Origin of the sequence: Idiomarina sp. HB, from assembly GCF_048059115.1 — a bacterium.
Lineage (GTDB): Bacteria > Pseudomonadota > Gammaproteobacteria > Enterobacterales > Alteromonadaceae > Idiomarina > Idiomarina abyssalis.
The window spans coordinates 576,468-691,810 of sequence record NZ_JAYLVU010000001.1 but is presented as its reverse complement, the minus strand read 5'-3'; the positions used below and the strand labels follow the sequence as shown (position 1 = coordinate 691,810).

The following is a 115,343-nucleotide window of genomic DNA, read 5'->3' as shown; positions in this document are numbered from 1 at the left end:
AAATGACGTGATAACCCATTGCCTCTACGTCTTTTAACGGAAACTGGTCATCGTGGACTTTAGTTTCCTGAAGGCCGATGACATCAGGTTGATGTTTATCGATTAACGCTTGCAGCTGGTGCAGACGTGCGCGTATACCATTGATATTAAATGAGATGATTTTCATTGAACGTCCTATAAATAAGCCTCTTTATTGTCGTAGGATAACACAGCAAAAGGCAAACTTGGGATGCGAACGCTCGAGAAAATTCGTATACTCGGGCGACGATTTTGAGAGGGGTATTAGCATGCAGAATGTGCTAAATAATCTGGGCTTAATGATTCGCCCGCATTTTTACGAGTTAGCCATGATGATTATTGCCACATTACTGGTCATCTATGGTGCCGAAGTTAACCGTATGGTGAAAAGGCAAGTGGGCCACTGGCACTTTGTGTTCCGTACAATGGCCTTTATTCTTGTTTGTGCTTTTGGGTATGGTTGGTTAACCGTTTGGTTCACACCGGTTTTAGCCGGATGGTTAAGTCTTATTCCGCTTCATTTGCTGGCGGTTAGCACTATTGGAATATTATTCTTGCTGGGGTTCCTCGCAGAAAGAAAACGACAACTATAAGCCTGGGAAGGTGGTATGACAGATTGGATTGACATAAAGGCTGGAGCCTCGGCTTATCAGCATATACAGGAGCAGGGGCTTACCGCCGACGATGTCGGTTTGTTATTAGGGGCTTCCGGCGGACCTAAGTGGTTTGTGCTTCAGGGGCTGGACCGGTGGATGTTTGGCGAATTTTTTAAAGATAAAAAAGAGCCTCTTAATACCTTAGGGACTTCTGCCGGTGCATGGCGTTTCGCGGCGCTTGGGCAGCAGGACCCAGTAGCAGCCAGTGACTTATTCTGTCGTTTATACAGAACCCAGACTTACAGCGCGAAACCTGACAGGGATGAGATAACCAGCGAAGCTAAAGCTTTATTGGCCAAGTATGTTCCCGAGCAGGCAGTAACTGAAATTTTAGGTCAGTCGGCCGTACGGCATCATTTCATTGTAGCTCGATGCCGGGGGTGGACAGCGGCTGAAACAAAGAAACAAATGCTGGGTTTGTTAAGCTCTGCTTTTGCTAATGGCTTAAATCGTCGGTGGTTAGGGCGGTTTTACGAGCGAGTTATTTTTCATCACCCGCAGTCGGATCTTAGCTTTTCGCGAGGTTGGCGCGACTTGCCGACACACCACGTTGAGCTGACCCATGAAAATTTTCAGTCGGCTCTGTTAGCGACAGGTTCAATTCCTCTGGTGTTGGACGGTGTTACCGACATTCCGGGAGCGCCAGCAGGAACATACCGTGACGGCGGGATCACTGACTACCATTTCGATTTAGATTTGTCAGAAGTTAATGGTCTGGTGCTTTATCCTCACTTCCACCGCGAAGCAATTCCGGGTTGGTTCGATAAACGTCTGAGTTGGCGGCGGACTACCGGGAAAAAATGGCCTAACGTAGTATTTGTTACACCATCGGAAGACTTCATTCAGTCTTTACCTTACGGCAAAATTCCAGACAGAACAGATTTTGCCAGTCTGGATGCAGCGACTCGTATCGATTACTGGGAAAAAGCGGTTGATGCGGGCAAACGCATGGCGGATCAGCTTCAGGACTGGGTAGCCAGTGGCAAGCTTCGTGAAAAAACTAAGCTGTGGCATCCTTAAGCTACAGACCATGGACGTCGAAGCTGGCCTCACAGATTTGCTCAAAGCGCTCGGCAGCCAATTGACGGGCGCTGTTTAATTCTCTAGCGGTCAGTTTATGGAGCAAATCATTAATAATTTGCTCCGCCTCAACCTCTCCGGCTCTATCCGCCAGTGTTAGCCAGCAGCAGGCGTGAAAGACACTTTCAGGTAAGTCTTTACCTTGCAAAAACATTTGTCCTAAATATAACATCGCTTTGCTGTGACCAAAAAGTGCTGCTCTACGGAAATGCTTCGCAGCTTCAAAACCGTTTCCGGCCTTCAATAAATCAGCCGCTCTTACGTAGTGATGTTTAGCAAAACGCTGCCAGTATTCGGGGCCGCGGATGGTAGGCTGTTGTCTGGCAGGTAAACGAGTCTTAGCCAACTCTATGAGTTGATCAACCTGCTTTAGTAGCGCTGTTTGCCATTCATTGACGTTTGCCTGGGTCATCCGGGTATCGTTGTTTTTATGTTATTGTTTTTGCCAGTGTACACCAAGTTGCTAGTGCGGCAAACTGGTCGAAGTAAAGCCTCTAAAGAGAGTCTAAGTTGATGACAACACCTGTAACTAATGAAAATTTAGCGGCCCTGCTGAACGTGGGCAGCCGCTTAAGCCTGTTTGTATGGGAGGACTCTCCTGGCTGGCCTGTTCTTTTTGTGTCTGACAACATTGAAAGTCTGCTTGGCTATAAGAAGGAAAGATTAGAAAAACGAGAAATAGAATATCGTGATCTGATTCATCAGGATGACCTTCCACGCGTTATGGATGAAGTGGAGGTGCTTTTAGGGAAAGAGTCTGGTGGCTCAATAACGCATCAGGATTACCGGGTAAAGCATGTTAACGGGCAAGATGTCTGGGTGTCCGATACCACAGTGGTAATGCAGCATGAAGATGGCACTAACCATCTGTATGGTTATTTAATCGATATTACTGAGCGTAAACAGTTGCAAATAGCCTTGGAAATGGAACGTAACCGGTTACAACTCATTTTAGACGCAACGCGGCTGGGCACCTGGGAATGGAATCCGCAAACGGGAGTCACAATTTTTAATAAGCGCTGGGCCAATATGTTTGGTTGGGAGGTGAACGAACTGGAGGCAAATGTAGAAAGTTGGTCAAGTCGTTTGCATCCGGAAGATTACGACGGCGTTTGGCGAGCCATTAAAGACCACCTGGACGGTATTACCCCCTTTTACGAGAGTACGCATCGGATAAGACATAGAGAAGGGCATTGGGTTTATGTTCTGGATCGGGGAAAGATTATAGAGCGTGATAGTGAAGGCCGGGCGATTCGTTACACGGGTACCGTTACCGATGTGACTGAACAGAAAAAAGCGGAACTCGATGCCCGCAGGGCTGCACATGCGAAAAATGTATTCTTAGCCAATATGTCTCATGAAATTAGAACTCCACTGCATGGCATACTGGGTATAGCTTCAGTGTTAGAATCGACGAACCTCAACTCTCACCAACAGCAGTTGCTTGCCACTATTAAGAACAGCGGTGACTACTTGTTGACCACACTGAACGACGTACTTGATTTAACTCGGGCAGAAGAGGGGCAGCTGAAGGTGACTTTAGGAGTGCACTCTCCAGTCAGGGTATTACACCATGTTATTCGTTTGTTTGAGCAACCGATAAAGGACAAAGAGTTAGACTTTATTGTGGATATTAGCGAAGACATTCCGGAAAGCGTGTTGATGGATCAGGCTCGGGTGGCGCAGGTTGTCAGTAACCTGGTCAGTAACGCATTAAAGTTCACTACAAATGGCTCCATTTCTGTCAGCGCAAGCTGGCAAGGCTACGAAAACAAGAAAAACGAAGGGGAACTGGTTGTAAAAGTCCAGGATACAGGGAAGGGGATCCATGATACCCAGCGGATATGGCAACTGTTTGAGCAAGAGCAGGATGGCTTTAACCGGCCGGAAGGTGGAAGTGGACTTGGACTGGCTATTGTTCGCAATATTGTACAATTATTGAGCGGTACCATTCAGGTTGATAGCAAACCTGATCACGGTTCTTGTTTCACCCTTTGTCTGCCCATGACGGTTCAGATCGCAGGAGCGAATGAACCAAAGACTGAGAAGATGCCACCTTTACCCAAAGTGCAAGTTTTGGTTGTCGATGATAATAAAATAAATCAGCTGATAATAAAGGAGATGCTGTTGTCTCTGAATCAGAATGTTGAGCTGGTGAGCGACGCACAAAATGCGCTGAAGATGATGCAGGCAAGAAACTACGATGTATTGTTTATGGACCTTCATATGCCGCATATGGACGGTATGGAAGCAACTCGGGTGCTGCGCGAAATGGACATCCATCAGCCCTATGTTATTGCTTTAACTGCCGATGCTTACCCTGAGACCCGGACTCAGGCGTTGCGTGCCGGAATGAATGATTATGTCACCAAACCATTTGTTAAGGCAGATATTGCAAAGGTTCTTCAAAGATTTACTGAGCTGCAGAGCAGAAAAGCTCGCTGATTGGCACAACCCTTGATGCCTGTTGTACCATAGGCGCAGTTTTCACTGAATTAAGGGATCCAAGAATGGAGTTTAGTAGCAGTTCTCAGTATGTCGTTTCGCAGGAACTGGCAACAGCCGTCAATGCCGCGGTGACGTTAGAAAAGCCGTTATTATTAAAAGGTGAGCCTGGCACCGGGAAGACGCGCCTGGCTGAAGAGTTAGCGAGCGCATTAGATACCGAGCTGCTGCAATGGTCTATTAAATCAACCACAAAAGCACAGCAAGGCTTGTATGAATACGACGCTGTATCGCGGTTACGTGATAGCCAGCTGGGTAGCGATAAAGTCCACGATATCAGTAATTATATTCGTCCTGGTAAGCTTTGGCAGGCATTTACAGCAGAAAAGCGTCCGGTTCTGCTTATTGATGAAATTGATAAAGCCGATGTTGAGTTTCCTAATGACTTACTGCACGAACTGGATCAAATGGCCTTTCATGTTTACGAAACAGGTGAACAGATAAAAGCGCAGCAACGTCCTATTGTGCTTATAACATCGAATAATGAAAAAGCCCTGCCGGATGCGTTTTTACGTCGGTGCTTTTTTCATTACATTCAGTTTCCTGACAGTGACACGTTAAAAGCCATTGTTGATGTTCACTTTCCGAACTTGCATAAGAATTTACTTGATACTGCATTGGCACTTTTCTTTGAGTTAAGAGACGTTCCCGGATTGAAAAAGAAGCCCTCAACGTCGGAACTGCTGGATTGGCTGCGACTTTTGCTTGTGGAAGATATTGACGCGAAGTCACTACGAAAAAGCCGTGAGCAAGGCGGTTTATTGCCTCTGTCAGGCGCTTTACTCAAGCATGAACAGGATGTCGAGCGCTTAGCTGAATACGCTCGCATCCAACGGCGCTAAACCGCGTTATGTTTATTGATTTTTTTCAAACTCTGCGCCGGCATGGGCTTAAAACCAGCATTACCGAATGGCTGGATTTGCTCAGCGCGATGAAGGCTAACCTGGCTTTTGCTGACGTCGAGCAGTTTTATTATTTGTCCCGGCTTATTCTGGTCAAGGATGAGTCTCAGTACGATAAGTTTGATCGTGCGTTCAGCGAATATGTGGATAAGGTCGCTAATGTCGATGTGACCGATAAGATACCTAAGGATTGGCTGGAAAACGCACTGAAACGAAACTTAAGCGAAGAAGAAAGGAAAAAGGTACAGCAACTCGGTAGTCTGGATGAGTTAATGAAAACCTTTCACGAACGCTTAAAGGAACAACAGAAGCGTCACCAGGGAGGCTCGAAATGGATTGGTACCGGAGGAACATCGCCCTTTGGAGCTTATGGTTACCATCCCGGAGGTATTCGAATAGGCCAGGATGGCAATCGTAATCGAAGTGCGGCCAAAGTGTGGGATAAACGCGAGTTTCGTGACCTTGATGATAACGCCAGACTGGAACAACGCGGCTTTCAGATGGCTCTTAGAAAGCTAAGGCAATTTGCGCGCACTGGTGCGGCTAGCGAACTTGACTTAAAAAGCACCATTGAAGCTACGTCAAAAAAAGGTGGTTTACTTGATCTGAAATGGCAGTCTGAGCGACATAATGCGGTTAAAATTATTTTGTTGCTGGATGTTGGTGGGTCAATGGATGATTATGTTTATCAATGTGAGCAACTGTTCACAGCGTTAAAAAATGAGTTCAAGCATCTGGAGTTGTTTTATTTTCATAACTGCGTTTATGAAGGTGTCTGGCGAGAGAACTCCAGACGTCGGCAGGAGCAAATTCCGACCGAGCAGTTGATCCAGACATATGGTGAGGATTACAAATTGCTATTTGTCGGTGATGCAACCATGGGGCCGTATGAAATTGCCTACCCAGGTGGCAGTGTTGAACATTGGAATGAAGAGCCCGGCGAAGCCTGGATGAACCGTTTAACTCAGCACTTCGAAAAAGTGGCCTGGCTTAACCCTCAACCTGAAGAACATTGGCGGTATTACATGTCGGTGCGCATGATAAATGATTTAGTCGGAGGCAGAATGTACCCGCTGACTCTTGATGGTCTGGAACGGGCAATAAGTGGCATAAAATGACTCCTTTACTTGCGGCCTCTGCCGATAATAAGTTTCAGTTTTTAAGCGATGCTCATCGTTCGCTTATTGCCAGAGTCCGTTTAATACGTGAGGCAAAATACCATATTGCTTTGCAATACTATTTGTGGCGCCCGGATAGTAGCGGCCTGACGCTGCTAAAGGAGTTGCTAGACGCTGCCGAGAGGGGCGTGCGCATTGATTTGTTGTTGGATGATTTACACAGCAAACCGTTAGAGCCGTTATTACGAGACTTATCTTCCCGAACCAATTTTAATATTAAACTGTTTAACCCTTTTACGCATCGTCGTTGGCGCTGGCTTAACTGGCTTACCGACTTTAAGCGAATGAATCGACGGATGCACAATAAAGCCTTACTGGTCGATGGAAAAGTCGGCATTGTAGGTGGCCGCAACGTTGGTAATGAGTATTTTGGCACCCATGCCGGTCAACTCTTTTCCGATCTTGATGTTATTGCCAAAGGTGAGGTTGTTAATAAGCTTCTTGAGGACTGGCAACACTACTGGAATTGTCTTTTGTCGGTGCCGGTCAGTTCAATAAAGTCGGGCAACCAGAAACGACTATTCGAGGATATTTGGTCCGGATTCCAAAAGCATCCTGAACTGCAGGATTTAAAGCAGTTTGTTCTGTCGGACGAACATTTGAATAATTTTCCGGACAAAGACTCCGAGCGTTGGTATGAAGCGCCTGCCATTGTGGTCAGTGATGACCCTTTAAAGGCTCAGTTAAATAGCAAGCCGCAACGGCTAGTTACGCAACAACTAGCAAAGACATTAGGCTCGGCGCAGCATTCAATTGTGATGGTTTCTCCTTACTTTGTTCCGACACCCGCTGGTGTTAAAGAACTCGAGAATTTGTCGGAGCAGGGGGTTAAGGTTCGGGTCCTGACTAATTCGTTAGCAGTAACCGATGTGCCGGCAGTACATGCTGGTTACCAGCGTCATCGCCGACGCTTATTACTGTCAGGGGTGCAGCTATTTGAATTGCGCCGAACAGAAGAGAAGCGTCTGCGTAAAGATGTCAGGCCATATTTTAGACGCTCTGCCTCAAGCCTGCATGCAAAAACAGTAACCGTTGACGCTAAGAGAGTGTTTGTCGGTTCGTTTAATTTTGATCCGAGATCAGCTCAGATCAATACAGAGTCAGGCTTGTTAATCGAGTCGGTAGAGATGGCAGAACGAATTAACGCAATGTTTGAGCATGAATTACCGCTGCGCACTTACGAAGCGAGGCTTAATCGTTTTTATAAGCTGTATTGGCTGGATAGAAGTAAAATATCGGCGCGGAGGCTTTATAAAGAGCCGGGGGCCGGTATTTGGCGGCGCTTGGCGGTTTGGTTAACCGCCCGTTTGCCGGTTGATCACTTGCTTTAAACTACAGTTGCTGAGCAACCCAACGTTTCACCTTGCGCTCCAGTACGGTCAGTGGAACAGCACCGTCCTCAAGAACCACACGGTGGAAAGCTTTGATATCAAAGTTATTACCCAGCTTTCTCTCAGCATCGCGGCGCAGCTCGCTAATTTTTAGCTGACCAATTTTGTAGGCCAGAGCCTGACCGGGTAACGCCATAAAGCGCTCTGCCTCTGATACCGCACGAGCTTCTGCAACCGGGGCGTTGTCATACATGTAGTCTAGTACTTGTTGACGACTCCAGCCTTTAGCGTGAATTCCTGTATCAACGACCAAGCGTATAGAGCGCCACAACTCTGCAGCCAGCTGTCCGAAACGCTGGTAAGGGTCATCGTAGAGCCCCATATCGTAGCCTAGCGCCTCTGAGTATAACCCCCAGCCTTCAGTGTAGGCCGTTTCCCGGCCAAACTTCCGGAACCGGGGTAAGTCTTCCAATTCTTGCTGGATGGATATCTGGAAATGATGACCCGGTGCTGCCTCGTGCAGGAATAGCGCCGTTTTTGCCCAACTGGGGCGCGATGGTAAGTCGTAAGTGTTCAAGTAGAAAATTGCGGGTCGCGAGTTATCAGTAGGTGCGGCCTGGTAAGAACCTGAACTTGCCGACTGCTCACGAAACTCCTCAACTTTACGCACTTCGTACTCAGCCTGAGGAAAGATATCGAACAGCTCGCCAACGACTTCATCAACAGTACCTCGCAAGGACCGGTAGTCTTCGACCATTTCGTCTCTGCTATCGTAAATGAATTGTTCGTCGTTCGTCATGAAGTCAAAAAAGGCCTGTAAGTCGCCTTCAAAGTTGGTTTCCTCCATGATTTCGCGCATTTCACCGTGAATACGGGCAACTTCATCTAAACCAATATTGTGAATACGATCAGCGCTTAACTCAGTTGAAGTGTTAGCCTTAATTTTATACTTGTACCACTCAGTACCGCCGGGCAACTGACCCAAGCCGAAACTGTCTGTACGAGTCTCCGGTAAATACTCATTACTGAGGTAATCACTGAGTTTTTGATAAGCAGGCATGACGGTATTGGCGATAACATCGCGGTATTCTTCACGAATTGCTTTGGCGTCTGTATTTGCGATGTCCTCAGGTAAATCTTTTACCGGACGCCAAAAAATGCTTTGCGTAACGTCTTCGGTAATTTGTGCATCAATTTGGGGAATGGCTTTCTCAATTAAAACGCGCGGCTGAACAATGTCTTGTTTAACGCCAACTTTCATGTTCTCAATAGCTTGCTGGAAAAGTCGCGGAATTTGTTTCATGCGACTGGCCCATGCACGGTAGTCTTCTACTGTATTGAATGGTTGAGCCGATGTGCCAGAGCCCAGCATTGCCAGACGACCGGCGATATTATAAAACTGGTTGATAGGTAACAAATGCTCAGGATATTGAGCGCCCTCAATGGCCAGTTCCCTGTTTCGCTTGAAGATTTCATAACTGATCCGCTCTGAGCGGGTGAGCTGCTCGGCATTGATGACTTTAATTTTCTCTAAGTAGCTTTTTTCTAAAGCGAGTAATTCGTCAAGATGCTCTTCTGAATAGAAGTTCGGCAATTCATCATTATATTGATTGTCACCAATATAAGTCGCTAATAACGGGTTTAGTTTCAGTTGTTCGTCAAAGTAATTCTTATAGATCTCTTGCAGTTCTTCGGTTTGAGACGTTTGTTTAACTGAGCTTGTTTGACTGTCTGATGCTGTTTCTGTTTGCTGTGGCTGGCCACAACCAGCTAACAATAGTGATAGTGAAATAGCGAGAGTGGTTTTGTTCATCATTTTAAGTACCTGCTTGCAGTTATAAACGGTTCAAAGGGACTTTTAGGTAAACAGTACCATTGCTTTCTGCCGGGGGCATTTGACCCGCACGAATATTAACTTGAATGGAAGGAATGATAAGTCGTGGCATATCCAGTGTTGCATCGCGCTCTTCTCTCCATTTTACAAACTGTTCTTCGCTGGCTTGTCCGCCGACATGGATGTTGTTTTGTTTTTGTTCTTGTATCGTGGTTTTACATTGATGCTCGCGCCCCTCGGGAGGGTAGTCGTGGCAAATGTAAACGTTCGTTGTACCGTCCAGTTGGAAAAGCTTTTGAATAGATTGATACAAAGTATTGGCACTGCCTCCGGGGAAGTCACAGCGAGCGGTTCCTACGTCCGGGTTAAATAATGTATCACCCACAAAGACTTTGTTTTCATTCACAACGTAAGCAATATCAGCAGGTGTGTGGCCTGGTGTATGTATTACACGGAAACTCATTGACCCTACCTGAAAGGTCTCTCCGTCACTCAACAGTTTATCGAAGTGCTCTCCATTAGGTAAAAACTCTTTTTCAAGATTATAGACTTGCTTAAATATTTTTTGCACATCCGTAATATGCTCGCCGATGGCAATAGGCGCATTAAGTTGCTTTTTTAAAAAAGGAGCGGCACTTAAGTGATCAGCATGCGCATGCGTTTCCAGTATCCAGGCAACATTTAGACTGTTTTTGTGAACAAAGTCTAAAATGCGTTGTGCGCCGTTAGTACAAGTTTTACCCGATGGGTAATCAAAGTCGAGCACGGGGTCGATAATAACGGCATCTTTTTCATCCGAATCAAAGACAACATAACTGAAGGTTTCACTGTCGTTATCAAGAAAAGCTTCAACGTTTATTGAGTTATGCTTGTTCATGGTTTTGACTCCATTCGGTTGCGACCGGCACTTTTTGCCTGATAAAGAGCCTGATCAGCTGCAACGAGTAAACCAGCATGATCAGCATAGTGAAAACTACTGGCAACACCAATACTAACGGTAATCTTCATGTCTTCAACAAGATCGTCGAATGGTGTTGCAGCTATTCGCTCACGCATTCGTTCACTGGCTTCCTTAGCGACTTCAAGCTCTGAGTTCGTAATTAATACGGCAAACTCTTCACCGCCCCAACGAGCGACATAATCAATGTCTCTGATTTCATCGCGCAGGACCTCCGCGATTCTTACCAGTACCTTATCGCCGACAGTATGTAAGTAATGGTCGTTGACATCCTTAAAGTAGTCGACATCAAGGATAGCTAAACTTAAATAGGTTCCGTCGCGTCTGCAGCGACTCAGCTCATGTTGCAGGCGTTCATCAAAGGCGCGCCGGTTTCCAAGATTCGTTAATGGATCCTGCCGTGCCATGGTCTCTAAGTCAGCTGTTTTCTCTTTAACCATTTTTTCCAGTCGCAGCCGTGTCTGGTTATGCTGGTTAAGGCGTGCTTTTACGCCAACCAATGCTAAAAGCGCAACAGCTAAAGAGGCAACAATCCAAAACCATGCCTGCATCCAGATATGAGCCGACTGCCGGAAAGCAAAATAGTCGGGTTGACTCCATTGGCCACCGGGATACCTGGCCCGAACCTGAAAGATATAATCGTTGGCCGGCAAGGTCGTGTACTCTGCAGAGTTAAGAGAGTTTTTATTCACCCAATTTTCGTCAAAGCCAACCAGGCGTACCTGATAGTCAATTTGTTCGGCCATAAGATAACCGGGAGCAACAAATTCGAACACGATTCGGTCCGTTTCAGCACTCAGTTTCTCTCCGAAGATGACTGTTTCACCGTCGGCTTTTACTGACTCAATATTAACCTCAGGAGGAAGGTTGCCAATTTCCGTAATCGTTTTCGGATCAACCTCTGAAACCCCATTGCTGGTTGCTAGCCAAATACTGCCATCGCGGGCCTGGAGCATGGATGGACCACCACTGTTTATTTGAGCGCTCTCAAGACCGTCGACTTCACTGAAGCGCTGAACATTAAGTTTGTCTGCCTGTCCTGCTAAGACTTTAGTAAAAGAATCATGTTCAATCATCACTGGGCCACGGTTTGAACCCAGCCAGAGATTACCATTGCCGTCGAAAGCCACGGACATAAAATTATCAAAGGGCAAGCCTTGGTCACGGTTGAAAATGTTCCAAGTGTTCTTACTAAGGTTATGAGCAATAAGTCCGCGATCGGTTGCCATCCATAGGTAACCAGAATGCTCGGTAATATGAAAAGCCAGTTCGGCATTGTTCAGTTCGGTTAAGTCAACAGGAGTGATTTGGTAATCGAATGCATCATTTTTAGCGACGATATTAATACTAACCACACCACGTGCTGAACCAGCCCAAAGCCTGCCTGTTTTATCGAGATGTAACGAGGTCGTATAATTATTGGTTAAACCATCTTCTTGAGAAATATGTTGGGATACCCATTGCCCTTCGGAGTTTTGGTACAAATGCGTAATGCCCAAAGGTGTAGCCAGGAATTTCCCCAGTTTAGGGTCAAGCTCAATTTGACGAACTTCGTCCGCTTTTAATAAGTTATTAGTGTCAAAGTGCCGGACAATTCTTTCTCCGTCCCAAATATAAAGGCCGTCAGTGTATGTTCCGACGTGGAGTTGTTGCGTATCATCATACGCCAGTGATAATACCGACTGCTCGTTTAATGGGGTGTCGGGAGCGAGGGCAGAAACTCCCGTTTTGCCTACAAGTGAAACACCATTGCTGGAACCAACGATGATTTCACTTTTGTCACTTTCTGCTAAGGCTCTGATATAGTTACCTGTAAGCCCGTCTTTTTTTGTATAAGTCGAAAAAAGTGCATCTCTGAACTGAACCAGTCCACCGTGAGTTGAGACCCAAAAGCTGCCTTCTCTGTCTTGAATAATATCCAATACATGATTATTAGGCAGACCTTCGCTGGTATCGAAAATTTCTATACCGTATTTATCGCTAATGCGAATGAGCCCGTCCCGATAGGTTCCCAGCCAAAGTTGCTTGTCAGGTGACTGAAACAGGGTACTGATTCTTCTGTCAATTTCGGGAAGTGTACGCTCGAACTCGGTATTTACCTTTTGCTGATACAACCCATTTTCCGTGCCTACTAGTAAAGTACCGTTTTGCAGTTCAAGTAGGGCGGTGACTAACCGCTCAGGAATGGCTGTAATAGTTTCAAAGCGAGCCTTCCCGACCTTTTTTACCTGAAGCCCTTTATTGGTGGCTGCCCACAAGTTGCCTTGGCTATCGACCAGCGACTCATAGACAAACATGGAATTTAGACCATGGTTAGTCGTAAATTGTGCGGTGCGTTGATTGTTTTTATAAACGAGCAGACCAAGCTCTGAAGTTGAGACCCAAAGGTTACAGTTATCATCAGTAAATAAGTGGTTCACAAAAGGTGGGGCGGACTCAAGTGCTTCCCAGTGCCCATCATAGAAACGGGCTATTCCTCCCCGGCTGCCTGCAACATAAATGCTGCTATCACAATCACTGTAGGCGGCAGTATACATTCCTATATCAGGTAAGCCGGTCTCGCGTAAGTTGTCATAGATATCAAACCGTCGGCCATTAAAGCGTGCGGGCCCTTGCCAGGTCGCCAGCCAAAGATACCCTTTGTCATCTTGAATAAGTTCATTGACTGAGTTGTGGGGTAATCCATCACGCGTTTCCCAGTGTCGAACTAAGTAGTCGTTGAGCGGCCGTTGTTCACCAGTAGCCTCTTTTTCATAGACTGCGGCTGAGCTTCCCGGAGCACTAATGCAGAAAAATACAGCTAACAGCGAAAATAGTGTGTACTTCATAAGTCATCTATTTATTAAACAGTATTATTGGATGGTATGTTGTCGCCGAGTGGGTTGCAATAACTCTAGAGTCTACAATCTAAAAAATCAGTTAATGAGTACATTAGTGAGAGACAATAATTCAAAGGAGCGATAAATGACGAAAGCCTATGCAGCACAATCAGAAAATTCTAAGTTGGCACCTCATGCTATAGAACGTCGTGAGTTACGTAACGATGATGTTGCTATCGACATAACCTATTGTGGCGTTTGCCATACTGACATTCACTATGCAGAGAATGACTGGGGAGGCACCATATACCCGGTTGTGCCCGGCCATGAGATAATCGGTAAAGTCACGGCAGTAGGCGATAATGTTAAGGACTTCAATGTGGGAGACACAGTTGGTGTTGGCTGTATGGTTGACTCGTGTCGCGAGTGCTCTTCTTGTGAAAAAGGTCTGGAACAATATTGCCTTAATGGGATGGTACCAACCTATAACGGAGAAGACTTGCACGATAAAAGCATTACTTATGGTGGTTACTCCGAGAAGATAGTCGTCAGTGATCGCTTCGTGGTTAGGGTGTCAGAGAAGTTGGATCCGGCAAAAGCAGCGCCACTCCTGTGTGCCGGTATTACAACCTATTCACCATTGCGCCACTTTGGTGTGCAAAAAGGGCACAAGGTAGGTGTCATCGGCATGGGTGGCTTAGGGCATATGGGCGTTAAATTTGCTAAAGCCATGGGAGCTGAAGTCACTATTTTTACGCGCTCAGAAAGCAAAGTGTCCGAAGCTAAAAAGCAAGGCGCAGATCATGTGATTATCTCAACTGATGATAAACAAATGGAAGCGGCAGCAGAGACCTTCGATTTTTTACTGGATACCGTGCCGGTACAGCATGATCTCAATCCGTACATTAACTGTTTGAAAGTCGATGGTACGCACATTCTAGTGGGTCTGTTAGAGCCGGTTGACCCTGCATTACAAGCCGGAGCGCTGGTGATGAAACGCCGGGTACTTGCTGGCTCTTTAATTGGTGGCATTCCTGAAACACAGGAAATGCTCGACTTCTGTGCCGAACACTCTATTCATTGCGATGTTGAAATGCTGGATATCCAGAACATCAACGATGCCTTTGTACGGATGAAAAAAGGTGATGTGAAGTATCGATTTGTAATTAATATGGACTCGCTAAAGCAGTCTTAGTGAGTAAATAAATTGACCACGCTTTGTCGGGCGTGGTCTAATTTGCACAAAGAAGAGGTGCGTACACCAGGAACTTTCGAACTTAGGTTGCCAAAGCCGGATTTGAGTCGAAGGGGAGGGGTATTACGCCGAGGTAGCATAGTCATTTGGCGGCAATGTTGCCGGTTGCAGGGTTTGAACACCCACAACTGTCACCTTCAGGGTGGAGAGCTTCTGGTGTTTGCATTTGCCTATTGGCTATTAAGTTAATCTCGCCACTTACTCTGCAAAACCTGAGTTCTCCGAACACTTATGTTGTTATGTTCAGGAGAAAACTGTGTCTTTTACTGTTGCTAAGTTCGGAGGTACGAGCGTTGCCGACTATTCCTCAATGCTGCGCTGTGCTCAAATCGTTCAGAATACCCCCTCTATTCGTCTGGTCGTTGTTAGTGCCTGCGCCGGAGTCACGAATCGGCTGGCAGAAATAGCTGATAAACAGGGTAAGCAAACAGAATCTCTGCGAAATGAAATTTATACTATTCATGCTTCTATTCAGCAAAAACTGAAGAGCTCCGGTGCTCTGGAACTATCCTTGTCTCAGTTACATGATGAACTGGAGTCTCACTGTCAAAAAGCAATAGCAAACTGGGCCGCCTGGCGGGATGAGTTATTAAGCTTTGGTGAGCGTTGCTCGAGTCTTTTGTTTTCTTGCGTTCTAAATGAACAAGGCTTGTTATCGGATACGTTGGATGCGCGGCAACTGCTGAAAACAAACAGCGCTTTTGGCCGGGCGCAACCGGATGAAGTTTCAACTAAGTCACATTGTCTTGAACAGAAGCAGAAGTTGGACTCCGGGTGTGTGTGGGTAACTCAGGGGTTTATTGGCTCAGATGATAAAACTCAGACAACGACTTTAGGCCGCGGGGGAAGCGACTATAGTGCCGCCTTGCTAGCAGCAGGTTTTAATGCAACGGATTTACAAATTTGGACGGACGTTGCGGGAATTTACACAACAGACCCAAGAATCTGTTCCAGCGCCCGGGCTATAGCCGAAATGAGTTTCTCAGAAGCGGCAGAGTTAGCAACTTTTGGAGCTAAGATCCTGCACCCATCCAGTCTGGCACCAGCTATAAAAAACTCAATTCGGGTTTTCATTGGCAGTAGTCAGAATGCAGCCGCCGGTGGTACGTATATATCCGCAAATCCTACAACACGGCCTGACGTACGAGCGGTTGCACTTCGCCGGAATCAGACTTTAGTAACCGTTCATAGTTTGAGCATGTTGCATGCGAGCGGTTTCCTGGCGCGACTTTTTGAAATATTGGCGCGCTATAATGTCAGTGTGGATTTGGTCACAACCTCAGAAGTGAGCATTGCGCTGACTTTGGATGAAGGCGGAAGCATTGCAAATGGACAAGCGTTATTACCGGCTGCTGCTTTAGAGGAGCTTGAGCAGTTTTGCCGCGTAGAAATTGAAACGGGGTTATCGCTGGTGGCTATTATTGGAAACGGCATTGGACGAGATGCTCATATCAGCCAACTCACTTTTAATACAGTGAATGACTATGCTGTGCGTTTAATTTGCCAGGGAGCGAGCGAGCATAATCTTTGCTTTCTGGTAGAAGACAGTGAGGGTGAGAATGTGATCCGAACCTTGCATGATAGAATATTGAGTTAATAATATGTAAATAACTGTCTATTTATTGTAAAAATAAACTACAGTTAAAGAGACTCCAACAAACAAATTCAGGTAATTATTATGAAACAACTGACATCAAAAACTCTGGCTATTACTTCGGCCTTATCTGTCGCTTCAGCAATGAGCATGGGCGCTGCTCAGGCAAACCCTTTTGAAGCAACGGAGCTTTCTTCGGGCTATGAGGTTTCTCAACCACAAGAAATGAAATGCGGTGAAGGAAAATGTGGCGAAGAGAAAATGAAAGAAAAATCCAAAGAAGAAATGAAAGAGAGAAAGGAAAAGGCCAAAGAAGGCAAGTGTGGTGAAGGGAAATGCGGTGAAGGTAAGTGCGGCGAAGAAATGAAGAAAGAAAAGGCCGAGAGAAAAGGTGAAAAATCAGAAAAGTCGGAAGAAGGGAAATGTGGTGAAGGTAAGTGCGGCGAAGGTAAATGTGGCGCTTAATCACTTAATCTTACTTTCGTTCTAGCGACGAAACTGACTATAATGCTCGCTTTCTATTTGAGCAGAATGAAGGCGAGCATTTTTAATGGATTTCTTACAATCGATCATCCTTGGCATTATCCAGGGGATAACCGAGTTTCTTCCAATATCCAGTTCTGCTCATTTAATTTTGATGCCAATACTTACTGGCTGGGAAGATCAAGGTGTAGGCTTTGATCTCGCCGTTCATGTCGGTACTTTGCTTGCTGTCATTCTCTATTTTCGCAAAGATGTCACTGAACTCTTTGTCGATGGCCTTCGTTCTATCGCTGCTCGCCAACATGTCGGACAAAGCCGCTTAGGCTGGGCTGTTGTTGTTGGAACTATACCTGCTTGTATTGCGGGTATACTGCTACTGGATTACATAGACACTGCGCTAAGAGCTGTGGGGGTTATCATCACTACCACGGTTGTTTTCGCTGTACTTTTGGCTGTTGCCGATCGCTTCGCCCGAGGCAGCAGAACCTTGCAGGACATTGGCTTTAAAGATGCGATTATTGTTGGACTTGCCCAAGCTTTAGCACTGATTCCGGGTACTTCGCGTTCAGGCGCTACCATAACCGCGGGTTTGTTTTTAGGGTTAAACCGAGAGTCAGCTTCAAAGTTTTCATTTTTTATGGCCATTCCAATTACCGCTGCTGCTGCGTTGATTAAGCTATTAACCATAGCCTCAGAGTCCATTGCCGTAGATTGGTTAGGTTTTTTGGTTGGTGGCGTTGTGTCGTTTTTAACGGCCATTACCGCTATTCACTTTTTCCTGAAGTGGCTTAATGCGTTCGGTATGTGGCCCTACGTTATCTACCGTTTAGTCCTGGCGGTTGTCTTGTACTTATTATTCTTCTGAGTCGTTAATTTATGTACGAAAACATTAAAAAGCAGTTGTTTCAGCTTAAAAGTAACAAGATTTTTGAAGCGCTGGTGGTTGCCGTTATCATTATTTCAGCTTTGGAAATTGGCGCTAAAACCTACGAGTTACCCGCTTTTGCTAATAGCCTGACGTATGGTTTAGACCTTTTTATAACGCTGTTTTTTCTAATTGAAATTACCATTCGTTTTATTGCCGAAGACAATAAAAAAGCCTTCTTTAAAGATGGCTGGAATGTGTTTGATACCCTGGTCGTATTGGTCAGTCTTATTCCAATCAATGACTCTGAACTTGCCTTGCTGGCGCGCTTGGTCCGGATTTTCCGAGTACTTAGGATGATATCCATTATTCCTGAGCTTAGAACCTTAATAAACTCCTTGCTAAAAGCGCTTCCCCAGATGGGTTACGTTGTACTGCTTATGTTTATTATCTTCTATATTTATGCGGCAGTTGGTAGCTACTTGTTCGCCGACATCAACCCGTTCTTATGGGATAACATTGCCACTTCAATGCTTACGCTGTTCAGGGTGATGACCTTTGAAGACTGGACGGATATTCAGTATGAAACCATGGAAGTTTATGGTTGGAGCTGGATTTACTATATGACTTTTATTTTCCTGACTGCTTTTGCGTTTTTAAACATGGTTATCGGTATTGTGATTAACGTCATGGACAAAGAGGGTCGTAAGGTTGAGCTTGGCCAGGAAAATGAGGCTCAAGAACTCGGAGATAAAGAACCTTCTATAACTGATTTACAGCAGGAAATTCGGGAATTAAAGCAACTGATAGTGGCTCAGCAAGATGCCGAAAGAAGGTAAAAGTTTATACAGCGCAAAGCTGCTCATTAACGATATTCCCGTTACGGTTAAGAGTAAGCGGATTAAGAATATGTACTTAAGGGTGCGTGCGCCCTCGGGTGATGTTGAAGTTTCGGCTCCTAAGCAGTGCTCGTTGAATGAGATTGAAAGCTGGTTGTTTGAGCGTCATGACTGGTTGATAAAGCAACGGGAAAGAATTGCGATGCAACCGGTACAGCCAGAACTTCAGTTTGTATCAGGTGAAGAGCATAAGTTCTGGGGAAAAGTGTACACACTGGATATTGCACTTAAAAAGCGTGGTGCCGCGGTTAGCTTGAACGATAATAAACTGCAGCTGGTTTCTTTGCCACATTACGATGCAGTTCAGCGTAAACAGGTTCTGGATCGTTGGTACCGGGAACAAATTACCCGCGAAGTTGAAGCCTTACTGGGTATCTGGCAACCGCGAATGGGAGTTTACAGCAGCGGTTTCGGTATCAGGGCGATGAAAACCCGCTGGGGTACCTGCAATATACGCAGCAAAAAGATATGGCTGAATCTGGAACTCGTTAAAAAACCGGTCGAGTGCCTTGAGTACGTAGTGGTTCATGAACTAACACACCTGTTTGAGCGTTATCATAACGCGCGCTTTTACGCACTCATGGATGAGTTTCTTCCTGACTGGCGTGAGCGAAAAAAACTGACCAACGAGTTTATCTGAGTTCTTCCCCTAATTGATTCTGCGCTATCAATCTAAATACATAAGCCACTTTGAACAAACCGGCTAAGATTACCTGTGACAAATGCAAGAAAACTAACAGCATCAAAGGTAAGTTTTCTTCCTGGAACCAGGCCAGATAAAAAACGACGATTGAAAGTAATAAAAACACCACCATAGAAGTGTTAGAGGTTTGCAATAGTTTACGTGGTTTCATAAGAGAGATTCCTAATGCATCTAATAAATGCATATTAAATGTATCTTTAACTTAAATCAAGGAAAGGTAAGAAAATAGAGAACAGTGATGAACCATTGCCGGTGTCAGAGCCGTATTTTGAAGACAGAAAGGGTTTGGACACCGTTTAGACCTTATTGAACGAAGTTCTGAAGCCCTTATTGAGCAGGAAGGAGATTAGAAAGTGCAATATTTACACACCATGGTGCGGGTGCACGACTTAGAACAATCTTTGAATTTCTATTGTGATTTATTGGGATTGCAGGAAGTTAGAAGGAAGGAGGTAGAAAAAGGCCGTTTCACTTTAGTCTTTTTAGCTGCACCGGATGACGTTGAGCGCGCTAAAAAAGAACAGGCGCCGATGATGGAGTTGACCTACAACTGGGACCCGGAAACTTATAGCGGCGGCCGTAACTTTGGCCATTTAGCGTTTCGAGTCGAGAATATTTATGAGTTGTGCCAAAAACTGATGGATAACGGCGTCATTATTAACCGGCCTCCGAGAGACGGGCACATGGCCTTTGTACGCTCGCCGGATAATATCTCAATAGAGCTGCTGCAAAAAGGTGATAACTTGCCGCCACAAGAGCCGTGGGCCTCTATGGAAAACACGGGTGAATGGTAATTCAGAGCCAGATCCTCTATAATCTGCGCCACAAAATTACATAAGTAAGCTAATAGATTTTTACTTTGGTCCAATAAATAGGAATGACTATGTCGACTGATAAAGCAAAGATTATTTATACTGAAACGGACGAGGCGCCGCGCCTTGCTACCTATTCGTTTCTGCCTTTTATTGAAGCATTTACTAAGGCAGCTGGTGTTTCAGTTGAAACTCGTGATATTTCTTTAGCTGGTCGTATTATTTCGCAGTTTCCGGAATACCTGAGCGAAGAACAACGTCAGTCAGATGCTTTAGCTGAACTGGGTGAAATGGCGAAGACAGCGGAAGCAAACATTATTAAGCTGCCAAACATCAGTGCATCTATCCCGCAGATGACAGCTTGCATCAAAGAGCTTCAGGAACAAGGTTATAAGCTGCCTGACTTTCCGTTTGACCCACAAACGGATGAAGAAAAAGACGTTCGTGCTCGTTATGACAAAGTGAAGGGCAGTGCGGTTAACCCGGTATTACGTGAAGGTAACTCTGATCGTCGAGCACCAAGTGCTGTAAAAAATTACGCGAAGAAGCACCCACATAGCATGGGCGAGTGGTCTAAGGATTCTAAATCGCACGTTGCACACATGAACGACGGCGATTTCTACAGCAGTGAGAAATCGGTAACCTCCTCGGGCGATGATACATTTAAAATTGTTTTTGAGAGCAACGGTGAGCAAAAAGTACTGAAAGAATCGGTACCCGTACTGGCAGGTGAAGTAGTTGACGCTGCAACGATGAGTAAAAAGCAATTGCAGGCGTTCTTTGAGAAAGAAACTGCAGCTGCTAAAGAGCAGGGCGTATTATTGTCACTGCACTTAAAAGCCACCATGATGAAAGTCTCTGATCCAATTATGTTTGGTCATGCGGTACGTGTTTTCTATAAAGACGTATTGGAAAAACACGCTGACGTTATGAAAGAAATTGAGTTTGACGCAAGTAACGGTATTGGCGACCTTTACAACAAACTGGAAAAAATTGGTTCAGGCAAGCGTGCTGAAATTGAATCAGACCTGGAAGCGGTTTATTCAAAACAGCCGGAACTGGCAATGGTTAACTCGCATAAGGGCATTACAAACCTACACGTACCAAGTGACATCATCATTGACGCATCAATGCCGGCAATGATTCGTGATTCTGGAAAAATGTGGGATAAGAACGACAGCCGACAAGATGCTAAAGCAATGATCCCGGATCGTAGCTACGCAGGCGTTTACCAGGAAACCATTAATTTCTGTAGAGAAAATGGCGCCTTTGATCCGGCAACTATGGGTACCGTACCTAACGTTGGCCTAATGGCGCAAAAAGCTGAAGAGTATGGTTCTCACGACAAGACCTTTGAAATTCCGGCAAAGGGTACAGTAAAAGTATTTAACAAAGCCGGTGATGTTGTGTTCGAGCACCACGTTGAAGAAGGTGATATCTGGCGCATGTGTCAGGTAAAAGACGCACCGATTCGTGACTGGGTTAAGCTGGCGGTTAACCGTTCACGCTTAAGCGGCATGCCTGCAGTATTTTGGTTAGACAGCAACCGCGCTCACGACGCTCAGTTAATTAAGAAAGTGGAAGAGTACCTGAAAGAGCACGACACCGATGGTCTGGACATTCAGATCATGGCGCCGGTTGAAGCGACTCGCCACACGCTACAGCGTGTTAAAGAAGGCAAAGACACCATTTCTGTTACCGGTAACGTACTGCGTGACTACCTGACGGACTTGTTCCCAATTCTGGAACTGGGCACATCAGCGAAAATGCTGTCAATTGTTCCGTTAATGAACGGTGGTGGTTTGTTTGAAACTGGTGCCGGCGGTTCAGCGCCTAAACACGTGCAGCAGTTTGTTGAAGAGAATCACTTACGTTGGGACTCTTTAGGTGAGTTTTTGGCGTTAGCTGCGTCTCTTGAGCACCTAAGCCGCACCTTTGATAACAAGCGCGCGCAAATTCTGGCAGATAGCCTCGATGTCGCAACGGCTAAGTTCCTGGAAGAGAACAAATCACCGTCACGTAAAGTGGGTGAAATCGATAACCGTGGCTCACACTTCTACCTGGCAATGTACTGGGCAGAAGCGCTGGCGAACCAGAACGACGATGCTGAACTTAAAGAGCGTTTCAGCAAGCTGTCTGAAAAGCTGTCTGGCAACGAGCAAGCCATTATCGATGAACTGAACAAGGTTCAGGGCGTTAAAGTGGATATTGGTGGTTACTATCAGCCAAATACCGATAAGGTATCAGCAGCAATGCGCCCTTGCTCTGTATTAAATGAAACGCTTGCCAGCTTATAATTTACACACTGTAAATTAGGCGATAAGTGTAAGAAGCAGGCTTCGGCCTGCTTTTTTTATATCGATAAATTGTTACCAATCTATTTGGAGTCATGATTTTGGCCAGTAGCAACTACCTTATTAATTTGTACGAACGCTGCTTAAAACTACCTTTTGGACGTCAGGTTTTTTCGGCAATGTTTGCCCGAAAAGCGCCTTATTTTAAAACGATTAAGCCGCTTATTACTGAATTAAAGCCTAACCTTTGTCAGCTGACGTTTAAGAAACGAAAAGCAGTCCAGAACCATATTGGTACGGTGCACGCCATTGCGGTATGCAACGGAATGGAAATGGCGATGGGAGCATTAGCTGAAGCTTCTATTCCAAAGCATCTGCGTTGGCTGCCGAAAGGTATGAATGTGCAGTATTTGGCCAAAACCGATAGCGATGTGACCATAGAAGCAACAAGCTCAGAGTCCACCTGGCAACCGGGCGATCAACCCATATCGGTAGAAGCTAAGCGCAGCGACGGCACCGTTGTAGCCGCCGGGCACATTACTATTTATGTGTCAGAAAAGCCTAGTCGATAAGATGAAAGGACTGCTGTCTGCCGTTTAAGTAGCTAACACCGTCACCATCAAAAAATGCATCCTCTTCCAGCATGATGGTGATGGTTTTATCCTCGAATGTGGTTTTGTTATTAAGCTCGATAGAATAGGCCGTATTGGAGAATAATGGGTATTCTCCCCCTCCTGGTATAGCGTGCTGTTTATCCCACATACCAATGGTAGGGCCTGAGCCATGGCCGTAATACCCAATTGGGTGGGTATAAATCATAGGTTCCAGGCCTTTGTCCTTAGCTTGCTCTAACGCTGCAAGTAATATTTCGTTGCCAGAACGTGTCTCTTCAAACTGGGCTGTCAAAATATCTTGTAGTTGATTGGCATTAGCTAATGCCTGTTTTAGGGTATCAGGTGCGTCTGACTCGCCTTTTTTTAAAACATAGGCATGTTGTTGAGTATCGGTGTTTAAACGCAGGTAGGTAATGCCAAAGTCTATATGCAATAAGTCGCCGCGTTGTATGGTGACGCCTGTTGAACGCGGGTGCCCTGGTTGAGGGTCATTGATACGTTGTACACTCACGGAAGGATGGAACCAAACCGGCAGGTTCTCTTGTGCCGCACGTTTACGGAACCACCATTGAAGATCTTCTGTGGTCGTTTCACCAACTGCAATAACTTTGTCAGAAAACCCTTCAGCGATAATTTGGTGACCAAGCTTAACGGCATCCCGATAATAGGGCAGTTCTGCTTCTATTCGCTTTTCAAGCCAGGAAACAGCAAGCGGTTCAGCACTCACAATTTTACTGTCTAGGTTATCGGGTAAAGCAGCCATAAAAAGCTCTTTATCCGTGGCTGTAATGCCGTCGGCCTGAGCGAAATCTTTTGATTGATTAATTGCGATAGAGGCTGGGTTACGCTCTGCAATAATTTGAGCCAGACGCTTCCATTGGTCTGGCTGTTGTTCCGGGTTCCATGCGCTTTTAAACACCTCGCCAACGTCGTAGCGGGCTATTGCCAGAGTCTCCAGATTCTTATCTTCACCTGGGTCATGGATAAGCAGAATTGTTCTTCGTCTGGCTGACAACCAGTCGCTGGGCAGGAAGGTTTTAAGTACCGGGTCCTCGTTGTACTCGCGACTTATCAATACCCACATATCTATGTCAGCTTTTCGCATTAGCTCCGGGAGCAGTTTTTGCACGCGCTGCTGAAGAAGCTCATCAACAACTTCTGCACGCTGCTTAAGGGGGAGTGGGCTTATAGTATCTGCAAATACGTTGGTGGAAAATACTGCGCCAAAGGTGAGACTAACCAGTAAAATAATTTGTTTTAGCATAAGTGCGACCGATAATAAAAAAGGGACCCGAAGGTCCCTTTCTATCAGCTTTTCACAAAGAAGTGAATTAAGGCTTACCAACGGGCTCGTTGGCATCGATAACTGCACCCGGGTGCTCGTCTTCGCCATCGTCCGGCGCCAGCTTTTCCCATTTACGGGTAAACAGAGCTAATACGAATACAACCGCACCAACGCTCACACCGAACACAAAAATGGTCCAGTAAAGTTCAGGCATTGCCTGTGGGTTTTCCGGGTCAAGACCACCTGCCAGAAGACCCGCAATCACATTACCCATGGCATAAGTCAGAACGAAAACGCCCATTAACTGTCCGGCCATACGTTTCGGCGAAAGTTTACTGACCGCACTTAACGCTACCGGGCTTAAGCAAAGCTCACCAACGGTGTGAATAAAGTACACTGCAACCAACCAGTAAGGTGCTACTTTTAAGCCGCTAGCCGCCGCTTGCGACGCAAAGAACATGACAATGAAGCCGGTCGCCATAATGATAAGGCCAATCGCGCTTTTAAAACCGTACGATGGATTGATCATGCGTTTGCTGAGATTAATCCAAAGCGCAGCGAAAAACGGTGACAACGCGACTAAGAAGAGCGAGTTCAGCGACTGGAACCAGGTTGTAGGAATTTCAAAGTCGCCGACCATGCGATCCGTTAAGTCGCGAGCAAATAGGTTGAATGATGATCCTGCCTGCTCGAAGCCTGCCCAGAACATGGTTGAGGCAATACAGACCAGAAATAGGGCACCCAGTCGCTTCATTTCATCTTTGGTCAACTTACCAAACAGGAATATGGACAGGTAATACACGAAAAAGATAACAGTGAAAATAACAGCGACATTACCGGCAATCAGCGTTGGGTCCAAAGTAACGTAGTTATTTAATGCTAAATATGTATAAACCGCTAAACCAGCTAATAAGAGCCAGATAACTCCCCAGCTGCGTTTTGCTGCTTTAGGACCCAGAGGTTTAGGCGGTTTCGCTCCAACATCGCCAAGTTTAGGTTTAGTCAGTTTGTACTGAATAAGGCCGAACGCCATACCGACAGCTGCGGCCCCAAAGCCCCAATGGTAACCAGCATTTTCCATAAGGTAACCAGTAACGATGTAACCGATGATAGAACCGATGTTGATACCCATGTAATAAAGGGTATAACCACCATCACGACGGTCATCGTTGGAACTATATAACTGACCAACCATGGCGGTAATGTTGGGTTTTAATAACCCTGTGCCAAGTACCACCAAAATCATACCAACGAAGAAGCCAGCCTCACTCGGTATGGCCAAGACAATGTGTCCCAGCATAATAATGATGCCGCCGTACCAGGTTGCGCGCTGACCGCCTAATAAACGGTCAGCAATCCAACCGCCGGGTAAGCCCATGAAATAGACCGCACCGGTGTATAGGCCGTAGATAGCGGTTGCAGAGGCAACAGTTAAGGCGATACCGCCTTCTTGCAAGCTGGCGGTCATGAATAAAACGAGTAGCGCGCGCATACCGTAGTAGCTCATGCGCTCCCACATTTCGGTAAAGAACAGGGTCTGTAAGCCCCCTGGCTGTCCGAAAAAGCTTGAATCTTTATCGACTATTTTTGTTGGATCCATTCTTGTTATCCATTTTGTTATTTAATATTAAATAGTTAGCGTTATTAGTAGCTCATTCGACTTTGGTCTAAGTCGGAAAAAGTGGCCTTACTTTACTAGCGAAGACTGATAAATAAAACCGAAAACGACGAAATACTCGGTTTTTGAGCTGTTTCTACGCCGGAACTGACAGAGTTCGACAGCTTAAGGGATATTTTTGAGGATAAGGTGAATACACTAATATTGTCGACAATTTAGTTCATGTTAGCTTGCTAATAGCGTTATTTTCATGGAAAATAGAGCAATCAATAATTACTGTCGACAATTAATGCAAATAGTCAGTCCTTTAGAACGCTCAGCCATTACCTCTTCAGACCGAGTTCTGTTTGAAATACAGCGCGCTATTGTGGAAGGGGATATAGCAGCGGGCTCAAAAATTAGTGAACCTGAGCTGGCTAGACGTTTTAATGTTAGCCGAGCGCCATTGCGTGAAGCTTTAGCGAGACTTGAGCGTTGCCATCTTATTGAACGAATTCCGAACGCAGGTGCCAGAGTGGTTACCTTGTCACCGGAAGGCTTAATTTCGTTGTATCAAATACGCGAAGAGCTGGAAGGTCTGGCCTGTCGTTTAGCGGCAGAACAAATGCCGGAAAACGAAATTGATGAATTACGGCAATTACTCGATAAGCACCTGGAAACTCAGCGAGTTCGTGAAGGTGAAAGTTATTATCAGGAAGCCGGCGATCTCGATTTTCATTATCGCATTATACTCGGCAGTAAAAATCAGTATTTAATTAATATGCTTTGCGACGAACTCTACTATCTTGTCCGTATGTATCGAGTACAAATGGGAATGAATGGTCCAAGAGTTTCGCGCGCCTTCGATGAACACAAAGCCATTATTAACGCTATTGCTAACCGCGATGGGGAATTGGCCGATCTGCTCATGCGCCGCCATATTGGCGCGTCTCGTAAGAATATTGAATTACGGTTACAAACACAAAAGGAAACATCATGACTCATATGACAAGCCCGGGCGCTAAGTTGCGCCAAGCTATTGCCGACGAAAATCCTTTACAGATTGTTGGCACCATTAACGCCTACACAGCAATGATGGCAGAGAAGGTTGGGCATAAAGCGCTTTACCTGTCTGGTGCCGGTGTGGCGAATGCGTCTTTTGGTTTGCCTGACTTAGGCATGACGTCGTTGAATGATGTTTGTGAAGACATTCGTCGTATTACTGCAGCAACCGATCTACCTCTGTTAGTTGATGCTGACACAGGTTGGGGCGGAGCATTTAACATTGCCCGTACCGTTCAGGAAATGACGCGTGCCGGTGCTGCCGGAATGCACATTGAAGATCAGGTGGCTCAGAAGCGCTGCGGACACCGTCCAAACAAAGAAATTGTCACTCAGGAAGAAATGGTTGACCGCGTTAAAGCGGCGGTTGATGCGCGTATTGATGACCAGTTTTTGATTATGGCGCGCACCGACGCACTACAACAACAAGGGCTGGAAGCCGCTATTGAACGTGCTCAGGCCTGTGTGGATGCTGGTGCTGATGCCATTTTTGCAGAAGCTGTCCATACACTTGACCAGTATAAAGCTTTCAGCGAAGCGTTGAACGTGCCGGTTCTGGCGAATATCACTGAATTCGGTGCAACCCCATTGTTTAATAAACAGGAACTGGCCGATGTTGGGGTGGAAATTGTTCTTTACCCTCTGAGTGCTTTCCGGGCAATGAACAAAGCCGCATTGAACGTCTACAATAGTATTTTAGAGAACGGTGATCAGAAAGCCGTTGTAGATGACATGCAGACTCGCTCAGAGTTGTATGACTTTTTGAACTATCACGATTTCGAAGAAAAATTGGACCAGTTATTTAAGAAATAATACGACGTAGCCTGACGCTCACGTCAGGTGAAATATCGAATACAAAAGACTTTGTAAAATTAAGAAGGGAACAACATTATGGCAGAGAAGAAACTAAGCGGCGCAGGTTTGCGCGGACAGTCAGCCGGAGAAACCGCACTATGTACTGTTGGTAAAAGCGGCTCAGGTTTAACCTACCGTGGTTATGACATCTCTGAACTGGCGGAAAAAGTCAGTTTTGAAGAAGTGGCTTACCTTTTAGCGAAAGGCGAGCTGCCCAATAAACAGCAGTTAGAAGACTATAAAAAGCGTTTGAAGTCACTGCGCACCTTACCTCAGGAAGTCAAAGACGTACTTGAGCGTATTCCAAAGTCAGCGCACCCAATGGACGTTATGCGTACCGGCTGTTCTATGCTGGGGAACCTGGAAACAGAAGAAAGCTTTGATGAAGCGGACGGTCACATTGAACGCATGCTCGCGACTTTCCCGGGTATTGTACTGTACTGGTACCGCTTTACTCATGACGGTGTTCGTATTGATACTGATTCTGAAGAAGAATCTATTGGTGCTCACTTTCTGCGTCTGTTGCACGACAAAGCACCTTCAGAGCTGCATGCGGCAGTAATGAATACCTCATTAATTCTGTATGCTGAGCACGAGTTTAATGCATCAACCTTTACGGCTCGCGTTTGTGCGTCAACCTTGTCAGATATTCACTCTTGTGTAACCGGTGCTATTGGTTCATTACGCGGCCCACTTCATGGCGGTGCAAACGAAGCGGCAATGGAGCTGATTGAAGGCATGAAAGATGCTGATGATGCTGAGCAGAAGCTGAAAGGCATGCTTGAACGCAAAGAGAAAATCATGGGCTTTGGCCACGCCATTTACCGTGACTTTGACCCGCGTAACGATGTGATTAAAGCCTGGTCTAAGAAGTTGTCTGAAGAAGTGGGTGATAGCCGCTTATACGACGTTTCAGTGCGTTGTGAAAAAGTCATGTGGGACGAGAAGAAACTCTTCCCGAACGCGGACTTCTTCCATGCATCGGCTTATCACTACATGGGCATTCCAACCAAACTGTTCACACCAATCTTTGTGATGTCACGTGTGACCGGCTGGACCGCTCATGTGAAAGAGCAGCGCGCTAACAACCGTATTATTCGCCCAAGTGCTGATTATACGGGCCCAGAGCCGCGCAAAGTTCCAGCTTTAGAAGAGCGCTAATCCGATTGGAACTGATATTTGTACAGGAGCAGTTATCGACTGCTCCTTTTTTCGTTTAACGATGACGATAAGTGGTAACTCATGACTTCATACCGTAAAAAACTCGCTGGTACCACGCTCGAGTACTTTGATGCTCAAGCTGCTGTGGATGCGATTGAACCCGGCGCTTATGCGCGCCTGCCATACACTTCTCGTGTACTAGCTGAAAACTTAGTTCGCCGCTGCCCTCAGGATATCCTGACGCAGTCACTGGAACAGTTGATTTACCGTAAAAAAGAACACGATTTCCCGTGGTTTCCTGCACGGGTTGTCTGCCATGACATTCTGGGCCAAACGGCGCTGGTTGATCTAGCTGGCCTACGTGACGCTATTGCAGAAAAGGGCGGTGACCCTGCCAAAGTAAACCCCGTGGTTCCTACGCAGCTGATTGTTGACCACTCACTGGCTGTTGAGCACGCCGGTTTTGATAAAGATGCTTTCGAGAAGAACCGGGCTATTGAAGACCGTCGTAACGACGATCGTTTTCACTTTATTAACTGGACCAAAACAGCGTTTAAAAACGTTGATGTCATTCCTCCTGGCAACGGCATTATGCACCAGATAAATCTGGAGAAAATGTCTCCGGTGGTGCAGGTTCGCGACAATGTCGCTTTTGTTGATACCTGTGTGGGTACTGACAGCCATACGCCAATGGTTGATGCCTTAGGTGTTATTTCTGTGGGCGTAGGTGGTCTGGAAGCGGAAAGCGTTATGCTTGGGCGAGCATCTTACATGCGCTTGCCTGATATTGTAGGCGTTGAGCTTAGCGGCAAGCTGCAACCGGGCATTACCAGTACCGATTTAGTGTTGGAAATGACCGAGTTTTTGCGTAAAGAGCGTGTTGTTGGTGCGTATCTGGAATTTTATGGTGAAGGTGCAGAAGCCTTAACGGTAGGCGACCGTGCAACCATTTCAAATATGACACCGGAATACGGCGCGACTGCAGCCATGTTCTATATTGATGATCAGACCATTGATTATCTGAAGCTGACCGGGCGTGACGATGACCAGGTTGAATTGGTTGAACACTTTGCCAAAGAAACCGGGTTGTGGGCTGACAGCTTAAAGTCTGCGGAGTATGGTCGGGTACTTAAATTCGATTTGTCAAAAGTTAAGCGTAACTTGGCCGGGCCTTCGAACCCGCATTCGCTATTACCTGCATCGGAGCTATCTGAGCGTGGTGTTGCGAAACACATTGAGAACCCGGAAGAAGGCAAAATGCCTGACGGCGCGGTGATTATCGCAGCCATTACCAGCTGTACCAATACCAGTAACCCACGCAACATGATTGCTGCCGGCCTAATTGCTCGTAACGCGAACAAGCTGGGCTTAACCCGTAAGCCATGGGTAAAATCATCGCTGGCTCCAGGGTCTAAGACGGTCAAAATGTATCTGGAAGAAGCGGAACTGTTGCCTGAACTGGAAGATTTAGGTTTTGGCGTAGTCGCCTTTGCCTGTACCACCTGTAACGGCATGAGTGGTTCGTTGGATCCGAAAATACAGCAGGAAATTATTGATCGCGACTTATTCTCTACGGCGGTATTGTCTGGTAACCGTAACTTTGACGGTCGTATTCACCCTTATGCTAAGCAGGCGTTCCTGGCTTCGCCGCCATTGGTTGTAGCTTACGCCATAGCGGGTACTATTCGCTTTGATATTGAGAAAGACGTATTGGGCATTGATCCGGACGGTAATCCGGTAACGCTGAAAGACATTTGGCCAAGCGATGAAGAGATTGATGCCATTGTGAAACAGAGCGTTAAACCTGAGCAATTCCGTAAGGTTTATGACCCGATGTTTGACTTGTCAGTTGACTACGGTGAGAAGAACAACCCGTTGTACGACTGGCGCCCGCAAACTACCTATATTCGCCGTCCGCCATATTGGGAAGGCGCATTAGCTGCAGAGCGCACCATGAAAGGTATGCGTCCGTTAGCGGTGCTGGGCGACAATATCACCACTGACCACTTGTCACCGTCAAACGCTATTATGGCTGACAGTGCCGCCGGTGAATATTTGGCGAAAATGGGTGTGCCGGAGGAGGACTTTAACTCTTACGCAACGCACCGTGGCGACCATTTAACAGCGCAGCGCGCGACCTTTGCTAACCCGAAACTGTTTAATGAAATGGTGAAAGGCGAAGACGGTAAAGTCATTCAGGGCTCGCTGGCACGAATTGAACCTGAAGGTAAAACCGTGCGCATGTGGGAAGCTATTGAACACTATATGGAGAACAAACAGCCGCTTATTATTGTGGCTGGTGCTGATTATGGTCAGGGCTCGTCACGCGACTGGGCTGCAAAAGGTGTGCGCTTAGCCGGTGTTGAAGTCATTGTTGCCGAAGGCTTTGAGCGCATTCACCGTACCAACTTAATTGGTATGGGTGTATTGCCGTTGCAGTTTGAAGAAGGCACAACCCGTAAAACGCTGAATATTGATGGTACTGAAACCTTTGATGTGAAAGGTACGCCGGAAGCTGGTGCGAGACTGACTTTAGTCATTCATCGTGCCAATGGTGACAGTGAAGAAGTGCCGGTACAGTGCCGCTTAGACACCAAAGAAGAAGTATCAATTTATGAAGCCGGTGGTGTATTACAACGTTTTGCTCAGGACTTTTTAGAAGCAGAAGCAAGCTAAGGGGTTCTAAAACGATGCATAAACCACAAATTAAAATTCCCGCCACCTATATGCGTGGCGGGACCTCAAAAGGGGTTTTCTTTCGTCTGCAGGACTTACCCGAGCCGGCTCAACAGCCGGGCGCTGTGCGTGACGCTATATTGATGCGCGTAATCGGCAGTCCGGATCCTTATGCTAAGCATACGGACGGCATGGGTGGTGCTACCTCCAGCACCAGCAAAACGGTTATAGTCTCTAAAAGCGAGCAACCAGACCATGACGTAGACTACCTGTTTGGTCAGGTATCTATTGATAAGCCTTTTGTTGACTGGAGCGGTAACTGCGGCAATTTATCGTCAGCCGTAGGGCCTTTTGCTATTGCTAATGGTCTTGTCGATGCTGAGCGTATCCCTGAAAACGGTGTGTGCGAAGTCCGTATCTGGCAGGCCAATATTGGTAAAACCATTGTCAACAAAGTGCCTATGGTCAATGGTGAAGTGCAGGAAACCGGTGACTTTATTCTGGACGGTGTCACCTTTCCGGCGGCTGAAGTGCCGGTGGAGTTTATGGATCCATCAGCGGATGGTGAGTCCATGTTTCCGACCGGTAACCTTATTGATGATCTAGAGGTTCCTGGCATTGGCACATTAAAAGCAACGATGATCAACGCTGGTATTCCGACCATTTTCCTTAATGCAGAAGAAATTGGATACGACGGCACAGAGCTGCAGGAAGTCATTAACGGCAGTCCGGAAGCACTGGAACACTTTGAAACCATTCGTGCCTATGGCGCGGTAAAAATGGGGCTAATTGGCAATGTTGCAGAAGCGGCAAACCGCCAGCACACCCCAAAAGTGGCTTTTGTTGCAGCGCCGAAAGATTACACGGCATCCAGTGGTAAGGTCATTAAAGCCGATGACGTTGACTTGCTGGTAAGGGCGATGTCGATGGGAAAATTGCATCACGCCATGATGGGAACTGCTGCTGTTGCTATCGGAACTGCCGCGGCAATTCCTGGTACTACCGTAAACTTAGCTGCAGGTGGCAAAGACCGTACTATGGTGAACTTCGGTCACCCGTCGGGCACTTTGCAAGTTGGTGCTGAGTGTAAACAAGTAAATGGTCAATGGACCGCTATTAAAGCCATTATGAGCCGCAGCGCACGGGTCTTAATGGAAGGAGCGGTTCGCATTCCTGGTGACGTACTGTAAATGAAGGACGCCACGCAGGCCAAACTGCTCAAAGCCGCTATGATCACCGGCATCAGCCTAATATTATTAGGTCACGTGGTGTTGGTTGTTACCTTCGGCAATGATGACATTGGCTTTCGTGGGTATATTTTAGGGGCAGCGATGAACGCCATTGGCGTTATTTTATCGCTGCCTACTAAGATTTATCTCACTTTAGTGCTCATGGAAAAAGAAGAGCGCGACAATGAAAATACTCATTGGAGCGATAGAAACTCAGATTAATCAGCATAGCCCCAGGGTGTTGGTGGCGTATCAACGGTTTCTGTTAAGTCAAAATCAACCCGAAACTCTCTGCCTTCGCGAATTAAACGATAGGTAAATGTGTCATCGTGGATATACATTTGCCAAATGTTGGTATTCGACTGCGGCACTCCCAGTTCAATAAATAGTTCTTTTGAGTAAGCATCAGCAGGGAAAGATTGAGCTGTCGAGTGACCCTTATCAACAGTATGACCACCGTACATGGTTAAAGGATCATAGTTGCCATCTTGCTTGCGATGATCATGTTTAAGACTAATACCAGACCCTGTTTGCGTTAAGATCCAGGTGCGCGAATGGTTGTCCCCAACGTGAAACGGGATTTCAATTTTAGTATCACCGCACTTGCGCACATGCATAATCAACGGGCCTTCAAAGCCCTCACTTGCAGGGGTATCAACCGTTACTTCGCCAGCGTATGAGTTGCCACAGTGCTCGTTAATTGCCGCAAAAAACTCAGCCTGAGCTTGAGTACTAACGCGTGGAGCAGGCTTTACTACCTGGGCAGAACTGATAAAGGGTGCAAAGCTTGCGACGGCAATTGACGTAAGAAAAAGAATATTTTTCATTTTTAGACCATTAGATAATGTTTAATTTTAATTATATGAGTCATTAAAACCTGCCATGAATTAAAGGCACATGCCAGTACTTTTACGTAAACTTATGACTCAAACATTAGTAACAGAGATTACAGCTTCCTGTTTGGAAGTTAAGGCAACCAAATATCTCCAATAGGCTTTTCAGCTGAAAAGTGGTGAGCAACTTGTGCTTGCAGGAGCTCACCGCAGGCAAGAGCGTCAGTCATAGCGTCGTGCGGTGCATAGAAGGGCAGGTTATAGCGATCTCTGCTATCACTTAAACGAATAGACACCCGCTCTTTACCAGTTAACTTGTCCCATAAACTGCGTTTCTGGCGATGAAAGCGCGCTTCAATTTCCATTGTGTCGATAACCGGGAAATGAATGCTTTCTTTTAGGCGCTCTTTAAAGGCACCTTGTAGAAACGGGCGCTCTATACCGTTGTAATGCACCACCCAAATTTTTCCGGCTACGGATTCTAATAAAGGGTCGATAATTTCGGAAAAGTCGGGAGCTCTTTCAATGGCACTGTGTGTTATACCGTGAATGGTAATTGACTCATTGGTTAGTAGCCTTCGGGGCTTAACAATCCATTGTTTTGCCTGACTCATGTGGATTCGGTCAAGCGTCATGGGTATAACAGCAATGCTAATAATGCCGTGCTTATCGGGGTTCATACCGGTGGTCTCAAAGTCGACTGCGACCATAGGGACATGGCTAATAGGAGAGCTGCTACTAGCTATACCCGCCTCATAGTATTTTTTCAGGGCAGGGTATTTGGCTGTTTTGGCCAGTTCCTGAAAACGTTTTGGCCAGTCTATGGTGCTTTTCTGTTGTTTATTCTCAGCATCCGGCGGCAGATACAACATTATCAGCCTCCGGAGTACTTATAACGCAGGTATTTCTGCGCGTTGCTAAGAATTTGAAAAGCGTCCTTTAGGTTTTTACGCTCAAAATCCGATAAGTCTTCCGGTGCGACATTGTTATCGGGGGGATCCCCAGCTTCTAATGCTAAAGCCTGGTGACGAATTCGCACCATAGAAATGAGTTCAAGCGCGTCGCGTAAATCAGGGCCGCGACCTTTCGGCAGAACGTTGGCCTCAATTATTTCCTCTAACCGCGCAAAGGAATTCTGTCGTTGCGCACCAATGGCCAGAGCATGTACCCGAATTAAGTCAGCAACCGGACCGGTGCCACGGCGCTTCGTATTGATACTGTCACGATGCTTGCCGTCTTTTTCCATCACAAAGTCTTTAAAAAAGCCTAAAGGCGGTGTTCGATTCAATGCATTACGAGCCATAGAGCCTAGGAATCGTTTGTTTTTTGGTGCCTTTTTGCGAATAAGTTGATTCAGCTCTTTAGCAAAACGGGTTTCACCACCCACACCGTCCAGGTCAAAAAATATGGAGGACTGCAGTAACTTTTCGGGCGATGGGTTATCTATCCAGTCGGTAAAGTAATGCTTCCATTTAGAGAGAGGCTGCCGCCAGTTTGGGTTTGTTGCCATAATATCGCCAGTGCAGTAGGTATAACCGCAGGCATTCAGGCCATCGGAAACAAACTGCGCGATATTAAGAAAATATTCATCGTGTAGTTTGGGATCAAAACTGTCATCCAGCACCATGGCATTGTCCTGATCTGTTACAACGGTTTGTTCGTCGCGAGCCATGGAGCCCAGCGCCAGAAAGCAGTAAGGAACCGGCGGCGGTCCGTATTTTTCTTCGGCTAACTCTAATAGGCGCTGTTTGAAGCTGCGTCCAATAGTAGCCATGGCCGAGCCAATAATGCGTGAGTTGGCGTCTTCTTCCACCATACGCACAAAGCTTTTATGCACGTCAGGCACCAGCTGCGAGAGCTCTTCAATGCTGGTTTGCTTAAAAATGCTGGAAACAACATATAAGCTACTTTGCGATTCATGTCGTGCGACGTCAGACAAAGCAATAACGCCGACCACTTTCTGCTGACGTAGCACCGGTAAGTGATGCAGGTTGGTACGTAGCATGGTTAAAAACGCTTCAAAAACGCGGTTGTTATGCTGAATAAAAATCAAATTTTCAGACATGATGTCAGAGACCGGACTGGAAGCATCTCTGTCTACGGCGAGTACACGTTTACGCAAGTCTTTGTCGGTGATTATGCCAACAGGTTTGTCTTGTTTTTCGCCGTCGTAAATAAGCAATGACGATACTTTCTCATCGGTCATTAAACCAGCGGCTTCACGTATTGATGCGTTTTTGTCGATGGCCACAGGCTCGCGTGTAATTAACGTTTCGACGCGGGCTGATAATGTGCGGTTCCGGTTCTCGTGTTCTTTTACCGCATGGCTAACACGGCGTTGTTCTTCAACCTCCACCGCGTCGGCAAAAGAGTCGTATTCGTCATAAAAGCGATTAAAGAGCTCGCCCGGAATGTAGTAAAGTAATGTGTCTTCAATGGTTCTGACCGGAAAGCGGACACGGCCTTTACGAAGTAAACCTGCTTCACCGAAAAAACCACCTTCGTCCAGCCGGTTAAACAGCGAACCGTCTTTGTGGTAGGTCTCAATAGACCCACTTCTGACGACATGCAGAGAATCGATATGCTGATTAAACTCTAATATCTGAGTCTTTGCTTTGAAGTATGCTACTGACGTGTTCTTAGCGGCTAATTGAAGCTCTTCTTCCGGTAACTCATTAAATGGAGAATATTTGCGTAAGAAGTTCAGTATTTCGACGTGCTCAGCTTCCATATAAGCACCTTAGAAAGTGAGCGACACCCAGAGGTGTCGCTCGTGGTAGGTTATTTTGTGGTTTTACCAACTCTTGGTTCAGAGCGCAAGCCCTGAATGACTGCGACACACGCGGCCAGCAGAACAAGAGTGAAAGGTAAGCCCGCTGAAACGGCCATGGCTTGTAGTGCAACTAAACCACCGCCCAGTATCAGGGCAATTGCGACTAACCCTTCAAAGGTACACCAGAAGATACGCTGAGGTACTGGCGCTTCGACTTTACCGCCGGCACTGATGGTATCGATAACCAGTGAACCGGAATCAGAGGAGGTAATGAAGAAAACCATAACAAGGATAATCCCCACGAATGAGGTAATGCCTGTCCATGGTAAGCCATCTAACATCACAAACAGCTGTAATGATAAATCAACCTCCGCGACTTTCTCGGCCCCAGCTAAAAACTGTTCAATAGCTGCGGTACCAAATACACTCATCCAAAAAACACAGGCTATAGACGGTATTAGCAGCACTGAGATCAAGAATTCACGTACAGTACGCCCCCGTGAAACACGGGCAATGAACATCCCCACGAATGGTGACCATGCTATCCACCAGGCCCAGTAGAAAGACGTCCAGCCTTGAGAAAAGTTTAAGTCTTCACGACCAACTGGGTTGGACAAGGCCGGTAAGTTTACAACGTAGTTATAGAGGTTATCGACAAAGCCAGTCAGAATCGCGACCGTCGGACCAACAATAATGACGAACAACATTAAAATCGCGGCTAATGTCATGTTGATTTGCGATAAACGCTGAACGCCAGACTCTAGTCCTGCAAGCACGGATACTAGTGCGACAGCGGTAATACCGATAACTAGCAGAACCTGTGTTGTGGTTCCCTCACTCCAGCCAAACAAGAAATTAAAACCGGACGCTGCCTGGGAAGCACCTAAGCCAAGTGACGTTGCTAAGCCAAACAAGGTTGCCAGTATGGCTACAATGTCGATGACATGACCTGGCCAGCCCCATACACGCTCACCCAAAATAGGGTAGAAAATTGAGCGAATAGTAAGCGGTAACCCTTTATTGAAAGAGAATAAAGCGAGCCCTAGCGCTAATACCGCATAGATTGCCCATGGGTGCAGTGCCCAGTGGAAAATCGTAGCGGCCATACCAAGTCTCATAGCTGCGGCTTCATCGCCACCAGCACCACCAAGAGGTGCCCAGTCTGTGCGTATACCGTCGGCATTTGTTTCAGTACCACCCAGGGCGGTACTGAAGTGGGTTATTGGCTCGGAAACCCCATAGAACATGAGTCCGATACCCATACCGGCAGCGAATAGCATTGAAAACCAACCTAAATAAGAAAAATCAGGGCTGGCCTCGGTGCCCCCCAGACGGACATTACCGAGTGGAGAAAAGATGAGAAAGAAACACAGGATTACAAATATATTGGCCGCTCCAATAAAGAACCAGTCAAGATTGGCTGTAAGCCAGTCTTTGGTGCTTGTAAATACAGGTTCAGCCTGATTTTGAAACATTAAGGTTATGAAGACAAAGGCAACAATTGCCAGTCCTGAAATGGCAAATACGCGATTATGAAAATCGAGACCAAAAGGCCCGAATTTCATCACAACGTTGTCTTGTCCTACTTGATAATCGGTATTGATTGGGTTGACTTCACCATCAGGAATCATTGGGTCGTTAGCTTTACGCTCACGCTCGAGATCTTTATCTCCGCGGAGCACTTCTTCTTCTTTTTTGGACATTAGCTCTCCCCTTTATAGAAGTAGGCATTTTACCGCCTTGAATTTAAACATTTATTCTAAATTCATTACTAGAGTATAGAGAGCTACGCAGATTTCTCAAAGTTAGATCGATTTTTCGCTGTAAAAATAATAGATTAGAGAAACAAATTTAATTAGGAAGGATACTGACGTGCGCTGCATCGAGCCGCACGTCAGTGTTTAGGGGAACAATCCTGGTATTAAAAACTGTACCGGACTGTTGCGGCGACAGTATCAATGTCCTGGTCAATTTCATCGAGGTCGTAAAGTTTATAGCCAACCCCAAGAGACAGGTTTTCAGTCAAATGAAAGAACGCTGAAGCATCGTAACGAATGGCATTTTCATCATCAATGTCCAGGTAATCAGCTTTTACTGACAACTCAAGAAAATCTGTCAACATTGAGCGAACACCTAGTCCGGCACCGTATCCAGATTCATCAAATGACTCAGAGCCGATGTCGTCAACAGAGCCTACAAGTTCAAGCTTTTCGTAGGTGACGGTTGCAAAAATATCGGTGGATTCTGTGATGCCATGATTGAACCCGATGCCGGCGTTAAGCGAGTCTAAATCGACATCGCCGAATTCCGACTCATCGCCAACAGAGTCGAAGTTAGCCAAGATAAAAATGGACTCATTCAGCGATAGTGACCCCGATACGGCATATCCGTCCATTGAGATATCTTCGTCAATAGGCGTTTCGATATCGGTGTCAATGTACGACGCCTGAAGTTTATTCCAGTTAGGAGAGTCCGCTAATGCGCTAGTTGAAGTTCCAATCAATGCAATTGCAATTAATGTTTTCTTCATAATACTTCCTTTGTTGAGAGTCGCTAAGCAGAGATAACCAATTGGCTATCCTGCGTTAAAAAATAGCGACACCAACGACAGGCAGCAATGAACTTTACGAAACCTTTAATCTAGGCGGTTCACCAGAGAAATGAGAGCGGCTTCCGCAACTCTTTTAATGTTATTTCGATCTTCGCTGTCACTGACTTCATAGGTGACGGCGTGAGCGGCGAACTCATCAGCGATAAATTGTTTAAAAACACCGCTTTCAGGATGGTCACCCGGTTGATATTCGAGTTCCACTGAATCGACCATTTCGGCTATTTCTTCAATCCAGTCATAAACTCGCTGTGGGTTTCTTAAAGGGACGCCACTTGGTGACTCATAGTCTTTAGGCATAGTGTAAAAGACATTACGGTGAGTGGAGTGAAAGTCTATCGCAAACTCTATTTGACCACCGTTTTCTACGAGCTTTTCAAGGTAGTTGGTTAAGGCTTGGGTTTCCGGAAGCGTTTGGCTGTTCCAGTCGCGGTTCATATCGATGCCAGCTGCGGTTAACCGCCAGTTGCCATGATAGACGCCGTCCGGGTTCATGTTAGGAACCAGTAATATATTGTACTTTTGACGAAACTTAACCACGTAAGCTTCGTCGCTGAATAAAAGCTCACCAAAATGGAGCAGGGCAAGTGCTCCAGTAACCTCCGGCGGGTGTTGCCGGCCAATCAGTATTATCCACTTGTCGCTGGATTTCACTTTGTGCTCTAAGGCTGCTAAGTTGCGGCCTTCACTAGAAACGCCCAGAGAAATAACTTCCGATTGTTGTGGCTCTTTAATTAAGCTACTAAGCCACTCAATGTAATGGACGTTATCGATGATCTCCTGCCCGGCTATAAGCTCTTTTGTTTGGGCCGATAGCGTCAGCTCAAACTGAAGCCAGCCATCACCTTCCGAAAAGGGAATGGGATGCCACATATCGTCTCCTGCGCTGCGCTTAGGCTTATAACGAGATACCCCTTCACTGGCGACCAGTGTGATATCAATGGTTTGACTCTCTTCAGTCAGGTTCTCGACGGCAAAGGCATACCAAGGGCTCGGATTGATTTTTTCTCTTTCTGGTTCAAGGTACAGACTGTATTGATTGTCACCAGTTTTCTCACAATGGTGCAAACGACCAACAGCGAAGTTGGTTGTAAAGTCGACTTTCTCAAAAGAGCAGTCTTCCGGCCCTTTGTTCACTTCCTCAGGTTGTTGAAGCGATAACTGACTAAATAACGCGACACTGGCCAGTGAAAGCATCTATTCTCCTAAAATGCCCATGATAAGGTTGCGTATGTATAGCGCCCACGGTTCGAGTGAACATCGGAAAAGTAACCAAAGCTTTCATCTGCAATTGGAGGCTTTTTATTTGCAAGGTTACGTGCGCCTAGCCGCAGGCTTAAGCCATCAAGTGACTTCTGACTAAAGTGGTAATCAAGGTAGATATCCATTGTTGTCCAGCTATCAATTGGCATCATTTCACCTGAAGATGTTGTTACGCTTGTTTCATAAAAGTCATCAATATAGTTGACCCGAATGCCTGCGCCCCAGTTCCCTAAATCCCAGTTAAGCTGAGCAAAGGAACGCCATTTGGGGTTACCGTTCATCTGTCTTAAGTCACCGGCGCCAACCACCGGTATGTCAATGGGCACCGCAGGGTTACCGTTTTCTTGTGCCTCTAAAACAATGGCACTTATTGGGTCAGGTGTTTGCATAAATTTACGCAAATGAGCGGCATTTATAGACAGGTTAAACCGTCCAAGTGCTTCCGTATTTACTTCGTAGCTCATACTTATATCTGTCCCTGAAATTTCACGAACCTCTAAGTTATCGTATTGGTTATTGACGTAAACCACTTCTAAGTCGTCGTTGCGTATAACTGCAGGGTTAGATTCGCCTTGTGAGCGTAACAGGGAGTCGTAAAGTAGATGAGTCTGGCTGTTTAAAATCCCAACAACACCTTCTTGCTCAATGGTCCAGCGGTCTATCGTAATAAGGAAGTTATCAAAAGGTGTAACCGCAATACCAAAGTTATAAATCTCATCGTCTTCAGGAGTAAGCTCACTATTACCGCCCCGAACTTCAGTTATCCCATAGCGATCGTCGATTACCGGATCGGTTCTGGTATTGGTGCGGGAGACGCTTTCCTCAACGACCTGAGGCAGGTTAGGCGCGCGGAAACCACCGGAATAGGACGCACGCAGCTGCAGCCATTCAGCTGGCAACCAGCTAAGCGCGATTTTTGGCTTGGTGACGCTGCCTACATCAGAAAACTTCTCATAACGAAAGGCTAACTGCATATCGAAGGTTTGATGCAAGGGGACTAAGAGTTCGGCGTAGGCCGAAAAAACATTGCGACTTCCTTCAGCATCGGGCGTTGAGCTGCTACCCAGTACGTCCGAGTTTGTCATAAGCTCGCCGGTAATTTGATCGTAAAATGGATTAGAACCATCAAGTAGGGGGTGACGATCATCAGCGTAAGATTCGTAACGATACTCAACACCGGTGGCAATGCCTATATCTCCGGCATACCAGTTTGCCAATGCGGGATTGGACAGTTTAAAGTCCCAAAGAGCAAGCTCGGTAGAGCTGTCACGAGTAATGTCTTCGGTCAGTCCGGCTATCACCTCCGGTGAATTATAGACTGAGGTTCCGCTATTTAAATTATTTGGATCTCCACCAATAAAAGGGTTATAAGCTTCGTCGATATTGGTTGAGTTAATCGCTTGTTGCAGTGCACTAACCCGAATTCTGTTGTATCCGGTATCCAGAGTGTCAGCCCGGGAATAAAGCAAGGCTGATTCCCACTCCCATTGATTTGAGTAACCCTTTAACCCTCCCAGCACGCGGTAACTGGAGTCTTCGACTTCAATCCTTCTGGGGCCAACATCCATTGGACGGATGTTACGCAGAGTGACGGTTTCGCCAAAAGGGTTGTATGCAGCGTCTTCACTTATGGTAAAACGCTGTGCGGTTAAGTTAGCGTTTTGTTCTCGCCGACGCTTCGAGATGGCTTCGTAATATAAAGCTTCGCCGAAAAACTCCAGACCCGGTGAAAGTTTGTGGGTAAAATAAGCAAACAGATTCGCTCGATCAATTGCAGAGGTCATGCTCTGATCCTCAAGAGCCGAGTCATAGCGCATGTCTCTTGGGATAGAACCTTCGGCGGCACATACATCGTCGGATAAACTCTGGAAGCATTCCCCCATAGATTCCGGGCGTATATGAAAGCGGCCGATGTTTTCACCGTCAAAAATGGCCCAGGGGCTAGACAATGAGCGGTTATCCAGTTGCGTGTCGCCTATAAACTCGTCCGGTATTCTGTCATTAAAGCGACGGTCTTCGCTGGCTGAATAGGAACGTTCGTTAGCGCCTATCTCGTCGCGGGTGTAGTAAGCGAAAGAGAGACTTAAATGGCTTTTATCATCGTTAAAGAACAGCCCGGTAGAACCACTGACCAAGTATTGCTGCATTGAGGTACCGGCGGCATTTCCCGCGTTGAGTTTTAACTGGCTTTGAGTGGTGTCCTTTTTCAAGACATAATTTACGACACCGGCTACAGCATCAGTCCCGTAGAGAGCGGAAGCACCGTCCCGAAGTACTTCCAGCCGTCTTAAACCAGAAACCGGTAGGGTATTGGAATTGACGGTAGTGACGGGCACGAAATTTTCAGTCTGTGTGCCCGGATGAAGAACCAGTCGCCGGCCGTTCAGTAAGGTCAATGTATTACCAGTTCCTATACCTCGTAAGTTAATTGAGGCGACATCGCCACGGGCGTCGTTAACACCACCAATTGCCCGTTCGTTATTAAAGCTAATGTCGCCAATTTGGGGAATAGAGCGGAGCAGTTCGTCTCCGGTTACCGCGCCTGTATTGGTTATGTCGTCCGCATTCAGGGTAGTAACAGGAAGCCTTCCGGCTGCCTGAGCGCCGCTGATGTTGCTACCAATAACGGTAATTTTTTCCATAGACTCTTCGTCTGTTTCATTTTCTTCCTGCTGAAGGGGAGTTGCATAGATTTGCGCGGAAAAGGCAAAAGACGTCAAGGCAGTACACAAGCAGAGTGTTAAGTAGTTTTGTTTGTATTTAATCATGATGAAAACCCACACCGTATTAACAAATGACTCTGTAATAGGTATATATGCGGTTCTTCGTTTTTACCTTAATCTTTAACCTTTCTTAACACTTTTCAAATCACTCTTGTCGTTAAAGCTGACTATCCGATTAGCTCAATCTATTTTTCGAATCTATCTGAGCACCCCAAAACACCGCGTTTAGTCTATATTAATAGCGCACTTACTGTGTCTAACAAAAAGGGTAATTAATCATGTTTAATAAAACAGTACCTTTACTTTCTACTGTAGCGATTGCGATATCGCTTTCAGTGGGATCAGGTGTTGCCAATGCCCAGGAAAACTCATCTTACGAGGTGAATTCTCCTGAGCCTAAGTCGAACGAGTTTTGGTGGCCAAATAAGCTAAATTTAGAGCCTCTACGTCAACACAGCCCGGAGTCAGACCCTTATGGCGATGATTTTGATTACGCTGAGGCTTTCAGTCAGCTTGATCTAGAGCAAGTCAAAAAAGACATTGAAGAACTAATGACATCGGATCAGGACTGGTGGCCTGCCGACTACGGTCATTATGGTCCTTTCTTTATTCGTATGGCCTGGCACGGAGCCGGAACTTATAGGGTTCAGGACGGCCGTGGTGGTGCCGCAGGCGCTCAGCAACGTTTTGAACCTTTGAACAGCTGGCCGGATAACGTCAGTTTAGATAAAGCGCGTCGCTTGTTGTGGCCGGTTAAGCAAAAATACGGCCGAGATATCTCATGGGCTGACTTGATGGTGCTAACCGGTAACGTTGCACTTGAATCTATGGGGTTTGAAACCTTTGGTTTTGCCGGTGGACGTGAAGATGCATGGGAACCCGATATTGTTTACTGGGGTCCTGAAAAAGAATGGTTAGCCGGTGACGAACGTTACTCAGGTGATCGCGAACTTGAAAACCCTTTGGCGGCCGTTCAGATGGGTTTAATTTACGTTAATCCTGAAGGACCAAACGGTAAACCTGATCCGTTATTGGCAGCAAAAGATATACGCGACACCTTTGGCCGTATGGCAATGAACGACGAAGAAACGGTCGCCTTAATTGCCGGTGGACACACCTTTGGAAAGGCGCACGGCGCGCACAAACCAGAAGACTGCTTAGGTGCAGAACCAGCAGCTGCGGGTGTGGAAGAGCAGGGCCTGGGCTGGAAAAATAAGTGTGGTAAAGGTAACGCTGAAGATACCATCACCAGTGGTTTAGAAGGTGCGTGGTCAGTGAATCCAACCGCATGGACAACTCAGTACCTGGATAACTTGTTTGGTTTTGAGTGGGAACAGACAAAGAGTCCTGCCGGCGCTATTCAGTGGATCCCTGTTGACGGTCAGGCGTCAGAGCTGGTGCCGGACGCGCACGTTGAAGGCAAACGTCATGCACCTATTATGTTTACGACGGACCTTTCGCTAAAAGAGGACCCTGAGTATCGTAAAATCGCTAAGCGCTTCCACGAAGACCCTAAAGAGTTTGAATTGGCCTTTGCCAAAGCCTGGTTCAAGCTGACGCACCGTGATATGGGTCCTAAGCAGCGTTATCTTGGCGATATGGCTCCGCAGGAAGATCTTCTATGGCAAGATCCTATCCCTGAAGTGGACTTTGAGCTGATTAACGATGGTGAAATTGAGCAGCTTAAAGCGGTAATTCTGGACTCTGGTCTTTCTGTACCTCAGTTAGTGCGTACAGCCTGGGCATCGGCATCAAGCTTCCGCGGTACTGACATGCGTGGTGGTGCTAATGGTGCTCGTATTGCATTAGAGCCTCAGGTGAGTTGGGAAGCGAATAACCCAACTGAGCTTAAGAAAGCGCTAAATACATTGAAGGGTGTTCAGGAAGACTTTAATGAAGAGCTATCAGGCGACAAGCAAGTGTCGTTAGCTGACGTTATTGTTCTTGGTGGTGCAGCGGCTATTGAAAAAGCAGCGAAAGACGCTGGCTATGATGTGACCGTTCCGTTTGAGCCGGGCCGCACTGACGCGTCTCAGGAAATGACCGACGTTAATTCGTTTTCTTTCCTTGAACCTAAAGCCGATGCCTTCCGCAACTATTATGCTGAAGGTAACCGAGTGCCGCCAGCTCAGCACATGGTCGATAAAGCTGACCAGCTAACCTTAACCGTGCCGGAAATGACTGTATTAGTCGGTGGTTTGCGTAGTTTAGATGCTAACTATGATGGCAGTGACCATGGTGTATTTACTGACAAGCCTGGTACATTAAGTAATGACTTTTTCGTTAACCTGCTAAGCATGGATAACGAATGGAAGCAGTCATCGGACAATGAAGCTATCTACGAAGGTTACGACCGTAAAACCGGAGAGCAGAAATATACAGCAACGCCGGTTGACCTGATTTTTGGTTCGAACTCTGAATTGCGTGCGGTTGCAGAAGTTTATGCAATGAGTGATGCAGACCAGAAGTTTGTTGGTGACTTTGTTCAAGCATGGACGAAAGTCATGCAGTTAGATCGTTTTGATCTGAAATAAAACCTGAGCTCAGGAAAGTAGAAGTGAAAACGGTGGCGGTAAAATGCCACCGTTTTTTTATTGATTCTCTGAATTATTTAAAGCAGTTTTGCGCGAAACTTCTTACCCTTTATCTTATTGTTACTAATAAGACCTAAAGCGTGTTTTGCCAAACGAGAATGTACGGCAACAAAACCAAACGTACTTTCCAGCTTTATTTTTCCAATATCGTCTGCACTCAGAACATCGTCTTTGGTTAGTGCTCCGACAATGTCACCTGGTCTTAACTTATCTTTCTTTCCGCCACTTATTTGCAGCGTTGTCATAGTCGCTTTCAGAGGTTTAATGCCAGGTAGGTTTGGTGCAGGTTGTACCTGAATGGGCTCGGCGAAAGTGTCTTCCAGCAGTCGCATTTTATAGTCGTCCTGTGCGGAAACTAAGGTTATAGCCATACCTTCCTTTCCGGCACGGCCGGTACGGCCTATACGGTGGGTATGGGTATCTAAATCGTGAGCCATATGAACATTAACAACCAAGTCGAGCTCAGCAATATCTAACCCGCGAGAGGCGACATCGGTTGCTACAAGTACCCGCACACTGCCGTTACTGAATTGTATAATTGCCTGATCACGGTCTTTTTGTTCAAGCTCTCCATGCAAAGCTAACACGCTGAATTTATTTGCCTGCAGCGTACTGAGTATGTCCTTAACTTCGTTCTTTGTGTTGCAAAAAACAAGACAGTTTTCTGGCTGGTGCTCCGTTAACACGCTCATAACCAGTTGTGCGCTGTCTTCGTTGTTCATTGCATAAAAGTGTTGTTTAATTCTGGGTCTTGCTGCTTCCTGAATCGCATTAATATTGGTCGCTTTGGTTGTTACCTGCTCAGCCAAAGCCGCGATATTCTTTGGATAAGTCGCACTAAATAACAGGGTTTGTCGCGCTTTAGGAATATGCTTAACAATAGCGCTCAGGCTCTCCTGAAAGCCCATCTCAAGCATACGGTCAGCCTCGTCCAGAACGAAGGTGTTCAGCGCGGACAAATCAACATTTCGTTGCTCAAGGTGGTCAAGTACACGCCCGGGAGTTCCAACCAGTACATGAGCGCCATGCTCAAGAGAGCTGGTCTGGATACGGCTTGGCTCTCCACCACATAAGGTTAATACTTTTATGTTCGTCATAGATTTAGCTAAGTTACGAACTTCTTCGGCAACTTGATGAGCTAATTCGCGTGTAGGGCAAAGCACTAACGCTTGTGGGGCAAAGCTTTTAGTATTCAACTTGGACAGCAGAGCCAGCGCAAAAGCCGTTGTTTTTCCTGAACCGGTATTGGCCCGTACAACCGCATCCGCATTATCCAGAATAACTGGCAAGCTTAATGACTGAACTGGCGTCATTTGTTCATAACCAATTTCATTCAGTCTGGAGATTAAGGCTGGCGCTAAGCTTAGCTGATTAAATTGAGTAATTTCGGCTGTTTTTGCTGGAGTCTGGTCAGGCATTAAGAGGCTACTTTCGGTTTAAGTTTCTTGGTGTATTGTAACAGGCTTTGGACAAAAGGTAGTGCGATAATCCGTTTAATCAGAAGACTCTTTACCGGAATAAACACCCAAAGCAGTGACAGTGACAAGAATAAGCAGCATGCCTAATACTTGTGAGTAAGCCAGTATTTCACCTAAAACAATTACGCCGAAAAGCGAAGCCGTGACGGGCTCTATTGTGGCCACAATAGAGGCTAAGGCCGGTGGTGTTCTTCGTAAGCCAATAAGATACAGAATAAAGGATGCACCGCCGCCAAGCACCCCAATAATGGCAAATAGGGGCCAGTCGACCGAACCTGGCACCTGAGCTGCTTCTGCCGGATCTATCAGAACACCCAGCACCACAACAAGGGTTAAAAAAGCAATGCTAAGAATGGTCTGCGGGCTGCCGTGCTGAGTGGCGTATTTAAAGCCGAAGATAAAAAGAGCCAGGGACAATCCTGAAAGTAACCCGGTTGCCACACCCAGCAGGGTAATGCTGTTCCCTTCCATTTGATAAACACGGGTCAGCAGCACAACACCCACCATAACTAACGCAATTGCTGCCCATTTTACGAGCGTAGGGCTTTCCAGCTTGAGCGCAAAAGAAATGAGGTAAACAAATATTGGCGCGCAATACATAAGGGTTGCAGCAACCGCAACGTTGCTTTCGGAAATACTAAAGAAGTAAAAACCGAAGTTACCGGCTACACCCAGCCCTGCAATGACGGCCCATAGCCATAACCGACTATTGGCCAGACCGCTGTATCGAGGCCTCAGTGCCAGCCAAATAAGCACAAATACTAATCCAATTGCGCCGCGGTAGAAAGAGATTAACAGGGCATCCCAGTCGTTGTTAATGAGAATACCGGCAATTCCGCCCGACAAACCCCAGAAAAGCGCCGCTGACGCTACCAGTATGATGCCCGAATTAGTCATGCATGAGTCAACTTCTATGTGAAAAGTTTAACGTGCTGAAAGTATTGAATTTAGAAGACTTGAGAGGGATTTTCAAATGGTGCGTCCGAGTAGACTCGAACTACCGACCTCTGCCATGTCAAGGCAGCGCTCTAACCAACTGAGCTACGGACGCACATTTAGAAGTGTCGTTAAGACGGGCGGTATATTAGTGATTTGCGCTAACAGGTGCAAGTGATTTTTTATGAAACCCATTTGTTTGTCGAAATTCTATTCAATACAGAGCCAGAGGTGTTGCGCTTAAGTCCCGTTGAATTTGCTCAAATTTTCTTTTTCGGCTTCAATAAAAGGGGATAGGGGGGAAATCGGCAAAGACTCAGGAGGTTTCATGTTAAATTTTTTACGAGTAATACGGGCGTTTGCCGGGCTTCTTTTTCTTGCCGGAATAGCGGGTATCATCGCGCAGCTTGGGTTTAATATTCTGCATGTGGATATTTTGATGCGTTCATCGGTCATCGTTATTATGGTTGGTACACTGTTTGCGGCTTTCTGGCTCTGGGTATTTCTTGGTTTACGCTACGTTATCAATGAAATTCATGAAAAAGAGCAAGGTAAGCCACACCCCAGTCTGACTAAAATATGGCATCTGTAAGCGTAAAGTCGGCGCCAGTAAATTGAGTCAGCTACGTTTAATCCAGGCCCGGCGTAAAGTCACAGGCACTGTAAAACCTCTGCCACGGGCGAACAAAATGCACTGATGCATCGGTGAGCTTTTTACTGAGCGTACCCAACTCTGCAATGTAGGTCTTTAACTCGGGCTGAGGTGCTATGCCTTCGAGACTTTCAAGAGTCATCAGTAAACGCTGATGCTGTTCGATAATTTCCGCTATGTCGCCTTGCATTTCTTCAATATAAATGGCGTTAAAAGCTTTTTTCAGCTCCAGAGCTTTATCGGGTACTTGGTCATTTTGGCAGTAAACCGATTGCGGAATTTCAGGCAGAAGTTCGGTCATTTTCTCCAATTTATAGGAGTAGTCCAGCATAGTGCGGTAAAGGTCGGGAAGGTAATTACTACGCTCTAAACGGCCAAGCATTTTTATGAGTTCTGCCGGGTCATCCGCTTTTTTTGTGTAGCTCCAGCGTTCCAGTATGCGGGTGAAACGTTCCAGTGCATTTACCGCGTAGTTGTATTCGGTAACGTGTATTTTGGGTAACGAATTATTTCCTACTGACAAAGCTTTTCTGAGCCCGTCGTCGCGGGCAAAGGCGTTCGCCAGGCTGTTCTTAAGCTGTGACTCTTTATGGGCCAGAGCTTCTTTTAATTTGTCTTTAACACCGGTTGAATCAGGGTGTTCAATGCATTCATTGAGTGCCTGAATCATTGTCAGGTCAGCATGGTAGCGGCTGAACCCATTTTTTAGCTTGCCCAGCGAGCTGTTGTTTTCGGCAATCAACTGGCCTAACTGGCAATGATTAAGCTGCAGACTGTCCAGTAACCCCATGCTGGTTCGCTCAATATTATGCGCTAAATCGCGTTTAGCAGGGTACTGCAATTGAGGCTTAGGTGCCTGTATCGTTTGAGCAGGCAGGTTGAGTGTACTGTGAACTTGGTTATTCAGCTTATCGGCGTACTCTGTTAGTCCGGGATCATCTGAGCAGGCAGATAATCCTAAGACCACTAACACATAGCCAAAAGGCCTGAAAATCAGTACACTTCGCTTCATTATTTTATTCCTTGCAACAAGGTTTTATCGATGTTTACCGGTATTGTCCAAACCCAAGCTACGATATTTTCAGTCTCTGACCAAGGATCTTTTCGACACTTGGTCATTAAAACTGAACCTCAATTTCTACAAAACTTGGCCATTGGTGCAAGTATTGCGATAAATGGTTGCTGTTTAACTGTGGTTGAGTTTAACGATACCCAGGTGCACTTTGACGTTATTGATGAAACCTTGCGGTTAACGAACCTGGGGTTGTTAAGCGAGGGGGATACGGTGAACCTGGAGCGGTCGCTTAAAGTAGGCGATGAAATTGGCGGGCACGCGGTTTCTGGTCATATTCATTGTCAGGGCAAAGTGACTAAAATTGATACGTCCGGCAATAATGTCGCTATGTGGGTAGAACTCCCGGAGCAATACACGCCATATTTGTTTGCCAAAGGGTTTATTGCAGTTAATGGAGCGAGTTTGACGGTAGGTCAGGTAGACGCAAATTACTTTAGTCTGCACTTAATTCCTGAAACGTTGCGCTTAACCAACTTAGAGTCAACGCAGGTGGGTGACAGTTTAAACATTGAACTTGATCAGCAAACCATCACTATTGTTGAAACCGTTGAGCGAGTGCTGGCTAAACGTCAGTAAAACTGTTCGTCGTTGCCGTCTACTTTAACGCGCGCCTGTTGGTTAACTTCATCAACCTGTAACTGAACATGAATGAGGTCACCGCAGGCGGAACACTCTTCCTGATAGTCCTGATTTCCCTCCGATGCGTCAATATCCAAAAAAGTATTGTGACCACAGTGCGGGCATTTCACCGACACACTTTGTAAGTTTTCTTCGTTCATTGGTAACTCCTTTGCCGGGATGTCAGTGTTTATCCTCGCATCCTCAACGAAATAAGGTTCTACGTCTTACTATAGAAATAAAATACTGATTCCGCCCAATGAGATTAGGGCTCCGGCTATAGAACGTGGGGTAATTCGTTGTTTTTTCAGTAAAGATATCGGTATTAAAAAGAGTGGTGCGGTAGATAGCAAGGTTTGGGTAAGGCCCGGGTTGATATTGGCGATTGAAATTTGCTGTAGCCAAATAGCCAGAAATGTACCGAATACAATGGCGCCGAGCAGTGGCAACGGATTGATAGAGCGAACTTGTTTTATGATTGCGTTGTACGCGCCTCGCTTTGAAAGCCCGACAATTATGGCAAGCAACAAAGACCCTGCGGCAAGACGCACAAATGCCGCATCAATAGCGTTAACATTCGACTGCATTAGTACCGCAAAAGCCATGACTAACCCGGTGGCCTGACAGAGCGCCGCGCCGCAACCGAAAAAGATACCAGATAAAGAAAGCGCAGGTTGTTTGTCAGGGGCTTTTTCTGTAACGACCCACAGAACGCCGCTTAAGGTTATGACTGCACCGGTAATTTCAATGGTGGATAGACCGTCATTCAAGAATAACCAGGCCATGAATGCAGCCAGTGGCGGTGCCAGGTACTCCAGTAACATAGCGTGCCAGGGGCCTAAACGGCGCAGAGCGGCAAAATGACAACTGTCGCCAATGGTAATACCTATAATACCGCTTAGGGCAAGTAACCAAAGGCCGGAATTGAGTTCCAGCGAGTTACCTAGTAACAGGCTCACAATCAAAAGCAGGGGAGTTGCAATAACGCCTTTAACCAAATTCATTTGTAAGGGCGAGAAATGACTACCGGCGCGGTGATACAGCAGCGTGGCGACAGCCCAAAAACTGGCGGCTAATAAAGCGGCAAGTTGCCCGGTCAATTCTCCGGCAATGTCTGATGTCAAAACAGGCTCGGCGGTTGCTCAAATGTAAGCGGTCGATTATAGTAGCGTCTCGCGTTCGATGGTACCGAACGCAAAAAATTTCGTAGGTTTTTTCTATAGAACAGTTAAAACCAAAAATAGAGCACGTGGCACTTGGTAGGTGTCACCACTGGTTGGAAAGGAAGTTTCATGCCTGTAATTACTCTCCCTGACGGAAGTCAACGCGAATTCGATAAACCCGTAAGCATTATGGAAGTGGCTGCCGATATTGGCGCTGGCCTTGCTAAAGCAACGGTCGCTGGCCGTATTGACGGTGAGCTGGTTGATGCCTGTGAAGTCATCGAGCACGACGCTCGCATTGAAATTGTGACACCAAAAGATGACGACGGCGTACACATTATTCGTCACTCTTGTGCTCACTTAATGGGGCACGCGGTAAAACAGCTGTGGCCAGATGCGAAAATGGCTATTGGTCCGGTCATCGATAATGGCTTTTACTACGACATCGACGTTGATCACACTTTCACTCAGGAAGACCTGGAAAAGCTTGAAAAGCGGATGAAAGAACTGGCTAAGACGGAATATGCCGTTATTAAGAAAAAGGTCAGTTGGAAAGAAGCCCGTGAAACTTTCGTAGAACGCCATGAACCTTATAAAATAGAGATCCTGGACGAAGACATCCCAACCGATGCCAACCCGGGGCTTTATCATCACGAAGAATACGTCGACATGTGTCGTGGCCCTCATGTGCCAAACATGAAATTTTGCCAACATTTTAAAATTATGAAAATGGCCGGCGCATACTGGCGTGGTGACTCTGACAACAAAATGCTGCAGCGTATATACGGTACGGCCTGGGCAGATAAGAAGCAGTTAAAAGCCTATTTACAGCGTTTAGAAGAAGCTGAAAAGCGCGACCACCGTAAAATAGCTAAGGCTCAGGACTTATTTCACTGGCAGGAAGAAGCGCCGGGTATGGTTTTCTGGCACCACAACGGCTGGACTATTTTCCGTGAGCTGGAAACTTACATTCGTGAGAAGATGCGCGAGTATGACTATCAGGAAGTGAAAGGTCCTATGATGATGGACCGGGTGTTGTGGGAAAAATCGGGTCACTGGGAGAAGTTTTCAGAACTGATGTTCACCACGTCATCGGAAAACCGCGAATACGCCGTTAAGCCAATGAACTGCCCGGGCCATGTTCAAATCTTTAATCAGGGCTTGAAATCTTACCGTGATTTGCCGCTACGTATGGCTGAGTTTGGTAGCTGTCACCGTAATGAACCTTCAGGTGCATTGCACGGTCTGATGCGTGTTCGTGGTTTCACACAAGATGATGCGCACATTTTCTGTACTGAAGAGCAGGTTCAGGAAGAAGTCGCGGGTTGCATCAGAATGGTTTATGAAACCTACAAAACCTTTGGTTTTGAGAACATCGATGTGAAGCTTTCAACGCGCCCTGAAAAACGCTTAGGCGACGATGCTACCTGGGATCGTTCTGAAACAGCATTGGCTCAGGCTCTGAAGAATAATGACATCGATTTCTCTTATTTACCGGGTGAAGGGGCCTTTTATGGTCCGAAAATAGAATTTACTTTGTTCGATTGTCTGGGCAGAGCCTGGCAATGTGGTACAATACAGCTCGATTTTGCGTTGCCAGGGCGTTTAGGCGCTACTTACGTGGGCGAAGATAACGAGCGACATACGCCAGTTATGATTCACCGCGCTATTTTGGGCTCACTTGAACGCTTTATGGGTATTCTTATTGAAGAGTACGCAGGGCACTTCCCGTTGTGGTTGTCGCCAACGCAAGTTGTATTAATGAATATCACGGATAATCAAAGCGATTATGTGCGAAAAGTTGTCAAAACCCTGAACGAAAAGGGAATTCGTGCATCAGCCGACTTGAGAAATGAGAAGATAGGCTTTAAAATCCGTGAACACACATTAAAACGTGTTCCATATTTACTGGTTGTCGGCGACAAAGAAGTCGACGCTGGTGAGGTTGCGGTACGTACACGTGGTGGTGAAGACTTGGGCAAATTCCCGTTAGAAGACTTCATTACTCGTGTAGAGGACGAAGTCCGTACTCGCAAAATTGATTAATTGTTTGGAGGAATAAACCATTAAAGGCGGAAAAAGAACTCAGAAAGCTGCAGATAAAAACCGTATCAACGAACAAATTACAGGCGTTGATGAAGTTCGCTTAATCGGAACCGATGGTGAACAAGCTGGTGTCGTCAGTATTAACGAGGCTCTTGATGCAGCAGCAGAAGCTGGTGTTGATTTGGTGGAGATGAGCCCTAACGCAGAACCACCAGTCTGCCGCCTGATGGATTACGGCAAGTTCCTCTTTGAAAAGAGTAAAGAACAGAAAGAGCAGAAGAAAAAACAGAAACAGATTCAGGTTAAGGAAGTTAAGTTCCGACCTGGTACTGATGAGGGCGACTACCAGGTAAAACTGCGCAACCTGCGTCGTTTCCTCGAGGGAGGTGACAAAACCAAAGTCACTATCCGTTTCCGTGGCCGGGAAATGGCACACCAAGAGTTGGGCATTGAATTGCTGAATCGCGTTAAAAACGATTTAGAAGAAATCTCAATTGTTGAGTCGTTCCCAAGACGTGCCGAAGGGCGCCAGATGATTATGGTCTTGGCACCCAACAAGAAGTGATCGTGGTTTACAAGTAGTCTGATTGTCAGGCTCACCCTTTCACACTTTTATCAACAATGCGGAGTTTAATTTCATGCCAAAAATGAAATCGAACAAAGGCGCTTCCAAGCGCTTTAAGAAGACTGCTTCTGGTGGTTTTAAGTGCAAGCAATCTCACTTGCGTCACATTCTGACTAAGAAGAGCCCTAAGCGTAAGCGTCAGCTTCGCGCGAAGAACATGGTCCATGAGGCCGACGTTCAATTAGTCGCTCGCATGTTACCGTACGCATAAGGGGAGATAGCAAATGGCACGAGTAAAACGTGGTGTAATCGCGAGAGCGCGTCACAAAAAAGTCCTGAAGCAGGCGAAAGGTTATTATGGTGCCCGTAGTCGCGTTTATCGCGTAGCGGTCCAGGCAGTAACTAAAGCAGGTCAATACGCATACCGTGACCGTCGCAACAAGAAACGTCAATTCCGTCAATTATGGATTGTTCGTATCAATGCTGCGGCTCGTCAAAACGGTCTGTCTTACAGCCGCTTTATCAATGGTCTGAAAAAAGCATCTATTGAAATCGATCGTAAAATCTTAGCCGATATCGCTGTTCATGATCAAAACGGTTTTGCCGCTTTGGTTGAGAAAGCAAAAGGCGCACTGTAATTATTCAAGACCTTTATTGGTTAGAATAAACAGATTCAGAAGGGAGCCAATTGGCTCCCTTTTTCATTGAAAATTCGCTATTATAGCGCCTTTATTATTTATCTTGTGTTGTTGAGGGATACGATGCAGCTAGAGCAAATTGTTGAGCAGGCTGAATCGGCCATTGCGGCCGCAGATTCACCGACTGCGTTAGACGAAGTCCGCGTCGAGTATATGGGCAAAAAAGGACAGCTTACCGAGCTTTTAAAAGGCTTGGGTAAGCTGGATCCGTCTGAACGTCGGGAAGCCGGACAGAAAATTAACGAAGCCAAACAGCAAGTTCAGACGAGTATCAATGCTCGTAAAGAACTATTGAAAGCGGCTGAGTTAGCACAAAAGCTGGAAGCGGAGCGGATAGACGTTACTCTGCCCGGACGGCATTCAGCAGTAGGTGGTGTGCATCCGGTTACTCAGACTATTCGTCGTATTGAACAGTTTTTCGGTGACTTAGGTTTTAGCGTAAAAGAAGGTCCGGAAGTAGAAGACGGTTTTCATAACTTCGATGCGCTGAATATTCCAGCGAATCATCCGGCTCGAGCTGATCACGATACGTTTTATTTCACTCCCTCAACAATGCTGCGTACACAAACCTCTGGTGTGCAAATTCGTACTATGGAGAATGAAAAACCTCCATTGCGTATCATTTCTCCGGGCCGTGTGTACCGGAACGATTACGATCAGACCCACACGCCAATGTTTCACCAGGTCGAAGGGTTAATGGTTGATACCGATGTCAGCTTTACGCAATTAAAAGGAATTTTAGAAGACTTCCTGAATCACTTTTTCGAAGAGTCGCTGACGGTGCGTTTCAGACCTTCGTACTTCCCGTTTACCGAACCTTCAGCAGAAGTTGATGTAATGGGTAAAGACGGTAAATGGCTAGAAGTTTTAGGTTGCGGCATGGTGCACCCAAACGTATTGAAGGCGGTAGGCATTGATTCGGAAAAGTACACCGGCTTTGCGTTTGGTATGGGCGTTGAGCGTCTTACCATGTTGCGCTACGGCGTGAATGACTTACGTGCGTTCTTCGAGAACGATCTGCGTTTCCTCAAACAATTCAACTAACGGGCAGTAAGCAATGAAATTCAGTGAACAATGGTTAAGGGAATGGGTTAACCCCGACATCAGCAGTCATGAATTGAGTGAGCAGCTCAGCATGGCAGGTCTTGAAGTAGATGCTGTTGAGCCGGTTGCCGATGAATTCCATACTGTCGTCGTTGGTGAAGTGATTGAATGTGGTCCTCACCCGGACGCAGATAAACTACAAATTACCAAAGTTAACGTTGGCGAAAGCGAGCCTGTTGATATTGTTTGTGGTGCGCCGAACTGCCGCCAGGGCATTAAAGTTGCTGTTGCTAAAGTCGGTGCAGTTTTACCCGGCGACTTCAAAATCAAAAAAGCAAAACTGCGTGGTCAGCCATCAAACGGAATGCTGTGTTCGTTTAAAGAGTTAGGTCTGATTGATGAACATGAAGGCATTATCGAGCTACCAACAGATGCTCCGGTAGGCGAAGATTATCGTAAGTACCTGCAGCTTGATGACAACAGTATCGATATTGACTTAACACCTAACCGTGGTGACTGCCTGAGTATTAGAGGTATAGCGCGTGAGGTGGGTGTGTTGAATCGTATGGATGTGTCAGCACCACAAAGCAGTGAAGTGAAAGCGACTATTGATGACGCACTAAGTATTACTTTGTCGGCTGCAGAGCAATGTCCGCGTTATTTAGGCCGGGTTGTTAAGGGTGTGGATTTAACCCGCCCAACGCCGGTCTGGATGACAGAGAAATTAAGACGTAGTGGTATTCGCAGCATTGATCCGGTCGTTGATGTCACTAACTACGTGTTGCTAGAGCTGGGTCACCCAATGCATGCGTTTGACTTAGATGCGTTAGAGGGCGACATAACGGTTCGTTTAGCCCAGCCTAAAGAACAGCTTACTTTGCTTGATGATCAAGAAGTTGAGTTGGATGAGGATACCCTGGTTATTGCCGATGATAACAAAGCATTAGCAATGGCTGGTGTTTACGGTGGTAAGAACAGCGGTGTTACTGAAAACAGCAAGAACATCTTTCTGGAAAGTGCGTTCTTCGCACCGGATGCTATTTTAGGAAAAGCCCGCCGTTATGGTTTGCATACCGACGCTTCGCATCGTTACGAGCGCGGCGTAGACCCCCAGTTGCAGCGCGCTGCTATGGAGAGAGCCACAGAATTATTGTTGGCAATTTGCGGTGGTGAAGCGGGGCCGGTAACCGAAGCGGTGTCAGAAGAGTTTTTACCACAACGCTCGGATATCACACTAAGAATTAGCCGCTTAGCAAAAGTGTTAGGCGTTAGCATTGCTGACGATAGCGTTACCGAAATTTTAGAGCGTTTAGGCTTTGATGTTTCATTTGACGGCCAGCAATGGCAAGTCGGTATTCCTTCATACCGCTTTGACTTGAGTATAGAAGAAGACTTGATTGAAGAAGTTGCCCGTATCTACGGTTACAACTCAATTCAGGCAGCGCCTCCTGCAGCTCAACTGCGCATGACAGAGCGTAAAGAAGGCGAGCTTAGTACTCACAAACTGATTGATGCTATGGTCTGCCGTGGTTATCAGGAAGCAATAACTTACAGCTTTGTTGATCCTAAACACCAGGCGTTAATGTTTGATGAAACTGCAGCACTGACCTTGCCACACCCAATTTCAGTGGATATGTCTTCTATGCGTGTGAGCTTGTGGCCGGGCTTAGTCGGCGCGGTTGCTCATAACCAGAAGCGTCAACAGGCTGTTTTAGCTTTTGTTGAAACGGGATTACGTTTTATCCCCGATGAGTCGGCAGAAAATGGCGTTCGTCAGGAAGCGGTAATCAGCGGTATACGGTCTGGTAAAGCGCATTCAGAGCATTGGTCTGAAGGTGATCGCAGCGTTGACTTTTATGACGTGAAAGGGGATGTCGAAGCCCTGTTAGCTAAAACGGGTAATTCAGCTGAATTTCGGTTTGTTGCGTCGCAAAACCCGGCTTTGCATCCGGGGCAGTCGGCGGCTATTTACCATGGCTCTGAAAAAGTTGGTGACATCGGTGCTTTACATCCGAAGTTTGATAAGGCTCTCGGTCTTAATCAACGCACCTTTGTTTTCGAGTTGTCGTTATCAGCTGTGACTCAACGACCTTTACCGTTGGCAAAGCCCGTCTCTCGCTATCCATCCATTCGCAGGGACCTTGCTGTCGTCGTTGATAAGCATATTGCGGCGGGTGAGCTGATAGCTGCGATGGAAAATGTTGGCGTAAAACAGTTAGTTGACCTAAACTTGTTTGATGTTTATGTCGGCGACGGTGTACCAGAAGGTAAGCAGAGCTTGGCACTGTCTGTGACATTACAAGACAGCGACAAGACGCTTGAAGAAGCCGAGGTCACTGAGCTTATGACGAAATTTATTGAGACATTAAAGAGTGAGTTTAATGCAACATTGAGGGATTAAACTATGGCGCTGACCAAAGCAGAATTGGCGGAAGTACTGTTCGACAAATACGGTATTAGTAAACAAGATGCCAAAGTGTTGGTTGAAGATTTTTTTGAAGAAATCAGAGTTGCTTTGGAAAAAGGGGAGCAAGTGAAGTTGTCAGGTTTTGGCAACTTTGAACTGCGAACCAAAAATCAGCGCCCTGGCCGTAATCCTAAAACGGGTGAAGAAATTCCAATTTCGGCGCGTCGCGTGGTTACTTTTAAACCCGGGCAAAAATTTAAAAGCCGTGTAGAAAACGCAGAGCCTGAAGGTTAACTTCAGGCTCTTTTCGTATTTAGGTACTAAATTTTATTACTTGAATTAGCGAAAGAACAACTGGCTAAAGGGGTTTAATAAACGACTGATGCCAGAAGTAAAATGCAGTGGTGCATCTAATGTTGCCAAAGTTAAGCAATCTTCATCCTGTGTCTCCGGTGTATGCGTTCTGCTTGGATCCAACAAAACAAAGTCACCATCCCGGTATTCACTTTTTTCATCGTTAAAAACGCCATCAATGACCAATGTCGCTTCCTGACCTTTGTGCGTATGTTCAGGCACTTTTGCACCGGGTGCCATATAGATAAGGTTAGTTTGGTTACCGTTATCCAACGTCAAAGGTGCTCTCCAGAGTTTTCCGACCAGCTTAGACCATTCACCAATACGATGGCTATTGTGAGCTAAAGTGCGGGGCAAAGTGAATCGACGACCTTCCAGAGAAAGTATCTCATTTGGCTGACGAGTTTGCTTGTTACATGCTGAAGACGCAAAGATAGCTTCCAGCATTTGATCGCACTGAGACTTGCTCATGGTAGTGCTGGCGACACTAACAAGAGTATCCAGGTTTTCTTCACACAGCTTTTGTTCAATTTCACACACTGTTTGACGACATGCTTTACACATATCGATGTGTGTCCCAACGACAAGCGTCATCGCTGCACTTAAGTCACCTGCAGCGTACTGGTATAAAAGGCCTTCGCCTGGATGTGATTTAATTATCATCGACTATCAACTCTTTCAATTTTTTTAATGCTAGACGAGTACGGGACTTAATTGTCCCTAAAGGCACTCCCAGTGCATCGGATACTTCTTGTTGGGACTTGCCTTCAATATAAATCTTTTCTATAACAACGCGTTGTGCGTCAGGCAGTTGTGCGTAATAAAACGAAATTTCCTGCATTAACACATCATGATCTAACGCATAACCGTCATCGAGACTGTCGTTTTGTTCAGAGAGGATAGGCCATAGTTCATCGGCACTAATATCGTCTTTACGTTTTTTGTTCTTACGGAGTAAGTCAAAACGAATATTACGCGCTATGGTAAATATCCATGTAGAAGGTGAACCACGGTCAGGCTTGAACAAATGCGCTTTATGCCAGACGTTTGTCATGGTTTCCTGGACTAAGTCCATAGCGGTTTGTTCATTACCAAATTGTCTTGTAGCGTAGGATTGCAGTTTTGGTGCAAATTGCCTGAAAAGTTCACTAAAGGCAGCACGACTTCTATTTTCTGCGATCTTTGCCAGCAGTTCCGCTGCTCTATCTGCAGCGTCTGTCTGGGTGGTAGTCATAGACCCCCGAGTCGATGTTCTTTCTGACATCATTTGCATAATTAGACCTGCTACTTTTGTTCACTAGTTCTAACTATTACGGGGTGCTAAAAAAAAAGATCACCCGGATGGCAGAATATTTATTCAATTAACGAATTAAGTCTAGCAGATATTCCTTTGCTTTAAGACAATTTTCGCATCGAATAAGTTCTTGTTTGGTGTAAACATCCAATGGCAGTATTTCCAGCCAACGTGAACAGATCCAGTCCAGATTTTCGTAGCCCAAATCAGGCAGCAACTCAGAAAGTTCAGGGTAAGTTTCAAATGCTTCCTGAAGCCGGGTTTTTAACTTATTTGAGGTTGCATCAAGCGCAAGTTCCGGCCAGTTCTCAAGGTATTCAACTTTGCCGAATCTGAGCTTGTCACTCTCTGACCAGTGTTCATCGATTCGAACCCGGTTTTTTCCTTCAACGGTAATACCTAATAAGCCGTCATCTCTCGGTTCAAAATCAATGATTTTCACTGTGGTTGCATAAGGCAGCAAATAGTCAGCAGATGTCGCGGCATGTTCATTATTGAACATGGCTACAACAAATTCGCTGTCGTTCTGCAGACACTCTTTAACTAACCGAGTATAGCGAGGCTCGAACACTTTTAGTTTCATGCGCCCGCCCGGCATTATATGCGCTGTGAGCGGGAATAGCGGTAACTGCTGATACTGCTGCATATAACCTCATTTGGTTAGCGACTTTGAACATTTAACAAACATTACGTCGGCGCGGGTCTTGTTGGATCTTTTTTATCTTGTAAATGACAAACTATTTTTAGCGATATACCGTAGGTTATCATCAGGAAACGTGAATAAGGATAACATTGTGAAACTAAAGGTTGGTATCAGTTCCTGTTTGATGGGTGACGAAGTCAGGTTTGATGGGGGACATAAAAAATCTTCTTTCTGTGTCGATGAGCTAAGCCGACACATTCAGCTTGTACGTTTTTGTCCGGAGGTTGGAATAGGAATGCCGGTGCCCAGACCAACCATTAGACTTGAACAGCACGATACTGTTCAAGCGGTGGTGCCTAAGACGGGGCAAAATGTAACAAAAGACTTAGCGACTTTTGCTGACAAGGTTCAGGTTAAAGTTGATGAGCTGAGTGGCTATATTCTTTGTGCTAAGTCGCCCAGTTGCGGTATGGAGCGTGTTAAGTTGTATGATCCCGAAACCGGCCATGCGCAAAAAGCGGGAATGGGTATTTTTGCAGCCCGGCTTAAGGAGAATAATCCGGCGTTACCTTTAGAAGAAGACGGGCGGTTGAATGACCCTCACTTGCGCGAAAACTTCGTTATGCGCGTCTATGTTTTTAATCAGTGGAAAGAAGTTAGGAATAACCTATCAAAACATCGGCTTTTGCAGTTTCACCAAAGTTGCAAGTTGCTGTTGCTGGCTCACAACCAGCAGGCTTACCGTGAACTGGGCAAACGTCTGGGCGAGCAGGATGTTATTGACGACGTATTTGCTCAACAATACATTGTCGACGTTATGGACGCTTTAGCTAAGCCGGCGTCGCGTAAAAACCATACCAACGTACTTCAACATATTCAGGGCTATTTTAAATCCGATCTTGAACAGCGACGCAGGGAAGAACTGAGCGACATAATTCTTCAGTATCATGACGGTATTTTACCGCTTATGTCCCCACTCACACTAATACGACATTATCTCAGAGAGTTTCCAAAAGAGTACCTGGAAGGTCAGTGGTACCTGAAACCGTACCCTGAAGATTTAAAATTACGTTATGGGCTATAAAGATGCGTGAAGCAATTTGGTTCCGTAGTGACTTGAGAATGTTAGATAACCCGGCGTTATTTCATGCCTGTAAAAGTGATGACGCGCCGGTTGCTGTATTTTTTGCCTGTTATGAAACTTGGGATAACCATAACTGGGCGCCAATAAAAGTCGATTTTCTTTGGCGTAACCTGAAGAGTCTACAACAAGACTTAGCAGATAACGGAATTGAGCTTGAAGTCAGGTTGGTTCCAAAATTCAGCCAGGTTCCGGGGGCGCTTAGGCAGTTTTGCCGTGAACATGAAGTTAAGCGGGTTCATATTAACGCAGAGTATGCGCTGGATGAAAAACGTCGGGACGCAGCGGTAGAAGCTGTACTCAGCAACGATGATATCGAACTTATAACTTACCATGGAAACTTACTGGTTGCCCCCGGACAAGTCAGGACGCAGCAGGGTGATTATTATAAGAAGTTCACTCCTTTTAGCCGACGTTGGCGACAAGTTATCAGCGAGCTAGGGCAAAATGACCCCTTAAAAATTACCCCCTACACCATGGTAAAGGCCAAAGGGCTTCCGGAGCTTCCTTTTAAAAGTAAGGATTCGTCTGACTGGAGTGCAGGAGAGCAAGAAGCTTTGGGTAAGTTAGGGCAGTTTGTTGGCCATAGTGTATCGCAGTATAAAAGCGCCAGAGACATACCGGCGGAAAGTGGCACCTCAAAACTTTCTGCTTATTTAGCCTTGGGTGTTGTCGGCCCGCAAACCGCGGCGCGTGCGCTGCATCAGTTTTCCCCGGAGTTTCCTTTTGGGTTGCCGTCAGGAGCAGATACCTGGCTTACTGAGTTAGCCTGGCGCGAATTTTATCAGCATCTTATGTATTTTGTGCCACGCTTATCTAAGGGTGAAAGTTTTCAGGCTGAAACCGATAGTATTCAATGGTTAGACGACAGTGACGCCTTTCAACGTTGGTGTGAGGGTCGTACAGGATACCCAATTGTTGACGCCGGAATGCGTCAATTGACATCAACTGGATGGATGCACAACCGCTTAAGGATGATTACAGCTAATTTTCTGGTAAAAGATCTACTAGTGGACTGGCGAAAAGGCGAAGCTTTTTTTATGCAGCATTTGATTGACGGAAGTTTTCCGGCAAACAATGGCGGCTGGCAATGGAGCGCTTCGGTTGGTACCGATGCAGTTCCGTATTTTAGAGTTTTCAATCCTGTTAAACAAAGTGAGAAGTTTGATCCTGAAGGGGAATACATTCGTAAATGGGTACACGAGCTTAAGGAAGTACCAACAAAGTATATTCACTGGCCTCATAGTTGGCTTCAGCAACAAAGCAGTAATAACTATTGCGAACCCGTAGTTGAGCATAAGTTTGCTCGAGAGCGATTCTTAACAACGTTTAAGCAGGTGAAAAATGGATAACAGTGAATTAGTTGAAAAGTTAAAAGACTTTTACGACGAGCTAAAAACCGAAAACCTCGACGACTTAGATGATCTCTATCACGAGGAAATTTCCTTTACTGATCCTATTCAGCATGTGGTTGGGCTAGAGGATTTTCGTAAGTATTTAAAGCACACAATGGAGAATGTGGAATATTGCCACTTCGCATTTGATGATGAGTGTGTTGGTGAGGGGCAAGCTTTTCTGGCCTGGCAAATGCGTTATGCGCACCCTAAATTAGCTAACGGTATGGAAATTATTCTGCCGGGGGTTTCTTACCTGACTTTTGAAGATGGCAAAATTAGAGAGCAACGAGATTATTATGACCTCGGCGCCATGCTATACGAGCACGTGCCTCTGGTCGGTTATGTTATTGATAAAATTAAACAGAGGCTGACAGACGAATGAAAGTCTTAATTACGGGTGCTTCCTCAGGTATTGGCCGGCAGCTTGCGCTGGACTATGCAGCCGACGGGAACATGGTTGTCGTTTGCGGCCGCAATAACGAGGCTCTTAGTGAGTTGCAGAAGCAATACCCTGAACAAATATCGTGTGCCGTTTTTGATATTACCAATAAAGAGTCTGCCAAGGCTTCGCTAAAAGAAGTCGAAAACATTGATGTCGCCATATTATGCGCGGGTGTCTGCGAGTACCTGAATGTTGCAGAGTTTGATGCGGACATGTTTGAGCGCGTATTTAAAGTTAATGTTTTTGGCACCATGAATTGTGTAGAAGCCTTGTTGCCACAGTTTAACGATTCAGCACATCTGGTTATTGTCGACAGCCTGGCTCGTCTTCTGCCTTTCACCAAAGCTCAGGCATACGGTGGCTCTAAAGCAGCGATGCATTATATTGCCAGAAGCCTGGAAGTGGATTTAAAGCCGAAAGGGATTAAGGTTCAGACAGTGTCCCCAGGCTTTGTTAAAACACCAATGACAGATGCCAATGATTTTGAAATGCCGATGCGCGTTGATGTTGAGTTTGCGTCTCAGGCAATCATTAAAGGAATTAAAAAGGGTAAGCGGGATATCGCATTCCCGTGGCTCTTCAGCAGCCTTTTGAAATTCATGTCAATTTTACCCGAAAGCATTCAAGTTAAATTATCAGAACAAATGGCAAGGAAGCAGCAGTAATGAAGATAGCCGTTATAGGAAGTGGTATTGCGGGTTTAACAAGCGCTTATTATTTGAGTAAAGAGCATCAGGTGAGCGTTTATGAGAAGAATGATTACATTGGTGGCCATACCTGTACTCGTGATATAAAAATTAACGGTAATATGTTTGCTGTTGATACCGGATTTATCGTTTTTAATGATAAAACTTATCCAAGGTTCAAACGCTTACTAAGCGAACTAAAGGTCGTGTGGCGGGATACTGAAATGAGCTTTAGTGTGCGCGACCCGAAATCAGGGTTGGAGTTTAACGGCCATAATTTGAATACCTTGTTCGCGCAGCGAAAAAACTTGTTCAGCTTGTCATTTTATCGACTTCTAAAGGGCATTCTTAAGTTCAACGAGGCGGCCAAAAAGGCATTAGAAGGCGACGTCAATGATCTTGATAATGTTACCTTATCGGAGTTTCTGACCGAACATGATATTCCGGCGCCTGTTTCTGAATACTATTTGCTGCCGATGGTTTCAGCCATTTGGTCGGCAAGCCTTGCAGATGCTAAAGATTTTCCCCTCGGGTTTTTCCTGCGCTTTTTTAATAATCACGGTTTGCTCAATGTCAGTGACCGGCCTCAATGGCATACCCTGGTGGGCGGCTCTCATGCCTATATACCAAGGCTGACAGAACCTTTTAAGGAAAGCATTCACTTAAACAGTGAGATCGTGACAGTAAAGCGGCAGAAAGAACAGGTTGTTTTAGTATTCAGTAGCGGGGAAGAAGAGTTTTTTGATGAAGTGATATTTGCCTGTCACAGTGATCAGGCTTTGTCTTTGCTGCATGATGCAACAGAATCAGAGAAAGACATTCTGGGGGCTATTGAGTATTGTCCAAATGATGTCGTTCTTCATACCGATGAAAAATTACTACCGAAGAACCGGCGTGCCTGGGCGAGCTGGAACTACCTTCTGCGTGAAGAAGCAGCAGCAATGCAACCGAGCTCTGTTACTTACAATATGAATATTCTGCAGGGGTTGCAGTGTGATAAGACGGTTTGTGTCACATTAAACAATACTGCGGCCATTGATCCAGAAAAAATAATTGAGGAATTCACTTATGATCACCCTCAATATTCGGTGGCATCTTTAAAAGCAAGAGCTAAGCGTGATCTTATTTGTGGTAAAAATAACACCCATTTTGCCGGGGCTTATTGGTATAACGGATTCCATGAGGATGGTGTCAGAAGTGCTATCGATGTTGTTAACAGGCTAAATGCCGCGGCAATTGAAAACTCATGAACAGCGTAATTTATTGGGGCGATGTTTTTCACGTAAGGCATCGGCCTAAGCACCACGCATTTAACTATAAGTTTCAGCAGTGGTGCATCGATTTATCCGAGCTCGAAGACGTCCATCGTTTAAGTCGCTGGATGTCATGTAAAGGTTTTGCCCCTTTGTGGTTTCGTCGAAAAGATTACCTGAAAGATGAAGAGGGCAGCCTGCATCAGGCGGCGTTGAAGAAAATGTCCTCCCTCGCTGGAAAAACGTTAACCGGTGATGTTTTTTTTGTGGGTAATATACGAACTTTTGGCATTTTTTTTAGCCCGGTAAACTTTTACTTTCTTCAGCAGGAAACCGGTGAATTTACTTATATGCTGGCTGAAGTTAGTAATACTCCATGGCTGCAACGCCATTATTATTTAGTTGATTTATCGGAAGACTCGCCTAAAACAACGAAACAGTTTCATGTCTCACCTTTTAACCCAATGGATATGACTTACCATTGGGAGATTACCCCGCCTAATGAGAGCTTAAAAATCATTTTAAGTGCTCACCAGGAAAACAAAGATTTTGTTGCCGGAATGAAATTAAATCGGCAACCGCTAAACCGTAGTGCGATTTACCGCGTATTAAGAACAACACCTTTCATGGCCATAAAAATTATTGGTGGCATTTATTGGCAGGCGTTAAAACTTTTTATCAAGCGGGTTCCATTTTACGGAAACCCTGGTAGTTAAATAATCAGAAGGCAAGTTTGTATGTCCAGTGGTGAAACGACTATGGTGGCGCCTATCCAATACGGCGTGTGGGATAAATTATTCCGAACTATCGCATTTAAATTATTAGCGCATTTGGAATATGGCCAGCTAACGATAAAAGAAAAAGGCACGTTCATTGATACCTTTGGTCACGCCGATAAAGAGCTTAGCGCTGAAATTGATGTTAAGGACTCTTCTTTTTATCGTCGCCTGGTAACCGGGGGAAGTATTGGTGCAGCCGAACTTTATATCGATAAGCACTGGGATACTCCCGATTTAACCGCTGTTATCCGGGTTTTTGCACGCAATTTGCCGGCGCTGGATAAACTGGAAACTCGTCTGGCTTGGTTAACTTTTCCGTTTAATAAATACCAGCATTGGAGTAACCGGAATCATAAAGGCCAGGCTAAAAAGAATATTTCAGCTCACTATGACTTGGGTAACGAGCTCTATACTCGCTTTCTAGACGAAGCGATGCAGTATTCAAGTGCATTGTTCCTGGATGCAGCTGATTCTTTAGAGCAGGCTCAATGTAATAAAATGAAGCGCTTATGCGACTCTTTGGCATTAAAACCTGACGATCATTTATTGGAAATAGGTACCGGCTGGGGTGGCCTGGCAGTTTACGCTGCGAAACATTATGGCTGCCGGGTTACTACAACTACTATATCAGAAGAGCAGTTTCAGTACGCTAAAGAGCAAGTTGAGGCCGCCGGTCTCTCCGATAAAATTGAATTGCTCAAACGAGATTACCGGGACCTGGAAGGGCAGTATGACAAGTTGGTTTCCGTTGAAATGATAGAAGCCGTTGGCAAAGAGTATTTGCCAACCTTCTTCCGTACCTGCAACAAGCTTTTAAAAGAAGACGGAAAAATGTCATTGCAGGCTATAACTATTGCTGATCAGCGTGCGGCATCGTACGCGCGCTCCGTCGATTTTATCCAAAAGCACATCTTTCCAGGAGGCTTTTTGCCTTCGTTAAGCCAGATGACTCAGCTATTTACGCGTTATACCGACTTAGTTGTTCGTGATGTACATGACTTTGGTCTAAGTTACGCAAAAACACTAAGGCAATGGGAAGAACGTTTTAACAGCCGCCAGAAGGAACTGGAAGAACTTGGCTACGATGAGCGGTTCTCGCGGTTATGGAATTATTATTTTAGCTATTGTGAAGGTGGCTTTCTTGAACAGCGAGTTTCTGTTGTTCAGGTTACGGCCAGCAAAGCGCAGGCTTACTAATGACTTCTATTCAGCACAAAATAGTCAGCTTCGTTTTATTTAACGCGTTGTGGTTTAGCGCTGTGGCGGGTCGTGACAGTTATATCATTCTTAGCGGTGTTCTGTTGGCATTGCAGTTTGTTTATAGCGTTGGGGTTGTCAAAGTCAGCTGGACTTTAATTCTGCGCTTATTCGCAGTTGGACTGTTACTGGAGGCCATAAGCATAAGCCTGGGGGTGATTGACTTTGCCGGCGGTTACTTCCCTTTATGGTTAGCTATGCTGTGGCTTGGCTTTTCTTCCATGGCGCCGGTTGCTCTGGACTGGCTGGTTCCTAAGCCTATTTTTGCTGTCCTGGTTGGTGCTGTATCCGGGCCTGTCACTTATGTAGCAGGTGTTAAACTGAACGCCGCCACAATTGATTCAATGCCGCTGGTCATTGCCTGTTATGCGGTCATATGGGGATTAATGATGGCCTACTTTGTTTTCTCCATGTCACCCAAAAAAGAGTCGGGAGAGTGAAGTTATGAGGTTTACATTATTTGGTTTATTGGCGCTTTTCAGCGTCAACCTTTTCGCCGCCGAATGCTCGCAGTCGGTGCCTGGTAACTTCAGTAAGGTTGGAGAAACCCGGTTAAGTGTTTATTTCTGGGATGTTTACGATGCGACCTTGTTCAGCCCGTCAGGGAATTATGAAAAGAATGAGCGTCAAGCGCTGTTATTAGAGTACCTGCGCGATATTAAAGCGAAAGATTTAATAGAGACGACAGAAGAAGAATGGCAGAAGCTGGAGCTTGACCGTGAAAAGCACAAAGACTGGTTAGCGCAATTAGATTCAATTTGGCCGAATATAGAAGAAGGAGACTGCCTCTTACTGGTTGAAGATGAAGAGGGATCGGCCGAGTTTTATCAAGGCGAAAAACTCCTGGGAACCATTAAAGACAAAGAGTTCACAGAACAGTTTTTAGCCATTTGGTTATCTGAAAACAGCCGTTTTCGTTCGGAAAGAAACGAATTGATTGGAGAGAAATAGTATGCAGTTATTTAAAGTGATAGCGGTAACCGTTCTGCTTTTTTTAGTGTCCGCTTGCTCTACCGGAATTGATGCTTACAAGAGTGAAAAGCCAGAATTAAAACTGGAAGAGTTTTTTAATGGTGAGCTTGTAGCTTATGGCATGGTTCAGGACTATAGCGGCGAAGTTATTCAGCGTTTTGAAGTGACTATGACCGGCACCTGGCAGGGTAATGAAGGTGTTCTTGATGAACATTTTACCTATGCCGATGGTCGTGAAGAGCGCCGCGTCTGGCGTATAACAAAAACAGGGCCTAACAGTTACGAAGGGCGCGCAGATGATGTAAAAGGCGTAGCCAGAGGGACGACTGCGGGTAATGTATTAAACTGGGGCTATCAGCTAGAAGTAGAGGTTGATGGTGAACCCATGGTTTTGACACTGGATGACTGGCTTTATCTGATTGATGAAGACAATATGATCAATCGAACGGATATGTCCAAGTGGGGCTTCCCGGTAGGAGAGATCACGCTCTATATTGGTAAGAAATAAATATCAAGAATCTCTGTCAGCGACCGATAATAGGAGTATAATCCAGAGTATTGGTCAAGCCTTAAAAGGTTTAGGGAAGCTGCAGTGGCAATAAATTATCCGACATTTTCTTACAACAACCCCCGCATACAAGGGCAGACGGTTTTTATTAAGCGTGGTCCGCATCAGGGGAAGTTAGGGATAGTCGTAAAAACATTGGATAACGAACGGTTTCTTGTTTCTCAGGCCGAGTTTGGCTCTGAGCAGGTAATCTTTAAACGCAGTGACTTTTTAGTGCATCGTTATCGTAAAATCAAGGTACCTATTGACCGCGTAGCGGGTAAGAACCCCGATGTTTTGTAAGCAAAAAAGATAAACAAAAAAGCGACCTTAGGGTCGCTTTTTGCTTTACGGGTTAGGATTTACGCTGTACCACGAGGCAAGCGGCAATCACTTCCTTTATTTTCCAACTTTTGCTTCCATAACTCTTTTGCGGTTAAGCCGCCAGAACTGGATTTTTTAGCCGGTGACTGCTTCGCTGTCGATTTTTTAGCGGCAGGCTTTTTCTCAGCTTTTTTCTTAGGCTCAGCTTTTTTCGCAGCCGGTTTCTTGGCTTCCGTCTTTTTGGGTTCAGACTTTTTAGCTTCAGATTTTTTAGGCGCTGACTTTTTCTCTTTACCCAGAGCTTTAGCTTCATCTGCTAATTGTGCCAGGCGCACATTTTTGCCACCATCAACGCTGTACCAGCCGTTGCTGCTTTCAATTTTAGGCTTTTTACCGTGAGCCTTTTGATAAGCTTCGGTATATTCAGCGAGTACCTTTTCTTTATCCAGTTTGCTCATTCAATTGTTCCTTTATTCAAGGTTTGTTTTAAAAGGTTTGTATAAAAATACTTCACCCTTCGTTTATACCGTTTTTTCGGATTATTGTCTAATTTCGGGTAAACTTAAGCCTATTTGCACAGTGAATTTGGTTTTTAATTATGTCGATTACAAGAAACGAGTTACAAAACTACCTTAATACTCTATTAAACAGTAACCAAATTAAGGACTACTGCCCGAATGGTTTACAGGTCGAAGGCAAGGCTGAAATAAGCAAAGTTATTACCGGGGTTACGGCATGCCAGGCCTTGGTTGATAGAGCCGTTTCTGAAGGCGCCGACGCAATACTTGTTCATCATGGCTACTTTTGGAAGGGTGAGCCTGCCGAGGTCACAGGTATGAAGAAACGCCGGTTACAACAGTTGTTGAACAATGACATCAACCTGTTTGCTTATCACTTGCCTCTGGATGTTCACCCTGAGCTTGGCAATAACGCCCAACTGGCAAAATTAATGGGTTGGCATTTCGATGGTGCGGTCGACTCTTCTGATCCCGCATGCCCTCTGGTCACAGGCCGTTTAGAACAACCTATGCTCGATGATGAGTTGGCAGCCCATTTGGAGGAGAAGTTAAAACGGCAGCTGGTTTGCCGTGTCACTGGGGGGCATAAAATTGAAAAAGTCGCCTGGTGTACCGGCGGTGGGCAAGGATTTATTGATAGAGCTGCCCAACTGGGTGTTGATGCCTTTATTACAGGTGAGGTTTCAGAACCGACCATTCATAGTGCCCGTGAACAGAATGTTGCCTTCTTTGCGGCCGGGCACCACGCTACTGAGCGTTACGGTGTTAAAGCGCTGGGGGAGCATTTAGCTGAACATTTCAAACTTGGGGTTAAGTTCATTGATATCGATAGTCCGGCTTAAGAGAAGCGCTAAATGAACAGAAAGAAGCAAGAAAGAGGGGACTTTAGCGGTATCAGCCAAAAATTCTCTAAATCAATCTACGACACCACAAAAGGCCAGTTAAGAGTTGAGGTGCTTAAACGCGATTTAGCCTCTCTACTGGCGAGTGAGCCATGCTCTGTGCTGGATGTTGGTGCCGGTTTAGGTCAGGTAAACCAATGGTTCCAGGAAAAAGGCTTTACCGTTGTGCACTCTGACCTGTCAACGGACATGGTTGAAGACGCTTCCCGAAGACATAAAGCCGCAGGGTTGGGAGGTCAGTGTCAGTATATTACGGCCAGTTTAAACGATTTGGTTAATCAGCAACCTGTCGTTCAATACGATATTGTCCTTTGTCACGCGGTGCTGGAATGGCTGCCGGACACTGAGGTTGCTATTGAGCAACTGGCGTCATTATTGAAGCCCGGTGGCAGGCTTTCGCTCATGTTTTATAATCATCACGCTCAACTATTTGCTAATGCCGTTTATGGAAATTTTGATTACATAGAACGGGGATTAAAAGTTAAGAAGACCGTTCGTTTAAGCCCCCAAAACCCCGTTGTGCCAGAAAAAGTGGATGACTACCTGCAAGATAACAAACTAAAAGTCAGGCAGAAAACGGGGGTTAGATGCTTTCACGATTACTTACGAAACTTAGACGATCAACAACGGTTTGATGAGTTACTGTCACTTGAGATGAAATACAACCAAACATCCCCTTATCGCGAGTTGGGACGTTACCAGCATTGGCTTATCGAAAAGCCAAACTTTCAGGAGGAGTGAGTATGGGAAAGCAGTGCGCATTTATTGGCTTAGGTGTTATGGGCTACCCTATGGCGGGACATTTACAAAATGCCGGGCACAGCGTTAGCGTATTTAACCGCACCACAGCTAAAGCTGAAAAATGGTCAAAGGAATTCTCGGGGAACTACGGAAAAACGCCAGCAGAGGCCGTTAAAAACGCCGATTTTGTCATGGTTTGTGTGGGAAATGACGACGATGTTCGCAGTGTTTTTTATGGTGACGACGGTCTGCTCTCAAAACTAAAACCCGGTGCAGTGGTTATTGACCATACAACGGCTTCTGCAGAATTGGCTCGGGAGTTAGAGCTGGCGGTAAAAGAAAAAGAGGGGAGCTTTCTTGATGCACCGGTTTCCGGCGGGCAAGCTGGTGCTGAAAATGGCGTTTTAACGGCAATGGTCGGCGGCAGTGATAAAACGTTTGCTGCCGCAGATGAGTTATTCCAATGCTATGCAAAAACTCGCCAGTTAATGGGGCCTGTTGGTAGTGGCCAGCTGGCAAAAATGGTTAATCAAATTTGTATTGCCGGTGTACTGCAAGGGTTATCGGAAGGTCTTCAACTAGCACGTAAGGTTGGGCTTGATCCGGATAAGCTTATTGCCGCCATTAGCAAGGGTGCCGCAGGTTCGTGGCAAATGGAAAACCGCTACAAAACTATGTGGGATAACCATTATGAGCATGGTTTCGCAGTGGACTGGATGCGCAAAGACTTGAAAATTGCGCTGGCTGAAGCGGATCGGCAGGGCGTTTCTTTGCCTGCGACAGCACTAATTGACCAGTTCTATGCAGATGTTCAAAAAATGGGGGGTAACCGTTGGGATACTTCAAGCCTTTTGGCTCGCCTGGAAAAGTAGTGATATTACTTTAGGAAGAAAAAAAGGAGGCAAATGCCTCCTTTTTATTTGGTTAAGTTTTAAAACTTAACGGAAGCCTTTACGGCGTAATGCGTTTGTACTGAAGTCATCACGGCTTGGAGAAATATCCCATTCCATGTAAGTACTTTCTTCATTACCCAGACCAAGCGAGATGTAGCGACCTGAGTCCAGATCATACAGTGCTTCTGCGGCCATCCATGGTACGTCCTGGTTGTAGAACTGAGTATTCAGAGCTTCACCAACGCGCCATAGTTCACCACGTCCGTCATAGTGATCAACCAAAGAGGCTGTCCAGCTATCTTCGTCCAGGTACATAGTACGCTTGGAGTAGATATGGCGTTCGCCATCTTTAAGGGTACCTTCAACAACCCAAACACGGTGTTTTTCGTAACGAATTAAGTCCTGATTCATATGACCGGCTTTGATAATGTCGTCATAATCCAGCTCAGGATTCATAATTTCGTAGTTGTTGTAAGGAATATAAACTTCTTTTTTCCCTTTTAGTTCCCAGTTGTACTTGTCCGGAGCACCATTGTACATATCCAGGTTGTCTGAAGTACGAAGACCATCAGCTGCTGTACCTGGTCCATCATAGGCTACGTTAGGCGCACGGCGGACGCGACGTTGACCGGCGTTATAAATCCAGGCACGACGACCTTCTTTTACCTGGTTAATGGTTTCATGTACCAGAAGTACAGTACCGGTTAAACGAGAAGGAGCTTCAACTTCCTGCATAAAGTAAAACAGAACGTTGTCATCAGCTTCCTGACGTCCGGTTTCAAGGTACTCTGGGAACACCAGTGTCTCTTTTAACTCGACCGTCGTGTAATTACCGTTTGATAATACCGGGAACTGTGCAATGTTACGTGTTACTGCGCCACCACGGTAGCGTGTAATATGGTTCCATACTGCTTCTAAGCCATTTTCCGGAATAGGAAACGGAATGGTTGTATCGAAGTTCTCGACACCGTTACCACCGGCAACCATTTCTGCATTTTCTGCATTTGATTTGATTTTCGGCCACAGTTCGTCCGGATAAGTTGCTGTACGACGAGTTGGATAAACGTTCATCTTATAGTCTGAGTACTTCTCAAACATTGCGATTTGACCTTCGCTAAGATGTTCTTTGTGCTCATCGAGATTGTCGTGGGTGATGGTAAATAACGGTTTATCATCGGCAAATGGGTTATTACCGCGAACAACATCGACCGACTTATCAGAGTAACCACCATCCCAGGCAGGGATAGATCCATCAGCGTTAGCTGCTTTCTCAGCACCGATAGGGGTTAAATCCTGACCGAGCCGAGCGGCTTCTTCTGGTGATACTTTAGCCGCAACGCTCGCGGAAATCACCGACATGGCGAATACGCCAGCTTTTAGCATCAGTTTATTCATTATAATTTTCCTTGTTGTTCTACTTTCCAACATCACTTTGCCAGAGGACTGACCTCTCAAGCAATACTTTAACGAAAAAAAGCACGAATTTAACGAAAAAAGGTTTTCAAATATTCTTGAGCTTATACAATCCTATGACATTTTTAGTACCCGGGAGGTTCCATGCGCTTGTCTTTAACCCCATTAGGGGTGTTGTTGGGGGCTATTTTTAGTACCACAGTGCTTGCACAGGAAGGCGACACAACAACAATAACTGATTACGAAGTGATCAGTGCACCAGCATTGTCATCAGACAGAATTAAAAGCGAAGTACTTATTGAGGTGACAACTGTCGGACCGCGTCTAGTCGCGGTTGGCGCGCATGGCAACATTCTATGGAAAGAGGGCGACGACTGGCAACAAGCCGATGTTGATACCAGTGTACTGTTAACCAGTGTTGCGTTCGCCAATGACCAAATTGGTTGGGGAACAGGCCATCATGGCGTCATTATTAAAACTGAAGATGGCGGTAATAGCTGGAAACGGCAGTTCGATGGTTTCGAGCTTATGAAGCTTGAAAAGAGTTACTATGAAAAGCGTATTGCTAAATTAAACGAGCAAATTGAATCGAGCGATGACGAAGAGGTTGTTGGCGAACTCGAATGGCAAGTTGAAGAGGCGCAATTTCAAATTAGTAACATTGAGGTTGCCGAAGAAGAAGGTCCAAGCAAACCATTTTTAGACCTTTACGCTAAAAACGCACGTGAAGCCTTAGCAATTGGAGCCTATGGAACTTTTCTGAAAACTGAAGATGGTGGTGAGAGTTGGCAAGTGATTTCTCATCGACTGGAAAACCCTAATGGCTATCACTTAAATGCTATTTTCGGAAAAGGCGATGATCTTTATATTATGGGCGAGTCCGGTTTGGCATTTGCCAGTAATGACGGTGGAGCGAGCTGGGAAACATTGAATTCGCCTTACCATGGTTCGCTGTTCGGTGGTCATGTTGATACCGAGGGCAGGCTATGGGTTTATGGGCTGCGAGGAAACGCGTTTGTTTCTGAAGATAAAGGCCGGAGCTTCACTACCATAGACACAGGCACCAGAGTTAACTTGTCGGCTGGTACAACGACTGAGTCCGGAACACAACTTATTGTTGGACATTCAGGGACTATCCTGGAGGTCGATGAACAGCTGAATGTAACGAACAGAACTCATCCTACTGGTTCAGTCATGACTGATATTATCGAAGTGAGTGACGGCGAGTGGATCATGACCGGGCGCAGCGGTTTGCTGCACTGGCCCGCCAAAACAACCGAAGAAGAAGCTTTAGCAACGCAACAAGGAGCGCAGTAAATGGATAATCCGAGTGCGAATAAGTCGGCAGGACTGCTGGAGAAACTATTATTCACGGTACGGGCTCCCTGGCTAATTGTATTTCTGTTACTGACATTGTTTTTGGGCTACCACGCTTCGCAGGTGCGTCCTGACGCCAGCCTGACAAAAATGATTCCGACCAACCATCCTTTTATTCAAAACTACTTTGACTATCAGGGTGATCTGGCCAGTTTAGGCAACGTGGTTCGGGTTGCTGTTGAGCATAAAGACGGAGATATTTTTGATCAGGAGTTTCAGCAAAAGCTGCAGGAAATTACCGACGAGATATTTTTCATCCCCGGCGTAAACCGTTCAGGACTAAGAAGCTTATGGACGCCAAATGTTCGCTGGATGGAAGTTACTGAAGAAGGTTTTGTCGGAGGCCCGGTCATTCCCGATGGTTACGATGGCAGCGAAGAGTCACTAGAGCAGTTAAGAACGAATGTTTTGCGCTCGGGTGAAGTGGGCAACCTGGTTGCCAACAACTTTGAATCCACTATTGTTTATGTGCCACTTGATGAGGTTAATCCAGATACCGGTGAAAAGCTGGACTATCAGCAGTTTTCGGAAAAGCTGGAAACCCTGGTTCGTGACAAATACCAAAGCGACAGCATTGAAATTCATATTACCGGCTTTGCTAAGCTAATTGGCGACTTGATCGAAGGTGCTGAGCAGGTTGGCTTGTTCTTCCTGTTGGCAATTGCTATCACGCTCATCATGCTTTATTTCTACAGCCGCTGCTGGCGTAGTACCTTTATGGTGCTGAGTTGCTCCATAATTGCTGTAATATGGCAGTTAGGAATCATTAAACTCATAGGAAGCGGCATTAATCCGTATTCTATGCTGGTTCCGTTCCTGGTTTTTGCCATTGGGGTTTCCCATGGTGTGCAAATTATTAATGCCATTGGTATTAACCGGGTAGCCGGACTTGATAAAGTTGCTGCTGCGCGGGCAGCGTTCCGCGGTTTGTACATAGCGGGGCTAACGGCTTTAGCCAGTGATGCTATTGGCTTTACCACTTTAATGGTTATTGATATTGAAGTGATTAAGGAATTGGCTATTGCTGCAAGTATTGGTGTAGCTGTTGTTGTGTTAACCAACCTTGGTTTGCTGCCTATCCTGATGTCTTATCTGGGCACATCCGATAACGGCGTGGCTTATCAGAAGAAGATTGAAGGCGAACGTCATCCATTATTTGAGTTCTTTGCTAAGTTTACTCAACCTAAGTGGGCTTATTCAGCAATAGGTGTTGCACTTGTTATGCTTGCCTGGGGTCTGGTTAACAGTCAAAATATGGCTATCGGCGACCTGGACAAAGGGGCGCCAGAGCTTCGTCCTGACAGTCGTTATAATCAGGATAATGCCTTTATCGTTGATAACTACAGTTCCAGTACTGACATCTTTGTTGTTATGGCGGCATCGGCTCCAGAGCAGTGTATTGCCTATGACAACCTCGAGTTGATGGAACGTTTTAGCTGGCATATGGAAAACACCAGCGGCGTTCAGGATGTTAAGTCTGTGGTTTACGTTTCTAAAATGGGTATGTTCGGTATTAACGAAGGTAACCTGAAGTGGTTCAGCTTAAACCGGAACCAATACGTGATTAATGCGTCGTTAAGTCGCATTCCCGACGGGCTTATTAATAACGACTGCTCAATGGCTCCGGTGATTATCTACCTGGATGATCACAAAGCCGAAACGCTTGAAAACGTTGTTGCATCGGTTAATAACTTTAACCAGAACTATCAGCAGGAGGGTTTAGAGCTGCTAATGGCGGCTGGTAACTCCGGGATAGAAGCTGCAACAAACTCGGTTATAGAAGCGGCTCAGAATAAAATGCTGCTGTGGGTATACGGCGTTGTGGTTTTGTTGTGCTTTATTACTTTCCGCAGTATTCGTACGGTTGCCTGTATTGTTCTGCCTCTGGCTTTCACTACGGTAATGAGTCAGGGTCTGATGGCGGTATTAGGCATTGGTATTAAAGTTGCGACCTTACCGGTTATTGCCTTAGGGGTTGGTATTGGTGTCGATTACGGCATTTATATCTACAGTAAGGTGAAAGAAGGTCTGGAGCAGGGCATGTCGCTGCAGGATACCTATAAGCACTCGCTGGACAACACTGGCAAAGCGGTAGGCTTTACTGGCCTCACGCTGGCCATTGGTGTTGCAACCTGGATATTCTCACCCATTAAGTTCCAGGCGGACATGGGCATACTGTTAACCTTTATGTTCCTGTGGAATATGCTGGGTGCGCTTATTCTTATTCCTGCACTGGCTCGTTTATTCCGAGTGGGGAATAAAAACAGCTGAGCTAGTCACTGACAAACTCACGAGCGGTTTTATCAGGCGTCGGCTTTTATTAAGTCGGCGCCTTTTTCTGCTATAGCGATGGTGGGGGCGTTCGTATTACCACTTATAACGCGGGGCATAATGGATGCATCCACGACCCGAAGCCGTTCAACACCTTTTACTTTTAACTCTGGGCTAACGACAGCGTCGCTGTCATTTTCAGGCCCCATTTTACAGGTTCCTGTCGGGTGGTAGATAAGTCCGCATTTTGACTTAATTTGCTTTAAAAGTTGGTCGTCACTAAGTTCTGGGCTGGGGAATATAAACCCACCATGATGCTTTGATAAAGCGGGCTGCTTTAGTATTTCAAAGGCTTTTTCTATACCGTTAACTAAGGCTTTCTTGTCGCTTTCTTCTTTTAAAAAACCATAAGTAATGAGCGGTTTGCCGAGAGGATTTTCAGGGTTCAGCCGAACTTCCCCGCGGGACTCCGGCCTTAATAAACAGACATGACAGGTAAAACCTTGTTTTAAGGTTGGTGTCCAGTCATAGCCGCTGTCGTTAAACATTACCGGCAGCAAGTGAACTTGAATGTCCGGCTCCTGCACTTTGCCGGACGAGCAGTAAAACGCACCGACTTCAGCCAGAGAATGGGCTAACTGACCTTTCTTTGTGAATAGGTAGCTCACAAAAGGAACTGATAGCTTCACTAAACCCCAGGGCGTAAGAGTCAGTCCGTCTTTGGCGTTGTTCTTACAATGAATACTGATATCAACGTGCTCCTGGAGGTTTTTGCCGACAGCAGAGTTTTCATGAACTAACTCAATTCCGGACTTAGTTAATTGCTCGGCGGAGCCAATACCCGAACGTAATAGAATTTGAGGAGAGTTAAATGCCCCAGCACAAAGGATGACCTCTTTCTCTGCATTCGCTATATATCGGTTTCTGCCTTGCTGGTAGCAAACGCCTGTGACCTGTTTACCTGAAAACAGCACGCGCTCTGTTAAACAACCAGATAACACCGTTAAGTTTGTGCGAGTTAGAACCGGTTTTAGGTAAGCGTGGTATGCACTGCATCGTTTCCCGTCTTTAATCGTAAACTGGTATGCACCGTGCCCCTCAAGTTGAGAGCCATTAAAGTCCGGGTTAGCTGTTAAACCGTATTGATCACAGGCCTCTAAGAATTGTCTTGATACACTATAGTACGGGGCTACATCGGATACCGACAATGGTCCGTTGTCACCATGGTACTTTGAGTGTCCGCGGCTGTTATTTTCACTCTTTATAAAATAGGGAAGCAGGTCTCTATAGCTCCAGCCGTGATTCCCCAGTTCAGCCCAGGCGTTATAGTCACTTGCCAGGCCGCGGGTGTATATCATGGCATTGATACCGCTACTTCCACCCAGCATCTTTCCTCTTGGGGTATAGCAGCCTTTTTCGTTATCGAGTTGAGGCTCTTTTTGACTGCGGTACAGCCAGTTGAATTTTCGGCTGTGCATAAAGCGCGCAAAGCCGGAGGGCATATCTGAGAACAGACCGCCATGAGAGGTTCCGGCTTCTAATAGCAAAACGCTGTACCTGCCACATTCAGTTAATCTGTTCGCTAAAGTACAGCCGGCAGAGCCGGCACCGACTATAATGTAGTCAAAGGACTCGGTGTTATTACAGGGAAGCGGCGTAGTCATACAGAGACTTTAATAAACGTAGTTTATGCGTGTCTTCCTGGTGTTGGCTCGCTAAGTCCTCAAGTTTGAGCGCAAACTCCTCAGCAGACAACATACCTTCTGGTGGCTCTACTAAGCGTTGCTGGCAAAATTGACGCCACTGGTTCAGCTCTTTGTCCGTGAGCGTTGAAGGGTAGTTTCTTGCCCGGTAGCGCAGTAACAACTGCGGCATGCGCTTGTCCTGAAAGTCCAGCTCCAGCCCAGCCAGTTGCTGAGGTTCAGATGAGCGAATAATCTCCATATGCTTTTTATCCTGGGGGGAGAAGAAGCCATCGTATATCTGGTGATCAACGTCTGTTCTGGGCGCGAACTCTTTTGTTTGTTCGAACACCTGCATGAGTTTGTCGCGGAAGTCGCTGTTGTCCTGCAGCCATTTGGCGTTTGCTTCAATAGCTGCTGTATCTAACGTTGCGTTACTTGCTGCCTCAGAAGAAATGGTTTTAATGGGCGCTAAGAAAGGACAGCGACCCAAATGAATATTTTGTAATCCACTCTTCTTAAGTCCTTGCTCATCGAGTTCTTTGCGGCTGGTGTAAGTTAAAGCGGTTAATTCCTCGACTGATTTCTCAGCAAAATCCATAGGGGGAACGCGCAAGTCCCAGGCTATGACGTTATTGTTCTGTTTAGGGTGAAAGCCCAGCGGCAGTATGGCCGACAAATAGCGGTTTGCTGTACCGTAAAACCCACTAACATGGGCTAAAGGTTCAGGTGCCTGCCAGTTAAACAGGTTCAGTAATTTTTGTTTACGGCGAATACTGTAGGCCCACTGCCAGAGTTTAGGTTGCTTTTCACTAATAAGCTTCGCCAGGCCGATGGTTGCATAAACGTCCGACATAGCATCGTGCGCCTGACCATGTTCAATGTTATTAGCAACACTTAAGTGCTCGAGTTTTAAACTGGGCTGTCCGTCTGCATTTTCCGGCCAGTTAATACCGTCCGGACGCAGCGCAAAACAGGCGCGCACCACATCTATTAAGTCCCAGCGTGAATTGCCATTTTGCCAGCTGTACTCGTAGGGGTCATAAAAATTACGATAGAACAATAAACGGGTGACTTCGTCGTCAAAGCGAATATTGTTGTAACCAATAATGGTGGTATTGGGCTGCTGAAACTCTTTTGCTATGGCTTTGCTGAATTCGGCTTCACCGACACCTTGTTTCAGTGCAAGCTGTGGCGTAATACCGGTAATTAAGGTGGCTTCCGGGTTAGGCAGAAAGTCTGGCGTCGGCTGAGCGTAAAGCGTTAACGGCCGACCGATAACGTTAAAATTGGCATCTGTGCGCAAGCCGGCAAACTGTGCAGGGCGATCGACTAATGGGTTAGCCCCCCATGTCTCGTAATCGTGCCAGTAAAAAGTTTCTTGTTCGTTTTGTGCCATAAGCCTAACTGCTCAGCGGAAAAAGAAAACTATAGCACGAGGACAAGGAGAAATTCAGCCACTCACTGCCTTTCAATTTTGTTCACTTGAACATCGTAGGCTTTATTCAGTTTCTGCTCGAGAGTGCGTTCATCTTCATGACGAAAAGCGAGTTCGGCGTGGGGTAATATACGTTCAGCTAACCGTCGTGCAATAGCGTCTCTGAACTCCTGGTCGTCACCTAATGAGTTGCCGTCAACTTCCAGTGTTATTTGCTGTTTATCGCCTAAGTGTGTGTATTCAACGTGATAAGTCGGCATCTGAAAATCTCCTCGTTGTCAGTTCGGTAGTTTCCTGCGACTATGCTATTACTAACAGTCTAGCCTATAACAATAAAACCGAGGTCGAGATGAAAAAACTCTATTTATCTGCATTACTTACCGCTGCTGCGTTTGGATCGTTGTTACCGGCGCACGCTGATGATCACGATGTTGAATATGCCATGGCCATTCACGGCGGAGCCGGAACAATTACCCGGGCCAATTTAACCGCTGAACAGGAACAAGCCTACAAAGATAAACTGACAGAAGCGTTAGAAGCCGGCCGAAAGGTATTGAAAGAAGGTGGTGACAGTACCACAGCCGTTATTGCCGCTATTCAGGTAATGGAAGCCTCACCACTTTTTAACTCTGGCAAAGGCGCCGTTTATACCTGGGACGAAGAACATGAGCTTGACGCTTCACTGATGGAAGGTCTGAACGGAAATGCTGGGGCAGTTGCGGGTGTGAAGACGGTAAAAAGTCCAATAGAATTAGCCCGCGAAGTAATGGAAGAGTCTGTACATGTGATGCTAAGTGGTGAAGGCGCAGAGCAGTTTTCTCGTCAGCAGGGACTGGAACAGGTAGAGAACAGTTACTTTAATACCGAGCACCGTTATCAGCAGTTACAGAAAGCCAAAGAAACCATTAGGAAAAGTGAACAGCCAGAGCAACAGGCCTGGGAATACCTGGATATTGATTACAAATACGGAACGGTTGGGGCTGTTGCGGTTGATAAAGACGGGCTCTTGAGTGCCGGTACGTCAACCGGAGGCATGACGGCTAAACGTTATGGTAGAATAGGGGATTCCCCGATTATTGGTGCTGGTACATGGGCTGATAATGACAGCTGTGCTGTCTCGGCTACCGGACACGGCGAGTATTTTATTCGCTTCCACGTGGCTGCCGATATTTGCTCTCGAGTTAAATATAAAGGGCTTTCGGTAAGTGACGCGGGCGATGAAGTTATTCACGGTGTGTTGCAGGATGCCGGCGGTACCGGTGGTGTCATAATTATTGATGCTCAGGGTAATATTGCGATGCCATTTAATACCGAAGGCATGTACCGGGGTTATTTTAAAGGTGAGGATAAAGCGGAAGTCGCTATTTATAACGAGGATGAATAAGTTCGGAGTCTATGAGTCGTCAAAAATCGCACAGTAACCCTTTTGTTGAGAAGTTTCAGACACAATTAGAGCAATGTACAACACGTCAGGCCGCGCTATTGCGCGGCCGTTTGCGTGGTCTGAGCAAAATTAAAAACGAGCAACGACAGCAACAGGTGCTGGAGCGGATAGCTGCCGACATTGAAACTGCCGAGCTGGAGTATCTGGAGCGGCAACAACAAAAGTTTCATATTAGTTACCCAGACGAATTACCGGTTGCTCAGCAGCGTAATGACATTAAGTCGGCCATTGAACAGAATCAGGTGGTGGTTATTGCCGGCGAAACCGGGTCGGGTAAAACCACCCAGTTACCGAAAATGTTGCTGGAACTGGGCTATGGCCGTAAAGGGACTATAGGTCACACGCAACCCCGGCGCTTAGCCGCACGCAGTGTAGCCGCCCGTATTGGTGAAGAACTGCAGGACCACAATAAAACTCAGGTTGGCTACAAAATACGGTTTCAGGATGAAACGGCACCAACCACGGCAATTAAGCTGATGACCGATGGCATGTTGTTGTCTGAATTGCAGCAAGATCCTCTGCTACTACAATACGATGCCATTATTATCGATGAGGCTCATGAACGGAGCCTTAATATCGACTTTTTGTTAGGTGTTCTGCATACGTTATTGCCTAAGCGACGCGATCTTAAACTGGTTATTACCTCAGCAACCATTGAAACTGAGCGTTTTTCAAAGCACTTTCATGATGCGCCTGTGTTGACGGTAACCGGGCGAACTTACCCCGTGGAGGTTCGGTATCGACCGCCAAGAGAAGACGGGAAAGCAGCTGATGCAGACGTACTTCAGGGCGTTTGTGACGCGGTTGAAGAGCTGCAGCGCGAAAGTGAAGGTGACATTCTTATTTTTGCCAGTGGCGAACGGGAAATACGCGACTATGCGGAAGCTATTGGCGATTTGAAGTTGCGAAGTACAGAGGTTCTTCCTCTGTATGCGCGTTTGTCATCGCATGAGCAGAATCGGGTGTTTCAGGCGCACAGTCAACGCCGAGTGGTTATCGCCACAAACGTAGCAGAAACCTCATTAACGGTTCCGGGTATACGCTTTGTTATTGATCCGGGCACCGTGCGCATGAGCCGTTACAGTTACCGCACTAAAGTACAGCGTTTACCTATTGAACCTATTTCTCAAGCCAGTGCTAACCAGCGTAAAGGGCGTTGTGGGCGTATTGGCCCGGGTATTTGCATTCGCCTCTATAGCGAAGATGACTTTTTGCAGCGCCCGGAGTACACCGACCCCGAGATCCTTCGTACTAACTTAGCAGCCGTTATCTTGCAAATGTCGGCGTTACGGTTAGGTGATATTCGCCAGTTTCCTTTTGTACAGAAGCCGGATGAACGCTTTGTTAAAGATGGTCTGAACCTGCTGGAGGAGCTGCACGCAATTGAGCCTGGGCGCAAAGCTGAGCGTCCACAGTTAACTGATACGGGCCGACAATTGTCACGACTGCCTCTGGACCCAAGATTAGCCAGAATGGTGCTGGCGGGGCAGCAATATGGCTGTGTGAGAGAAATGCTCGTAATTACCGCCGCGCTGAGTATTCAGGACCCGCGTGAGCGTCCCCACGACGCACAGCAAAAAGCGGATGAATGGCACCAGCGCTTTCGTGATAAAAGCTCCGACTTTATGGCCTTTTTAAACTTATGGAATTATATAAAAGAACAGCAAAAAGCGCTGTCAGGTAACCAATTCCGTAAACAGATGGGCCGTGAATTTATTCATTTTATGCGGCTGCGCGAGTGGCAGGACATTTATACACAAAGCCGGCAAACGGTTCGGGAGATGGGTTTATCCATTAACGATGAAGCCGCTACCTATGAGCAAGTGCATCGGGCTTTAATTGCTGGCTTATTGTCGCAGGTAGGCTTTAAAGAAGATCGACATGAATATCAGGGAACCCGACAAAGCCGGTTTCATATTTTCCCTGGTTCAGGGTTATTTGGTAAGCCACCAAAATGGGTTGTTACTGCAGAGCTGGCGGAAACGTCTAAATTGTACGCACGAATTAACGCCGATATTGATCCTTTATGGGTTGAGGAAGCGGCTTCTCATTTAGTCAAAAAACAGTACCTGGAACCTCATTTTGAAAAGAAAAAAGGCAGTGTTATTGCTGATGAGCAAGTAACTTTGCTGGGTCTTATCCTGGTGCCCAGACGACGCGTTCAATATGGGCCGGTTGAACCGGTTAAAGCTCGGGAGATTTTTATCCGGGAAGCTTTAGTTAACTCCCAGCTAACGCGCAAGTTGCCTTTTATTCAACATAACTTGAAATTAATTAGCGATATTCAAGCTCTGGAAGCGAAGTCTCGGCGTCGGGATATTCTGGTGGATGAAGAGGTTTTATTTGAGGCTTACGACCGTGCCATACCCGAAGGGATTTATAACGAAAAGCTATTGGCCGGCTGGTGGCACAAAGCAGCTAAGAAAGAGCCCAAATTACTGTTCTTTGAACGAGATGATTTAATTGCCGGCGAAACCGAGCACATTACTGAAAACGAATATCCGGAGTTTTGGCGACAAGGCAACTTACGCTTACCCTTGAGTTACCATTTTGAACCCAATGCGGAAGACGACGGTGTCAGTGTGAATATCCAGCTGGGTATTCTGAATCAGGTGAAGCTTGAGGGCTTTGACTGGCACATTCCGGCATTACGGGAAGAGCGTATTGCCCACTTAATTAAATCGTTGCCAAAAGCCCTGCGCCGAAATTTTGTGCCGGCACCAAACTTTGCTGGCGCGATAATGGCTGATGTTGAGCCTATGCAAGGGCGTTTAACCGACGCTATGGCGACTAAGCTGCGTCGCATGACCGGTGTGACGGTCCCGGAAGAAAACTGGGATGAGTCCTCTCTACCGGCTCACCTACGTATGAATTTTAAAATTTTTGATGGAAAGAAACTGGTTAGCCAGGGACGTGACCTGCAAAGTCTTCAACAACAGTTATCCGGTAAGGTGCAGCAGCGTTTAGAAAAAACCGCCGGTGATGATATTAGCCGTGAACAGGTTGATAGCTGGGATTTTGATGACTTACCGGAGGTGATTACCGAGCGCCAGCAAGGTTTTGAGCTCAAGGCTTACCCCGGTCTGATAAACAAAGGTAAAGGTCAGGTTGCACTGCAGCTATTCGATAACCCGGAGCAAGCAAAACAGCATCATAAAACCGGCGTGCGGGAGTTGCTGCTGCAACAGATACCATCGCCTGTTAAGCACTTGCAGAAGTCTTTATCGAACAAAGCTAAATTAGCCATGTATTTTAACCCCTGGGGCAAGGTAGACGCATTAATCGCGGATTGTATCGCCGCAGCGGTAGATGGCCTTATCCAGGAGCAGATAGAACAGGGCAATAAGCTAAGAGATAAACAAAGTTTTGGGCAACTCAAAGACGTTGTACGCGCAAACTTGAATGAGCGCGTTGAAAAAATCGCATTGGAAGTCGAGCAATGCCTGCTGTTGTCACAACAAGTTCGAAAAGCACTGAAAGGAAAAATTCCGCTGGATCAAATCCAGTCCCGGGGCGATATTCAGGACCAGTTAGATAACCTGGTGTTTGCGGGGTTTGTTTCCGCTTATGGCAGTCAACGGCTTAGCGACATAGTGCGTTATCTCAAAGCTATTCAACGACGTCTGGAGAAGCTGCCGGTTGATCCTAATAAGGATCGCTTAATGACACTGACTTTAGCTAACCTTGAAGAACAGTATAAAGCGGTGGTGAAAGCTTACGAAAATAAAGGTTCGGTAGTTCCCGATGATGTTGCCGAGATCCGCTGGATGATTGAAGAGTTAAGAGTCTCGTTCTTTGCGCAAACCCTGGGAACCAAGTATCCGGTGTCTGAAAAGCGGGTTAAACAAGCAATAGAGGCGGCTAAATAGCCGCCTCTAGACATGAATTCGTAAGCGTAAATTAGGCGGTGTAAAGCCCTAAGTTTTCTTTTGCGTAAGCTTCAAACTCAGTGAAGCCGCCAACGTGTTGTTCGTCGACAAAAATTTGAGGAACAGTCTGGACAGGTTTACCGACTGTTTTTTCAAGGTCAGCCTTGCTGATACCTTCAGCGTGAATATCGACATAGCGATAATCAAAGTCATCCATATCGGCTTTTAATTTGTCCGCAACTTCTACGGCACGAACACAAAAAGGACAACCAGGACGTCCAAAAATTACTGTAAACATGAAATACCTCTCTCGCAAAAATAGATTGCGGCCATTATCCAGATTTTAGTGCTGGTTAACAATTCTTCTGTACGATGGGCACAATCGATTTAATGAATAAGGCTAGTGCTCAATATCTAAATCTGATTCAGGAACGCAACAACAGGGCAGAATATCGCCTTTTCTGACATAGGCGAGCGGCTCGGTTGTGTAGCGAACCTTACCAGACTTTAACGTACTTCTGCAGGCACCACAGAAACCACTACGACAATGGTAATGCATTTCTAACTGATGCTTCTCTAAGGCTTCGAGTAAAGTGCCTTCAGTCGCATCAACGGCAAGCTCGGGCCCGCCGTTGACTTTGACTTTAAAGGTGTTGGCCATAGCTTAGAGATCAAAGTCCCCAAGGTCGGAGGCATTAACCTCACTGTCTATTTGACCAACAAGGTAAGAGGTAATTTCAGACTCTTGTGGTGCTACCTGAACGTTGTCCGATACCAGATACTTGTTCATCCAGGGCAGTGGGTTAGAACGCTGATTTTCAAATGGAGCATCAAAGCCTATGGCCTGCATACGCAAGTTGGCAATGTACTCGACATATTGGCACAGCATGCTTTCGTTCAGACCTATCATTGAACCGTCTTTAAACAAGTAGTGCGCCCACTGTTTTTCCTGTTTAACAGCTGTCATGAAAATCTCGTAGGCATCATCGCGAAGCTCTTCGGCAATTTCTTTCATTTCCGGGTCGTCTTCGCCGTACTGCCACAAATTAAGAATGTGCTGTGTTGATGTAAGGTGAACGTTTTCATCGCGAGCAATCAGTTTGATGATTTTTGCGTTACCTTCCATTAATTCACGTTCTGCAAAAGCAAAGGTGCAGGCAAAGCTAACGTAAAAACGAATAGCTTCCAGAGCGTTAACCGAGTTAATGCACAAAAACAGCTTTTTCTTTATTTCGCGCTGAGTGACCGTATAGGTCTTACCGTCAACGACAATATCGCCTTCGCCGTGGGTTTGTAGCAGCTGAGTGTAAAAAATAAGATCGTCGTAGTACTTTGAAATGTCATTAGCGCGAATTTTAATTTGCTCGTTAATGACAATATCTTCAAAGACTTCGCTGGGGTCACTAAACAAGTTACGCAGTATGTGCGTGTATGACCGCGAGTGAATGGTCTCAAAGAATGACCAGGTTTCGATCCAGGTTTCTAACTCAGGAAGGGATACGATAGGTAGTAGCGCGATATTCGGCGAACGACCCTGAATCGAATCCAGAAGTGTCTGATACTTCAAGTTAGAAATAAACACATGCTTTTCGCTGGCAGTCAGTTTATTAAAGTCGATACGGTCACGGCTGACATCGATTTCTTCAGGGCGCCAGAAAAAGCTGATTTGTTTTTCGATAAGCTTTTCGAAAATACTGTGTTTTTGTTGATCATAGCGAGCAACGTTAACGGAGTTGCCTAAAAACATAGGCTCCGTTAACGGGTTATTCTGCTCTTGGTTAAACGTTGAGTACGACATTCGCTAAAATCCTTATTATTAAATTTTACAAGCACCACCGGCACAATCGTCATCTTCTTCGATGATAACTTCTGCGCTCTGGGCCTGAGGCTTGTCGGCACGTTGACGTGCAGCAATGTCGGACTGGTTGTCAGCAGCACCATCACGAGTGTTGTGATAGTAGAGCGTTTTAACTCCCAGTTTATAAGCGGTTAACAAGTCTTGCAGAAGCTGTTTCATCGGTACTTTACCCGCATCAAACTTGTTCGGGTCGTAATTGGTATTTGCAGAAATTGTCTGGTCCACAAATTTTTGCATGATACCAACCAGCTCAAGATACCCTTTGTTATTCGGTATTTGCCATAACAACTCGTATTTGTCTTTCAAGTTTTCGTAGTCAGGGACAACCTGTTTAGTTACCCCGTCTTTTGACGACTTAATGCTGACAAAACCACGAGGAGGCTCGATACCGTTAGTTGCATTAGAAATCTGCGACGATGTTTCTGACGGCATTAGAGCGGATAATGTTGAATTACGCATACCGTGTTGTTTAATGTCAGCACGGAGCTTATCCCAGTCTAAATGCAGTGGTTCGTTGCACACTTTGTCCAGATCTTTCTTATAGGTATCGGTTGGCATAATGCCCTGAGAGTAGGTGGTCTCATTAAATTTAGGGCAGGCGCCTTTTTCTTTAGCCAGATTCATTGAAGCTTGCATCAGGTAATACTGTATAGCTTCAAAGGTCTGGTGAACCAGGCCGTTTGCAGAGCCGTCTGAATATTTAACACCGTGCTTGGCTAAGTAATAAGCAAAGTTAATAACACCAATACCCAGAGTACGGCGGTTCATGGTGGCGTTGTAAGCTGCCGGAACAGGGTACTCCTGATAATCCAGCAGGCTGTCCAGTGCGCGAACGGCCAAGTCTGCTAAGTTTTCAAATTCACTCAGGCTTTCAATTTTACCTAAGTTAAAGGCTGACAGAGTACAAAGCGCTATTTCACCTTCTTCGTCATTTACGTGACTTAATGGCTTAGTTGGCAATGCAATTTCAAGACACAAGTTACTTTGACGGATAGGCGCAACTTTAGAGTCAAATGGGCTGTGCGTGTTGCAATGGTCTACGTTTTGCACATAGATACGGCCGGTGCTGGCACGCTCTTGCATAAACAGACCAAACAACTCAATGGCCTTAATACGCTTTTTACGGATGCTTTCATCCTGTTCGTACTGCTGGTATAAACGCTCAAACTCGTCCTGATCTTCGAAGAAGGCGTCGTAAAGCCCCGGAACGTCAGATGGGCTGAACAAGGTAATGTAATCGTCTTTAATCAGGCGCTGATACATGGTGCGGTTAAACTGAACACCATAATCCAGATGACGAACCCGGTTTTCTTCAACACCACGGTTATTTTTCAGTACTAATAAGCTTTCAACTTCCAGATGCCAAAGTGGGTAGAACAAGGTAGCCGCGCCACCACGAACACCACCTTGCGAGCAGCTTTTAACGGCTGTCTGGAAGTACTTATAGAATGGGATACAGCCCGTGTGGAAAGCTTCACCATTACGGATAGGGCTGCCTAATGCGCGAATACGCCCCGCGTTAATACCAATACCGGCGCGCTGAGATACGTATTTTACGATAGCACTGGCGGTGGCATTAATAGAATCGAGACTATCGCCAGCTTCAATTAAAACACAGGAGCTGAATTGACGTGTCGGCGTACGTACACCTGACATAATCGGTGTCGGTAGAGAAATTTTAAATTCAGAAGCTGCATCGTAGAAACGTTTAACGTAATCCATACGAGTGCTTTTCGGGTAATCCGAAAACAGACAAGCGGCGACTAATATGTATAAGAACTGCGCGCTTTCATAGATGTCACCCGTTACCCGGTTTTGAACCAGATACTTGTTTTCCAGCTGTTTAACCGCAGCATAAGAGAAGTTCATGTCACGCCAGTGATCAAGGAACTCGTCCATTTGATCAAACTCTTCTTCGCTGTAGTCATCCATCAGGTGTTCATCGTAGCGATGCTCGGCCACCATTTTTTTCACATGGTCATAAAGACGCGGCGGTTCAAACTTACCGTAAGCTCGTTTACGCAAGTGGAAGATAGCCAGTCGCGCTGCCATGTACTGATAGTCGGGCGCATCTTCCGAAATGAGATCGGCAGCTGCCTTAATGATAGTTTCATGAATGTCTTCAGTTTTAATGCCATCGTAAAACTGAATGTGAGATTTAATTTCAACCTGAGAGGCTGAGACATTATTCAGTCCTTCGGCCGCCCACATGATCACTCGGTGAATTTTATCGAGGTTTAGCGGTTCGCGTTCGCCGCTGCGTTTCGTAACATAAAGTTGCTCGTTCATTTTGCGCCGACTCTTAGCTTTTTGTTATAGGTTTGTAGCCACAAGATATAGTGTTTATTAGTTGTACAGAGCGATATTTACACAATATCTAGTGTGTCTGGGATGAACTGTATGCTAGGTCTAACTGGCAATACGATCAAGTGAATTTAACGGTAAAAACGGAATAATTTTGAATTCAGAATCTTGATTTTTTGCCAGCCTTTAACTGGCCTGAGTTTGCGCTGAAAAGTTTTCTATATAATTTTTTTGTCTTTTAAAAGAAGTTAATAGATCAAGAGTTGTTGATAGCCAGTAACTCCAGCAATGCCAGCGGAGATTCAATATGATAATCGGCCTGCCAGCGCTGGGGTTGGTCTTCGTTACTGATATAACCGTACTCGGCAAGCACAGTGACCATTCCGGCGTTACGGCCGGCTTCAATATCGCGTTCGGCATCACCCACGTAAAGGCAGTCTGTTGGTTCAACACCCAGTTTCTCAGCCGCATAGAATAAAGGTTCAGGCGATGGTTTTGCGACACTGAGAGTATCGCCGCTCACCACAACTTCAATAGCTTCAAATTCGGGGAAGTGCGGTAATAACAGGTGTGTCAGGCGTTCAGGCTTGTTGGTCACTATCGCGACTTTAATGGACTCACGCTGTAATACCGCCAGTAGCTCCAGGACACCCGGGTAAGGTTGGGTATGAGTCGCGATATTATTCTTATAGGCACTCAGGAAGGCGTGTCTCAGCTCTGTTTCCATGTGTGTGTAATTGTCATCAAAGGCCAATTTTAGTAAGCCTCTGGAACCATGGGACGCAACTGGTGTGAACACCTCAGCATTGACAGCAGGGCGCTCGTATTGCTCGCAAACAGCATTTAATGCGGCGCCTAAATCGGGTGCGGTATCAAGTAAGGTGCCATCTAAATCAAACAGGACAGCTTTTACCGGAGAACTTTTATCTGAGGAACTCATGAATTACTCCGGCTTTTTCAAAGCGACAATGTAATTTACATCAACATCTTTGTCTGAAAGTACAAAGCCTTTTAAAGGATGAAAAATTAAGCCATTAATAGCGATATCTTCTAAAGCGGCTTTGTCAGTCATACTTAAAAGTTCTGACGGGCGAATAAAACGTTGATGCTGATGAGTTCCTTTCGGTACCCAGCCTAAAATATGCTCGGCAGCGACAATACCCAATAACCAGGATTTCACATTACGATTCAAAGTGGAGAAAAAGACTAATCCCCCGGGCTTAACCGCTTTGGCGCAGGCTTGTACTATGGCGGCCGGGTCAGGCACGTGTTCGAGCATTTCCAGACAGGTCACTACGTCGTAGCTGTCGGTGTTTTGTTCGGCCAGCGTTTCAACGGCAATGCATTGATAGTCAATTTGGCGGCCACTTTCTAATGCGTGCAAACGTGCCACCTTTAATGACTGTTCGGCCAAATCAATACCGGTAACCTCAGCGCCTCGTTCCGCCATGGCTTCACTGAGTAATCCACCGCCACAACCGACATCCAGTACTTTCTTGCCGAAAAGCCCTTCGGTATGGTTTTCGATAAAGCCCAGCCGGACCGGGTTGATTTTATGCAAAGGTTTAAATTCGCCATCCGGGTCCCACCAGCGCGAGGCGAGTGCTGAAAATTTTGCGATCTCTTCCGGATCGACGTTTTTTTGTTCAGTTTTAGAGCGACTGGTGGTCATAGATTATGCGTCTTTAAGAGATGGATAACGCGGCTAGTCTACCTCAGGCAAAGAATAAGAAAAAGAGGGTGCGAGACGCGTTTGGGATGGGTACAATGATTGGATCAAAATAACAATGAATATGCGGATCTATATTTAGGGAATAAACTATGAGCGATCTAGCCAGAGAAGTGTCACCGGTAAATATTGAAGACGAACTGAAAAGTTCGTACCTCGATTATGCCATGAGCGTCATTGTTGGGCGTGCTTTACCTGATGTCCGTGACGGCCTGAAGCCAGTACACAGACGTGTCCTGTTCGCAATGAACGAATTGCGCAACGACTTTAATAAACCTTATAAAAAGTCAGCGCGTGTTGTCGGTGATGTGATTGGTAAATATCACCCTCACGGAGACAGCGCAGTTTATGACACGATTGTTCGTATGGCGCAGGACTTTTCATTGCGTTATATGTTGGTTGATGGTCAGGGGAACTTTGGTTCTGTTGACGGAGACTCAGCCGCTGCGATGCGTTATACCGAAATTCGCATGGCAAAAATTGCTCATCAGCTTTTAGCCGACCTGGACAAAGAGACCGTTAACTTTGTCGATAACTACGACGGTACAGAGCGTATTCCTGATGTATTGCCAACCCGCGTACCCAACCTGTTAGTTAACGGTTCCTCGGGTATTGCTGTTGGTATGGCAACTAATATTCCGCCTCATAACCTGACGGAAGTTATTGACGGCTCACTGGCGATGATTGATAACCCGGATATTGATGTTGAAGGGTTAATGGAATACATCCCGGGTCCGGACTTCCCAACAGCAGCGACAATTTCAGGTCGCAGCGGTATCGTTGAAGCTTATAAAACCGGTCGTGGTCGTATTCATTTGCGCGCTCAGGCGGAAGTGGAAGTCGACGAGAAAACGGGTAAAGAAACCATCATTGTTACGGAAATTCCGTATCAGGTGAATAAAGCCCGCTTAATTGAAAAAATAGCTGAACTGGTTAAAGAAAAGCGCGTTGAAGGTATTAGTGCTTTACGTGACGAGTCTGACAAAGACGGTATGCGTATCGTCATTGAAATTCGTCGTGGCGATGTTGGCGAAGTTGTTCTTAACCATTTGTATGCTAATACCCAGTTACAGGTTGTGTTTGGCATTAATATGGTTGCCCTGGATAAAGGTCAGCCGCGTCTGTTTAACCTGCGCGATATGCTGGATTGCTTCATTCGCCACCGTCGTGAAGTGGTTACCCGCCGCTCAGTCTACGAATTACGCAAAGCTCGTGAACGTGCTCATATCCTGGAAGGTCTGGCGATATCGCTGGCTAATATTGACGAAATTATTGAGCTTATCCGTCGTTCACCCACGCCAGCTGAAGCTAAAGCCGGGCTAATTGCCCGCGCATGGCAGCTGGGTGATGTTGCTTCAATGCTGGAAACCGCCGGTGTTGATGCCGCGCGTCCTGATCATCTGCCTGAAGAATACGGCATTCGGGGTGACAACTATCACCTGACTGAAGAACAGGCTCAGGCCATTTTGGATTTACGTCTGCATAAACTGACTGGTTTAGAGCACGAAAAAATTCTGGATGAATACAAAGGCCTGTTAGAACAAATTGCTGAACTGCTGCATATTCTGAACAGTTCAGAGCGCCTGATGGAAGTGATTCGTGAAGAGCTGGTTGAAATACGCAGTAACTTTGGTGATGAGCGTAAAACCGATATTACCGCCGCTGCACATGACATCAGCATGGAAGACTTAATCAACGAAGAAGATGTTGTTCTGACGCTTTCTCACGAAGGTTATGTGAAGTATCAGCCGTTGACTGAGTACGAAGCTCAGCGTCGTGGTGGTAAAGGCAAAGCCGCCACTAAGATGAAAGACGAAGACTTTATTGAAAGACTGTGGGTAGCGAACACGCATGACACCATTTTATGCTTCTCAACCCGTGGTCGTATTTACTGGATGAAAGTTTACCAGTTGCCGTTGGCAAGTCGTGCTTCTCGAGGCAAGCCTATCGTCAACTTGTTACCGCTTGAAGCCGACGAACGTATTACCGCTATTCTGCCAACACGGGATTACCCGGAAGATAAGTTCGTTGTTATGGCTACCCGTAAAGGGACCATTAAGAAAACGCCATTACCAGAGTACTCACGTCCTCGTAACGGCGGAATCATTGCACTGAACCTGGTTGATGACGATGAACTGATTGGTGTTGATATCACTGACGGTAGCGGCGAAATTATGCTGTTCTCTGACGCTGGCAAAGTGGTGCGCTTCGCGGAAGAGCAAGTGCGTTCAATGGGCCGCACAGCAACCGGTGTTCGTGGTATTCGTCTAGAGGAAGGACAGCGTGTTGTATCACTGATTGTTCCTCGTGAATACGAAGATGAAGAAGCGAATGTATTAACCGTGACTGAAAACGGTTACGGCAAACGTACACCGCTAAGTGAATACCCGGCTAAGAGCCGCGCTACCAAAGGTGTTGTCTCTATTAAGGTCAGCGAGCGTAATGGTTCCGTTGTCGGCGCCATGGAAGTTATTGATGGCAATGAGATCATGCTTATCAGTAATAAAGGTACTCTGGTCAGAACGCGTGTTAATGAGGTCTCAACCGTTGGTCGTAACACTCAGGGCGTACGCTTAATTCGTACAGCTGATGACGAAAAAGTGGTTGGCCTGCAGCGCATTGATGAAATTGATGAAGACGAAGTGTTAATTGACGGCGAGGTTGTTACTGAAGAAGGTGAAACCGCAGCTGAAGATAACACTGAAAATCACGAGGGTTCCGACGAGTCATGAGCCAGTTGTTTAACTTTTCTGCCGGACCGGCAATGTTGCCGGTCGAGGTGTTGAAGCAAGCTCAGGAAGAGTTATTGAACTGGAATGGGCAGGGTGTATCGGTGATGGAAATTTCCCACCGTGACCCTGCTTATGTCCATATGGCACGTGAAGCTGAGCAAGACCTGCGCGACTTGCTAAATGTGCCGGACGACTACGAAGTACTCTTTTTACAAGGCGGAGGGCGTGGTCAATTCTCTGCGGTTCCACAGAATATCGCGTCACCGGATGCCACCGTAGATTACCTGGATACAGGAATATGGTCTGGTTTTGCTATCCGTGAAGCCGAAAAGTTCGTTTCCAGAGTGAATATTGCAGGGCAAGTTCAGGAAGGCGCTAAAGGCAAGGAAATTCAGTCGCCAAAAGACTGGAAACTGTCTGAAAATGCTGCCTATTTTCATTACTGTCCTAATGAAACCGTCGATGGTATTGCACTGCATGAGATCCCTGACGTTAAAGCACCCATTGTGGCTGATATGTCGTCAAATATCCTTTCTGAACCTCTGAATGTCTCAAAGTTTGGTGTTATATACGCCGGCGCTCAGAAGAATATAGGCCCTTCAGGTTTTGCTATCGCTATCGTCAATAAAAAGCTTTTGGGTCAACCGCAGAAACAAGTGTCATCTATTATGGATTACCAACTCCAGGCGAAAGACGGGTCTATGTACAACACGCCCAATACCTTTGCCTGGTATCTGGCAGGGTTGGTTTTCAAGTGGTTAAAAGCTCAGGGCGGATTAGCGGCTATGGGTGAACGCAACCATCGTAAAGCTCAGCTTATCTATGACTTTGTTGATGCTTCAGATTTTTACAGAAACAACATTAATCCTGCTTACCGTTCAATCATGAATGTGCCTTTCCAGTTAGCCGATGACAAACTCGATGCCGACTTTTTAGCGGGTGCTAAAAAGGAAGGTTTATTAGGGTTAAAAGGGCATCGCTTTGTTGGTGGCATGAGAGCCAGTATTTATAACGCAATGCCGGTGGAAGGCGTAGAAGCATTGCTAAGTTATATGGCTGATTTTGAACGTAAGCTTGGCTAAATAAATAGAATAAAAAAGGTAGTGAATCGCTATGGCAGAATTCAACGCATTAGAACTGGTTAATCCTGGAGTTAAACAGTTACGTCCGTATCAGGCGGGCAAGCCAACATCCGAATTGCAGCGTGAGTTAGGTTTACAACACGTGGTTAAGCTGGCTTCAAATGAAAACCCATTGGGCTTGAGTGAAAAGGTCAAAACGGCTCTGGAAGCTGAGTTAACCGATTTAGTGCGTTACCCCGATGCTAACGGTTATTACCTTAAAAGTCGTCTGGCAGAACTCAACGAGGTCGATACGCAACAAATTACTCTGGGTAACGGCTCTAACGATGTTTTAGAGATTTTAGCTCGTACCTTTGTGTCAGATAAAGACGAAGTTATTTTCTCTCAGCATGCGTTTGTGGTGTATCCGCTAGTTACTCAGGCTATTGGCGCAAAACCTGTTGCCGTTCCTGCGGTAGATTATGGCCATGACCTTGATGGTATGGCTAAAGCCGTTACCGATAAAACCAAGATGATTTTTATTGCTAACCCCAATAATCCAACGGGTACATTTTTATCGACTTCTGCACTGAAAAGTTTTCTGGATAAAATACCGCAAAATATTATCGTGGTTCTTGATGAAGCTTATTACGAGTATGTGCCAGAAGAAGAGCGGGCGCCATCGGTTGAGTGGATAAAAAATCACCCTAACCTGGTGGTTAGCCGAACCTTTTCTAAAGCCTATGGGTTAGCCGGTTTACGCGCAGGTTATGCCGTAAGTCATGAGAGCGTAGCCGATGTGCTTAACCGTATTCGCCAGCCATTCAACATGAATTCGCTGTCACTTAAAGCGGCGGAAGTGGTACTGGATGATCATGCCTATTTGCAAAAAGCGGTTGAGTTAAACGCACAGGGCATGAAGCAGCTAACTGAGTTTTGTGAAGAACTAGGCCTTAACTACATTCCTTCTTATGGTAACTTTTTGACCATAGAAGTCGGGCCCGATGCCGAGAAGCTCTATGACGAACTTCTGCATGAAGGCGTTATTGTACGTCCTGTTGGCGGCTATGAGTTGCCTAATCATTTACGTGTCAGCATTGGCCTGCCTGAAGAAAACCAGGCTTTTATTAAGGCAATGAAAAAGCTGCGTGGTTAATTCTATTCATTTAGAGCCGCGACAGCATTGTCGCGGTACTGTCACTTTACCCGGCTCAAAAAGCATTGCTAACCGGGCACTGCTTATGGCCGCTTTATGCCAGACTCCCGTTACCTTACACAATTTACTGGTTAGTGATGACACCAGTCGTATGCGTGAAGCTTTGCTTGCTCTGGGTGTTAGCTTTAAAGACGATGAACTTACAACTCAGGTTGAAGGTTTAGGTGGTCATTGGCGTCAGGCTTCCTCTGAACTTTATTTAGGAAATGCCGGAACAGCGATGCGACCGCTTATTGCCGTGTTATCAGCGACGGCAAAAGAAGAGCAGGCACCTATTGTTCTGAAGGGCGATGCCCGAATGCATGAACGACCGGTTCAACACTTAGTTGATGCTTTGCAAATGCAGGGAGCGTCAATTGATTACTTGGGCGAGTCGGGCTTTCCACCACTCGCTATTTCACAAGGTTTAGCCCCGGGCAAGTTTGAAATTGATGGCTCAGTATCCAGTCAGTTTATTTCGGCGTTACTTATGGCGCTTCCTCTGTTGCCCGGTGATTCAACCTTAACGCTAAAAGGCGAGGTGGTTTCCCGACCTTATATTAACCTAACTCTGCAAATGCTGGCGGACTTTGGTATTTCGGTAAAAGAGGAGTCTCCTCAATGCTATGTCATTGCCGGAAAACAAGTTTATCAGTCGCCCGGAGAATACTGGGTAGAAGGTGATGCCAGTGCGGCCTCCTACTGGATGGCTGCAGCATTATTAGGGCGAGGTCCGGTTGAGATAATAGGCGTCGGTAAAAACTCGATACAGGGCGATAAACGTTTTGCTGAGGTAATAGAGCAAATGGGAGCCTCTGTGGCTTACCAGGACAACAGCATAACAGTTACCGGAACGGGAATAGTCAAAGGCATCGATCAGGACTTTAACGATATTCCAGATGCGGCAATGACGGTTGCACCATTAGCACTTTTTGCTGATAAACCTACAACCATTCGTAATGTGGCTAATTGGCGCGTTAAAGAAACCGATCGCCTGTACGCTATGGCAACAGAATTGCGCAAACTGGGTGCCCTAGTAGAAGAAGGGCGAGATTACCTCTATATAGAACCGATTAAGAACTGGCAACACGCGTGTATTGATACTTATGATGATCACCGCATGGCAATGTGCTTTTCACTTGCGGCGTTTTCACCTGCCGGCGTTACGATCAATGATCCGGATTGCTGCGCTAAGACCTATCCCAACTATTTCTCTGAGTTTTCACGGCTCTGTCACAGTTAACTCATAGACTTGCTGACTTTGATTAATGCAATTTTTTTACAAATGCGTATAATTGCGCGGCTAAATGCTGCGTAATGCAGAGCAATTAGAGGATTTTATGGCAACTCATATTCCAGTCATTACGATTGACGGGCCGAGTGGGGCAGGAAAAGGAACGATAAGCCGACTACTGGCAGAGAAGCTAGGTTGGCATTTGCTGGACAGCGGCGCGATTTATCGCGTGCTGGCATTAGCGGCTTTGCATCACGATTTTACGCCGGAAGATGAAGAAAGTCTGGTGGCTTTAGCGGCGCACCTGGACGTGAAGTTTGAAGCAGAAGAAGAACGCTCATTAACGCATATCATTCTTGAAGGTGAGGACGTCACCATGACGATCCGAACTGAACAGGTGGGTAATATGGCCTCTAAAATTGCCGCTCTTCCAAGAGTGCGAGAAGCGCTTCTTCGCCGTCAGCGTGGCTTTAAAGAGCTTCCGGGGTTAGTAGCCGATGGGCGCGATATGGGAACCGTTGTGTTTACCGATGCCGATGCCAAAATCTTTTTGACGGCTTCAGCCGAAGAGCGCGCAAGGCGACGCTTTGAGCAATTGAAGGAAAAAGGTTTTGATGCTAACATTGATCAATTAGTGAACGAAATAAAAGAACGAGATGATCGAGATACGAATCGCTCGGTGGCCCCACTAAAGCCAGCCGAGGATGCGTTATATCTGGATTCCACCGATACGCCGGTAGACGACGTGTTGGAACAAGTATTGATGTTTGCTCATAGCAAACTCTCAAAGGCTAGCTAGGGTCATGTGACCTTAATTAGGCGTCTGTTGTAAGGAAGCAAACAGACTTTTTTAATAACCCCGCTGTATACGGAAGTTCAGTGGACGTCTTATTTATAAGCGAAGTTAATCACTATGTCAGAAAATTTTGCAGAATTATTTGAAGAAAGCCTAAAGGAAGTTGAAACACGCCCGGGCTCCATTGTTAAAGGTACTATCGTTGCCATCGAAAAAGATTTGGTCTTAGTAGACGCGGGTCTTAAATCAGAAAGCGCGATTCCAGCAGAACAGTTCCGTAATGCAGAAGGTGAATTAGAAGTCAGCGTCGGTGACGAAGTTGATGTAGCCCTTGATGCAGTAGAAGACGGCTTTGGTGAAACCATTCTGTCTCGCGAAAAAGCGAAACGTTACGAAGCATGGCTGCAGCTTGAAAAAGCACACGAAGACAATGCAACCGTTATCGGTATTATTTCTGGTAAGGTTAAGGGTGGCTTCACAGTAGACTTAGGCGGCGTTCGCGCATTCTTGCCTGGTTCACTGGTTGATGTACGTCCAGTACGTGAAACAACGCACCTGGAAAACAAAGATTTAGAATTCAAAGTTATCAAGCTTGATCAAAAACGTAACAACGTTGTTGTGTCTCGCCGTGCTGTTATCGAGAAAGAGAACAGTGCAGAGCGTGAAGAGCTGCTTGAAAACTTGCAAGAAGGTCAGGAAGTTCAGGGTATCGTTAAGAACCTGACTGACTACGGCGCATTCGTTGATTTAGGCGGCGTCGATGGCTTATTGCACATTACCGATATGGCTTGGAAACGCGTTAAGCACCCAAGTGAAATCGTAAACGTTGGCGATGAAATCACTGTTAAAGTATTGAAGTTTGATCGTGAGCGCACTCGTGTATCTCTTGGCCTTAAGCAATTAGGCGAAGATCCATGGGCAGATATCGCAAACCGTTACCCAGAAGGTCACCGTTTAACTGGTCGTGTTACGAACTTGACTGATTACGGCTGCTTCGTTGAAATCGAAGAGGGTGTTGAAGGTCTGGTACACGTCTCAGAAATGGACTGGACTAACAAAAACGTTCATCCTTCTAAAGTGGTTAACCTGGACGACACTGTTGAAGTTATGGTTCTGGAAATTGACGAAGAACGTCGTCGTATTTCACTAGGCCTTAAGCAGTGCAAACCTAACCCTTGGGAAGAGTTTGCGAAGAACCACAATAAAGGCGAGCAAGTTACTGGTAAGATCAAGTCAATCACTGACTTCGGTATCTTCATCGGTCTTGACGGCGGTATTGATGGTTTGGTTCACTTGTCAGACATTAGCTGGAACGCTACTGGCGAAGAAGCCGTTCGTGACTACAAAAAAGGTGAAGAAGTTACCGCTGTAGTTATGCAGGTTGATGCTGAACGTGAGCGTATCTCACTAGGTATCAAGCAGCTTGAAGAAGACCCATTCAATAACTACCTGGCAGCCAATAAAAAAGGTGCTATTGTTACAGGTACAGTTACTGAAGTAGACGCTAAAGGCGCTAAAGTTGAATTAGCTGAAAGCGTTGAAGGCTATGTTCGTGCAGCAGACATCTCACGTGAGCGTGTTGAAGATGCAAGCACTGAATTAAGCGTTGGTGATTCTATTGAAGCTCGCTTCATGGGCGTTGATCGCAAAAACCGTACTCTGAGCTTGTCTATCAAAGCGAAAGACGAAGCAGAAGAGAAAGAAGCGGTTGAAAGCGTCAACAAGCAGCAAGAAAGCGGCGGTCTTAACAGCGCAATGGCTGAAGCCTTTAAAGCTGCAAAAACTGACGACGAATAATTTCCTGCACTTACGCAGTTGATTAGAGGAGGTAATGATGACTAAATCAGAGCTGATTGAAAGGTTAACTTTGAAACACGAGTTACCTCCTAAGCAGGTTGAAGCTTCGGTAAAAGAAATTCTTGAACAGATGGTGCAGTCCTTGTCACAAGGCAAGCGCGTAGAAATTCGAGGGTTTGGAAGCTTCTCTCTGCATTATCGGGCTCCTCGTGTAGGTCGTAACCCAAAAACGGGTGAAGCCGTTGAATTAGACGGTAAGTATGTACCGCATTTTAAGGCGGGCAAAGAGCTTCGCGAGAGGGTCGATACGTTAAGTTAGTTTTTAAGCTCGATTGATAAAAACGGCATGCTATACTGGCATGCCGTTTTTTTATAACTAACAGGTAAGCGATTATGCTGAAGAAGCTGCTTATTCTCATTCCTGTATTACTCATATTTCTTTTAGCAATGGCTTTTGGTGCCCAGAACCCACAAACTGTTATTGTGAATTTGTTGGTACTGCAAACTGAAATGGCTGTTGCATCATTACTGGCTATCTTTTTTGGTAGCGGGTTTGTTGTTGGTATTCTCCTACTTTTCCTGTCGAGTCTGTCCTGGCGTTATCGTTACAATCGCCTGCTTAGACGCGTCAATAAATTGGATAAAGAGAGTTAATAGCTCATGCTAGAGCTTCTTTTCCTACTTCTACCAATTGCTGCTGCCTATGGCTGGTTCATGGGTCGTAACAGTGTTCGCACAGAAGAGCGGAAAGAGCAAAAACGATTTTCCAAACAGTACGCCACTGGTATCAACCTTTTATTATCAGACCAGCCAGACAAAGCTGTAGACTTATTTGTTGAGCTGTTAGATGTTGATAGCGAAACCATTGAAACGCACTGGACTTTAGGGAAGCTATTCCGTCGCCGGGGCGAAGTAGAGCGGGCAATAAAAATTCATAAAAATCTGACATCACTTCCTAATTTATCCGAGCACGACCGTTTAACAGCTATGTATGAGTTAGGAAAAGATTACCTTTCTGCCGGAATTTACGATCGCGCTGAACAGATGTTTGCGGGTTTGCAAAGTTACAAACTGTTTCGGGAAAAGAGCCAAAAGCACCTTCTGGAGCTGTACGAATCTACCCATGAGTGGGATAAAGCCATAAAGATTGCCTTACGGCTGTCTAAGCAAGACCCGGAAGCTCGAGTGGTTCTGGCGCAACTTTATTGCGAACTTGCTGAATTAGATGACAATACCACCAGTAAAATAAAGCATTACAATAAAGCATTAAAACATGATGATAACTGTGTTCGCGCCGTACTTTCCCTGGGTAAAATCTATATGAATGAAGGGCGGTATAGTGAGTCTATTAATTATCTGACCCGGGTATTTGAACAAGATAAGTCGTTTGTTTGCGAAACCATACCGTTGCTAGAGGAAGCTTTTGAAAAGACTTCTGATACTCATACGTTTATCGAATTTCTCCATACTTGTGTCGAGCAGAACGCCGGAATAACGGCAGCAATTACACTGGCCGAAAAAATTTGCGAATCTCAAAGCATTGAAGATGCCGAGCACTTTATGACTCAGGTGTTAGAGCAGCATCCAACGATGCGAGGGTTCCATTATTTAATGGGGCTTCACATCCGGGCCGCTGATGTTGGTAATGCCCGTGACAGTCTTCGTAGACTGCAGAAAATGGTGCACGAACACATAGTGCAGAGGCCAAATTATAAGTGCCGTCATTGCGGTTTCTCAGGGCATACTTTGTATTGGCGTTGTCCTTCCTGTAAGAGTTGGTCAACAACAAAACCTATTTTTGGACTAGATGGTGAATAAGACATGGCATTGCCGAAAATATATGTAGCTTTAGATTGCCAGACACAAGAAGAAGCTGACCAGTTAGTCAGCAGGCTTCCTTCCGGGCAAGTTGGACTTAAAGTTGGAAAGGAGTTGTTTACCTCTATTGGCCCTGAATGGGTACGCAAGCAAGTAGAACAAGGTTTTTCCATCTTTCTGGATTTAAAATTTCACGATATTCCCAATACAGTTGCTAAAGCTGTCACTTCGGCGGCTAAAATTGGTGTTGATATTGTCAATGTCCACGCCAGTGGCGGAAGTGACATGATGAAAGCGGCTAAAGATGCGCTCGAGCCTTTTGATAACCCACCACTGTTAATTGCTGTAACGGTGCTGACCAGTATGAGTGATGCAGATCTTGCTGATATTGGTATTCAGGTAACGGCAGAACAACAGGTACTCAATTTAGCTAAGTTGACGCAGAAAGCAGGCTTAGACGGTGTGGTATGCTCTGCACAAGAAGCGCGAATGGTTAAAGACGCACTGGGTGAATCATTTAAACTGGTTACGCCGGGGATAAGACCTGCCAATAGTGCAACGGACGATCAGAAGCGAGTAATGACCCCTAAGGAAGCTATGCTTGCTGGTGTTGACTATATGGTTATCGGGCGTCCTATCACGCGCTCAGAAAACCCTGAAGAGACCGTTGCAGAAATTCTGGCTTCCATAGGAGAGTAACCTACTTAACGCCTGGTAATATCGTAATCTCGCCAGATGGTAAAAAAGTTCGGCTATAGTATCTCTACTGCAGTGACGCAGTGACTTTATCGAAAGGGAATAGATACTATGAAGCTAAAATTATTATCCATACTATTAGGAACATCACTCTTTTGGGTTTGCGGTGCACAAGCGGGCTCAATGCCGGTTACAGCAACTGCATCACCAGTAGTGCAAGATACCAACGTAAAAACTGTCAACATTAATACCGGCTCTGCTCAGGAAATTTCCGACGTTCTGGTTGGTGTCGGCGTGAAACGAGCCGAGCAAATTATCGAGTTACGTGAGAAATTAGGTGGCTTTACAGAAGTTGAGCAACTACTTGATGTGAAAGGTATAGGCGCAAAAACCTTAGAAAAAAACCGCGCATTCATTACTATTAAGCAGTAAGAAACTTAAACTCCAGAGATAAAAAAAGGTCGGTAGCGTATAACTACCGACCCTTTTTGTTGCTTAAATACCCTTAGTCACATTTCGCCATTTCAGCATAAGAACTGGAGCGAGCCTGAGAAATACTCGCTACACGACTGTCCTTAGTAAACTCCTGGCGACTGGTCGCTTGTGCAATAGGTAGTGCTTTGAAATCTTCAGTGCGCTCTACTGCTGTAGCTTTAGTCATGGCCGAAAAGGATGAGCCGCTCAAAGAACGGTTTGGTATAACGGCCTCGGCCTTACCTTGTTGCTTGCGTTTTTGACCCGCAGCACGCTGGTGGCGAGGAGAACGGCGAGAGCGATCCCGACCTTTCTTTTCTTCATTTGCTTTGGGCTCAGTGTTTTCTTTTGCTGGCTCTTCTTCTACGGCCTTGGCCTTTGGCGCTTCATGAGACGCTTCAGGTTCAGCTGCATCAGCATGCTCTGCTGGCGTAGGTGCTTCAGCTTTCTCAACAGCCGTTTCAGCTTTCTCTTCAGACTGAGGCGCATTATCGGAAACGGCTTCTTTTGCCTTTTCTTCTTGCTCCACGCTTTCCTGCTTAGCTTTTTCTACCTGAGGAGCTGTTGGCTGCTCTTCATGCTTTTCATCATCAGCTGTTTTAGACTGAGCCTGATTTTGCACGAGTTCAGCAGCAGCCTGAATGCGTGGATCAAGCACCTTATCAGAAATGGCCTTGTTTTCAGCTTTACCGGAGCTACTTTGCTGTGCCGGCTTTTCTTTTGCCGCTGTTTGCTTTTGAGAGCTATTGTCGGCACTGACCTGCTCAGTACTTTGTTCCTCTTGCTTAGCCTCTTTTGCTTTTACTGTATCCCCGGCAGATGAAACTCTAACCGACTTTTCAATAGGTTTACGCTGACGGCGAGGCTTATCTTGAGGAGCTTTTGGCTCTTTGGCTTTTTCTGGCTCAGCCGCAGTACTCGCTTGATCGTTCTTAGCCGCTTCAGTTTTTGGTGTCTGGTTTGCTTTATTACTGCGTCCACGACGTCTGCGGTCATTCCGGTTACGTGTGTTGCGAGTGCCTGCATCATCACGTGAATCGGTCGACTTCTCTTCAGCTGTAGAAGCCGCTTCTTTGCTAGGCTCATCCTTGTTAACTGTAGACTGGTTGCGACCCCGTTGCTGACGGTTACCAGAACGGCGGTTACGGCCTCGACGTTGCTGATTCCGTTGATTTTGCGAAGTTCTTTGTTTGTTTTTATTTGCTTCGGCCTGGCTTTCTGCTTCATCGGAACCAAATAAACCTGAGAACCAAGCTTTCAAACGAGTCAGTAATGATGGTTGAGCTGGTTTTTTAGCTTCAACTTTTGGCGCTGGGGTAGGCGCTGCGCTCGGAGCCTGAAGGCCTTTTAATGCTGGCTCCTCAAACTTAGCTTTATCCTGGGTCAGGGTAATAGAAACCGGAGACTCTGTTTGCTCTGGTTTTTGCACCAACTGAAAACTTGCTGATTCAGGAACTTCGTCATCACGAATTCGTAAAACTTCAAAATGCGGGGTTTCCAGGTGATGGTTTGGAATAATGACGATTTTAACGTTATGGCGTTTTTCAATATGGTTAACCGATTGACGCTTTTCGTTTAACAAATACGTGGCTACGTCAACTGGCACCTGTGAATGAACCTGAATGGTATTGTCTTTAATCGCTTCTTCTTCAATCAAACGTAAGATTGAAAGTGCTAAAGAGTCACTTGAACGTATGGTTCCCTGACCGTTACAACGAGGACAAACATTGTTTGCAGACTCGCCCAGTGATGGGCGCAGGCGTTGGCGCGACATTTCCATCAAGCCAAACCGTGAAATACGGGCAACCTGAATGCGAGCTCTGTCTTGAGACAGACTATCGCGCAGGCGGTTTTCCACATCGCGTTGGTGGCGAGAAGGCGTCATATCAATAAAATCGATAACAACTAAGCCACCCACATCACGAAGGCGCAACTGACGCGCAATTTCTTCTGCTGCTTCAAGGTTAGTCTGCAGTGCCGTCTCTTCGATATCTCCGCCTTTAGTGGCGCGAGAGGAGTTAATGTCGATAGAGGTTAAGGCTTCTGTCGGATCGATAACAATTGAACCACCGGACGGAAGGCGAACTTCGCGTTGAAAAGCTGATTCAATTTGGCTTTCAATTTGATAGTGACTGAATAGCGGAACGTCACCTTCATATTGTTTTACTCGTTGCAGAAAGTCCGGACGAATTAATTGTATGTGTGTGCGTACCTGCTCGTATACTTTCGGGCTATCAATAAGCACTTCGCCGATGTCACGGCGTAAGTAGTCCCGCAGAGCACGGAAAATAACATTACTTTCCTGGTGAATAAGGAAAGGGGCAGGGCGTTCATCGGCGGCTTTACTAATAGCTTCCCAATGGTTAAGTAAGACGTTTAAATCCCACTCTAATTCTTCCTTAGATTTCCCTACGCCAGCTGTACGAACAATGAGCCCCATTTCTTTAGGCACATTCAGTTCTGATAAAGCTTCTTTAAGTGCTGAGCGCTCGTCGCCTTCAATGCGACGTGAAATACCGCCTGCGCGAGGGTTATTTGGCATAAGTACCAAATAACTGCCCGCTAAAGAAATAAACGTGGTTAAGGCGGCGCCTTTTTGTCCGCGTTCTTCTTTATCAATTTGAACAATAACTTCCTGACCTTCTTTAACCACGTCTTTGATATTCGGGCGGCCCTGGAAGGTATAACCTTGTGGGAAGTAGGTTTTTGCGATTTCTTTAAGAGGAAGGAAGCCGTGGCGGTCAGCGCCATAATCAACGAAAGCCGCTTCAAGGCTAGGCTCAATACGAGTAATTTTGCCTTTATAGATGTTGGCTTTCTTTTGTTCGTGACCAGGGCTTTCAATATCTAAATCGTAAAGGCGTTGGCCGTCAACCAACGCTACACGCAATTCTTCTAATTGCGTGGCATTTATTAGCATTCTTTTCATTACTGTGACTCAATTCTTTGGGCCACAATATGACACGCCCCTATGGCGATCGTGCAATTATCGAATTCGTCTGTCGCTGCAGGCCCTTTGGGACCTGCGTTACCCGTCATCTACAACGTGTAACTAAAATGAGTTTGACTGTGCCGATAACACCAACTGTTCGGTGTCATATTGTCGCTAAATTTTACGTCTGCAATCGATTATTAAACAAAGCGTGTTCGATGTGCTGTGTTCTTCTCCGTGCCATCAACATCTCGGGCAAGTCTCTTTTTAAACTTTAAAACCGTATGCTGATGTGGATAATGCGTCGCTCTGTTACTTCGACTGCGCGAAATATATTCTTCGTCTGCCATCTTCGATGGACTTTGACACTTAATTATTTCATGAAAACCACTGAAAATACAAGCAACAATTTCTCTGTTGAATCCTGCAGATGATGGTAAAATGGCGTTATGAAAACGATACAACAAGAAGTCCGCTGGCACACCGTCTCTGCAGACGAGTCGGGGCAGCGAATAGACAACTTCCTAATTGCGCAATTACGCGGTGTGCCTAAGTCATTGGTATACCGAATTGTACGTAAAGGTGAAGTGCGCGCGAATAAAAAGCGGATAAAACCTGATTATAAGCTGAAGGAGGGCGATCTTATTCGTATCCCTCCGGTTAAAGTCAGCGAACGCCCGGATTTACCGTCAGCTAATTTAGAGCAGGTAGCGGCGCTTGAACATGCCATTTTGTACGAAGATGACGCACTGATGTTAATTAATAAACCTTCAGGTGTTGCAGTGCATGGTGGTTCGGGCTTGCAGTTCGGTCTAATTGAAGGGCTTAGAGCCTTACGCCCTAAAGAAAAGAGCTTAGAGCTGGTACATAGGCTGGACAGAGATACCAGCGGCTTGTTGTTGGTTGCTAAAAAACGTTCGGTGTTGCGAAACTTGCATGAACAGTTGCGCAATAAAGAAATGAATAAGCAATACCTGGCATTAGTTCGGGGGCAATGGCAAAAGCGGGTTCGCAGTGTTGAAGCTCCGCTAAAGAAAAACACATTAAAGTCCGGTGAACGAATTGTACGTGTTGATGCGGAAGGTAAAGCCTCTTTAACCCGTTTTCGTATCCAGCAAAGGTATAAGGAAGGGACATTAGTAGAAGCTTCTCCTGTTACCGGAAGAACTCACCAAATTAGAGTGCACGCACTGCACGCCGGACATCCTATAGCAAAGGACCCTAAATACGGTGACGCGGATTTTGATAACACAATGTCTCAAGTTGGCTTAAAGCGTTTGTTTTTACACGCCTGGCAGTTACGCTTCCTACATCCTGTTACGGCTAAAGAAGTTGCTTTTGAGGCACCGCTGGACGACAACTTACAAGAAACATTAAAGCGACTGACTCCCCAATAATATGGACAGCTTATAATGATGTACGATAAGCGACTTATTGTGTTTGACTGGGATGGCACCTTGATGGATTCGATAGGCCGAATTGTGTCGTCTATGCAGAACACCGCCCGGCATATTGGTTTGCCCGTTCCAACCGATGTTGCCGTTAGAGATATTATTGGTTTGAGCCTTGAGCCGGCCATTGAGAAGTTGTTTGGTGTGCTTAACCCAGTAGAGTTGGATGGCTTTTTAGTCCAATACCGTGATGAATATGTCGATTTAAATCCCACACCGTCGCCCTTATTCAATGATGCGAAAGCTGTCTTGTCTCAGCTCACAGATTCGGGTCTTCAGCTGGCCGTGGCAACGGGAAAAGCTCGCAGAGGCTTACAGCGAGTTTGGTCAGAAAGCGAAACCGAACATTACTTTGTAGCTTCCCGGTGTGCAAGCGAGACCCGGGGTAAACCTGACCCTCAAATGCTTTATGAGATAATGGATGAATTAAACGCTCATCAGGAAGAAACAGTCATGGTTGGCGATTCGGTTCATGATATGAAAATGGCTATTGCAGCAGGTGTGCATCCTGTTGGTGTTAGTTTTGGTGTACATAATGCAGAGAGATTACGTGAGGCAGGTGCTGCTTTGGTTGTAGACTCATTAACAGAGCTCAGTGACAGACTTATAAAGGAGAGACCATGACATTACCGTTAATCCTTGGTTCAGGTTCTAAATACCGTCGTGAAATTTTAGATAAACTGCACTTGAAGTACGAAGTTGTTAAGCCCGATATTGATGAGTCTGCAATCACTTCCGAGAGCCCACAACAGTTGGTAGGGCGTTTAGCTGAAGCCAAAGCCCGTGCAGTTGAAAAGCTCATGGCTCATAAACAGGCGGTTATTATTGGTTCCGATCAGGTTGCAGTTTGTGACGGACAGATACTAGGAAAACCCGGTAATGCTGAGAATGCCGTTAAGCAATTACTGGGGTTTGTTGGTAAAACCGTTACTTTTTACACCGGTCTGGCAGTACTGAACACCGCGACGGAACAGTGCGAAGTGAGAGTGGAACCTTTTAACGTAGAATTTCGACACTTAAGTGAAAACGAAATTGAGCGCTACGTCGAGTTGGAAGAGCCATTTGATTGTGCCGGGAGTTTTAAAAGTGAAGGCCTGGGTATCAGTTTATTTAACAGTTTAAAAGGGAATGATCCCAACACATTAATTGGGTTACCGGCCATTGCCTTATTGGATATGCTGAGAACTCATAAAATTAACCCTCTAAATAAGGAATAACGACAGATTTCCCTTGTCACTAAGGTGGAACTTCGTTAACATTCGCGCGCTATGCAAAACGTTCGTATTCCCGTAACAGTAGATCCAGTCAAAAGTGCCAATAAGAAAGTGGTATATGACGGGGTTGTGCCTGGAAAAACAATGACACGACTTCAGGAAAGCCTGGTTGAACCATGCCCGGACCCTGAGGCCAGCGTTGAGTTTGGAATTGATGAACAGGGCATTAGCTATTTTACAGGGAAAGCAAAAGTTGCTGTAAAAGTACTTTGTGAACGCTGTAATACGCCCTTGGCAGTTGATATTCTGGCGCAATTTGCGTATGCTCCTGTCACTAAGCGGCAGGTGGCAGATGACTTTCCTGATAGCTATGAAGCTATTGAGGTAAACGATTTTGGGGAAATTAACTTGCATGGGCTTGTTGAAGACGAATTAATTCTGGCTATGCCATTAGCTCCTAAGCACGACGCTAAGGCATGTCAGGTGGATCGTGATGCGATGACGTGGGGCGAAATTGACGAATCAGCTGCTGAAGAGTCTGAGAACCCGTTTGCCGTATTACAAGAATTGAAGCGTAAATAATCAGGAGATAGCGTAAATGGCTGTTCAAAAGAGTAAGAAAAGTCGTTCAAGACGCGACATGCGTCGTTCACACGATGCGATAGACGGCCCAACACTGTCGGTTGACTCAACTACGGGTGAAACGCATCGTCGTCACCACGTAACAGCCGACGGTTATTATAAGGGTCGTAAGGTCGTTAATAAGTAAGACAGGCCATGCCTGAACTGAACATAGCGATTGATGCAATGGGGGGCGATAATGGCCCCTCTATTGTTATAGAAGCCCTGGAAAAAGCGGTTCATCAGTATCCTGATGTTAAATTCACCGTTGTCGGGCATCAGCATGAACTCACCCCGTTGCTTGAAAAGCATCACTTAAACTCTCATCCGGCAGTAAAACTCATTCATGCAGAGCAAATCATCGAAATGGATGATAAGCCTGGGCAGTCTTTACGCAGCAAACCAGAATCCTCCATGCGCATTGCTCTTAATACACTAACAGAGGGCGATTGCCAGGCTATGGTAAGCGGGGGAAATACCGGCGCGCTGATGACTAACGCCTATTTTACTTTAAAAACCTTGCCCGGAGTGTTACGCCCGGCGTTAATGACAGCACTGCCGAATCAAACCGGTGGTAAATCGTATCTATTGGACTTGGGCGCCAACGCAAGCTGTGACTCGGAAACATTATTTCAATTTGGTGTTATGGGAGCTGTAGCTGCGGAGTATCTTTCTGGAGTGCCTGCCCCAAAAATTAGCCTTCTTAATATGGGCGAAGAGGACATTAAAGGTAACGATGTAGTGCGGAACGCGGCCGCGCGACTCGCACAATGCGACCACGTCAACTATATTGGTTTTATTGAAGGTAATCATTTATTCAGTGGACGTGCCGATGTCGTTGTTTGTGATGGCTTCGTGGGTAATATTGCACTGAAAAGCTGTGAAGGTCTTGCAACTTTCATTATTGAGCAGATGCGGGAAACGCTTAACTCACATTGGTTGTACCGATTCTTCTTCCGTTTTCTACAAAAACGAACGCACAAGTCCTGGGATAGGCTGAAGCCCGACCACTACAATGGTGCGAGTCTGATAGGATTGCGGCATGTCGTGATAAAAAGTCACGGTAGCGCTAGCGCCGGCGCTTTCTATAGTGCAATTCAGCAAGCCGTCGCAGAAGCGCATGAACAGCTTCCTGAACGAATTAAACATCGTGTCGAAGCAGTCTTATCAGAACAGCTGTAATCAGTTAAGTAGCGCTATGACTTATTCAAAAATTGTTGGTACCGGGCATTATCTTCCGGAACAACGACTGACCAATGAAGAACTCTCGAAACGCGTTGATACCTCCGATGAATGGATAACCGAACGTACGGGTATCAAGGAACGACGTATTGCGGGAGCTAACGAAACGGCCGCAACAATTGGGTTTGAAGCCGCTAAAGAAGCCTTAGCTGCGGCTCAACTGAATCCACAAGATGTGGATATGATAGTGGTTGCGACCACTTCTGCAGAACACGCATTTCCAAGTGCTGCATGTGAAATTCAGCGTATGCTGGGTATTACATCCATTCCCGCGTTTGATGTCGGAGCCGCATGCTCCGGTTTTATTTATGCACTTTCTGTTGCCGATCAATTTATTAAAAGTGGTCAACATCGCCGTATACTGGTGATAGGAGCCGACGTTCTTGCCCGGTTGTGTGATCCCGATGATCGCAACACTCTGGTACTTTTTGGTGACGGGGCCGGTGCTGTCATACTTGAACAAAGTGACTCCCCCGGTATTCTCTCAACTCACTTGTACAGCGCCGGTGAATACAGCCACTTATTAGGTGCGAAACAAGCCCCCAGAGGTACTGAAGGTAGTGCAGAAAGCGCCTGGATGTATATGAAAGGTAACGAGGTTTTTAAAGTTGCCGTTGCTAAGTTGAGCAGTTTGGTTACCGATACTCTGGCAGAGAATAGATTACAGGCGCAGGACCTGGACTGGCTAATACCTCACCAGGCAAATTTGCGTATCATTAAAGCAACAGCAAAGAAATTACATATGCCGATGGAGCGAGTGGTTATTACTTTGGATAAAACCGGTAATACTTCTGCGGCATCGGTGCCAATAGCACTTGACTGGGCGGTCAAAGACGGACGTATAAAACGCGGCCAAAAATTATTGTTAGAGGCCTTTGGTGGTGGTTTCGCCTGGGGCTCTGCGCTGGTTCAATATTAAGAGGGTAATTATGACTAAAACGGCATTGTTATTTCCGGGACAAGGGTCACAAAGCGTTGGAATGTTAGGCGATTTATCGAACGACTTTGCCTTAATTAAAGAAACATTTTCTGAAGCAAGTTCAGTTTTAGATTACGACCTATGGGAACTGGTTCAACAGGGGCCGGAGAAGAAACTTAATGATACCCAGCGCACACAGCCAGCTTTACTGACCGCTAGCGTTGCTTTATACCGTGTCGCTAAAGAAAAAGGCCTTGCCGATGTGAGCGTTATGGCGGGGCACAGCCTAGGTGAATATTCAGCACTTGTTTGCGCGGGAGCTCTTGGTTTTTCTGATGCGGTTAAATTAGTCGCTTTACGCGGTCAATTTATGCAACAAGCCGTTGCTGAAGGTGAAGGCGCTATGGCTGCAGTAATTGGCCTGGAAGACGCTGACATTGAGAATATTTGCCTGGAGCAAGCGGCAGGACAGGTGGTCACTCCGGTGAACTATAACTCACCGGGTCAGGTTGTTATAGCAGGGCACGCAGAAGCAGTAGCCCGAGCTGCAGAAGCTTTAAAAGAAGCCGGTGCTAAGCGTGTATTACCATTACCTGTCAGCGTTCCGTCGCATTGTGCTTTAATGCAGCCGGCAGCCAGTCAATTGGGTGAAGCGTTAAAGTCGGTGAAGCTACAGCAACCACATACAGCGGTTATTAATAATGTCGATGTCGCTGTAGCCGATAGCGAAGACGCCATTAAAGATGCATTGGTACGTCAGCTATATTGTCCGGTGCGCTGGACAGAAACTGTGGAACAGATTGCCCAAATGGGTGTCGAAACAGCTTATGAGGTTGGTCCGGGCAAAGTACTTACCGGTCTGAATAAGCGTATTACGAAGTCTTTTGGTTGTAGCGCACTGAATACGTTAGACTCTTTAAACTCACTTTAATTAATAGGTTATTAACGTGCAAAACTTTGAAAATAAAGTCGCATTGATTACCGGCGCAAGCCGCGGAATAGGAAAGGCCATAGCAGAAACTCTAGCCAGTCAGGGCGCCAAAGTTATTGGTACTGCAACATCCGATAAAGGTGCAGCCGCAATTTCAGAATACCTGGGGTCTAATGGTGAAGGTTTAGCGCTGGACGTTACTGACGCGGAAAGCTTGCAGCAGACCATAAAAGATATTGAAAAGAAGTACGGTTCTATTGATATTCTGGTTAATAATGCGGGTATTACTCGTGATAATTTAATGATGAGAATGAAAGATGACGAGTGGGATGCCGTACTAAACACCAATTTGTCAGCGGTATTTAAGGTTTGTAAAGCGGTGGTGCGTGGTATGATGAAACGCCGTAATGGGCGTATTATCAACATCAGTTCAGTTGTTGGTACAACCGGAAACCCCGGACAGGTAAACTACTGTGCAGCTAAAGCTGGCTTGGTTGGTTTTAGCAAAGCTATGGCGAAAGAAGTTGCTGCACGTGGCATCACGGTAAATTGTGTGGCGCCAGGTTTTATTGATACTGACATGACCAAGTCGCTGAATGATGAACAAAAACAAGCTATTTTTGATAATATTCCGGCAGCGCGCTTAGGCGAGCCAAGGGAAATTGCTGCTGCGGTAGCATTTTTAGCATCGGAAGGTGCAGCTTATATCACTGGTGAGACCATTCACGTTAATGGTGGTATGGCTATGGTTTAAGAGGTTAGCGGTACGACCTCTTAACTTTATGCTATTTTTTACTTTATTAATGGGGCTGGTTTCACTACACTACAGCCAATTTTCACTCTCGCGATGACTATTTGAGGGATTTTATAAATGAGTACTATTGAAGAACGCGTAAAGAAAATCATTGTTGAACAGTTAGGTGTTAAAGAAGAAGAAGTTAAGCCTGAAGCGTCATTTGAAAATGACTTAGGTGCCGACTCTTTAGATACTGTTGAACTGGTAATGGCTTTGGAAGAAGAATTTGAAACTGAAATTCCAGACGAAGAAGCTGAAAAAATTAAAACAGTTCAGTCAGCAATCGATTACGTAAATAATCATTCTAACGACTAATTTGTCGTTGAACGTGATATAAAAGGCGGAGCCACTGGTTCCGCCTTTTTTGTTATGACTATACGTAAAATACTACTTAATAATGTGTCTTATCACTGCTCAGAGCTCGACAGAGGTCTGCAATTTGGTGATGGCCACTTCACCACCATGCGCATTGTTAATGGTGTTCCTCTCTTTATTGAACGGCATCTTGAAAGACTTTCAAATACGAACCAACGTCTCTTTATAAACCATTCGAGTTTCGACTCTTTGGCTGAGCGCATAAAAGTTGCATGCTCAGGAGTAGAGAAGGGTGTTTGTAAAGTTATAGTTACCCGGGGTAACGGTGGCAGAGGCTACCGCTTTTCTGATGATTGTATTGCTAACGAATACATTCAGGTAAGTGACGCTCCGCCGACAACCGGCACTGTTCATATGGGAGTTGCGACATTAAGGTTAGCTCAGCAACCCGAGTTAGCTGGCTTGAAAACGTTGAATAGGCTGGAGCAAGTATTATTAACGAGAGAGTGTAGCGCTTCCCGTTATGATGATTTGCTGGTTTGTGACTCAAGCGGATATATTGTAGAGGCGATACAAGGCAATGTATTCTGGTTTAAAGAGGGCCAGTGGTTCACACCTGACCTCAGCGCTGCTGGTATCAACGGTATTATTCGACAACTCATTATTGATGAAAAATTATTAGCACCTTTAAACATTGGTTGTTACCCATTAAATGAACTTGCCGGAGCGGAAAAAATAATCGTTACCAATAGTGTTAGAGGCGCTGTCGCCGTCACTCAGTTTAATGATAAAGTAGTGGCCAATGATGAATTACCCTCAGTATTAGAACAGCTTATATGAAAAAAATACGTTTTACTTTTTTGTTCGTTATTGCCGCGTTAGCTATTTCAGCTGTTCTTGTTTTTATTTCCGGGCGTTGGTATTTATCGCAGCCTATTCAAGGTGAGTCTGCAACTCCTTTGTTGCTCGACTTCAGAGGCGGAGAAAGTGCCAGAACGGTAACTGCCAAAGTAACTGAACACTTCCAGGGTGGGCATCCGCTAGTCAGTTATCGTATTAGTCAGGTTTTCGCAGATATTGATCACCTGCAGGCAGGACTGTATGAAATACACGGACAGCAAAGCTGGTTTGATATTTGGGAAATGCTTAGCCAGGGCAGAGAAAAGACATTTACCGTCACTCTGGTAGAAGGCTTAACTTTTAATCAGTGGTTGGCTCAATTAAAAGAACAGCCTTATTTGGTCAGTAAATCTTCTGATCTAAATGATTCAGAACTCAAACAAACCTTAGGTATTAAAGAGCCCGCTATTGAGGGTGTACTGCTGCCCGAAACCTACAGCTACAGAGCGTACACCACAGACATTTCAATATTAAAACAAGCTTACCTTTCTATGCAGACTGTATTATCAGAAGCCTGGGAGCAGCGGTCAGACAGGTGTCCTGTAGGCTC

General features: G+C 45.9%; 107 protein-coding genes, 1 tRNA gene and 1 riboswitch (2 of these 109 cut by a window edge). Of the genes, 72 read left to right on the top strand and 36 right to left on the bottom strand.

The window, feature by feature from the left end; genetic code table 11:
- Positions 1-166: the beginning of an exodeoxyribonuclease III gene (xthA, locus tag VBY75_RS03440; RefSeq protein ID WP_199494652.1), read on the bottom strand. The gene continues 644 nt to the left of window position 1, outside the view; the window shows 166 of its 810 coding nt (coding positions 1-166); it begins with the start codon at positions 164-166; its stop codon lies off the left edge, out of view.
- Positions 167-287: 121 nt separating this feature from the next.
- On the opposite strand from xthA, the gene VBY75_RS03435 reads away from it, so the two are divergent.
- Together VBY75_RS03435 and VBY75_RS03430 are read left to right on the top strand one after the other, a co-directional pair.
- A complete protein-coding gene (locus VBY75_RS03435) occupies positions 288-611 on the top strand; it encodes a DUF3392 domain-containing protein (protein WP_054487476.1) in 324 nt (107 codons plus the stop codon).
- A gap of 15 nt (positions 612-626) precedes the next feature.
- Positions 627-1,694, top strand: coding sequence for an alpha/beta hydrolase (locus VBY75_RS03430; RefSeq protein ID WP_416511036.1), 1,068 nt, complete (start codon positions 627-629; stop codon positions 1,692-1,694).
- Position 1,695: 1 nt separating this feature from the next.
- Here VBY75_RS03430 and VBY75_RS03425 read toward each other — a convergent pair whose 3' ends face one another.
- Positions 1,696-2,166, bottom strand: a complete 471-nt coding sequence (locus VBY75_RS03425; protein ID WP_054487480.1) for a hypothetical protein — start codon at positions 2,164-2,166, stop codon at positions 1,696-1,698.
- 101 nt (positions 2,167-2,267) lie between these two features.
- Between VBY75_RS03425 and VBY75_RS03420 the strand changes: the two genes are divergently transcribed.
- The 4 genes from VBY75_RS03420 (at position 2,268) to VBY75_RS03405 (ending at position 7,670) form a co-directional block, all read left to right on the top strand.
- Complete coding sequence (locus VBY75_RS03420) at positions 2,268-4,199, top strand: PAS domain-containing hybrid sensor histidine kinase/response regulator (RefSeq protein ID WP_054487482.1); 1,932 nt, start codon at positions 2,268-2,270, stop codon at positions 4,197-4,199.
- Positions 4,200-4,264: 65 nt separating this feature from the next.
- The gene (locus VBY75_RS03415; RefSeq protein WP_271331439.1) at positions 4,265-5,101 is read left to right on the top strand and encodes an AAA family ATPase; all 837 of its coding nucleotides are present in this window, start codon (positions 4,265-4,267) and stop codon (positions 5,099-5,101) included.
- Positions 5,102-5,109: 8 nt separating this feature from the next.
- Positions 5,110-6,279 carry a vWA domain-containing protein gene (locus VBY75_RS03410; RefSeq protein WP_222236879.1) on the top strand — a complete coding sequence of 390 codons (1,170 nt, stop codon included), beginning with the start codon at positions 5,110-5,112 and terminating at the stop codon, positions 6,277-6,279.
- Positions 6,276-7,670 carry a phospholipase D family protein gene (locus VBY75_RS03405; RefSeq protein WP_416511033.1) on the top strand — a complete coding sequence of 465 codons (1,395 nt, stop codon included), beginning with the start codon at positions 6,276-6,278 and terminating at the stop codon, positions 7,668-7,670. The genes VBY75_RS03410 and VBY75_RS03405 overlap by 4 nt, the downstream gene beginning before the upstream one ends.
- Before the next feature lies 1 nt (position 7,671).
- Here VBY75_RS03405 and VBY75_RS03400 read toward each other — a convergent pair whose 3' ends face one another.
- From VBY75_RS03400 to VBY75_RS03390, 3 genes are read right to left on the bottom strand one after another with little or no spacing between them, the layout of a single operon-like run.
- A complete protein-coding gene (locus tag VBY75_RS03400; RefSeq protein ID WP_416511031.1) occupies positions 7,672-9,486 on the bottom strand; it encodes a DUF885 domain-containing protein in 1,815 nt (604 codons plus the stop codon).
- Between the two features lie 19 nt (positions 9,487-9,505).
- Entirely contained in the window at positions 9,506-10,381 is an 876-nt protein-coding gene (locus tag VBY75_RS03395; RefSeq protein ID WP_416511029.1) for an MBL fold metallo-hydrolase, read from the bottom strand.
- Complete coding sequence (locus tag VBY75_RS03390; protein ID WP_416511027.1) at positions 10,378-13,290, bottom strand: diguanylate cyclase; 2,913 nt, start codon at positions 13,288-13,290, stop codon at positions 10,378-10,380. Before VBY75_RS03390 ends, VBY75_RS03395 begins: the two co-directional genes overlap by 4 nt.
- A 136-nt stretch (positions 13,291-13,426) precedes the next feature.
- Here VBY75_RS03390 and VBY75_RS03385 point away from each other — a divergent pair, with 136 nt between their 5' ends.
- From VBY75_RS03385 to VBY75_RS03360, 6 genes are all read left to right on the top strand, one after another.
- Positions 13,427-14,476 carry an NAD(P)-dependent alcohol dehydrogenase gene (locus VBY75_RS03385; RefSeq protein ID WP_278355969.1) on the top strand — a complete coding sequence of 350 codons (1,050 nt, stop codon included), beginning with the start codon at positions 13,427-13,429 and terminating at the stop codon, positions 14,474-14,476.
- A gap of 44 nt (positions 14,477-14,520) precedes the next feature.
- Positions 14,521-14,697, top strand: a riboswitch (Lysine riboswitch).
- A 95-nt stretch (positions 14,698-14,792) separates the two neighbouring features.
- Positions 14,793-16,133 carry a lysine-sensitive aspartokinase 3 gene (gene lysC, locus VBY75_RS03380; protein ID WP_416511025.1) on the top strand — a complete coding sequence of 447 codons (1,341 nt, stop codon included), beginning with the start codon at positions 14,793-14,795 and terminating at the stop codon, positions 16,131-16,133.
- Between the two features lie 81 nt (positions 16,134-16,214).
- Positions 16,215-16,595 carry a hypothetical protein gene (locus VBY75_RS03375; RefSeq protein ID WP_054487499.1) on the top strand — a complete coding sequence of 127 codons (381 nt, stop codon included), beginning with the start codon at positions 16,215-16,217 and terminating at the stop codon, positions 16,593-16,595.
- 85 nt (positions 16,596-16,680) lie between these two features.
- On the top strand, positions 16,681-17,478 hold the full coding sequence (locus VBY75_RS03370; protein WP_222236886.1) for an undecaprenyl-diphosphate phosphatase: 798 nt from the start codon (positions 16,681-16,683) through the stop codon (positions 17,476-17,478).
- A gap of 11 nt (positions 17,479-17,489) precedes the next feature.
- Positions 17,490-18,317: an ion transporter gene (locus tag VBY75_RS03365; RefSeq protein ID WP_054487503.1), complete on the top strand. Its 828-nt coding sequence runs from the start codon at positions 17,490-17,492 to the stop codon at positions 18,315-18,317.
- Complete coding sequence (locus VBY75_RS03360) at positions 18,301-19,017, top strand: M48 family metallopeptidase (RefSeq protein ID WP_416511023.1); 717 nt, start codon at positions 18,301-18,303, stop codon at positions 19,015-19,017. Before VBY75_RS03365 ends, VBY75_RS03360 begins: the two co-directional genes overlap by 17 nt.
- Here the strand turns inward: VBY75_RS03360 and VBY75_RS03355 are convergent.
- Positions 19,010-19,231 (bottom strand): hypothetical protein, encoded by a 222-nt coding sequence (locus VBY75_RS03355; protein WP_054487507.1) that lies wholly within the window; start codon positions 19,229-19,231, stop codon positions 19,010-19,012. The genes VBY75_RS03360 and VBY75_RS03355 overlap by 8 nt on opposite strands.
- Positions 19,232-19,433: 202 nt before the next feature.
- On the opposite strand from VBY75_RS03355, the gene VBY75_RS03350 reads away from it, so the two are divergent.
- The 3 genes from VBY75_RS03350 to VBY75_RS03340 all read left to right on the top strand — a co-directional run bounded on the left by VBY75_RS03350 (position 19,434) and on the right by VBY75_RS03340 (position 22,758).
- The gene (locus VBY75_RS03350; RefSeq protein WP_222236888.1) at positions 19,434-19,874 is read left to right on the top strand and encodes a VOC family protein; all 441 of its coding nucleotides are present in this window, start codon (positions 19,434-19,436) and stop codon (positions 19,872-19,874) included.
- Between the two features lie 89 nt (positions 19,875-19,963).
- A complete protein-coding gene (locus VBY75_RS03345; protein ID WP_416511020.1) occupies positions 19,964-22,189 on the top strand; it encodes an NADP-dependent isocitrate dehydrogenase in 2,226 nt (741 codons plus the stop codon).
- A 92-nt stretch (positions 22,190-22,281) separates the two neighbouring features.
- On the top strand, positions 22,282-22,758 hold the full coding sequence (locus VBY75_RS03340; protein WP_174507656.1) for a hotdog fold domain-containing protein: 477 nt from the start codon (positions 22,282-22,284) through the stop codon (positions 22,756-22,758).
- On the opposite strand, the gene VBY75_RS03335 is transcribed toward VBY75_RS03340, so the two are convergent.
- Both VBY75_RS03335 and VBY75_RS03330 read right to left on the bottom strand, forming a co-directional pair.
- The gene (locus tag VBY75_RS03335) at positions 22,748-24,064 is read right to left on the bottom strand and encodes a M24 family metallopeptidase (protein WP_416511017.1); all 1,317 of its coding nucleotides are present in this window, start codon (positions 24,062-24,064) and stop codon (positions 22,748-22,750) included. The genes VBY75_RS03340 and VBY75_RS03335 overlap by 11 nt on opposite strands.
- A 67-nt stretch (positions 24,065-24,131) precedes the next feature.
- The gene (locus VBY75_RS03330) at positions 24,132-25,685 is read right to left on the bottom strand and encodes a peptide MFS transporter (RefSeq protein ID WP_222236892.1); all 1,554 of its coding nucleotides are present in this window, start codon (positions 25,683-25,685) and stop codon (positions 24,132-24,134) included.
- 307 nt (positions 25,686-25,992) lie between these two features.
- Here VBY75_RS03330 and VBY75_RS03325 point away from each other — a divergent pair, with 307 nt between their 5' ends.
- The 6 genes from VBY75_RS03325 to VBY75_RS03300 all read left to right on the top strand — a co-directional run bounded on the left by VBY75_RS03325 (position 25,993) and on the right by VBY75_RS03300 (position 32,887).
- Positions 25,993-26,682, top strand: coding sequence for a GntR family transcriptional regulator (locus VBY75_RS03325; protein WP_199494685.1), 690 nt, complete (start codon positions 25,993-25,995; stop codon positions 26,680-26,682).
- Positions 26,679-27,557 (top strand): methylisocitrate lyase, encoded by an 879-nt coding sequence (gene prpB, locus VBY75_RS03320; protein WP_199494667.1) that lies wholly within the window; start codon positions 26,679-26,681, stop codon positions 27,555-27,557. The genes VBY75_RS03325 and prpB overlap by 4 nt, the downstream gene beginning before the upstream one ends.
- Before the next feature lie 78 nt (positions 27,558-27,635).
- Entirely contained in the window at positions 27,636-28,760 is a 1,125-nt protein-coding gene (gene prpC, locus VBY75_RS03315) for a bifunctional 2-methylcitrate synthase/citrate synthase (protein WP_416511014.1), read from the top strand.
- A gap of 81 nt (positions 28,761-28,841) precedes the next feature.
- Positions 28,842-31,436, top strand: a complete 2,595-nt coding sequence (gene acnD, locus VBY75_RS03310) for a Fe/S-dependent 2-methylisocitrate dehydratase AcnD (RefSeq protein ID WP_224797499.1) — start codon at positions 28,842-28,844, stop codon at positions 31,434-31,436.
- Between the two features lie 14 nt (positions 31,437-31,450).
- On the top strand, positions 31,451-32,626 hold the full coding sequence (prpF, locus tag VBY75_RS03305; protein ID WP_278358653.1) for a 2-methylaconitate cis-trans isomerase PrpF: 1,176 nt from the start codon (positions 31,451-31,453) through the stop codon (positions 32,624-32,626).
- Positions 32,627-32,887, top strand: a complete 261-nt coding sequence (locus VBY75_RS03300) for a hypothetical protein (RefSeq protein ID WP_222236895.1) — start codon at positions 32,627-32,629, stop codon at positions 32,885-32,887. It abuts the gene before it with no gap.
- Here the strand turns inward: VBY75_RS03300 and VBY75_RS03295 are convergent.
- The 7 genes from VBY75_RS03295 to VBY75_RS03265 form a co-directional block, all read right to left on the bottom strand.
- The gene (locus tag VBY75_RS03295) at positions 32,884-33,492 is read right to left on the bottom strand and encodes a hypothetical protein (RefSeq protein WP_224797497.1); all 609 of its coding nucleotides are present in this window, start codon (positions 33,490-33,492) and stop codon (positions 32,884-32,886) included. The two genes, VBY75_RS03300 and VBY75_RS03295, sit on opposite strands and share 4 nt — an antisense overlap.
- A 140-nt stretch (positions 33,493-33,632) precedes the next feature.
- On the bottom strand, positions 33,633-34,370 hold the full coding sequence (locus tag VBY75_RS03290; RefSeq protein ID WP_416511010.1) for a 3'-5' exonuclease: 738 nt from the start codon (positions 34,368-34,370) through the stop codon (positions 33,633-33,635).
- A gap of 2 nt (positions 34,371-34,372) precedes the next feature.
- Positions 34,373-36,229: a DUF294 nucleotidyltransferase-like domain-containing protein gene (locus tag VBY75_RS03285; protein WP_054487533.1), complete on the bottom strand. Its 1,857-nt coding sequence runs from the start codon at positions 36,227-36,229 to the stop codon at positions 34,373-34,375.
- A 50-nt stretch (positions 36,230-36,279) separates the two neighbouring features.
- Entirely contained in the window at positions 36,280-37,974 is a 1,695-nt protein-coding gene (locus VBY75_RS03280; protein WP_199494675.1) for a BCCT family transporter, read from the bottom strand.
- A gap of 218 nt (positions 37,975-38,192) precedes the next feature.
- The gene (locus tag VBY75_RS03275; RefSeq protein ID WP_054487537.1) at positions 38,193-38,801 is read right to left on the bottom strand and encodes an outer membrane protein; all 609 of its coding nucleotides are present in this window, start codon (positions 38,799-38,801) and stop codon (positions 38,193-38,195) included.
- Between the two features lie 105 nt (positions 38,802-38,906).
- Positions 38,907-40,076, bottom strand: coding sequence for a M14 family metallopeptidase (locus VBY75_RS03270; RefSeq protein WP_416511007.1), 1,170 nt, complete (start codon positions 40,074-40,076; stop codon positions 38,907-38,909).
- Between the two features lie 8 nt (positions 40,077-40,084).
- Positions 40,085-42,910 carry a TonB-dependent receptor domain-containing protein gene (locus VBY75_RS03265; protein WP_416511005.1) on the bottom strand — a complete coding sequence of 942 codons (2,826 nt, stop codon included), beginning with the start codon at positions 42,908-42,910 and terminating at the stop codon, positions 40,085-40,087.
- Between the two features lie 233 nt (positions 42,911-43,143).
- Between VBY75_RS03265 and katG the strand changes: the two genes are divergently transcribed.
- Positions 43,144-45,399: a catalase/peroxidase HPI gene (katG, locus tag VBY75_RS03260; RefSeq protein WP_199494679.1), complete on the top strand. Its 2,256-nt coding sequence runs from the start codon at positions 43,144-43,146 to the stop codon at positions 45,397-45,399.
- 77 nt (positions 45,400-45,476) lie between these two features.
- Here katG and dbpA read toward each other — a convergent pair whose 3' ends face one another.
- From dbpA to VBY75_RS03245, 3 genes are all read right to left on the bottom strand, one after another.
- On the bottom strand, positions 45,477-46,877 hold the full coding sequence (dbpA, locus tag VBY75_RS03255; protein WP_278355957.1) for an ATP-dependent RNA helicase DbpA: 1,401 nt from the start codon (positions 46,875-46,877) through the stop codon (positions 45,477-45,479).
- Between the two features lie 75 nt (positions 46,878-46,952).
- The gene (locus VBY75_RS03250) at positions 46,953-47,834 is read right to left on the bottom strand and encodes a DMT family transporter (RefSeq protein WP_416511002.1); all 882 of its coding nucleotides are present in this window, start codon (positions 47,832-47,834) and stop codon (positions 46,953-46,955) included.
- A 77-nt stretch (positions 47,835-47,911) separates the two neighbouring features.
- Positions 47,912-47,988 (bottom strand) — tRNA-Val (locus VBY75_RS03245).
- A 213-nt stretch (positions 47,989-48,201) separates the two neighbouring features.
- Between VBY75_RS03245 and VBY75_RS03240 the strand changes: the two genes are divergently transcribed.
- Positions 48,202-48,465 carry a hypothetical protein gene (locus tag VBY75_RS03240; protein ID WP_054487548.1) on the top strand — a complete coding sequence of 88 codons (264 nt, stop codon included), beginning with the start codon at positions 48,202-48,204 and terminating at the stop codon, positions 48,463-48,465.
- Between the two features lie 37 nt (positions 48,466-48,502).
- Here VBY75_RS03240 and VBY75_RS03235 read toward each other — a convergent pair whose 3' ends face one another.
- The gene (locus VBY75_RS03235; RefSeq protein ID WP_054487550.1) at positions 48,503-49,537 is read right to left on the bottom strand and encodes a DUF3080 domain-containing protein; all 1,035 of its coding nucleotides are present in this window, start codon (positions 49,535-49,537) and stop codon (positions 48,503-48,505) included.
- Between the two features lie 30 nt (positions 49,538-49,567).
- On the opposite strand from VBY75_RS03235, the gene VBY75_RS03230 reads away from it, so the two are divergent.
- Positions 49,568-50,176, top strand: a complete 609-nt coding sequence (locus VBY75_RS03230; RefSeq protein ID WP_054487552.1) for a riboflavin synthase — start codon at positions 49,568-49,570, stop codon at positions 50,174-50,176.
- On the opposite strand, the gene VBY75_RS03225 is transcribed toward VBY75_RS03230, so the two are convergent.
- On the bottom strand, positions 50,170-50,379 hold the full coding sequence (locus VBY75_RS03225) for a CPXCG motif-containing cysteine-rich protein (protein ID WP_054487553.1): 210 nt from the start codon (positions 50,377-50,379) through the stop codon (positions 50,170-50,172). The genes VBY75_RS03230 and VBY75_RS03225 overlap by 7 nt on opposite strands.
- Positions 50,380-50,448: 69 nt before the next feature.
- On the bottom strand, positions 50,449-51,342 hold the full coding sequence (locus tag VBY75_RS03220) for a DMT family transporter (RefSeq protein ID WP_054487556.1): 894 nt from the start codon (positions 51,340-51,342) through the stop codon (positions 50,449-50,451).
- A gap of 168 nt (positions 51,343-51,510) precedes the next feature.
- Here VBY75_RS03220 and thrS point away from each other — a divergent pair, with 168 nt between their 5' ends.
- The 7 genes from thrS (at position 51,511) to VBY75_RS03185 (ending at position 58,435) form a co-directional block, all read left to right on the top strand.
- Positions 51,511-53,427 carry a threonine--tRNA ligase gene (thrS, locus tag VBY75_RS03215; protein ID WP_273022030.1) on the top strand — a complete coding sequence of 639 codons (1,917 nt, stop codon included), beginning with the start codon at positions 51,511-51,513 and terminating at the stop codon, positions 53,425-53,427.
- 19 nt (positions 53,428-53,446) lie between these two features.
- Positions 53,447-53,992, top strand: coding sequence for a translation initiation factor IF-3 (gene infC, locus VBY75_RS03210; protein ID WP_011234644.1), 546 nt, complete (start codon positions 53,447-53,449; stop codon positions 53,990-53,992).
- Positions 53,993-54,065: 73 nt separating this feature from the next.
- Entirely contained in the window at positions 54,066-54,263 is a 198-nt protein-coding gene (rpmI, locus tag VBY75_RS03205) for a 50S ribosomal protein L35 (RefSeq protein ID WP_054487561.1), read from the top strand.
- A gap of 13 nt (positions 54,264-54,276) precedes the next feature.
- Positions 54,277-54,630 (top strand): 50S ribosomal protein L20, encoded by a 354-nt coding sequence (gene rplT / locus VBY75_RS03200; protein WP_011234642.1) that lies wholly within the window; start codon positions 54,277-54,279, stop codon positions 54,628-54,630.
- Between the two features lie 123 nt (positions 54,631-54,753).
- Complete coding sequence (pheS, locus tag VBY75_RS03195) at positions 54,754-55,734, top strand: phenylalanine--tRNA ligase subunit alpha (RefSeq protein WP_011234641.1); 981 nt, start codon at positions 54,754-54,756, stop codon at positions 55,732-55,734.
- Between the two features lie 13 nt (positions 55,735-55,747).
- Positions 55,748-58,135, top strand: coding sequence for a phenylalanine--tRNA ligase subunit beta (gene pheT / locus VBY75_RS03190; protein WP_416510997.1), 2,388 nt, complete (start codon positions 55,748-55,750; stop codon positions 58,133-58,135).
- 3 nt (positions 58,136-58,138) lie between these two features.
- Positions 58,139-58,435: an integration host factor subunit alpha gene (locus VBY75_RS03185; protein WP_054487565.1), complete on the top strand. Its 297-nt coding sequence runs from the start codon at positions 58,139-58,141 to the stop codon at positions 58,433-58,435.
- Positions 58,436-58,480: 45 nt separating this feature from the next.
- Here the strand turns inward: VBY75_RS03185 and VBY75_RS03180 are convergent, their stop codons facing one another.
- The 3 genes from VBY75_RS03180 to VBY75_RS03170 form a co-directional block, all read right to left on the bottom strand.
- Positions 58,481-59,158, bottom strand: coding sequence for a ChrR family anti-sigma-E factor (locus tag VBY75_RS03180; protein ID WP_054487567.1), 678 nt, complete (start codon positions 59,156-59,158; stop codon positions 58,481-58,483).
- Entirely contained in the window at positions 59,148-59,768 is a 621-nt protein-coding gene (locus tag VBY75_RS03175) for a sigma-70 family RNA polymerase sigma factor (RefSeq protein ID WP_054487569.1), read from the bottom strand. Before VBY75_RS03175 ends, VBY75_RS03180 begins: the two co-directional genes overlap by 11 nt.
- Positions 59,769-59,856: 88 nt before the next feature.
- Positions 59,857-60,435 carry an LON peptidase substrate-binding domain-containing protein gene (locus tag VBY75_RS03170; protein ID WP_416510993.1) on the bottom strand — a complete coding sequence of 193 codons (579 nt, stop codon included), beginning with the start codon at positions 60,433-60,435 and terminating at the stop codon, positions 59,857-59,859.
- A 145-nt stretch (positions 60,436-60,580) separates the two neighbouring features.
- Between VBY75_RS03170 and VBY75_RS03165 the strand changes: the two genes are divergently transcribed.
- From VBY75_RS03165 to VBY75_RS03115, 11 genes are all read left to right on the top strand, one after another.
- Positions 60,581-61,516, top strand: coding sequence for a YbgA family protein (locus VBY75_RS03165; protein WP_199494705.1), 936 nt, complete (start codon positions 60,581-60,583; stop codon positions 61,514-61,516).
- Between the two features lie 2 nt (positions 61,517-61,518).
- The gene (gene phrB, locus VBY75_RS03160) at positions 61,519-62,925 is read left to right on the top strand and encodes a deoxyribodipyrimidine photo-lyase (RefSeq protein WP_273024072.1); all 1,407 of its coding nucleotides are present in this window, start codon (positions 61,519-61,521) and stop codon (positions 62,923-62,925) included.
- On the top strand, positions 62,918-63,352 hold the full coding sequence (locus VBY75_RS03155; protein WP_054487575.1) for a nuclear transport factor 2 family protein: 435 nt from the start codon (positions 62,918-62,920) through the stop codon (positions 63,350-63,352). Before phrB ends, VBY75_RS03155 begins: the two co-directional genes overlap by 8 nt.
- A complete protein-coding gene (locus VBY75_RS03150) occupies positions 63,349-64,077 on the top strand; it encodes an SDR family NAD(P)-dependent oxidoreductase (RefSeq protein ID WP_278354962.1) in 729 nt (242 codons plus the stop codon). Before VBY75_RS03155 ends, VBY75_RS03150 begins: the two co-directional genes overlap by 4 nt.
- A complete protein-coding gene (locus tag VBY75_RS03145; RefSeq protein WP_416510990.1) occupies positions 64,077-65,348 on the top strand; it encodes an NAD(P)/FAD-dependent oxidoreductase in 1,272 nt (423 codons plus the stop codon). The genes VBY75_RS03150 and VBY75_RS03145 overlap by 1 nt, the downstream gene beginning before the upstream one ends.
- Positions 65,345-66,067 carry a DUF1365 domain-containing protein gene (locus tag VBY75_RS03140; RefSeq protein ID WP_416510988.1) on the top strand — a complete coding sequence of 241 codons (723 nt, stop codon included), beginning with the start codon at positions 65,345-65,347 and terminating at the stop codon, positions 66,065-66,067. The genes VBY75_RS03145 and VBY75_RS03140 overlap by 4 nt, the downstream gene beginning before the upstream one ends.
- Positions 66,068-66,088: 21 nt before the next feature.
- Positions 66,089-67,327, top strand: a complete 1,239-nt coding sequence (locus VBY75_RS03135) for a class I SAM-dependent methyltransferase (protein ID WP_416510986.1) — start codon at positions 66,089-66,091, stop codon at positions 67,325-67,327.
- Positions 67,327-67,827 carry a DUF2878 domain-containing protein gene (locus VBY75_RS03130; protein WP_416510984.1) on the top strand — a complete coding sequence of 167 codons (501 nt, stop codon included), beginning with the start codon at positions 67,327-67,329 and terminating at the stop codon, positions 67,825-67,827. Before VBY75_RS03135 ends, VBY75_RS03130 begins: the two co-directional genes overlap by 1 nt.
- Positions 67,828-67,831: 4 nt before the next feature.
- A complete protein-coding gene (locus VBY75_RS03125) occupies positions 67,832-68,338 on the top strand; it encodes a chalcone isomerase family protein (RefSeq protein ID WP_054487586.1) in 507 nt (168 codons plus the stop codon).
- Between the two features lies 1 nt (position 68,339).
- Complete coding sequence (locus VBY75_RS03120; RefSeq protein ID WP_054487588.1) at positions 68,340-68,867, top strand: DUF3833 domain-containing protein; 528 nt, start codon at positions 68,340-68,342, stop codon at positions 68,865-68,867.
- An 84-nt stretch (positions 68,868-68,951) separates the two neighbouring features.
- Positions 68,952-69,209, top strand: a complete 258-nt coding sequence (locus tag VBY75_RS03115) for a DUF3912 family protein (protein WP_054487590.1) — start codon at positions 68,952-68,954, stop codon at positions 69,207-69,209.
- 59 nt (positions 69,210-69,268) lie between these two features.
- Here the strand turns inward: VBY75_RS03115 and VBY75_RS03110 are convergent, their stop codons facing one another.
- Positions 69,269-69,688 carry a hypothetical protein gene (locus tag VBY75_RS03110; protein ID WP_416510981.1) on the bottom strand — a complete coding sequence of 140 codons (420 nt, stop codon included), beginning with the start codon at positions 69,686-69,688 and terminating at the stop codon, positions 69,269-69,271.
- A 140-nt stretch (positions 69,689-69,828) separates the two neighbouring features.
- On the opposite strand from VBY75_RS03110, the gene VBY75_RS03105 reads away from it, so the two are divergent.
- Genes VBY75_RS03105 through VBY75_RS03095 form a run of 3 tightly spaced genes read left to right on the top strand, consistent with a single transcriptional unit; the run spans position 69,829 to position 72,263 of the window.
- On the top strand, positions 69,829-70,590 hold the full coding sequence (locus VBY75_RS03105) for a Nif3-like dinuclear metal center hexameric protein (protein ID WP_327077519.1): 762 nt from the start codon (positions 69,829-69,831) through the stop codon (positions 70,588-70,590).
- A gap of 12 nt (positions 70,591-70,602) precedes the next feature.
- On the top strand, positions 70,603-71,391 hold the full coding sequence (locus tag VBY75_RS03100) for a methyltransferase domain-containing protein (protein ID WP_054487595.1): 789 nt from the start codon (positions 70,603-70,605) through the stop codon (positions 71,389-71,391).
- A gap of 2 nt (positions 71,392-71,393) precedes the next feature.
- Positions 71,394-72,263 carry an NAD(P)-dependent oxidoreductase gene (locus VBY75_RS03095; protein WP_054487597.1) on the top strand — a complete coding sequence of 290 codons (870 nt, stop codon included), beginning with the start codon at positions 71,394-71,396 and terminating at the stop codon, positions 72,261-72,263.
- A 66-nt stretch (positions 72,264-72,329) separates the two neighbouring features.
- Here the strand turns inward: VBY75_RS03095 and VBY75_RS03090 are convergent, their stop codons facing one another.
- The gene (locus VBY75_RS03090) at positions 72,330-73,679 is read right to left on the bottom strand and encodes a DUF1329 domain-containing protein (protein WP_199495201.1); all 1,350 of its coding nucleotides are present in this window, start codon (positions 73,677-73,679) and stop codon (positions 72,330-72,332) included.
- A gap of 162 nt (positions 73,680-73,841) precedes the next feature.
- Here VBY75_RS03090 and VBY75_RS03085 point away from each other — a divergent pair, with 162 nt between their 5' ends.
- Positions 73,842-75,014, top strand: coding sequence for a WD40/YVTN/BNR-like repeat-containing protein (locus VBY75_RS03085; RefSeq protein ID WP_416510978.1), 1,173 nt, complete (start codon positions 73,842-73,844; stop codon positions 75,012-75,014).
- Complete coding sequence (locus tag VBY75_RS03080; RefSeq protein WP_416510976.1) at positions 75,015-77,345, top strand: efflux RND transporter permease subunit; 2,331 nt, start codon at positions 75,015-75,017, stop codon at positions 77,343-77,345.
- 32 nt (positions 77,346-77,377) lie between these two features.
- Here the strand turns inward: VBY75_RS03080 and VBY75_RS03075 are convergent, their stop codons facing one another.
- The 3 genes from VBY75_RS03075 to VBY75_RS03065 all read right to left on the bottom strand — a co-directional run bounded on the left by VBY75_RS03075 (position 77,378) and on the right by VBY75_RS03065 (position 80,725).
- Positions 77,378-79,009 (bottom strand): GMC family oxidoreductase, encoded by a 1,632-nt coding sequence (locus tag VBY75_RS03075; RefSeq protein WP_416510974.1) that lies wholly within the window; start codon positions 79,007-79,009, stop codon positions 77,378-77,380.
- Complete coding sequence (gene sbcB / locus VBY75_RS03070) at positions 78,987-80,426, bottom strand: exodeoxyribonuclease I (protein ID WP_416510972.1); 1,440 nt, start codon at positions 80,424-80,426, stop codon at positions 78,987-78,989. Before sbcB ends, VBY75_RS03075 begins: the two co-directional genes overlap by 23 nt.
- Before the next feature lie 62 nt (positions 80,427-80,488).
- Positions 80,489-80,725, bottom strand: coding sequence for a hypothetical protein (locus tag VBY75_RS03065; protein WP_199495196.1), 237 nt, complete (start codon positions 80,723-80,725; stop codon positions 80,489-80,491).
- Between the two features lie 89 nt (positions 80,726-80,814).
- Between VBY75_RS03065 and VBY75_RS03060 the strand changes: the two genes are divergently transcribed.
- Both VBY75_RS03060 and hrpA read left to right on the top strand, forming a co-directional pair.
- Entirely contained in the window at positions 80,815-81,849 is a 1,035-nt protein-coding gene (locus VBY75_RS03060; protein WP_222236933.1) for an isoaspartyl peptidase/L-asparaginase family protein, read from the top strand.
- An 11-nt stretch (positions 81,850-81,860) separates the two neighbouring features.
- Positions 81,861-85,778, top strand: coding sequence for an ATP-dependent RNA helicase HrpA (gene hrpA / locus VBY75_RS03055; RefSeq protein ID WP_416510969.1), 3,918 nt, complete (start codon positions 81,861-81,863; stop codon positions 85,776-85,778).
- A 31-nt stretch (positions 85,779-85,809) separates the two neighbouring features.
- On the opposite strand, the gene VBY75_RS03050 is transcribed toward hrpA, so the two are convergent.
- The 6 genes from VBY75_RS03050 to ubiG all read right to left on the bottom strand — a co-directional run bounded on the left by VBY75_RS03050 (position 85,810) and on the right by ubiG (position 91,612).
- Positions 85,810-86,076: a GrxA family glutaredoxin gene (locus tag VBY75_RS03050; RefSeq protein ID WP_054487610.1), complete on the bottom strand. Its 267-nt coding sequence runs from the start codon at positions 86,074-86,076 to the stop codon at positions 85,810-85,812.
- Positions 86,077-86,178: 102 nt separating this feature from the next.
- Positions 86,179-86,439, bottom strand: a complete 261-nt coding sequence (yfaE, locus tag VBY75_RS03045; RefSeq protein WP_278354976.1) for a class I ribonucleotide reductase maintenance protein YfaE — start codon at positions 86,437-86,439, stop codon at positions 86,179-86,181.
- Between the two features lie 3 nt (positions 86,440-86,442).
- On the bottom strand, positions 86,443-87,576 hold the full coding sequence (nrdB, locus tag VBY75_RS03040) for a class Ia ribonucleoside-diphosphate reductase subunit beta (protein WP_199495148.1): 1,134 nt from the start codon (positions 87,574-87,576) through the stop codon (positions 86,443-86,445).
- 18 nt (positions 87,577-87,594) lie between these two features.
- A complete protein-coding gene (gene nrdA, locus VBY75_RS03035; protein WP_416510966.1) occupies positions 87,595-89,925 on the bottom strand; it encodes a class 1a ribonucleoside-diphosphate reductase subunit alpha in 2,331 nt (776 codons plus the stop codon).
- A gap of 271 nt (positions 89,926-90,196) precedes the next feature.
- The gene (locus tag VBY75_RS03030; RefSeq protein ID WP_224797480.1) at positions 90,197-90,880 is read right to left on the bottom strand and encodes an HAD family hydrolase; all 684 of its coding nucleotides are present in this window, start codon (positions 90,878-90,880) and stop codon (positions 90,197-90,199) included.
- Between the two features lie 3 nt (positions 90,881-90,883).
- On the bottom strand, positions 90,884-91,612 hold the full coding sequence (gene ubiG, locus VBY75_RS03025) for a bifunctional 2-polyprenyl-6-hydroxyphenol methylase/3-demethylubiquinol 3-O-methyltransferase UbiG (protein ID WP_199495149.1): 729 nt from the start codon (positions 91,610-91,612) through the stop codon (positions 90,884-90,886).
- A gap of 149 nt (positions 91,613-91,761) precedes the next feature.
- Here ubiG and gyrA point away from each other — a divergent pair, with 149 nt between their 5' ends.
- From gyrA to VBY75_RS02970, 11 genes are all read left to right on the top strand, one after another.
- Complete coding sequence (gyrA, locus tag VBY75_RS03020; protein WP_054487623.1) at positions 91,762-94,401, top strand: DNA gyrase subunit A; 2,640 nt, start codon at positions 91,762-91,764, stop codon at positions 94,399-94,401.
- Entirely contained in the window at positions 94,398-95,483 is a 1,086-nt protein-coding gene (serC, locus tag VBY75_RS03015) for a 3-phosphoserine/phosphohydroxythreonine transaminase (RefSeq protein ID WP_054487625.1), read from the top strand. Before gyrA ends, serC begins: the two co-directional genes overlap by 4 nt.
- A 31-nt stretch (positions 95,484-95,514) precedes the next feature.
- A complete protein-coding gene (hisC, locus tag VBY75_RS03010; protein ID WP_416510962.1) occupies positions 95,515-96,618 on the top strand; it encodes a histidinol-phosphate transaminase in 1,104 nt (367 codons plus the stop codon).
- Positions 96,611-97,900, top strand: coding sequence for a 3-phosphoshikimate 1-carboxyvinyltransferase (aroA, locus tag VBY75_RS03005; RefSeq protein WP_199495153.1), 1,290 nt, complete (start codon positions 96,611-96,613; stop codon positions 97,898-97,900). The genes hisC and aroA overlap by 8 nt, the downstream gene beginning before the upstream one ends.
- Positions 97,901-97,997: 97 nt before the next feature.
- Entirely contained in the window at positions 97,998-98,690 is a 693-nt protein-coding gene (gene cmk / locus VBY75_RS03000) for a (d)CMP kinase (RefSeq protein WP_054488516.1), read from the top strand.
- A gap of 114 nt (positions 98,691-98,804) precedes the next feature.
- Positions 98,805-100,484, top strand: a complete 1,680-nt coding sequence (gene rpsA, locus VBY75_RS02995; RefSeq protein WP_054487632.1) for a 30S ribosomal protein S1 — start codon at positions 98,805-98,807, stop codon at positions 100,482-100,484.
- Positions 100,485-100,521: 37 nt separating this feature from the next.
- Complete coding sequence (locus VBY75_RS02990) at positions 100,522-100,803, top strand: integration host factor subunit beta (RefSeq protein ID WP_054487634.1); 282 nt, start codon at positions 100,522-100,524, stop codon at positions 100,801-100,803.
- 74 nt (positions 100,804-100,877) lie between these two features.
- On the top strand, positions 100,878-101,138 hold the full coding sequence (locus VBY75_RS02985) for a lipopolysaccharide assembly protein LapA domain-containing protein (protein ID WP_054487637.1): 261 nt from the start codon (positions 100,878-100,880) through the stop codon (positions 101,136-101,138).
- A gap of 6 nt (positions 101,139-101,144) precedes the next feature.
- The gene (gene lapB, locus VBY75_RS02980; RefSeq protein ID WP_278356200.1) at positions 101,145-102,302 is read left to right on the top strand and encodes a lipopolysaccharide assembly protein LapB; all 1,158 of its coding nucleotides are present in this window, start codon (positions 101,145-101,147) and stop codon (positions 102,300-102,302) included.
- 3 nt (positions 102,303-102,305) lie between these two features.
- Complete coding sequence (pyrF, locus tag VBY75_RS02975) at positions 102,306-103,001, top strand: orotidine-5'-phosphate decarboxylase (protein ID WP_416510959.1); 696 nt, start codon at positions 102,306-102,308, stop codon at positions 102,999-103,001.
- A gap of 108 nt (positions 103,002-103,109) precedes the next feature.
- Positions 103,110-103,430, top strand: coding sequence for a ComEA family DNA-binding protein (locus VBY75_RS02970; RefSeq protein ID WP_416510957.1), 321 nt, complete (start codon positions 103,110-103,112; stop codon positions 103,428-103,430).
- Positions 103,431-103,503: 73 nt separating this feature from the next.
- On the opposite strand, the gene rne is transcribed toward VBY75_RS02970, so the two are convergent.
- Positions 103,504-106,401 carry a ribonuclease E gene (gene rne, locus VBY75_RS02965; RefSeq protein ID WP_416510955.1) on the bottom strand — a complete coding sequence of 966 codons (2,898 nt, stop codon included), beginning with the start codon at positions 106,399-106,401 and terminating at the stop codon, positions 103,504-103,506.
- 452 nt (positions 106,402-106,853) lie between these two features.
- Here rne and rluC point away from each other — a divergent pair, with 452 nt between their 5' ends.
- The 12 genes from rluC to mltG form a co-directional block, all read left to right on the top strand.
- Positions 106,854-107,801: a 23S rRNA pseudouridine(955/2504/2580) synthase RluC gene (rluC, locus tag VBY75_RS02960; protein ID WP_054487645.1), complete on the top strand. Its 948-nt coding sequence runs from the start codon at positions 106,854-106,856 to the stop codon at positions 107,799-107,801.
- A gap of 15 nt (positions 107,802-107,816) precedes the next feature.
- The gene (locus VBY75_RS02955) at positions 107,817-108,479 is read left to right on the top strand and encodes an HAD-IA family hydrolase (protein WP_222236940.1); all 663 of its coding nucleotides are present in this window, start codon (positions 107,817-107,819) and stop codon (positions 108,477-108,479) included.
- Complete coding sequence (locus VBY75_RS02950; protein WP_222236941.1) at positions 108,476-109,072, top strand: Maf family protein; 597 nt, start codon at positions 108,476-108,478, stop codon at positions 109,070-109,072. The genes VBY75_RS02955 and VBY75_RS02950 overlap by 4 nt, the downstream gene beginning before the upstream one ends.
- Before the next feature lie 51 nt (positions 109,073-109,123).
- The gene (gene yceD / locus VBY75_RS02945) at positions 109,124-109,651 is read left to right on the top strand and encodes a 23S rRNA accumulation protein YceD (protein ID WP_054487650.1); all 528 of its coding nucleotides are present in this window, start codon (positions 109,124-109,126) and stop codon (positions 109,649-109,651) included.
- 16 nt (positions 109,652-109,667) lie between these two features.
- Entirely contained in the window at positions 109,668-109,838 is a 171-nt protein-coding gene (gene rpmF / locus VBY75_RS02940; RefSeq protein ID WP_011234590.1) for a 50S ribosomal protein L32, read from the top strand.
- An 8-nt stretch (positions 109,839-109,846) separates the two neighbouring features.
- Positions 109,847-110,872, top strand: coding sequence for a phosphate acyltransferase PlsX (plsX, locus tag VBY75_RS02935; RefSeq protein WP_054487652.1), 1,026 nt, complete (start codon positions 109,847-109,849; stop codon positions 110,870-110,872).
- A 16-nt stretch (positions 110,873-110,888) separates the two neighbouring features.
- Positions 110,889-111,851: a beta-ketoacyl-ACP synthase III gene (locus VBY75_RS02930; RefSeq protein ID WP_054488521.1), complete on the top strand. Its 963-nt coding sequence runs from the start codon at positions 110,889-110,891 to the stop codon at positions 111,849-111,851.
- Positions 111,852-111,861: 10 nt separating this feature from the next.
- Entirely contained in the window at positions 111,862-112,782 is a 921-nt protein-coding gene (gene fabD / locus VBY75_RS02925; RefSeq protein WP_199495158.1) for an ACP S-malonyltransferase, read from the top strand.
- A gap of 16 nt (positions 112,783-112,798) precedes the next feature.
- Positions 112,799-113,536, top strand: a complete 738-nt coding sequence (gene fabG / locus VBY75_RS02920; protein ID WP_224797470.1) for a 3-oxoacyl-ACP reductase FabG — start codon at positions 112,799-112,801, stop codon at positions 113,534-113,536.
- Positions 113,537-113,653: 117 nt separating this feature from the next.
- Entirely contained in the window at positions 113,654-113,893 is a 240-nt protein-coding gene (gene acpP / locus VBY75_RS02915; protein ID WP_011234585.1) for an acyl carrier protein, read from the top strand.
- A gap of 54 nt (positions 113,894-113,947) precedes the next feature.
- The gene (gene pabC, locus VBY75_RS02910; RefSeq protein WP_273023106.1) at positions 113,948-114,733 is read left to right on the top strand and encodes an aminodeoxychorismate lyase; all 786 of its coding nucleotides are present in this window, start codon (positions 113,948-113,950) and stop codon (positions 114,731-114,733) included.
- On the top strand, positions 114,730-115,343 hold the 5' portion of the coding sequence (mltG, locus tag VBY75_RS02905) for an endolytic transglycosylase MltG (protein ID WP_416510948.1). Its footprint extends 394 nt past the window's final position; 614 of the gene's 1,008 nt are visible here — the first part of the coding sequence; the start codon lies at positions 114,730-114,732; its stop codon lies off the right edge, out of view. The genes pabC and mltG overlap by 4 nt, the downstream gene beginning before the upstream one ends.

Excerpts from the sequence above, each read along its gene's own strand:
- VBY75_RS03415 (WP_271331439.1), top strand. The coding sequence starts at position 4,265 with ATGGAGTTTAGTAGCAGTTCTCAGTATGTCGTTTCGCAGGAACTGGCA.
- VBY75_RS03265 (WP_416511005.1), bottom strand. The coding sequence starts at position 42,910 with ATGATTAAATACAAACAAAACTACTTAACACTCTGCTTGTGTACTGCC.
- VBY75_RS03395 (WP_416511029.1), bottom strand. The coding sequence starts at position 10,381 with ATGAACAAGCATAACTCAATAAACGTTGAAGCTTTTCTTGATAACGAC.
- VBY75_RS03090 (WP_199495201.1), bottom strand. The coding sequence starts at position 73,679 with ATGAATAAACTGATGCTAAAAGCTGGCGTATTCGCCATGTCGGTGATT.
- nrdA (WP_416510966.1), bottom strand. The coding sequence starts at position 89,925 with ATGAACGAGCAACTTTATGTTACGAAACGCAGCGGCGAACGCGAACCG.
- VBY75_RS03180 (WP_054487567.1), bottom strand. The coding sequence starts at position 59,158 with ATGATAATTAAATCACATCCAGGCGAAGGCCTTTTATACCAGTACGCT.
- VBY75_RS03065 (WP_199495196.1), bottom strand. The coding sequence starts at position 80,725 with ATGCCGACTTATCACGTTGAATACACACACTTAGGCGATAAACAGCAA.
- VBY75_RS03235 (WP_054487550.1), bottom strand. The coding sequence starts at position 49,537 with ATGAAGCGAAGTGTACTGATTTTCAGGCCTTTTGGCTATGTGTTAGTG.
- VBY75_RS03360 (WP_416511023.1), top strand. The coding sequence starts at position 18,301 with ATGCCGAAAGAAGGTAAAAGTTTATACAGCGCAAAGCTGCTCATTAAC.
- VBY75_RS03230 (WP_054487552.1), top strand. The coding sequence starts at position 49,568 with ATGTTTACCGGTATTGTCCAAACCCAAGCTACGATATTTTCAGTCTCT.
- rpsA (WP_054487632.1), top strand. The coding sequence starts at position 98,805 with ATGTCAGAAAATTTTGCAGAATTATTTGAAGAAAGCCTAAAGGAAGTT.
- VBY75_RS03330 (WP_222236892.1), bottom strand. The coding sequence starts at position 25,685 with ATGGATCCAACAAAAATAGTCGATAAAGATTCAAGCTTTTTCGGACAG.
- rpmI (WP_054487561.1), top strand. The coding sequence starts at position 54,066 with ATGCCAAAAATGAAATCGAACAAAGGCGCTTCCAAGCGCTTTAAGAAG.
- VBY75_RS03285 (WP_054487533.1), bottom strand. The coding sequence starts at position 36,229 with ATGGAAGCTGAGCACGTCGAAATACTGAACTTCTTACGCAAATATTCT.
- VBY75_RS03355 (WP_054487507.1), bottom strand. The coding sequence starts at position 19,231 with ATGAAACCACGTAAACTATTGCAAACCTCTAACACTTCTATGGTGGTG.
- VBY75_RS03155 (WP_054487575.1), top strand. The coding sequence starts at position 62,918 with ATGGATAACAGTGAATTAGTTGAAAAGTTAAAAGACTTTTACGACGAG.
- sbcB (WP_416510972.1), bottom strand. The coding sequence starts at position 80,426 with ATGGCACAAAACGAACAAGAAACTTTTTACTGGCACGATTACGAGACA.
- plsX (WP_054487652.1), top strand. The coding sequence starts at position 109,847 with ATGCCTGAACTGAACATAGCGATTGATGCAATGGGGGGCGATAATGGC.
- VBY75_RS03275 (WP_054487537.1), bottom strand. The coding sequence starts at position 38,801 with ATGAAGAAAACATTAATTGCAATTGCATTGATTGGAACTTCAACTAGC.
- VBY75_RS03270 (WP_416511007.1), bottom strand. The coding sequence starts at position 40,076 with ATGCTTTCACTGGCCAGTGTCGCGTTATTTAGTCAGTTATCGCTTCAA.
- dbpA (WP_278355957.1), bottom strand. The coding sequence starts at position 46,877 with ATGCCTGACCAGACTCCAGCAAAAACAGCCGAAATTACTCAATTTAAT.
- acnD (WP_224797499.1), top strand. The coding sequence starts at position 28,842 with ATGACTTCATACCGTAAAAAACTCGCTGGTACCACGCTCGAGTACTTT.
- VBY75_RS03295 (WP_224797497.1), bottom strand. The coding sequence starts at position 33,492 with ATGAAAAATATTCTTTTTCTTACGTCAATTGCCGTCGCAAGCTTTGCA.
- VBY75_RS03100 (WP_054487595.1), top strand. The coding sequence starts at position 70,603 with ATGAACAGAAAGAAGCAAGAAAGAGGGGACTTTAGCGGTATCAGCCAA.
- VBY75_RS03125 (WP_054487586.1), top strand. The coding sequence starts at position 67,832 with ATGAGGTTTACATTATTTGGTTTATTGGCGCTTTTCAGCGTCAACCTT.
- VBY75_RS03335 (WP_416511017.1), bottom strand. The coding sequence starts at position 24,064 with ATGCTAAAACAAATTATTTTACTGGTTAGTCTCACCTTTGGCGCAGTA.
- VBY75_RS03405 (WP_416511033.1), top strand. The coding sequence starts at position 6,276 with ATGACTCCTTTACTTGCGGCCTCTGCCGATAATAAGTTTCAGTTTTTA.
- pheS (WP_011234641.1), top strand. The coding sequence starts at position 54,754 with ATGCAGCTAGAGCAAATTGTTGAGCAGGCTGAATCGGCCATTGCGGCC.
- acpP (WP_011234585.1), top strand. The coding sequence starts at position 113,654 with ATGAGTACTATTGAAGAACGCGTAAAGAAAATCATTGTTGAACAGTTA.
- prpC (WP_416511014.1), top strand. The coding sequence starts at position 27,636 with ATGGCAGAGAAGAAACTAAGCGGCGCAGGTTTGCGCGGACAGTCAGCC.
- VBY75_RS03170 (WP_416510993.1), bottom strand. The coding sequence starts at position 60,435 with ATGCAGCAGTATCAGCAGTTACCGCTATTCCCGCTCACAGCGCATATA.
- VBY75_RS02985 (WP_054487637.1), top strand. The coding sequence starts at position 100,878 with ATGCTGAAGAAGCTGCTTATTCTCATTCCTGTATTACTCATATTTCTT.
- VBY75_RS03410 (WP_222236879.1), top strand. The coding sequence starts at position 5,110 with ATGTTTATTGATTTTTTTCAAACTCTGCGCCGGCATGGGCTTAAAACC.
- VBY75_RS03140 (WP_416510988.1), top strand. The coding sequence starts at position 65,345 with ATGAACAGCGTAATTTATTGGGGCGATGTTTTTCACGTAAGGCATCGG.
- pabC (WP_273023106.1), top strand. The coding sequence starts at position 113,948 with ATGACTATACGTAAAATACTACTTAATAATGTGTCTTATCACTGCTCA.
- VBY75_RS03240 (WP_054487548.1), top strand. The coding sequence starts at position 48,202 with ATGTTAAATTTTTTACGAGTAATACGGGCGTTTGCCGGGCTTCTTTTT.
- VBY75_RS02990 (WP_054487634.1), top strand. The coding sequence starts at position 100,522 with ATGACTAAATCAGAGCTGATTGAAAGGTTAACTTTGAAACACGAGTTA.
- hrpA (WP_416510969.1), top strand. The coding sequence starts at position 81,861 with ATGAGTCGTCAAAAATCGCACAGTAACCCTTTTGTTGAGAAGTTTCAG.
- VBY75_RS03080 (WP_416510976.1), top strand. The coding sequence starts at position 75,015 with ATGGATAATCCGAGTGCGAATAAGTCGGCAGGACTGCTGGAGAAACTA.
- hisC (WP_416510962.1), top strand. The coding sequence starts at position 95,515 with ATGGCAGAATTCAACGCATTAGAACTGGTTAATCCTGGAGTTAAACAG.
- VBY75_RS03430 (WP_416511036.1), top strand. The coding sequence starts at position 627 with ATGACAGATTGGATTGACATAAAGGCTGGAGCCTCGGCTTATCAGCAT.
- fabD (WP_199495158.1), top strand. The coding sequence starts at position 111,862 with ATGACTAAAACGGCATTGTTATTTCCGGGACAAGGGTCACAAAGCGTT.
- ubiG (WP_199495149.1), bottom strand. The coding sequence starts at position 91,612 with ATGACCACCAGTCGCTCTAAAACTGAACAAAAAAACGTCGATCCGGAA.
- gyrA (WP_054487623.1), top strand. The coding sequence starts at position 91,762 with ATGAGCGATCTAGCCAGAGAAGTGTCACCGGTAAATATTGAAGACGAA.
- rpmF (WP_011234590.1), top strand. The coding sequence starts at position 109,668 with ATGGCTGTTCAAAAGAGTAAGAAAAGTCGTTCAAGACGCGACATGCGT.
- nrdB (WP_199495148.1), bottom strand. The coding sequence starts at position 87,576 with ATGTCGTACTCAACGTTTAACCAAGAGCAGAATAACCCGTTAACGGAG.
- VBY75_RS03050 (WP_054487610.1), bottom strand. The coding sequence starts at position 86,076 with ATGTTTACAGTAATTTTTGGACGTCCTGGTTGTCCTTTTTGTGTTCGT.
- VBY75_RS03400 (WP_416511031.1), bottom strand. The coding sequence starts at position 9,486 with ATGATGAACAAAACCACTCTCGCTATTTCACTATCACTATTGTTAGCT.
- rluC (WP_054487645.1), top strand. The coding sequence starts at position 106,854 with ATGAAAACGATACAACAAGAAGTCCGCTGGCACACCGTCTCTGCAGAC.
- VBY75_RS03385 (WP_278355969.1), top strand. The coding sequence starts at position 13,427 with ATGACGAAAGCCTATGCAGCACAATCAGAAAATTCTAAGTTGGCACCT.
- VBY75_RS03375 (WP_054487499.1), top strand. The coding sequence starts at position 16,215 with ATGAAACAACTGACATCAAAAACTCTGGCTATTACTTCGGCCTTATCT.
- yfaE (WP_278354976.1), bottom strand. The coding sequence starts at position 86,439 with ATGGCCAACACCTTTAAAGTCAAAGTCAACGGCGGGCCCGAGCTTGCC.
- VBY75_RS03425 (WP_054487480.1), bottom strand. The coding sequence starts at position 2,166 with ATGACCCAGGCAAACGTCAATGAATGGCAAACAGCGCTACTAAAGCAG.
- pyrF (WP_416510959.1), top strand. The coding sequence starts at position 102,306 with ATGGCATTGCCGAAAATATATGTAGCTTTAGATTGCCAGACACAAGAA.
- cmk (WP_054488516.1), top strand. The coding sequence starts at position 97,998 with ATGGCAACTCATATTCCAGTCATTACGATTGACGGGCCGAGTGGGGCA.
- VBY75_RS03145 (WP_416510990.1), top strand. The coding sequence starts at position 64,077 with ATGAAGATAGCCGTTATAGGAAGTGGTATTGCGGGTTTAACAAGCGCT.
- rplT (WP_011234642.1), top strand. The coding sequence starts at position 54,277 with ATGGCACGAGTAAAACGTGGTGTAATCGCGAGAGCGCGTCACAAAAAA.
- VBY75_RS03095 (WP_054487597.1), top strand. The coding sequence starts at position 71,394 with ATGGGAAAGCAGTGCGCATTTATTGGCTTAGGTGTTATGGGCTACCCT.
- VBY75_RS03075 (WP_416510974.1), bottom strand. The coding sequence starts at position 79,009 with ATGACTACGCCGCTTCCCTGTAATAACACCGAGTCCTTTGACTACATT.
- VBY75_RS03030 (WP_224797480.1), bottom strand. The coding sequence starts at position 90,880 with ATGAGTTCCTCAGATAAAAGTTCTCCGGTAAAAGCTGTCCTGTTTGAT.
- VBY75_RS03290 (WP_416511010.1), bottom strand. The coding sequence starts at position 34,370 with ATGTTGTATCTGCCGCCGGATGCTGAGAATAAACAACAGAAAAGCACC.
- VBY75_RS03110 (WP_416510981.1), bottom strand. The coding sequence starts at position 69,688 with ATGAGCAAACTGGATAAAGAAAAGGTACTCGCTGAATATACCGAAGCT.
- VBY75_RS03135 (WP_416510986.1), top strand. The coding sequence starts at position 66,089 with ATGTCCAGTGGTGAAACGACTATGGTGGCGCCTATCCAATACGGCGTG.
- VBY75_RS03120 (WP_054487588.1), top strand. The coding sequence starts at position 68,340 with ATGCAGTTATTTAAAGTGATAGCGGTAACCGTTCTGCTTTTTTTAGTG.
- VBY75_RS02950 (WP_222236941.1), top strand. The coding sequence starts at position 108,476 with ATGACATTACCGTTAATCCTTGGTTCAGGTTCTAAATACCGTCGTGAA.
- thrS (WP_273022030.1), top strand. The coding sequence starts at position 51,511 with ATGCCTGTAATTACTCTCCCTGACGGAAGTCAACGCGAATTCGATAAA.
- yceD (WP_054487650.1), top strand. The coding sequence starts at position 109,124 with ATGCAAAACGTTCGTATTCCCGTAACAGTAGATCCAGTCAAAAGTGCC.
- lapB (WP_278356200.1), top strand. The coding sequence starts at position 101,145 with ATGCTAGAGCTTCTTTTCCTACTTCTACCAATTGCTGCTGCCTATGGC.
- VBY75_RS03390 (WP_416511027.1), bottom strand. The coding sequence starts at position 13,290 with ATGAAGTACACACTATTTTCGCTGTTAGCTGTATTTTTCTGCATTAGT.
- VBY75_RS03060 (WP_222236933.1), top strand. The coding sequence starts at position 80,815 with ATGAAAAAACTCTATTTATCTGCATTACTTACCGCTGCTGCGTTTGGA.
- VBY75_RS03280 (WP_199494675.1), bottom strand. The coding sequence starts at position 37,974 with ATGTCCAAAAAAGAAGAAGAAGTGCTCCGCGGAGATAAAGATCTCGAG.
- VBY75_RS03420 (WP_054487482.1), top strand. The coding sequence starts at position 2,268 with ATGACAACACCTGTAACTAATGAAAATTTAGCGGCCCTGCTGAACGTG.
- VBY75_RS03130 (WP_416510984.1), top strand. The coding sequence starts at position 67,327 with ATGACTTCTATTCAGCACAAAATAGTCAGCTTCGTTTTATTTAACGCG.
- prpF (WP_278358653.1), top strand. The coding sequence starts at position 31,451 with ATGCATAAACCACAAATTAAAATTCCCGCCACCTATATGCGTGGCGGG.
- VBY75_RS03300 (WP_222236895.1), top strand. The coding sequence starts at position 32,627 with ATGAAGGACGCCACGCAGGCCAAACTGCTCAAAGCCGCTATGATCACC.
- pheT (WP_416510997.1), top strand. The coding sequence starts at position 55,748 with ATGAAATTCAGTGAACAATGGTTAAGGGAATGGGTTAACCCCGACATC.
- VBY75_RS03185 (WP_054487565.1), top strand. The coding sequence starts at position 58,139 with ATGGCGCTGACCAAAGCAGAATTGGCGGAAGTACTGTTCGACAAATAC.
- VBY75_RS02955 (WP_222236940.1), top strand. The coding sequence starts at position 107,817 with ATGATGTACGATAAGCGACTTATTGTGTTTGACTGGGATGGCACCTTG.
- VBY75_RS03325 (WP_199494685.1), top strand. The coding sequence starts at position 25,993 with ATGCAAATAGTCAGTCCTTTAGAACGCTCAGCCATTACCTCTTCAGAC.
- rne (WP_416510955.1), bottom strand. The coding sequence starts at position 106,401 with ATGAAAAGAATGCTAATAAATGCCACGCAATTAGAAGAATTGCGTGTA.
- VBY75_RS03250 (WP_416511002.1), bottom strand. The coding sequence starts at position 47,834 with ATGACTAATTCGGGCATCATACTGGTAGCGTCAGCGGCGCTTTTCTGG.
- VBY75_RS02970 (WP_416510957.1), top strand. The coding sequence starts at position 103,110 with ATGAAGCTAAAATTATTATCCATACTATTAGGAACATCACTCTTTTGG.
- VBY75_RS03365 (WP_054487503.1), top strand. The coding sequence starts at position 17,490 with ATGTACGAAAACATTAAAAAGCAGTTGTTTCAGCTTAAAAGTAACAAG.
- VBY75_RS03150 (WP_278354962.1), top strand. The coding sequence starts at position 63,349 with ATGAAAGTCTTAATTACGGGTGCTTCCTCAGGTATTGGCCGGCAGCTT.
- VBY75_RS03345 (WP_416511020.1), top strand. The coding sequence starts at position 19,964 with ATGTCGACTGATAAAGCAAAGATTATTTATACTGAAACGGACGAGGCG.
- katG (WP_199494679.1), top strand. The coding sequence starts at position 43,144 with ATGTTTAATAAAACAGTACCTTTACTTTCTACTGTAGCGATTGCGATA.
- VBY75_RS03435 (WP_054487476.1), top strand. The coding sequence starts at position 288 with ATGCAGAATGTGCTAAATAATCTGGGCTTAATGATTCGCCCGCATTTT.
- VBY75_RS03340 (WP_174507656.1), top strand. The coding sequence starts at position 22,282 with ATGATTTTGGCCAGTAGCAACTACCTTATTAATTTGTACGAACGCTGC.
- phrB (WP_273024072.1), top strand. The coding sequence starts at position 61,519 with ATGCGTGAAGCAATTTGGTTCCGTAGTGACTTGAGAATGTTAGATAAC.
- VBY75_RS03085 (WP_416510978.1), top strand. The coding sequence starts at position 73,842 with ATGCGCTTGTCTTTAACCCCATTAGGGGTGTTGTTGGGGGCTATTTTT.
- VBY75_RS03175 (WP_054487569.1), bottom strand. The coding sequence starts at position 59,768 with ATGCAAATGATGTCAGAAAGAACATCGACTCGGGGGTCTATGACTACC.
- VBY75_RS03105 (WP_327077519.1), top strand. The coding sequence starts at position 69,829 with ATGTCGATTACAAGAAACGAGTTACAAAACTACCTTAATACTCTATTA.
- VBY75_RS03225 (WP_054487553.1), bottom strand. The coding sequence starts at position 50,379 with ATGAACGAAGAAAACTTACAAAGTGTGTCGGTGAAATGCCCGCACTGT.
- serC (WP_054487625.1), top strand. The coding sequence starts at position 94,398 with ATGAGCCAGTTGTTTAACTTTTCTGCCGGACCGGCAATGTTGCCGGTC.
- VBY75_RS03370 (WP_222236886.1), top strand. The coding sequence starts at position 16,681 with ATGGATTTCTTACAATCGATCATCCTTGGCATTATCCAGGGGATAACC.
- VBY75_RS02930 (WP_054488521.1), top strand. The coding sequence starts at position 110,889 with ATGACTTATTCAAAAATTGTTGGTACCGGGCATTATCTTCCGGAACAA.
- prpB (WP_199494667.1), top strand. The coding sequence starts at position 26,679 with ATGACTCATATGACAAGCCCGGGCGCTAAGTTGCGCCAAGCTATTGCC.